The organism is Aquabacterium sp. (genome assembly GCF_016195855.1).
Lineage (GTDB): Bacteria > Pseudomonadota > Gammaproteobacteria > Burkholderiales > Burkholderiaceae_C > Aquabacterium.
In genome coordinates, this window is record NZ_JACPYU010000023.1 from 1 (window position 1) to 115,343 (window position 115,343).

Here is a 115,343-nt window from a genome sequence, read left to right on the forward strand (position 1 = left end):
AGTCGCATGGGCAATCTGGCGCAGTGGAAAAACCTTTGATGCAAGCCAGATGGGCGTACAAAACGCTTGCGTCAAAACATAGAACCTCACTGCGCGGCTGCGCCGCTGCGTTCAAACAAATCGGGCAAGTCAGATGACGAAGCACGCTGCGCGTGCCCACCTCGTCTCTGCGCTTCTCGGCGTCACCAAGGCGCCCAGCCCGATGCCACCTCAGCCCTTGTCCGACCTGCTCTTGGCGTGCGCAGGTTCTTGGCGCAGTGCGGATGGGCACCGAACCTCAACCGCATTCAAGGCCCACCACATGCCATGCGGCGCATCCGTCGCATGCCACCAGCGGGGTGCAAAAAGGACTGAGCCGGCGTTTGGCCGGGCGCCTTGGTGGTGCTGAGGAGCGCAACAAGGAAGTGGGCGCGCGCAGCGCGCTTAGACCATCAAACTCGCTGGCGTTGTTCGAGCGTAAGGGCCATGGGCCCTGAAGTGAGTTCGCCAGCGCCACTGCCTTGTGAGCACCGCAAGGCAGTCCCGCTTGTAAAGCGGGACCACCAACATGAAGCCTGGACAAATGCTGGCTCGGTCCGCACCCCGCGCTGCCCCGACAAAACGCCAGAGCCATGGCAAGAACATCACGCCTAAAAATCACCATGGCAGTTTTTCAAAGCAATTGGGCAAATCTGCCAACAAGCCATCTCAAACAATAAAGACCACAACAGGAGACCCCACCATGACCCACATCGGCTTGCTGCTCTTCCCTCAACTCACCGTGCTGGACCTCATCGGTCCTTACGAAGTCTTCTGCCGCCTGCCCGACACCCGTGTCGACCTGATCTGGCACACCCTGGACACCGTGACCACCGAACACGGCCTGCCCCTGCAACCCACGCAACGCTGCGCCGACATCGATCGCCTCGACGTCCTCTGCATCCCCGGCGGCTTTGGCGTGACACCCTTGCTGAACGACGCCCCCACCATCGACTTCATCCGCCGCGTGGGCGCCAAGTCCCGCTTCGTGACCTCGGTGTGCTCTGGCGCGCTGCTGCTGGGCGCTGCCGGCTTGCTGCAAGGGCGCCGCGCCGCCACCCATTGGGCTTCCATGGACATGCTGGCCGACTTTGGCGCGACCCCGATCGATGAGCGCTTCGTGCACGATGGCCCCGTGGTCACCGGCGGCGGTGTCACCGCGGGCATCGACTTCGCGCTCTACCTGGCCGCCCAATTGCAAAACCAGGACACCGCCGAAGCGATCCAGCTGGGCATCGAATACAACCCCGCACCACCCTTTGATGCCGGGCACCCATCGCACGCCCGCGCGGCGCTCGTGGCGGCGGCACGCGAACGCATGCGCGAGCCACAAGCCAGGCGGCGCACCCTGGTGCAACAAGCCGCACAGGCCATGCGGCCCAACCCCCTAAGCTGACCCCGGCTGTCCCCCCAAGGTTTGGGAAGCGGGCGCAAGACGATGTTCCTACAGTGATCTGGCACGCTCGGCACAAGGGTGTCGGCATTCACTTCAGGAGTTCGTCATGAACACAAAAGACACCGCCTCGCCCGTGGCGATCACCATCCAGGCCCAGTTGCTGGACGCCGCCAAGAGCGAGCAGAAGGTGGAGGCCATGGCCTATGCCTTCAGTTCAGAGGCGGCCTTCCTGGGCAGTGCCCCCCTGAACGACAAGGGCGAGGCCAAGCTTTCCTTGCAGGCCAAAGTCCCTGCCGACACGGTGCGCGTGCTGGTCGGCCCCCGGCTCGATGACAAGGAGCCCGACTTTGCCGAGCTGATGCGCCGCGGCGCGCTGGAGCAGCACCTGGCCTACAACCCGCGCCAGCGCGAGCTCAAGGCCCAGTTCACCGTTTTCTCGCCGATCTGGTTGTGCTGGTTGCGCAGTGCCGTGTTCGTGCAAGGGCAGCTGCTCAAGAAGGTCGTCATCGGGGGCTCGGTGGTGGACTTCCCCGTGTGCAACGCCACGGTCGAGATCTACGAGGTCGACCCGCTCTACATCATCATCCCCAAGCTGCCGCTGCTGGTGATCGACCGCCTGCGCGACATCATCGCCAGCGGTCGCATCAAGGAGCCCGTGCTCACCCTGCCGCCGCATGGGCCGGGCCCGATCCCCGAGCCGGGGCCCGACCCCCTGCCGCTGTCGGCCACGGGGGCACAGTTGCGGCGCCTGAACACCACCACCCTGGCCGCGCAAAGCCACGCCCCCACGGCCGACAGCATGGCCTCGCTCACCGCGCTCAGCGAAGCCACCGAACTGCGCTACCTGGCGCAGACCGGCAGCGCCTTGCAGTTCCAGCAGGCGCTGATCCAGAACCCCGTGTTGATCAGGCCGCTGCTGTGCTGGTTGTACCCGCGCTTCGTGACCATGCAGCGCGTGGGTACGGCCCTGACCGACAGCTGCGGGCACTTCCGCACCGTGTTCTTCCAGGGCTGTCACAACCACGATGTGCCCGATCTGTACTTCAAGGCCACGCAGCCCATCTTCGGGCCGATCAAGGCCACCATCTATGCGCCCACGCCCGTGGCTTGCCACACATGGTGGGATTACGTCTCGGGCACCGAGGTCAAGCTCTACACCACCAGCCCCTTTGCGCACACCTGCGCACCGTGCCCGCCCGTGGTCGGCCCCAATGGCGTGGGGCGTTGGGTGGCCTTCCTCGCTGTGGGTGGCATCCCGCTGAGCCAGATCTACGGCACCAGCAAGGCCTTGAAGGACAGCACGCCACCAGCGGTGCTCGCGGCCCGGCGTGGCTTGACGGCCGATCGTCGCCCATGGGGTGGCCTGCTGCGCCCCCGCCTGCTGTTCGCCAACGAGCTGGAAGCGCTGGGCGTGCGCCATTACCAGATCTCGTGGCGGCGCGGCTTCAGTGGCCTGTTCCAGCCCTTGAAGGACGGCATCCAGCACTACTACCGCCATGACGTGAACACGCCCAGTGGCATCTTCCCGGCGTGGACGCCCTACACCCTGGGCCCCAAGCCCGTGCCCACCGGCGGGGGCACCTCGGTGCCCGACCTCACGCAGATTCCCTATGCCTCCGTGGCCCCCGAAGGCGTGTGGGACACCCCGCCCAGCGCGGGCGAGATCATCGAGCACCTGAGCAGCGCCAAGTTCCCCTCGCACCTGTTTGCACCGGGCCTGAGCTACAACGGCAACGGCACGCCCGTGTCCGGCACCACCGATGACAGCGGCCAGTACCAGCTCAAGGTGGACCTGTTCGATGCGCTAGGCCAACCCATCGACATCCACGCGCTGGGCATCAAGTTCGTGGTGCCCGATGTGCCCGACCTGACCGGCACCATCTACACGACGGACGCCGACCCGCTGGGCCTGGTCGTGGGCAACAGCATGATCATCACGCTGCACGTGGACAACAACCACTGCTTTGCGCAGATCCCCGCACCCTCCATCGGCAGCACCTTTGCCGATGACTGCTGCGGTGTGCTGCAGGCGCAGGACAGTGACGTGGTCAGCCTGCCTTATCAGGCCTGGCACCCGCATGGCTTTGCCAATTACAGCTTCGTGACGGTCAGAGGCGTGCGCACCGTGATCGACCGCTCGCACGACCCGCTCAACCCCAGCCTGCCGCTGCCGGTGGACGACCCGGGCACCCCCCTGGTCAACGAAGACCCCACGGGCGGCTCACCGGCCACCATGACGGTGCACGACCTGATGACCGTCAACCTGCCGGCGACCTGCAACCCCGCAGGCTGCCTGGTGGCTGGCTTCAGCGAGAACCTGTATGTGGACTCCACGGCCACCGATGGCTGGAACTACGAGCTGGGTTATGACGCCAGTGCGGTGCGTGCGTTTGTCTTGTCCAAGGTGGCGCTGCCCACGTCTTGAGCACACCACAGGCCTGCCGAGTTAGGGATGGTCGTGCCCGAGCCACTTGGGCACGATCCCCGGCTGGGAAATCTGGGAGTGGTATTTCCATGGACTTCATCGAACAAATTCTGGGGTGGTCGCCTGACAACGGCGAAGGGTGGTTCGAAGCCCTGCTGTTTGCGATCCCCATCTGCGGCATCTTGATGATCTGGCGCCATCGGCGCGCGCAAGCGCAGTCCAAGCGTCCGCCCCGCTCGCCTGACAAGCATTCCTGAGCGGGAAGGTCTGGATCATGGCTGTTGCGCAAACTCGCCCCTTTCGTCTGTCACCCAATCGACGCTTTGAAATCGCCCCGCGCATGGACGAGCCCGCCATGGCCGCGGCCGTCGCGCGTCGCCTGGCCCCGCCTGCGTCCTTGCCAAGCAAGGGCTTTGGCTTCCCGCCCGCCGTGGTCTGGACGGACGCGGGTGATGACATCTTGTTGCACCTAAGCAGCCTGCGCGTGGTCTTGCGCAGCGGGCTCATCGTGGTGTCCGTCGACCTGGAGTGCGACCAGACCGGTCGCGAGTCCCTGGTCATGCCCTTCTCGGTGGCGGCCAACCGCGACCAGGCTGGGCTGCTGGCCGTGACCGAAGAGCTGCCGCGCGGCAACGGCCTGCTGGTGGGCCGCTGGGGCAAGCTCATCCAGGACGCGGTGTGGTCGGCCTTGCTGGCCATCGTGCAGGACTATGCCGGGCGCCTCAACAAGATCGCCTTCGGCATGGCAGCCGAGCACGGGGTGCTGTCGCTGCATGTGGCCGACCCGGCCGAAGCCTCGTTGCTGCAGCGGTCCGTGCTGCAGGCCCGGGCGCTGCCCACCGATCCGACCTGACGGCTTTTGCCAGACGCCCCGATACGGGGCTTTTTTTCGGGGCGTGTTGCTGGCGCTGCGCCTTCGCCCCATCAAAAAACGATCACCGAGGACCACCTCATGAGCCTCAGCCCCGAGCTGACCGATGCCGCTAAGGCCCTGGGTCTATTCAATGCACAGGGTGACTTTGACAGCACCTGGTTCGAGCACGCTTTCGAGCGCCTGCAACGCATCCTGAGCAACCCCACGCAGCGTGATGCCCTGCTGTCCTTGCTGGACAAGCTGGCGCCGCCCGAAGCCATCACCGGCCTGCCCGCTGGCGAGAAGTGGCACCCCTTGCTGGGCACGCAAGCGCGCGGCAATGCCTATGTCACGGTCAAGCCGGTCAGCGGTGGGGCCGTGCTGGGCGTGGCCGGCCAGGTGCATGGCGAAGCGGTCGGTGGCAAGCCTGGTGCCGCCTTGCGCGTGCATGTGCCCTTGCTCAAGTTTGGTGCGGGTGTGCCCGAGCTGGCCGCAGGCCAGGCCAGTGCGCCCCTGTCGCTCGACCTGCGCGTGGCACTGGGCCTGCATCGCCCCGCTGACCCCATCACGCTGGCGGCCATCCGCGTGTCGCTGCGCTGGTCGCCCGCCGCGGCCGGTGCAGCAGCCAACCCGCATCTGGAACTGGTGCTTGAAGGCCTGGGCCTGGACGACGGCGGCACACGCGACCTGAAGCTGGACCCGGCCACGCTGGGCTCGGACGCGGTGGAGCTGGTGCTGGCCCTGGTGCGCCAGCAGCTCAGCGGCCTGCCCGCCGCGCAGGTGATCATGCATGTGCTCGGTTTGCTGGGCGTGGGCGACAGCAATGTGCCCGCCTTCCCGTTTGCGCAGATCACGCAAGGCCCCGCTGCCTTGCAGAGCTGGTTGGGCAGCGTGCTCGACGGCGGCCACCTCACCGCCTGGATGGGCCACTTCTCGGCCTTGTTCGGGGCCATCCAGGCACCGGATGGCGCCGGCACCCTGGCCGACCCGACCCGCATCCTGCTGGCCTCGCTGGGCAGCATCGGCAAGCTGAACCTCGCCCTGGCCAAGGCCGATGGGCGCCTGCACGTGGCCTTGGGTTTGCGCCTGGTGCCCTCGGGCCCCAATCCGCCGGCGCGGCTCGATACCAGCGTCACCCTGGTGGCGATCCCGCTGTCGGGCACGGGCACCGCTTTGGCCTTGCCTGCGGCCCGCCTGATGGTGAGCTCGCCCGGTGGCAGTGGTGATCTGTTGCCCGCCGCCTCGGCGCTGCCCATCCAGCGCGCCCAGGCCGGTGTCGAGTGGGATGGCGTCACGCACCAGCTCAAGCCGGTGCTGGAGTTGCTCAAGGTCACCTTCAATGGCACCGAGCATGAGCGCATCGACCTCACGCATGCCGATGCGGTGGCCAACGCCGCCAACCTGGCGCTGCAAGCGGCCTTGCAGCAACTGCTGGGGCAGGGGCACTCGCCGTTTGCCACGTCCCTGCTGGCGCTGATCGGCATGGGCACACCCGCTGGCGCACCGTCGTGGCCGCATCAGCTGGATCTGCAGGCCCTGGTGGCCTCGCCCACCCGTGCGCTGGGTGCCTTCCACCGCGCGGTGCTGACCCACCCCACGCGCCATTGGGGTTACCTGCTCAATGAGGTGGCCAAGCTGGCCGGCCTGGCTGGCAGCTTCGCGGGCGATGGCACGCCGGCCTCACCGTGGTTGATCGGCCTGGCCAACGCCGGGCCCTTGACGGTGTCCCTGGCCGCCTGGAACGACACACCGGGCGATGCCACGGCACGCCTGCGCGTGGGCCTGCGCCTGAACGCGGCGGCCTCGGCCTGGTTGCTGAGTTGGCGGGCCGACGTGCTGGGCTTTGACCTGCCCGCCGCGGGTGCCGGCCAGGTGCTGCTGCTGGGTGGGCAGGAGGCCTCGGTGGCCCTGTCGGCCTTGCCCGTCACCAGCATCGACGGCCTCGGCCTGAACGCGTCCAGCCTGCGCTTTGTGGCCGCCTGGCGCCCCGGCACGGGCCTCGTGGCCAACGCCCGCCTGGAAGACCTGGCCCTCACGCTGGGGGCCGACACCCACGCCATCGGCACATTGGTGCTGCCGCCTGCGGTGCCTTACGACCTGTCGGTGCCGGCCACCTTGCCCCTGCCCATGGCGGCCTTGCAGGACAGCCTCAGCGCCTTTGTTTACGCGGGCTTGCGCCAGTGGTCGGGCCCGGCCGGTGAGATCGTGGGGGCCCTGGTGGGCCTGCATCGCCGCCTGCCCGGCCTGCCGGCCAACTGGCCCTTGCTGTTCGACCCCGCCCAGCCCTTGCAGGCTTTCAGCAACCCGGGCGAGGCCTTGCGCAGCTATGTTGATCGCCTCGTGCAAGGCAGCGGCGCCACCGGCCCGCACCTGACGCAACTGGTGCGCTGGTTGAGCGGCCTGATGAACGCCGAGCTGCCCGGCCGCACTGCGGACCTGGCCGATGCCTTGCCCCGCCTCAAAGGCAGCGGCACGCATGAGGACCCCTGGCGCGTGCCGCTGCAAGCAGGCGCGGCCGTGCAACACGCCGACCTGATCTTGTGGATGGACCCCAACGGCGCGCCGGCCAGCTGGGCAGGGGCCTTGGCCTCGGCCATCGCGGGCACGGCCAGTGGCACGACCCTGCTCAAGGCCGCCCAGCCTCTGGCCGCCTTGATTCCCGCGTGGCGCGATGCCCTGGCCGGTGCCGACCTGAACCGCCTGGGCTCCGGCCTGGACGAGCTCGTGCGCTCGCTGCAAGAAGGCGACGGCCTGGTCGGCGTGGGCTCGCAGATGCCGGACCCGGCCACCACGCCGGGCTGGAGCGTGGGCGCCAGCGTGCCCTTTGTGGCCCACCACCTTCAAACCGCCGACCCGACCCTGATCGGCCAGGCGCTCGACCAGATCGCCACCTGGGAGCCCACGGCCGCCAACCGCGTGCTGCTGCTCTTGCACCCCGCCTTTGCGCAGGCCAGCACCTGGACGGCCTTCAAGGCCGAGGCGCAAAGCCGTGACCCGGGTGCGGTCGTGGCCGGCACGCATTTCAACCTGCGCCAGGCCGGTGTGGACCCGTTGACCATCGCGCTCGATGGCGTCACCGCCGTGGGCCGCGTCTACACGGCCGATCTGCAAGACGATGGGGTGGGCAACCACCCGCAACTGGCCGCGCAGATCGAGCGCATCGTGGCCCGCCTGGCGCAACTGCGCCCGGGTGCCAAGCTCTACATCGTGGCGCACTCGACCGCGGGCATCGCGGCGCGCCACTTTGCGGCGGGCGCGCCCACCAAGGTGGCCGGCCTGGTCACCATCGGCACACCGCACCGTGGTGCGGCCCTGTCGGCCCTGCGTGATCCCGATGTGGCGCAGGCCCTGCGCGTGGTCGGCCGCTGGCTGCCTTCGCTGCCCGCCAGCCCCACCCGCGATGCCTTGGGCCAGCTGCTGTCTGCCCTGGAGGGCTGGCAGCCTGGCGCCGCACCGGGTGACCTGCCGCTGCCCGCCGTCTTCCCTGTGGGCAGCTTTGCCCCGACCGACTCCCTGGCCACCGGCGGTGTGCCGGCGCTGGCCTTGGGCAGCCGCCTGGGCGGCGTCACCTTCAACCTCTTGAGGCAAGGTCTGCAGACCCTGGCCGGAGGGGCCGGTGCGGGCGCCACCTTGCCCACGCACCTGGGTGTGGGCCTGCAACTGGCGCTGGGCCAGAGCCTGGACAACCAGGCCCCGGCGCGCCTGCAGGTGCGGGCCGACCTGGCGCGCTTTGCCTTGCGTGCCGGTGTGGCCGAGCCCGCGCGCCCGGCACAGGCCTTGACGGCCACGTTGCTGTTGGAAGACCCCAACGGGGGCTATGTGCTGGGCTCGCCCCAGTCCCACCAGTCCGTGGGCCAGCCCTTGGTGGACGTGCGCCTGCGCCGTGCCGAAGTGGGCCTGCGCGTGGTGCGCGGCATCGATGGCCTGTTGCACCCCAGCGTGCAGATCAAGGCCTTCGACGCGGCCTTCCACACGGCCACCTTGCCCCAGCTGGATGCCAGTCACCCACTGGCCTTGCCGGTGGTGGGCGCGGCCGTGGACGCCTTGTTCAACAACGTGGTCGTGGGCTCGGCGATGGCCGAGCTGAGTGACGCGCTGGAGGCCATCGGCCTGCTGGCCGTCAATGCACAAGGGCGTGTGGGCCTGTCGCTGGACGCCTTTGCCACCTTGCAGACCGACGCCTTGGCCTACCTCCAGCCGCGTCTGCAAACCGCGCTGTCAAGGGCCACAGGCTGGTTGGGCCTGCGCGCTGATCCGGCCCTGGGCTTTGTCTTGCCCCTGGGCCCCTTCAAGGCGCATGCGCGCGACCTGGGCGGCTCGCAAGGCTGGGTGTTCGGCCTGCAAGGTGCGCGGCACTGGAACACGCCGGTCAACCCGAATGGCCCGGATCTGCAACTGGCCTTCGACATCGGCCTGGCGCTCAAGACCATGGCGCCACAAGGCCAGCTCAGTGCCACGCTGGATGCGGTGAGCCTGAATGTCGACGTGGGCACGGCATCGGTGTCGGTGGCCGCAACGCCCTGGCTGGCCAGCCCCTTCACCGTGTGGCCGGCACCCAGCGCCACGGCCGTGCGCGCCCTGTTGTCCGACTTGCTGCCGCGCTTCCTGCTGTCTTCCGGCGTGTCGCTGATGCTGCGTGGCGTGATCGGCGCCGACAAGCGCATCGCGGCGCTCGACACCCTGGTGGCCGACCCGGCTGGCTTCTTCTCGCAGGCCAAGTCTTTCGGTGCTGGCAACGGCAGTGGTGGGCTGGACGGCACACGCCTGGCCACCCTGCTCACGGCCATTGCCAAGGCCCTGGGCCAGGCCGGGCCGAATCTGCAACTGCCCGGTGGCTTGACCTTGAGCGTGACGGGCACCACCCAGCCGCAGTTTTCGCTGGCCACGGGCGCGCCACTGGGTGGTGTGCTGGGCCTCAATGCGCAGCTCACCATCGACGAGCTGCTGCACCCGCATCCCGGTGGCAACCTCAGCCTGAGCATTCCCGCGGTGGGGCCCTTCCCGGGCCTGGCCGTGGCCTTCGGGGTGGACGCCATGGCGCGTGTCACCTTGTCGGTCACGCCCACGGGCGGCAGTGCCATTCAGTTGCTGCCTACCTTCAGTGGCTTTGGCGCCTTGCTCTCGGGCATCGGGCAAAGCCTCTTGCCTGCGGTGCTGGACAAGCTCAACACCGCCATCGGCGCAGGTGGCCCGGTCAAGGCCGCGGCCCTGCAAGTGGCCACGGCGCTCAACCTCTATGACAACGGCACCGGCTTTGCGGGGCATGCGGCCCAATGGGGGCAACTGCTCTCGGGTGGCTCGATCGCCAGCATCACGGGCAGCGTGCGCACGGCCTTCCTGGGTGCCGCACCTGGCCTGCTCAACGCCGTGGTGGGCTCGGCGCAGTTCGCGATCACGCCGGGCAGCAGCCTCATCAGCTGGACACCACCGGCCATCCCCGGCCTCACCGGCAGCCTGCAACTGGCTGTGGGCTGGGATGGCAGTGGCCCCGCTTTCGCGGTGGGGGCCACGTCTTTGAAATTCACCGGGGCCCCGGTGGTGCTGAGCTTCTCCGGCGGTTTCAGCGCGGGCGCACCGGCCATGACGCTGGCAGCGGGCGTGAGCCTGCAGGCGCTGACCGGCATCAACGCCACGCCGGGCTTGCGCGTGTCGTTGGGGGCGTCGGGCCTGGGTGTGCTGCTGCGGCCTTTCGACATCAACAACAACGCGCCGCTGGAAATCGACCTGCTCAAGGCGCCGCACCTCAAGACCACCGACGCCCTGCCGCTGCAGCTGGCCGAGAAGTGGCTGCTGCCCCTGGTCGTGCAGGTGCTGGTGCGCGCCACCAAGCCCCAGCACACCGTCAAGCTGTGGGCCACCGGGCCCACGATCCGCAACCTCCTGTCGGCCGCTGCGCTGGTGGATGGCTCGGGCAACCCGGTCATGGTCCTGCCCAACTTGAGCACGCTGGTCACGGGCTTGCTGCAAGGCCTGGCTGCCGGTGTCGACTTCAAGATCGACGACAAGCTCACCATCGGCTTCTCGCCCTCGGCGGGCAAGCTGGGCGTGCGCCTGCAAGGCCACCTGCCCATCGAGATCGGCGACTACAAACTCACCCTCTACGCGGGTGACCTGCCCGGTGGTGGCACACGTGTCGAGGCCGAGCGCGGCCTGGTGTTCAACCTGTTCCGCATGTCGGACATGGCCTTCCAGCCCGAGATCAAGGTCACCGGCCTGGGCCTGGGTTTTGCCGACAAGAACGACAAGCCCCTGATCGACAGCGTCGTGCGCCTGGGCGAGGTCGCGGCCTTCATGTTCTTCAACGCCAAGCTGTATGGCGGCTTCTCCACCAGCGGCTGGGGCTTCGAGGCCGACATCGCCCGCTTTGGCCTGCCGCTGTCACAAGGCATGTCGGGTGGCGGTGGTGGCGGCAACCCTGTTGCATCGAGCCTGCTCAGCTCCGATGGGGGCAGCGGTGGTGGCGACAGCAAGGCCGTCAGCCCCGAGGCCGATGTGCTGGTGGGCTATCGCGAAGGCAAGGGCTTCTATCTGGAGATCGGTGGCCAGAAGGGCGCCTTGTGGATCACGGTGCAAAAGCAGTTCGGCCCCATCTACATCGAACAGATCGGCGTCAAAACCTTCGAGGGCGACAAGAAGGTCGGCCTGCTGCTCGATGGCGGCGTGAAGGTCAGCAGCCTGGCGGTGCAGGTCGACGACCTGACCTTGCTGATCCCCATCACCAAGCTGGGTGACGCCTCGCAGTGGGGCATTGACCTGGCCGGCCTGGCCGTGGCGCTGGAAGCCGGCCCGGTCAAGCTCTCGGGTGGCCTGCTCAAGAACTCGGGGCCACCCATCTCTTACGACGGCGCCTTGATGGTGGACGTGTGTGGCCGTGGCTTCACCGCCATCGGCTCGTACGCCCGCCCGAGCGACGCGCTGGGCGAGTACGTGTCTTTCTTCGTCTTCGTGTCTCTGCCGATCCCGCTGGGTGGCCCGCCCTATTTCTTCGTGCTGGGCCTGGGTGGTGGCGTGGGCCTCAACCGCGCCCTCATCCCGCCGCAGGATCTCAACCTGCTGCCCAGCTTCCCGCTGGTGGCGGCCATCGACAACAGCGCCTTTGCCAATGACCCGATGTCCGCCTTGCGCGACATGGGCACCAGCATCCCGCCACGCCGGGGCAGCTTCTGGCTGGCCGCCGGCCTGAAGTTCTCCACCTTCGCGGTGGTCAACTCCACCGCCGTGTTGTACGTGGCGCTGGACCGTGGCCTGGAGATCGGCCTGCTGGGCCTGAGCCGCATGGCCCTGCCTTCGGAAGACTTCGCCATCGCGCAGATCGAGCTGGCGCTCAAGGCCCGCTTCTCGACCGAAGAAGGCCTGCTCTCGGTGCAGGCTCAGCTGACAGACCGCTCCTACCTTTTCCACCCCTCCTGTCAGCTCACGGGCGGCTTTGCCTTCTTCCTGTGGTTCCGCACCGGCCGCTTCGTGCTCACGCTGGGCGGCTACCACAAGGCCTTCAACAAGCCGGCGGATTTCCCCGTCGTGCCCCGCCTGGGCTTCAGGTGGGCGGTCAGCGATGCCATCGTCATCAAGGGCGAAAACTACTTCGCCCTGACCACCACCGCCGTGATGGGCGGCGGGCGCCTGGAGGCCAGCTTCCATGGCGGCCCCGTCAAGGCCTGGTTCAAGACCTGGCTGGACGTGCTCGTGGCCTGGGACCCGTTCTATTACATGTTCGACGCGGGCATCGAGATCGGCGCCTCGGTGGACACGGGCATCTTCGGCGAAGTGGGCATCAGCCTGGGCGCCAACATCCACATCGAAGGCCCGCCACTGCAAGGCTATGTGGAAGTCGAGATCCTCATCGTCACGGTGCACATCGACTTCGGCGACCCGGCTCACAAGATCAACTACATCGAAGACTTCAACGTCTTCAAGGGCAAGTACCTCACGGCTGGCGACACGCGCTCTGCGGTCGATGTGCAATTGCGCGCGGGCCTGTTGCCCACCGATCCGCCGGGCGCCGACCCCGCGCCGGGCACGCTGGAGGCACCATGGCGCATCGGCGTGGAGTTCGCCTTCGAGTCCGAGTCCACGCTGGCAGCCAACCGCTACCGCTGGCAGGACGGCATCGTCCAGAGCCCGTCGGGCTTGAGCGGCCCGATTTCGCTGGCCCCGATGAACCCGCAGTCGTATGCGGACATCACCAGCACGCACGAGCTGCGCATCGTCAAGGTCGTCAATGGCAGCATCCAGACGATCACGCTGGACCCAGACCGCTTCATCCTCACGCCGGTGGCCGGTCACTTCCCCGAGTCCACCTGGCATTGGGTGGACCCGCGTCACGTCAAGGCCGCGGCCAACACCATCGATCGCCTGCAGGGCCTCAAGGTCCAGGGTGTGGCCGAGTTCGTGCGCCGCAGTGCCATCATCCAGATCAGCAAGGCGGTGGACGACCTGCCCGACAACTACGCGCTGCCGCTGCCCTTCCGCCACCCCGAGGACTTGATCTTCGTGGCGATGATCCCCATCGGCATTGCCGCCGGCCAGCTGGGCGACCTGACCATCGGCTGGACGCCGGCCCGCCGCGACAAGGCCATGCTGCAACTGCTCAGCCAGCCCGAGCTGGCCCAGGCCCGGCAGGATGTGGGCTTGAGCGGCAAGGGCATCAGCCCCATGGCCCAACGCCAGATGCGCACCCGCTCGGCACCCGCCCGCGTGGTGCCGCTGTCCACCGGCCTGACGCTGGACAAGCCGGCCCAGGCCGCACCGCTGTTGTTTGAAGACAAGCTCTCCACGGCCGAGCACCTGCGCGTGCCGCGCCTGCTCACGGTGATGCGCCGGCGCGTGGCGCCCACCACCGATGCACCCGCCGGGCTGCGCACCACGGTGCTCAAGGTCGAGGCCGCGAAAAAGGCCCCGCGCATGAACGCCCCGCACACCAAGGTCAGCCTCATCGGCGCCCGCCTGCACCGTGCGGCCAACCCCCAGGCTGCGGCGCCCACGCGCATGGCCCAGGGGGCGCGCACCTTGCATCACCCGGCCATCGCTTCGGCCGGGCAGCTCCATGGCGAGGCCTTCGAGCTGGCATCCAAACAGATCATGGGCGATGGGGTCTTGATCCCGTCCGGCACCACCCACCTGTGGGAGCTGCCCGAGACCGAGCGAGGTGCCCATGTGCGTGTCAGCCTGCGCCTGAGCGGCGCGGGGGCCGCCCGCGTGGTCTGGCTGGACCGCCGTGGCCGCGTGCTGGCCGACCAGGAAGTGGCCAGCCTGCGTGAAGCCGCGCTGGCCATGCCCGAAGGCGCCGCCCGCCTGGCCATCACGGCCCTGGGCCGCCCAGGTGGCAGCTTGGGGGGCCAGTTGATGCAGCGCCTGCCCAAGCAGGGTGACGTCAGCCTGATGCTGGCGCCAAGCGGCCGCATCCCCGCCGTGGGTTGGCAGACCGGCATGCAACTGGAGCAAGTCGGGGCGCACACCCTGCTGGCCCGCGGTGCCTCGCTGCACACGGCCCAGGTGGTGACCGCGCCGCTCAAGACCTTGAGCAGCACCGGCCTGATCGCCGCCGAGCGTGCCGTGGCCGATCAGAGCGCCATCACCACACGCCTGCCCTCGGCTGTATCGGTCGTGGCCTTCCTGCTGGAGCAAAACGACGCCAGCGCCGCCTTCGATGGCGACCTGGCCGTCTCCGCAGAAGGCGCCATCATGAGCCTGCCCCCCGTGGCCGTGATCGGTGGCACGCGCCGCACCGTGCTGTACGACGTGCGCGCCACCGAAGAGGCCCAGGCCCAAGGCTGGTTCGACATCAGCGTGGCCAGCGAAAAGGGCTGGCGCCTGGGTGGCGTCATCGGCCTGCAAGGCGCAGCCGACGACTGGGCCGACCGGCTCGATGGCGACGCGCCCCCCACCTTCATTGACGACCGGGCCCTGTCGGCCGATGGCGATGTGCGCGCGCGCTTTGTCATCGCCATCTCGACCGAACCCGGCAACACCGCTCCGCAGACAAGGATCCTGGCATGACCGACATGACGCCGCCCCCGAAGGGCTCGATGGTCCTGTACGACTACGCCCTGCCGCCGCTCAAGCCCGGCAACTACCGCTTCCAGGTCTCTGGCCAGATCGAGGCCGGCTCGCATGAACACGAGGTGGCCAACGAGCGTCACTTCGTGGTTGACGGGCCCCGCTTCATACTCAACCCGGGTGACATCGCCGGCGTGTGCCCGCCCAACAATGCCCAAGGGCCCTTTGGCAGCGTGCTGCCGCAGATCGTGATGCGCCGGCGCACCCTGCCCTGGGAGCGCGACATCGCCGAGACCCTGCCCGCGCCCAGCAACCCCAAGGCTCTGAGCAACCAGCAGCCTGACTACCCCACGCCCTGGTTCGCCTTGCTGCTGCTGCAAGAAGGTGAGGACTACCAGATCAAGCCGGGTGTGCCGCTGGAGCAGGTGCTGCCATCCAAGGTGCTGCAGGCCATCGGTTCGCCCCAGAACATCCTGGTCGATTCGCTGGACATCGACGCCGCCTTGCTGGCCGACATCCTGCCCTCGCGCGAAGAGCTGCAACTGCTGACCCACGTACGCCAGGTGGACCCGAATGACCGCGAGCTGTCGGTCGAAGGCAGCGATGGCTTTTTTGCCGTGCAGGTGTGCAACCGCCTGCCCACGCCGGGCTTGAAGGCGCAGATGGTGCTGGTCTCGCTCGAAGGCCGCACGGACCTGCTCAAGGCCAACCCGCCTGCCGAGATGCGCGCCGGCGTGTACGGCGAGTTCGTGGTGGACGACACCATCTTGCTCAACCCCGTGGTGTTCAGCCCGGTGGTGGCCGGCCCCGTGCCCGTGGCGGGCCTGACGGCCGGTGCGGTGGCGACCACCGCCTTGCAGCCCGCGCCCGAGTTCAAGGGCCTGCGCGACACGCAATCCCGCCTGGATGCCCCGCGCATGTTCCAGAAGGCCGATGTGGCCGAGCGCTCGCCGCACAAGGCCGAAACCGGGCGCCTGAGCTTGCCCATCCTGGCCCGCAAGCGCCTGGTCGTGCTGCACAAGTGGAGCTTCGAGTGCGAAGGCGAGGGCGATTTCCAGGGCCTCATGCAACGCCTGGACGTGGGCCTGATCGGCAAGGTCAAAGGCCCCTTCCCCAAGGTGGCCGACAGCGGCCACATCCCCGTGCCACTGGGCACCCGCGTCGGCACGCAGGAAGAAGCGCTCTACCGTGGCCCGCTGGTGCCCTTCCCCTTGACGCGTGACCCGGCCGGCCCGTATCACAGTGCCGACCAGGCCCGCCGCGTGTCACCCGAGACCGGCGTGGAAGACATCTCCTACGCTGCCGCGTTTGAAGTCGGGCGCCTGCTGGCCGCCGCCGATGGCCGCCTGGCCCAGGAACTGATGCGCTGGCGCCGCACCTCCTACCGGCTGTCGGCCCGCCTGGGCACGCTCAAGGCCATCGAGACCCTGGTGAAGGTGGACCTGGGCGCCAACCTCGCGCAAAAGCTCAGTTGCCCCGTGCTGCCCTTGGCCTCCATCAAGCTGATCGATGGCATCGCCCAGAACGCGCCGCGCATGGGTGATGTGTGGGGGCTGGGGCAACTCAAGCAGGTCATCGGCCTGCAGCCCGAGGCCGTGTCCATGGCCTACAACCTCACCGACATCAGCCAGGCCCGCCAGGTCCTCATGGGCCTGGACACGCCACTGGGCACCAGCGTGGCACCGCAGGCCGTGAACCTGGGCGCGTCCACCACGCTGGAGGCTGTGCTGGCCGACACCGCCGGCCTGAGCCACCTCAACGCCCAGCGCGTGGGCGTGCTCGACAACGTCAAGGTGCGATTGGACTTTGACCTGGCGGTCACCGCCCCGTCCACCAGCCCCACCAACATCAAAGGAGGCCAGTGATGCGCTCCCCCTGGATTGAAGGCAAGGCCACCCTGGCCGAACGCATGCAGGCCCATCAGCAGATCGGTGCCCCCGTGCCCGATGCGCAGATGCCGCCCTATATGGAGAGCTTCCTGTCCCACCTGCGCCTGCTGGTGGGCGTGCCCTTTGATTACCTCGTGCCCGATGCGCGCTTGCTGCCCACCGAGTCCATCCGCTTCTTCTATCTGGACCGATCCTGGACAGACCGGCTGGTGGACGGCGCCATTGCCGTGGGCAAGATCGGCTCGCGCGAGCAGGCCCACCACCAGGCCCAGGCCCCCCAGGTCTCGCGCCAGCTGGACCTGACCGAGCGCCAGGTGCGCGGCCTGCAACGCGGCAAGGTCACCTTCGAGAACGTGCGCGCCTTGCCCATCAACGGCGCGGCCCAGGTCATCACTGGCTTCCTGCTGCGCTCCAAGGCCGTGTCTGGCTGGCCGCACATGGACATCCGCGCCTACGACAAGGTGTTGGCGCGCAACTTCGACCCTGACACGCCCGACTCCAAAAGCCACCAGCTGCGCACCCTGCGCCTGGAGCGCCTGGCCCCGGCCGTGATGCTGGCCTTGTTTGAAGGCATCCCGCGCATGGTCATGTGCGAAGAGCCGCACCATGGCGTGCAGTTCGGCGTCAGCGGCGAGGGCAACAAGCTCACGCTCTTGCGCCGCAACCAATCGGGCGTGGCCTTTGATTTGCCCAAGTCCAAGGAAGTGGTGGTGCCCTTGCGCGCCGGTGGCAAGCGCGTGGTCCACGTGGCGGCCTTGCGCCAGGCCCTGACAGACGCGGCCACGCAACCCATCCCGCCCAATGCCGGCACCGGCACCATGCCGGCGCAAAACGGCGCAGGCGCCTTCGCCATCGAGATGCTGGACCTGCCCTGGCGGCAACGCTTCCAGGGCGATGGCGCCAAGCCCGAGTTCACCGGCAATGGCCTGTATGTGAGCGACTTCAAGGTCGTGGCCAAAGCCCTGGACCCCAAAGTCACCCTGACCGTGAAAGGAGCGGGCCTGTGAGCACGAACTCCCGCATCGCCTTTGGCGTCAACGCCGCGCAGGGCCTGTCCATGCAGGTCGCGCGCACCTGGTCTGAAACCCTGGTGCGCGACCCGCGCCTGCTGGTGCCCGTGCACCTGGACGTGCTCATGGTGCGCAGCGAAGGTGGCACCTGGGCCCGCACCGGCCTGTTCCAGAACGACGCCCAGAAGTGGCAACAGCCCGCCCCCTTTGAAGACCTGAGCCAGCCGCGTGCCAAGGGCGCCTACCTGATGTGGGCCCCGCCCGATGCCCTGGCACGGGGCCGCCAGGCCGATGGCGACACCCAAGGGCCGCTGCGCTTTGCCGGCTTGCCCGACCGCTGGCTGGTGCTGCGCGTGGCCCCATCCAGCCGCGTGGCAGGCCGCCGCACCGTGCGCGGCTGGGTGCTGCGGGGCGACCAGCCCCACCTGCCACCCGTGCCGCTGGACCAGTACAAGGAGGCCGACCTGGCCCCCGATGGCCAGCTCTCGCCACCCGTCACCGTGATGGGCCCCGAGCAGGTCAAGCAGCTCAACTGGGTGGGTTACTTCGACAACGCCGAAGGCGTCATGGCCTTCCATGACCCGCTCAGCGACGTGAAGGAGGGCACCGTGTCCTACCTCGTGTGCGGCTGGTACCACGACCCGGACAACGACCCCCTGGCCGACCCCGATCTGCGCTCGCTCAAGGACTTCAAGCAACGCCTGGCCGACTACCGCTGGAGCCTGCCTGACGCCATGCTCAAAGAGGCGCAAGAGCACGCCACCCGCCACAGCGACACGCTCACCCGCATGGGCCTGAACGTGCGCGCCGACACCAAGGCCACCCGCCGCATGGGTAGCCCGCTGGACGCCGCCACCGGCAAGACCAGCCGCATGGACGCGTCCACGGGCCTGAAGGTCAGCTCGGCAGCCTGGTGGCCCCGCCACTCGATGTACCACGGCGCCGTGGTCGGGCTGGGCTGGCCCACGGCCAAGCTGGGCGGCAGCAAGCGCTCGCTGCTGGACGCACAAGGCGAAGAAGTCGGTGGCCCGCCTGCGGCCAGCACCGTCAAGGTCGGCCTGGGCCAGACCTTGAGCGAGGCCATGGGCGCCATGATCGCGCGCCGCCAGGGCGAGCCCGAGCTGGAGCGCCTGTTCCAGGCCTTTCAGCTGGGTGCCATCAACGAACTCGACGAGCCCGACGGCCGTGCCCGCGTGGACGCGCTGCTGCACGCCACCACCTTTGCCTCCGCCCCTGGCGGCAGTGTGACCGAGCGCGTGTGGCAGCCCCCTTTGGGCGAGCCTGACCCGGCAGGTGTCGTCAAGGAACCTGGCAAGGGTGTGTTCGATCGCTACTATCACAACGACGCCAGCGGCCCCCAGCGGCAGAAGGCCCACATCGGCGCCAAGGCCGGCCAGAGCGGTCGTGCCGTCAGCCAGGCCGGGCGCGAGTACAAGGTCGAGATGGCCGTGCCCAAGGCCAAGTACGAGACCCTGCAGTTCAAGGGCAAGGCCCTGCAAGCCGAAGAGCGCGTCTACCAGGGCGGCATCAGCACCGCCTTGAAGAACCTGGGCCTGGGCAGCGGCAAGACCCCTTACCGCCCTGGCCGCTGGGTGGACCGTGAGCGCCCTCTGCCACGGCTCTACACCCCGCAAGACCCGGTCATCGTCATCGAAGGCATCAAGCGCCCTTACCACCACGGTGGTGACGGTCGCTTCAGCCAGGACGGCTTGCTGGGCTGCCGCCTCACCGGCAGCTGGATCAAGTCCTACCGCAACCCGGTGCTCAACCGCAGCTTCAATGCCGAAGACGTGCTCGACCGTGGTGTGATGAACGGCAGCGTGCCGCCCGAATGCGAGAACCTGCTCAATGAGCTGATCCTGCTGTGCCCGGGCAGCGCGCCATCTTTCCTGAAGTCGGCGAAAGAGACCGCAGGCACGCGCACCCGGGCCATGAGCGCCACCACCCAGAGCAACGAGGTGCAGCGCATCATGGTGCACCAGACCAACTGGTGGGCCGCGCGGGACCCGCGTGTGGACAGCAGCGCCACGATCAGCCTGTCGCCCTACACCGGCACCTTGCCGTCTTCCGTGGCCTTTGCGCCGCCAGCCCAACCCTGGAACCCGCTGCACCTGGACTGGCGCATCGAGTTCACGCCCTCGCCCCAAGGTATCGACGACTGGGATTTCGGCGAATGCGACTTCAATGAAGACGCACCCAAGGTGCCTGCCACCGGCAGCGTCACCCCCATCGTGATCGAAGGCCGCAGCTACCTGGCCGCCGGTGCCGGCAAGGCCATGGCCAGCGCCATCCGCCAGACCTTGTCCGATGCCCTGCGCATCGGCGACAGCGGCACGCTGGACGTCGAGGCCGTGCACGCCTATGCCAGCGGCATCGGGCGCGAGGTCAGCCGCTTCATCTCCGGCATCGTGCCCAAGGCCGGTGACGACGGCCTCAACGCCGAAGAGCGCGCTGCCCTGGGCGACATCGCCAGCGCCCTGGAGCAGATGGACGTGCTCACCGGCGGCCTCGATGGCATCCAGAAGACCATGCGCAGCCCCACCTCCTTGCAGGTGCTGCGCGCTGGCTTCATGCGCATCCTGCGCCTGCGTGTGGTCGATGGTTTCGGCCAGGTGCTGGACCTGGCTGGCTCCAGTGCCAGCAAGCCCGCCGCCCCGGCGCAGATCGGGCGCAGCACCGCGCTGGAGGTCACCGGCCGGCCCGAGCTGCTGGCCCTGCCGCCGCGCTTCACCGCGCCCTCGCGCCTGCTGCTGCGCTTCACCGATGCCAAGGGCGGGCCCGACGAAGCCCGCTCCGCCACCGACAAGGAAGCCGAGGTCAGCCCCATCTGCGGCTACCTCATGCCCAACCACCTTGATGACGCCTTGCTCTTCTTCAACCCCGACGGGCAGGACGTGGGCGTGGTGCGCCGCGATGAAAGCGAGCGCATCGTCTGGGAAGACGCCCCCGGTGCGCCCTCGCATGTGGGCGCCTCGCCTGCACAGGCCATCGCCAACCCTTTCCTGGCCGACATGGCCCAGGGCCTGCTGGACTGGGGCGTGGCCGACGCCGGCCTCAATGCCTTGCCCAATGACACGGCCTTGCGCTCGCTCATGCGCGTGATCGACACCACCCGCTGGTCCACCGACCCCTTTGGCCACCAGGGTGAAGAACACCTGGCCCTGCTGGTCGGCCACCCGGTCGTGGTGGTGCGCGCCGTGCTGCGCCTGGAGGTGCAGGAAGGCACGGACGCGGCCGCCGCCAACGAGCAGGTCATCCCGGTGCGCCTGGGCTCGCTCGCGCAATGGCAGGACGGCCTGCTGGGCTACTTCGTGGAAGACAACTTCCGCAAGCTGCGCTGCTCGGAAGGCGCCGTGGGCGACCTGGCCCGCGCCTTCGGCCAGCAAGAAGGCTTCCTGCAAGCGGTGGAAGACGTGCCCGGTTATGCCGATGACCTCGACAAGCCCGGCGCCCTGCAACCCATCACCCACCACTATGTGGACCGCAGCGGCCTCATCCACGTGCGCCCCAACCAGGACGTCAACCTCATCCTGCTGGTCGAGCCCCACACCCTGGTGCACGCCACCTGCGGCGTCCTGCCCCGCAAGGAGGTCGGCCTCAAGAAGGAGTGGACACAAGACGCGCTGGCCAAGCTCTCGCCCACCTTCCGCTTCGGCCCCGTGCTGATCGACCCCAAGAACGTGCGCATGCCCGTGGCCGCCGAGCTCAACGGCACCTGGAGCTGGGACCACCGCACCGACGTCACCACCTGGGAGAACCTGCCCGTGACCCACGCCACGCAGGACGCGCTCTTCCCGCAGGACCCGCCCGTGGCCAGCGAAGGCTGGTTGCGCCTGCGCCCGCATGAGGACAACGCCCAGGCCGCATCACAAGGAGCCCAGCCATGAGTGGCGCCAACCAATGGACCCCACTGGGGCCGGACTGCATCATCGACGGCCAGATGGACGAAGGCGGCGGGCGCGCGCCCGTGTCAGGCCGCGTCACGGCCATCGTGCTGGATGGGGCGACGCTCTTCGTGGGCACCGCCGGTGGTGGCGTCTGGCGCAGCGACGACGATGGCGTCAACTGGGCCCCGCTGGACGACAAGCAAGCCTGCCTGGCCGTGGGCGCCATGGTGCTGGATGCCGCCACCAAGCGCCTGTACATCGCCACCGGCGAAGGCAACAGCGGCGGGCGCATGCAGTTCGGCCAGGGCCTCTTGATCTACGACACGCAGGCCAAGACCTTCCTGCCGCGCGTCAGCGAGATCCCCGCAGGCACCGGGCCCTTCTTCCGCAAGATCCGAACCAGTGCCATGGTGATCGAGCCCGCTTTTGGCGGCGGCACCAAGACCTTGTGGATGGCCACCAACGCGGGCGTGTTCCGCTCGACCGACAACGGACAGACCTGGACGCAATCCACGCTCTTGACGGCCACCACCCAGGCTGCATCGGCCTTGTGCGTGACGCAGGACGTGGGCGGCCAACGCCTGCTTGTGGGCGGCTGGGCCAGCTACACCACCAGCACCAACGAGAAGAAGGAAGTGATCGTCACCGCCCAGACCAGCGGCGTGTTCGTCAAACGCCCCGACCTGGATTTCGACCTCCTGCCCAAGGACACCCCACCGTCCGACAAGCTGCCCAAGGAAGGCGTGGGCCGCATCGGCCTGGCTGTGGCGCCGGGCAACACGGCGCGGGTCTACTGCGTGATGGCGCTGAACAAAGGCGCGGGCTTCCATGGCCTGTACATGTCTGACACCGCGGGCCAGAACTGGACGCGCCGCACTTTGCCCGAAGACGGCGGCAAGGCACTCAAACAGTCCAGCTACAACCTGGCCATCGCCGTTGACCCCAACGACCCCAACACCCTGATTTTTGGCGAAAAGGCCTTGTGGCGCAGCACCGATGGCGGCATGAGCTGGACCTGCATCTCCGCGCCCAGCGGCGATTCACCCGGCACCCACTCCGACCAGCACGTGGTCGTGTACGACCCCGCCCACCCCAACCGCGTCTGGCTGGGCAACGACGGTGGCGTCTGGTTGTCCAACGATGGTGGCACCACCTGGGCCTCGCGCAACCGCGGCCTCAACACCCTGCAGTACTACGCCCTGGTCCACCATGCCGGCGCCGACACCGTGCTGCTGGCTGGCGCGCAAGACAACGGCACCCAGCGCTTTGCCGGCAACCCCGGCTGGAACCTGGTCGGTTATGGTGACGGCTTCTTCTGCGGCATCGATTCGAGCGACCCGCGTTACTGGTACTCCAGCTACGTCTACCGCAACAGCGCGGGCAACCTCAGCGGCATCCAGCGCTCGTCCGAGGCCGGGGCCATCAGCTCGTGGCGCATCATCACCGATGGCATCGACAGTGCCGAGTACATCGACCAGGCCAACGAGCCCTTCTACGTGCCCTTCGTGCTCGACCCGGTCACCCCCTCGACCTTGTACCTGGGCACCACGCACCTGTGGCGCAGCACCGACCGGGGCGACACCTGGCAGGCCTTGTCGCAAGACGACGGCACCCGCTTCAGCACCTTCACCGAAACCGCCGACGTCAAGAAGCCATCGGCCGATGACGGCATCAGCGCCATCTGCGTCGATCCCAACGACAACAAGGTCATCTACGTGGGCACGCGCCGGGGCGATGTCTTCCAGATCATCATCACCTCCGTGGACGGCCAGGGCACACCGACGTGCATCTGGTCTGTGCGCGGCCAGCCGCCTGCGGTGCCTGCGGGCCTGCCCGTGGTGACCAACGCGCCCGACGTCGTCAACAAGGCCTACTGCGCCGACCTCGCCGTGCCCAAGCTGGCCGCACCGGGCCCCATGGCCAGCCGGCCCGTGTACGTGGCCTACGGCAGCGACTACCTCACGGGCACCTTGCCTCAATCGGTGCACAACGGCCGCGTGTGGAAGGTGGACTTCACCAACCGCATGCTTCCGGCATGGACGGCACTGGGCTCGGCCCAACTCGATGGCGCCACGCCCGAACCACCCAACATCCCCTTTGGCGTGAACTTCGCCAACGCACTGGCCATTGACCCCACCAACGCCCAACACATCTTCGTGGGCTGCCAGAGCGGCGTGTTTGAAAGCACCAATGGTGGCGGCGCCTGGACGGCCTTCTCCACCGGCCTGCCCAACGCCCCCGTGGTGGACCTGCAGTTCCACCCCACGCGCCGCCTGCTGCGTGCTGCCACCATGGGCCGCAGCGTGTGGGAGCGCCCGGTGGACACGATTGCCCCGCCCGACGTCAGCACCGCCGACGTCTTCATCCGCGACAACATCGTCGACCTGGGCCGCTACACCACGCATGCCAGCGACCCGGACCCGCTCAACCCGCCTGGCCAGGTCAGCTGGCTGGACGGCGTGGACATCAAGGTCGATGCCAAGAGCCTGCTGGGCAACTTTGAAAAGCCCATCAGCACGCAGGACTACAGCGGCACCGGCGCCATCGACTACATCAGCTTCCAGCAACTGGAACACGAAGACTTCATCCGTGGCCGGCAGGCCCATGTGTTCGTGCAACTCACCAACCGCGGGCCCCAAAAGGCCACGGGTGTGACCGTGCGCCTGTACTGGGCACGCATGAGCGGCGACACCATCCCCGCGCTGCCCGCGGACTTCTGGGGCAGCTTCCCGGACGGCAACCTGGGCGTGGCGGGTGCATGGCAAGCCATGGGCGCCAAGCAGACCGTGGGCGAGCTGCCTGCGGGCTCACCGCGCATCGCCCAGTTCGATTTCAGCCCACCCGACGAATCCGTTGACCTGGCGGTGATGGCCGTGATGACCAGCGTGGAGGACCCGCTCAACGGCAGCGGCACCGATGTGGCCACCATCGCGCAGAACAACAAGCATGTGGTGGTGCGGCGCGTGCCCGTCAGCGTGAGCACCGCCGAGATCGTGCTGACCATCCTGGCGGTGGTGGGGGTGGTGGCGGGTACGGCGGCCATCGTGGCGGCCACGGCTTGACATGGACACCAACACATCAGGGCAAGGCAAAAGCGCAACCGTTCCAGCCGAGATCGACCGCTGGAACTGGGGCGCCTTCTTGCTCAACTGGATCTGGGGCATCGGCAACAACACCTTCATTGCCTTGCTGATGTTCGTTCCCTTCGCGAACATCATCGTCCTCTTCCTGCTTGGTGCCAAAGGCAGTGCCTGGGCCTGGCGCAACAAGCGCTGGGACAGCGTCGAGCACTTCAAGCGCGTGCAACGCCAATGGGCCAAATGGGGTGTCCTCGTGTTGGTCGGCGGCATCGTGGCGATGGCCGCGCTGATGTTCACGATCGCCTCGGCATTGAAGACGAGTGAGCCCTACAAGCTGGCCACAAGCCGCCTGCAGGGCAACCCGCAGGTGCTGACCATGGTGGGCGCACCCATGGTGACCGGTGCACCCATGGGCAAGATCGAAGTGTCTGGCCCCAGTGGCCATGCCAGCCTCTCGTTCTCGGTGGAAGGCCCTAAAGGCAAAGGCGAAGCCTATGTGGAGGCCGTCAAGGACCTGGGCAAGTGGCAGATCAACCGCATGGCGTTTGAGGATGAGGCCACAGGGCAGCGGGTGGACCTGAGCGCGGAGACCGGCAGGGGGATTTGAGGCGGGCGGAGTGATGTGCCCCGCGCGATGAGCGCTCAGCCCCGGTGGGCCGCTTCAATGGCCGCGATGTCGATCTTGCCCATCGTCATCATGGCCTCAAAGACACGTTTGGCCGCCGCACGGTCGGGGTCGGCCATCGCGGTGGTGAGCGCACGCGGCGTGATCTGCCACGACAGGCCCCACTTGTCCTTGCACCAGCCGCAGTCACTGGCTTGCCCGCCGTTCTGGATGATGGCGTTCCACAAGCGGTCGGTTTCTTCCTGTGTGTCGGTGGCCACCTGGAACGAGAAGGCCTCGCTGTGCTTGAAGGCGGGGCCGCCATTCAAGCCCAGGCAAGGGATGCCCATCACGGTGAACTCGACTGTCAGCACGTCGCCTTGCTTGCCAGACGGGTAGTCGCCCGGTGCGCGGAAGATGGTGCCCACGGTGCTGTCGGGGAAGGTCTGGGCGTAAAAGCGGGCGGCTTCTTCGGCGGTGCCGTTGAACCACAGGCAGATCGTGTTCTTGCTGACCATGTTGCTCTCCATCCATGACGTCGAGCAGTTTATCGATGCTTGCCTTGCCGTGTTGAGGAATGGAAGGTTCTTGTAGGGGCTTGCTCTTTGGAGGGCGCTCTCATGTGCCCTCTCGTCACCAGTCGCCTGCGGGGTGCAATATTTAACTGCTGAGCGTAGACTGACCAAGCAGTGTGTGGGCTGGGTCATTGCTGCTATCGGCAGCGCTTTGTCCCGACCGGCTTGTTTAGGGCTCTGGTCCTGAAGCACGAAGAGAAAGTTCGGGGGTTCTATGAAACAAAGTACGTTTGTGGCGCGCTGGTTTCCCGTTTTCTCCAGCCTCTGTCTGGCTTTACTCATTGGGTGTGGGGGCCGTGGCGGTTCCTCGAACACCAGTTCTGCGACACCTACGCAGTACGTTGGGCCACTAACTGCAACACTTTCTGTTGACAGCACGGATCCCGATGGCGACTCACTTTCCTACGATTGGAAGGTGACAGCAGGGACTCTGTCGGCTACGTCGGGCCGCACCGTGAATTGGACAGTGCCAGAGGGGGGCGGCGTGCAGTTCGCATATCTGACGGTGTCAGATGGGCGTGGAGGGTATGTGGAGAGAACGCTGTCCTTGGAGCTTGGAACGCCAGCGCCCCCACCGGTGATACCCAATCCTAGGACGTCGATGTTCCCCGTGGCGACACGCGATACGTTCGAGGGCGCCACATTACGCGGGACGTTCTCGATTGTTCGAACCTTCGGTACAAGCGCGGTGGGGCGTACCATTTATTTGCCCGGCGAACAATTACGGTTGACGGCGCAATCGCTTCCATACACAAGCGCATACAACGGGCTAAGCATTGGCGACAACTCCAACCTCTACGGCGACGTTCGATTTCCAAAGTTGCCAATTGGTACATGGCGACACGCGCAGGGTGAATGGACGACTGGCAAGGACTCTTTGTGGATCCAGAAGATTGTGCCTTCGGATGAGGAGCTGTTCAGGTTATATGGACACATCAATCTCCAGGGCGGTGCCCTTTGCGGTTTGATCAGCGAATACAAAGGCAAGGCCATCGCGCCAACCGTTATCTACGCTGGCATGACCACCCAGGTAAATGCCTATGGGGACTACGCGCTCCGTATCCCACTTGGAACAACACTGGCGCCGCAAATGACGGTCGTTTGCGAAGGCATCAGAGTGGATGTACCTGTCCCGGTGGATCGCTTGCAAAATCCCACTGAACATGTCGAGGTCTCTGTCACCCTTAGCAACCGTCCGCCCGTCGTTTCTGCAATTTCAGCGACCGCCAACGGGCAAGCTGTCGGATCGGCTGTTGTCGACGACGCCGGGGCGACGTCAAACAATGTGCCTCGGAGTGACCAATTCCTAACCTACAAAGGCATCGACACGGGCGACAGCGCCTGCGCCTACTACCTCGCGATTGGCGCCACCCCGAGTTGTGGTGTGAGGGGTGAGCTGCCGCCGAACGCACTGAAGTTTGACGAATGGAAGCGCATGCGCAAGCTCGCGCCTTACGACGGTACGAGTCCGGAACTGCGGGCTACCTACGTCAACAGAGTAGACCTGAACTTGGTGCGTGACATGCATGCCGTCAAGAACAACAGTCGTGATTTTGCGTTCTATGTATGCAACTACCCGAAGCCTCGGAGCACGTCGGAGAATGATGTGCTGGCTGCGATCGCGGGCGCTCGCGCGGGTAAGAACTTGGTGGCTTGCGTTGCTATGGACTACTCAGCCACCGAAGGGACAAATTTCGACCCAACCATCGGCTCCTATAGATCATTCACCAAGTTCTACGTTTTCGGGCCGGGAGGCAATCTCATCACGTCGGTGAACCTTGATGGGCGAGGGGAGAAGTACGTGCCAGGGTCCTGCGTTGTGTGCCACGGTGGCTCCGGTTACACCGGCAAGTTTCCGCGAACCACCTTTCCCATCACGGCCGACAGTAACGGGCCCTCTGCCAGCATCGAAGCTCGCTTCCTGCCCTTCGATCTGGGGAACTACAACTTCTCACCAACGGCTGGCCTGAGAAAGGCTGATCAGCAGTTAGCACTAAAGCAGATGAATTACCTTGTCCGCGATATTGAAGCCGACTTCTCAGGCTCGAACGTCGCCGGCACTGCGATCATGAGCTTGATAGACGGCTGGTACGCCGACAGTCCAAACCGCTTCGTGAACAGCAACCTCGATGAGAGCTATATACCAAGTGGCTGGAGGCCCACTGGTGCGCTGGCAGCAGCTTCAGCTGATAGCGCCACTGCGCCAAACTTTTATCGTCAGGTGATCGCGAGGTCGTGTCGCACATGTCATGTGGCGTTGCCCAATCGCGATTGGGACACTACTCGACCACCGGTTGGTGGCGCGCATGTTTGCGGAGGCACGGAGGAACTGAGCCTGAATGCGAAAATGGCCAACTCCAAAGTGACCTTCGATCAGTTTTGGTTGACGGCGCAGCAGGTTCCCTCTTTTCGCGCGCTGCTTGGTACGCACTTAGGGTGTGGCCCGGCCGGGATTGGTGTGTTTGCGCCGTTTCAGGATCCGGCCTTCCCTAGCAACTGACAAAGTGCGCAATTCGCATGAAGGAAGTGCCAGCTCCCTGGCTGCAGACCACTCAAGCGTTGTGGGCCGCTGGCGTGAGGAGCATAGGCAACAGCGCCTGAATGCCCAGTGGTGTCAAGTCGAGTGCCCGTCCATCAACCCGTCTGACCCAGGCCTTCTGGATGAAGTGTTGAAGCAACTCATCCGCAAGTTGACCAGCCAGGTGATCCTTCCTCTCTGACCAGTCTAGGCAGGGGTAAGCGAAGCGCCGTCCGGACGAGGGCGCCTTTGGCTGCAGATCCATCTTGCTCAGCCATGCCAGACCTGCAGGTGTGAGTTCATACCCATCCCGGTTTGCCTTCAGCCCCCCTTGCCCATGCAATGCCGTCAACACGCTGACACCCAACTGCCCAGCCAAATGCCCATAACAGCACCGCGCAAACCGCAGGCGCTTGCGTGTTGGGTGCTCCCACATGCGCTCGTGGATAGAGCGCTCTGCCACCACGGCAAGCGCCTCAAGAGCATGCGCCACATCTTGATCAGCCAACTGGTAATAGCGGTGCCGGCCTCTGGCTTGGCATACGAGCAGGCCGGCCTCAAGCAACTTGGACAAATGCCCGCTTGCCGTTGCAGGCGTGACGGATGCGGCCGTCGCCAATTCACCCGCGCTGGCCCATTCACCAGATAGCAGATAGGCCAGCATCAATGACCGGGCCGGGTCAGCGACCATGGCGGCAACCCGGGCGATACGAGGTTCATGTGCTGTACGCGTCATGCCATCAGCGTAAAGCATCCAGCGAGTCAGATGGCGCTTGCCCACGGCTCGACAAGCCATAGTCCCTGATCACGTTGGCCACACGCAATCGGTAATCAGAGAAGATCTGCGACCGCCCTTCGTGTTGGGCCATCCTATGCGCCTGCTGATTGCGCCAGCTCTGCACCGCCTGCTCGTCTTGCCAGAAACTCAAGGACAGGTATCGACCCGGTTGGGTGAGGCTCTCGAAGCGTTCGATGGACATGAAGCCTTCAACGTTCGTGAGTGAGCCTTTCAGCTCATCGGCCAATTCGAAATAGCGCGGTGCCAGATCCGCACGGGGCTCCAGCTCGAAGATGACCGCAATCATGGCACCACCTCGCGAGCTTGATTCAGTGTGGACGCAATGCCCTCCAGCCAGGTTCGCTCTTCGCGAAGAATGAAACGCAAGGATTGCGCCATCTCGAAATTGAGCCGCCCCTCGTCGTCGGCTTTGAGCGCGGCGCGGTAGCGCTCGTACGCTGCCATGCTGTCAAAGCTGATCAAACCCCAGGCCACGTCATTGCTGCCTTCGTGCGGGAGAAAGTAGCCCACCAGATGGCCGCCACAGCGAGGAATGATGCGGCCCCAGGCTTCTGCGTAATGGCGGAAGGCCGCCAGTTGGAATGGATCGATCTGATAGCGGATGAAGCAGGTGATGGTCATGGGCGCAACAAGAGTGAAAGAACACCCTTGACTGTCTTTCAATGGCACTGCTCATTGCTTTGATGCGCACCGAAGCGACTGAACGACCGTTCATGGCTGCATGGGAAATCCCAGAATGGACTTGTATCGAATCCATTGCGGTCGGTTGGTGCGCTATGTCGAATGAGTGCTTGGCGGCGGTTACCGTCAGTTGTAATTTGGGCTTAGCCAATCGTCGGCGATCAGAGCGCCGAGGCTGACGATCCGGTAAGCGACTTTCTCTCCGTTACCATGAGGCCAGTTCGGCATTGGTCATGGATTGATAAACGGAGGCCGCATGGGACAAGGTCAAGCAGCAGAAACAGCGGACGGTGAAAAGCTAGACAAGATCAAACGGCTTGCTGTTGTCGCCATGGTGTCGGATGACGACCTTCTTGATCAGTTGGTGCTGAAAGGCGGCAATGCCATGGATCTAATACACAAGGTCAGTAGTCGCGCCTCGGTGGATCTCGACTTCTCAATGGCTGACGACTTTGAGGGGGATATCGAGACCGTACGAACGACGATTGAAGGTACGCTTCGGACGACGTTTGCAAATGAAGGTTATTTCGCCTTCGATGTGCGAATGACTAAAAAGCCTGGAAATTTGTCTGATGAATTGAAATCCTTCTGGGGGGGGTATTCAATAAATTTCAAACTCATTGCAACGGAGAGAGCTAACAGCTTAAATTTCGACCTTCGCCAAATGCAACGAGAAGCTGTGCAACTAGGCGAGGGCACTAAATTCGAAATAGACGTTAGCCCGCACGAATACACTGAAGACAAGTTGCGAACAAAGCTAGAAGGTTACGCGCTGTATGTTTACACGCCTGAGATGATCGTCTGCGAGAAGCTCAGGGCAATTTGCCAACAAACACCTGATTATGCAAAGATTGTACGATCAATGGTGCGAAATCGGGCTAGAGATTTCGTTGATATAGAAGTGTTGATAAATAATTGTAATGTCGATCTTGGTTCTCCATCTGCTCATAGAATTATTAAGGAAATGTTCAAAATCAAGAAGGTACCGCTCAATTTTCTTATTCGTATAGAGGAAATGCGTCATCTTCACAAAGAGGGCTTTGCCCAGGTTCAAGCTACAGTCAAAGCAGACAAAGAACTTCAGACTTTTGATTACTACTTCGATTTTGTGCAATCGAAAGTGCAACTCTTAGAACCCATCTGGAACGAATAAGTGCCATTTGGCTACCCAAGAGGATTTACCCATGTTGTGGGTAAGATAAAAATTTCTATTCATTGGCATAGCCTCGAAGAGCTCAACAACACTCTTTTTATAGCCAGCTCTTTCTAAGTAATAGCCTATTGCCTGATGATAAGGGTAACCAAACCCCAGATTTTCGTATAAAGCCGCCATTTTATTCACTGAGATACGACCCTTGGCGTTCTCGAATGCCTTTGCAACCTCAAATACTCCCCCTGCGTAGAATGGACGCACCACAATATCAATCAAAGTCCGTTCGATGGTTGTGTATTTAATGTTCAAGTCCTCTTGATCCCCATAATTTACGCGAGACGCCATTATTCCCTGGGCAGCACGATATGCGCCGGCCAGAAGGGTAATGCGATAGTTTTTGTATGAAATTTGGTTTGTGGAGATCCGTGGAGCCTTGCTGAACGCGGAGTCGATGGCCACCTGCTCAAAATCATCATAGTGGGTGGAATAGATATCTGATCCGCTGCGCTTCTCTTGCGTTATATATATAGTTTTAGGCACCTGCTCTGTCAGGCCATGAAGTCTCATTGCCGTGTAATGGCTGTAATAACTTTCATATATCAAGTCATGTAATAACTGCAATAGAGGGACTTCACCCCACACAAATCCTGAAGCTGGGTGAGTAGGGAATGGAAATCTGACTTCCCGGAGCTTAGTTTTTTCAGTCAGAAAACGAATGAAGGCGGTCAATGTAGTGTTCTGTGCCAACCGCCAGAATGCGCGCTTCTCCCTAAGTGCCCTCGCAATATCTGTTCTAGTGAGTACATGAGGAAGCTCGTTCTCAAAGTACCCCACTATGTCCGATTTAGCTATCTGAATTCGTGTAGCCACGGCTTCAATCTTTCTGCCTGTGCTGGCGAGCATATATGCTCGCCAGCATTTCACAAAATGCACTATCTGTCAAGGGCGTATCGATCATCAGTGCCCCTTGACTTCGCCCAAAAAAGCAATTATGCTACTGGTCATATATGACCAGTAGCACAGACGTGCTTGACGTACAGCTTGCCTGGGTGAAAATGATGTATGCTCACGGGCATAAATGCCCGTGAGCACGTGGATGCGGAATGCGGAATGCAGAATTCGACGCTGCTGGCACGACTCTGGCTGCCGAGTCGGGCAGCCTAGATGCTCTGAAGAGCATCCTCAGAGAGCTGGTACGCGCAAACGTGCCGTGGGTCGAGCTCAAGCAACCATCGCTTATTGAGCGCTGCACTACCCGCTGACAGCTTCGACGAAGATCTGGGACGACACGCTGATCGATTTGAACAAGGCCTTCATTGAAGGCCTTGTCAAAGACGAACTGAAGCGAATTGTCATCGCTGGGGGCACGACCATAGGTTCGACCAAGTGACTCCGCGAGGCCTTGATCGCCAAGGGAACTGATATTGCATACGGACGATCTCGTGAGGCGCGCTTGAAGCGCGCCGGTTCCTGCGCGCACGCTTTCCCGCTCACGCTGGAGGCTCAGAAGCGGCAAAAGCGGCTCAAGGAACATGGTGCGCCTCGGCAGTACATCGACTCTCTGGCCAGCAGGCTTGGTGCGGCGCTGACGGATGTGCTTGCAGTTCTCAATGCCTAGGGCTGGCCCGCCGGTCCTCACTGAATGAAGCACTCGCATGTCAGCTATTCGCTTGCACGCGGCGCCAAACTCACGAGCGTGCGCCACAGCCTCGTCCACTCCAACGGATCTGGTCCAGTGCAAGTGGCCACCTTCGACCTAAACGCGAGCCATTCACGAGGCATCGCTGAGCAGGTAGTTGAGGCTGCGTGTGCTACATCCCTAATGCAGGCAGCGGCTCTGTAGCAACGAGCTGTGGACAGTGGCTTCTATTTCCCAGTCGCTTGCATCGAGTCGCTGCAGTAGCGCCAGCGTCGTGCGCCGAAGATCGGCGAGGCGCCGATCGGATAAACGGCCTTCGACGATGGCGTGCACCTGCCATCGCTCTTCAGTGAACTTCACGACCACACCGTCGATGACGACCCGGTAGACGTTGTAATCCGCCCCCTTCTCAGGCGCAGGGCCCCCAGCGTCAAGCCGGTAGAGCGCGGCCAGTGCCTCGAAGTCTGGCTCATCGTCATGGTTCCAATAGCTCTGCTGCCCCTCCCATCCGTGCTCGTGGCGCCAAAGTTCCTGACGGATGTCCCAAAGGCGATTGGGCTTGCGATCGACTCGCATCATTGTCCAACGCTGCCAATCGAGCTGACTGAGCCTTGTCCAATGTCCGTTCGCCACATCCAGAGACCATGCGTCGATGTTCTCCTGCAAGCTGTGGCTCGGCCCAAGCCAGAGTTCGCCGCCACGAACGACGACCGAACACCCGTCAGCGTCAAGCTCCGCTGAGTGTCGGTGGATCCATCCAGGGGCCTCTCCGCTGGTTTCGACGGGGGTGATGATCATCGTTTCGAGGTCGAGGCGAAACACCGGGGTATGTCCCTCGACACGTTGTTCCGGATGCCCCAGACAGCCGACGATGAAAATGGCCTTACCGACAAGCGTTGCGCTGTGAAAATCCGTAGGAGGGAACTCTTCTCGCGCGTAGCCGTATACCGCGATCGATCCATCGGTATCGACCACAACGACGTCGTTGTAGATGAAAAAATCCGGATCGTAGTGGTCTTCGTGCTCTCCACCGATGTATATGACGCGACCATTAGGGAGCATCGTTTTGCTCATACCCATTCGATCGAAGCACCACATCGGGCCTGCATCGAAAGCCGATGGTCCGTCAAATGCATTGTTAGCGCTGTACGCTGAGTGACGCGTTCTCACAAGCCAATGCCAGAGTGGATTGTCGAGACGGGCTGGCCCTTTTTGTACCGTGCGCGGTGAGCGCCAAGTGAGGAATTCGGCGTGATCCAGGACGGGTGGCGGCTCAGCCTTGCGTTGGCGATCGGCTTCTTCTTCTGCCGCCTCAGCGGCATACTCGGCTTCGAAGTTCTCGTCTTCCATGTGTCTGCACCCCTCCCAATACGAATGTACGACGGTTGCACGCGAAGGGGTCTTGAATCGGCCCCTCGAAAGCTGGCTTTCACCTAAGTCCGCTCCTGGCCTGGAGCGTGAGCACGCAGCAGCGCCCGAGAACTGACGTTCGCTGTTTGAACTCTCGCCAACGAAATTCAACAATCGGATCTGTTCACAAACTGGCCTTGCCGGCCAGGAACGGTCTTTGGCGACCATCTGCTCCTGGGCAAGCTAGCATCGGCGAATACATTTATCCAAGGAGGACACCCATGGCCTATTCGATGAACCAAGTTGCGCTGTACCTCAATCTCGCGTGCTCGCGCGTCCAGGCAGACGGCGACATGCGCTATCTCACCAACCGGGCCGGCACTGGCGCGCTGGCCGGCGGCGGCCAGAACCAGGAGACGCAGATCCTGTTCGTGCGCGACGCCTTGTGGATCGCCAACAACGACGACGCCGACTCGCAGCTGCAGAAGAAGATCCTCGATAAGCTGCGCATCGGTACGCCCGAGGCGCTGGTCGAGCACGTCGACGCCTTCCAGTCGCGCGTGTTCAAGCGCCGCCGCAACGGCCGCGACGAAATGTTCGTGCCGCCCGCTTCACCAGCCGAGACGCTGCTGTTCGAGCTGGCGGGCCTGGACGACAAGGGCGACGCGCGTGAGGTTGCGTACCCCGACGCCATGGATCTTCCGACGACGGGCACAGGTGCACCGGCCGGTTACTCGCTCGGCTCAGGCGGCAAGCCGCCGGTTTCTGGCATCGTGTTCGTGACCGGCAGCTATGAAGGCAAGGGTGGCTCCGGCGACAACGAGCACGCGGAGCAGAAGCTGCTGGCCGCGCTGTCCCGGGTGCCGGACAGCGTCCGCGGCACGCTGGCGCTGTACGGGTGCAAGCGGCAGTGCCAGGTCTGCGCCGACGTCTTCGGCGAAGCGCTGCCGCGCCTGCGCGCGAGCTATCGCTACGTCAACTGCCGCGCCCACGACGACCCCAAGGTCCGCAACTACGCGTCGCAGGCGCATCCGTCGGGCATCAAGGCGCTGGACGTCGACCACTACTTCCCGGCGTGAACGGCGTCCGCGACCAGCAGCGCCAGCCGATCGCATGCCGTTGTGGCTGATGGCATCCCCTTCAAGTCTTGCTGACCAAACGCTCAGCCACTTGCGGTGCCAGGCGCAACAACAACGGTAGCCACCGGGCCTTGCCCGGGTACACCTCGCTGCGCCCCGCTTTGGCCCCATTCAACGCCACTGTCACAACGTGCTCCGGCGTCAGCTTGTCTGCCTGGTAGTGGGCGGTGGCGGGTGTGTCCACGGCGGGTGGCGCCACGTCCGTGATGGTGATGCCCTGGCCGACAAGTTGGCGCCGCAGGGCTTTGGTGAAGCTGCGCAGGCCGGCCTTGGAGGCCGAGTACAGCGGGGCGCGCGTGGCCGGTGCCAGGCCGTAGCCCGAGCTCATCATGATGATGTTGGCCGGTGCCGCGGCGCGCAGCGCGGGCAGGAAGCTCGCTGTCATGTGGATGGCGCCCTCCAGGTTGGCGCGCAACTCCTGGGTCAGATCCTGCGAGAGCAGATCGGGCCGATTGAAGTCGATTTCGCGCAGGCCGCCCGCGTTGTTCACCAGCAGCCTGACTTCGGGGTGCGCGGCCAGAACGGCATCGGCAAAAGCCATCACCGAAGCCTTGTCGCTGACATCGCAAACGTGCGTGCGGATGCCGGGGTAAGCCTTTTCAAGGGCCGCCAGTTTGCTGGCGTCACGGCCGCAGGTCACCACCTGCCAGCCTGTTCGATGCAGCTCGGCGACGAACGCGCGGCCGATGCCGGAGGAGCCGCCTGTGACCACGGCGGTCGCGGGTTGGCGTGTTGGTCTTGCCATGGCTGTGCCTTTGATGGTGTTCAGAAAACCCGGGCCTGGCGCATGACCCGCGCCAGCAAGGCGGGCGAGAGCCGCCCCAGGTACACCGCCCACTTCTCGCGTTTGGCGATCACGATGCGCCCCTGCCCGCGGGCCAGTGCGCGCACGGCCTTCGCCGCGAAGGCGGGGGCACTCATCGAGGCGTCGTGCAGGCCGTCCATGCGGTCATGCGTGGTGCCGTCACCGGTCAGTGCCGCACGTGTGACGTTGGTGCGCACAAAGCCCGGGCAGAGCACCGATACCTGCAGGCCTGCCGCGTGCACCTCGGCGCGCAACGCATCGTGGAAGCCCACCATCGCGTGCTTGGCTGCGGCATAGGCCGAGCGGTAAGGCGTGGCCACCAGCCCCGCCACCGACGACACCGCCACGAGCTGCCCCGATTGGCGCGCCAGCATGTGCGGCAGCACGGCCTTGACCAGGGCCACGGGCCCGAAGAAGTCGAGCTCCATGATCTGGCGGTCGACCGCCAGGGCCGTGTCCTTGACCAGCGAGCGCTGGCTGACGCCGGCGTTGTTGATCAGCATGTCGATGTGGCCAAAGCGTGCGAGCACCTCGGCCGTCTTGTCGGCAAAGCACGCGACCTGGGTCATGTCCATCGGCAGCACCAGATGCGCCTGTGGGCGTGCGCAGCGGGCCTTCACGGCTTCCAGCGCATCGGCGCGGCGTGCACTCAAGATCAGCTTGGCGCCGCTTTGGGCCAGCTCGTAGGCCAGGGCTTCGCCGATGCCCGACGAGGCCCCGGTGATCCAGATCACTTTGTCCTGGTAAGTCTTCATTTAAACCACATGCCACTTCGATTGTTGGGGGAGCGCATGGCCCTTGGGGCCGACCGTCTCTGCAGCGCCGAGCAAGGCCAGGCTTTCGCGCACCAGGCGGTTCACGTCGGTGGCGGGGCCGTCGTGCAGGATGGTGCGATCAGGGCGCACCACGGCCAGCCACCCCACCGGCGCCAGGCCCGGTACCAGGGCTTGGGTCAGGTCTTCCCAGACCTCGGTGGCCTGGCCCAGGTTGAGCGCCTGGCCGCGGTGGGTGAACTGGACGCTGCGTCCTCCGGCGTTTGTCCAGCGGCGGCGCAGCTCGGCGTCGAGATGCGTGAGCGGATCGACGCCAAAGCCCAGCAGCGTCAAATGGGGGCCCAGTGCTTCGTCGCTCAGCACGGGGGCTTCCTGGCCACGGCGTACCCATGACTGCGCCATCAGGCCGCCGCGCAACAGCGGCGAGCCGCTGCAACGGGGGGCAAACACGCCCGCCTTGAACGCGGGCTTGGGCTTGATCTGCAGGTCCTCGATCAGGCGCCGTGCAGGCTTGACGTATTGCATCAGGCGCACGAAACCATGGATGGCAACAGCCGCCAGCTTGTTGGTGGGCATCACCAGCCTGCCCATCAGCAAGGCCAGGTCGATCATGGCCTTGGCATGCGGGCGTCGCTCGGCCGTGTAGCTCTCCAGCAAGGCGGGGCTGGCCCGGCCATGGCAGACCCAGGCCAGCTTCCAGCTGAGGTTGGCCACGTCGCGCAAGCCGGCCACCAGGCCCTGGCCGACAAAGGGCGGCGTCAGGTGGGCGGCATCACCAGCCAGGAAGACGCGGCCCTTCTGGAATGCCTTGGCCAGGCGTGCATGGAAGCGGTAGACGGCGATGCGCTCGATCTCGATGTCCTGCAGTTGCGCCCAGGGTGCGAGCAGGCGGCGCACGGCATCGGGCTGCTCCATCTGCTCGCGTGTCTCACCGGGGCGCAGCATGAACTCCCAGCGCTGACGCCCGCCGGGGGCCACCATGTGCGGCGTGGGGCGATGGGGGTCGCAGATGAACTCGACATGGTCGATCTGTTTGGCCACGTTCTTGGCGTCGACGATGAGCCAATCTTGCTGGAAGGTCTTGCCTGTGAATTCCAGGCCCAGCTTGCCGCGCACGAATGAGCTGGCGCCATCGACGCCGACCATGTACCTGGCCTGCACGACCTGCTCGCTGCCATCCGCATGGCGCAGCCGCGCTTGCACACCGGATGCATCCTGCGTGAAGTCCATCAACTCGGTCTGTGTGGCCACCTGCACGTGCCCGCTGCCCGCCAGGCGCGCACGCAGGACGGCTTCCAACTCGGGCTGGTAGAAGGTCACGAGCTTGGGGTGCCCATCCAGCTGCCCGGCGGTATTGGCACGCGAATAGCGGCCAAACACCGGGCAGTGCATTTGCACATGCGGGATGGCGATCGTCTCGAAGTCATGCTCCTGCAAGCCGGCGAGCTGCAAGACACGCAGGGCTTCGTTGTCCAGGGCGATGGCCCGTGGTGCCGTGAAGATGTCTGCCGCACGGTCCACCACCAGCGTGCGCACGCCGTAGCGGCCCAGCAGGTTGGCCATGGTGGCCCCGGCAGGCCCGAAGCCCACCACCAGCACGTCAACCGATGCAGGCAAGGTGCTCATGCTGCCACCACCTTGCTGCATTGCTCGCCCAGGTCGAGCGCACCATCGTCGGTTCGGATCGACAAGGTCATCACGTCATGGGGTTTCAGGAAGGCGGGGTCGCTCCCGCCGCGCTTGACGAAGATCTGCCACTTCTTGCGCTCCGACAGCAACACCTTGGCCGCCAGCATCTGCAAGCGCCCCGGTGCGCGTGCGGCGCAACCCGCCGGCGTGCCTGTGGCGATCAGGTCGCCTGGCATCAGGTCCTGCAGCGCCGAATACTCGGACAAGGTCTGGTGGGGCTTGTAGATCATCTCGTCGCAATAGGCGTCCTGCCGGAGCTGGCCGTTCACCATCAGCCGCATGTGCAGTTGCGGCCAGCGCAGCCACTCCTGCGGCTCCAGCAGCAAGAGGTAGGGGCCGACCGGGCCGAAGCCGCGGTAGCTCTTGCCCTTGTAGAACTGGCCTTGCGGCAGCTGGACGTCACGCGCGGACACGTCGTTGACGATGGTCACGCCGGCCAGCCATTCATGCAGGCGATCAGGCGCCACGCTCACTGCGTTCGTGATCGGGCGGCCGATGACCAGGCCCAGTTCGATCTCATAGTCCAGCAGCTGCACGTGCGCGGGGCGCTTCACGTCGGCGTTGGGGCCGGTGAGGCTCGAAGAGGCCTTGGTGAAGAACATGTTGAACGGGATCTGAGCCGGGTCCAGGCCGGACTCGCGCACATGGCTGGCGTAGTTGACGCCCTGGCAGAGGAACTGCTGGTTGCTGGTGATGGGGGCCAACAAGGTCACCGCATCCAGGGGTGTGGTGGCCTGTTGTGCCGTCATCAGCCGGGCGGCCGCCGCCCCGCCGTTCGAGATGAAGTCGGCGGTGGTCTCGTAGGCTTGCGGCAGCGGCGCGATCGCGCCTGCGAAGACGACACCCCAGCGGATGGCCCCTTGTGGATCGAGATAGCGAACGACAGGCGTGGACATGTACAAAAGCCTTTCTGGGCGGACGACAGACGAAGGAGGAGGGGGCTCGGCGCGGCTTCACAGCCACGGGCGTGGGCGGGTGGCCGTGACGCGGTCCAGGAGCTGCAGGCGGCGCCAGTTCAGCAGGCCGCGCTTGAGCAGCATCAGCGCCTTGATTGCGGTGCCCAGTGACTTCTTGGGGACGAGATCCGGTGGCACGTCCGCCCCCCAGGCCCACAGATAGCCCAGCTCGAAAGGTACATAGTGCGTTTCATGGTCGGCCGTGAAGACGTCGCCGTCCGTGTAGTGCTCGAACTCGAAGCCATCGGGGTCCAGCCAGTAATCGAACAGCTGGCTGCCCAGCACATGGCGGCCGATGCCCCACAGATGCTGGTGGCCGTTGGCGCGCAGCACTTGCTGGCCCTGGCCCAGGGCATCAATGTCCAGCACCTCATAGGCGCTGTGCTCGTATTTGTTCTCCAGGCCGCCCGCGATGACCACGGTGTGGTGGTCGGCCGGTTGCGCCCCCAGGTCCAGACGGAAGAAACACAAGGCGGGCGAGCCATCGGCCAGGTACTGCACATCAGAAGGGATGAGCCCCAGGTAGCGCATGTACCAATTCGCCATCGCATGGAAGTCAACCGTTTGCATGACAACGTGCCCCAGGCGCGCCACGGCCGCCGGTGCGATGGGGGTGCGCACCGTCTGGTTGACGCGGCGTGTCTGCCCTGGCTGGTTGGCGGCCTCGTGGGTGGCCGCCCGCTGCGGCAGGGGTGACTGCGGTGCCCAGTCGGTGATCAGCCACACCTCATTGCCGGCTGGGTCGACCAGCGACACACCGCGCCCGCCGCCGGGAATGGCCGTGGGGGGCAAGGCGACAGCGCCGGCCTCGGCGATCAGGGGAGCGAAGTCGGTGCCTGCCGGCACGACGAAGGCCGCACCGACATAACGCGCCTTGCGCCCCTGCGTGGCCACATAGATGGCCGAGGCCGGCCCGCTGCCGCGCATCACCAGCGATTGCGATGAGCGTGACACCACCTGCATGCCGAAATCGGTGAGAAAGCGCTCGGCCGCATCCAGCCTGGGCCGCTCGAAGCGCAGAAAGGCCAGGGCCTGCGCCTTCAACAAGGGGCGTGGCCGCGCAAGGCGCTGGATCTGCGCCGGCAGATGGCTTTCGGGGTGTTCCTCAGGTGCGCGCAGGACGCGGGGGCGATGGTGCGTTGTCATATTGGACATGATATCCAAAATGACATTGGTGTCAATATGCGAAGATACGTCCATGCGCACACCGCCCGACACACTGCCCGATTCACCCCCAGACCACCGCACCCGCGTCGCCATGGAGCGCCGCCGCAAGATGCGGCAACGTCTGATCGAAAGCGCCTTCGCCGTGCTGGCCAGGAAGGGCGCACACGCCGCCGTGATCGAGGACGTCATCGTCGAGGCCGGCGTGTCGCGCGGGACCTTCTACAACTACTTCCAGAACAACGAGGAGTTGCTGGACGCCGTGACCGCGAAGCTCGGCGACTACCTGATGCAGCTGGTGGACCCGGTGGTTCGCACGCAGGAGGACCCCGCCGCACGGGTGGCTTCAGGCATCCGGTTGTGCCTGCGTGCCGCCCTGGCTTTTCCGCAAATGGCCCAGTTGGTGTCACGCATGGATTGGCAGCAGGCCGCACCGGGCGGCCAGCCGCATGGCTACCTGGCGCGTGATGTCGAAGCCGGGCTCAGGGAAGGGCGTTTCAAGGTGGCCAACGCGCGCTTGGCCACCGACCTGGTCGTGGGCCCGGTGATCAGTGCCTTCCACGCCCTGCTGCATGAGCCGCTCCCGCCGGGGTACCCGGAAGACCTGGCGCAAGGCATCTTGCTGGGCCTGGGCCTGAGCCGCACCGAAGCACGCCAACTGTCGCAGCGCCCGCTGCCTGACCTTTCATTGGTGCCCGTGCCCAAGCCGGCTTGATCAAGGCTTGGCCAGCAGGTCCACCACAAGTTGATAGACCTGGCGCAGTGCCGTGTCGGTGTCGAACGCGACGCCCTGGCGCAGCACCACCAAGTGGCGGCTGGGCACGATGACGATGTGCTGTTCCTGGAAGCCTGCGAAGAAGACCAGGTCAGCGGGCAGCTGCGCACGCAGGTCGGCCGGCAGATGCTCGGTCGGTTGGCGCCACAGCATGCCGCCGTAGCCATTGCTGGCGGGCGAAGGCGCGGTCATGAAGTGCACATAGGACGGGTTGAGGACGGCCTGCCCGTTCCAGCGGCCCTCATTGGCCACCAGCTGGCCAAGGCGCAGCCAATCCACCGGGCGCAGCATGCCCCGTGCCCCGCCCACGGGGGTGCCTGATGCGTCTGGCTCCACATAGCCACCACGGATGCCCAGGGGGGCGAACAAACGCTTCTGGTAGTAGTCGTAGATCTGCTGGTGGCCGCCGCCGGCCAGCTCCTTCAAGCGGCACATGGCGAGGTTGGCAAAGCCGGTGGAGTAGTTGAAGACCGTGCCGGGTTGCGCCACCAAAGGCTTGCTTGCGGGCCAGGCACACTGGTCTTCTTGCGAGAACAGCATCTTCGTGGTGTCGTCTTCGCCAGCGGCATAACCACCTTCGACCCACTCCAGCCCCGGTGCCATGTTCAGCAGGTTGCGCCAGGTGATGGCAGCCTTGTTGGTGCCCTGCCAGGCGGCCAGGCCCACCGGCGCGTCCAGTGCCAGCTTGCCGTCACGTTCCATCACCCCGGCCACCAGCGCGGTCAAGGTCTTGGTCATCGACCAACCCAGTTGAGGGCGGTTGCGGTCGAAGTTGGCGGCGTAGCGCTCGTACACCAGCTTGCCGTCCTGGGCCACCAGTAGCGCGTTCGTGTTGGTTTTCTTGGTGGGGTCCGTGCTGGTCTCGGTCAACATGGTCGCTGCCGCGTTGTCGAGCACAGCCCGGCGGTCGGCACTCAACGCGTCACTTTGCGCTTTGCCCTCCCCGAAAGGCCAGGGCGTCATCGGGTCGGCAACCGGGGGCTTGGCCGCTCTGAAAGGCTGTGCCCGCAGGGCGGCCTCCTTGGCCGACGACGCCGCAATGAGCGTGCAACCCAGGCCGGGTCGGTAGATGGCCCGCCGTGGCGACAGGAACACCGCAGACACTTCCACTTCGTCTGCGCCACGGGTCACGAACCAGAAGCTGGGCAGCGGCTGCACCTTGGGGGCGGTGTACTGGGTTTTCACGCGCGCAAAGTCATCGCCTGTGGCAATGGCACGCGAGCACAGATCCCATGCCGCGTAGCCTGTACCGGCGGGGATGGACTTGATGAGCTCGCTCAGCGAAGGTGTGGTGGTCTGCTGTGCGGAGGCCGGCAAGGCCAGGCAGGCGCCGGCCAGGAGGGTTGCGCATGCTGAAAGCTTCCAGCGACCTTGAGTTTGACGGGGGTACATGGTGATGCCTCTTGAAATCCTGGCGGACGATGACTGGAGCGTAGGTGCAAGCCGCCCAAGGCGCTATCAGAAACGCGCAAAGCTGGCCAGGGGCAAGCCTGAATGGACAAGGCGGGCCCAAGCGTGGAAGCTATGGGCGTGAAAGCACGGAGGTTGCCCCAGCATGACCTGGCCTGTCAGCATCGGCCAAGCAAGTGACATTGCCGACATGGTCACCCTGCAGCCCCAATGGCAGCTGGACTACCAGCAGCTGTCTGCTGGGCGCTTCCAGGGGCGGATCGTGCATGCCACCCTGCCCGGCTTGCACCTGACCCAGGAGACGGCCAACCGCGCGTCTCGCCAGCAAGGGCAGCTGTTCCAGGACGACATCGGGCTGTTGCTGGCGGACTCCCTGAAAGGGCCCTGCCGTTACCACGGCCAGCTTGCCGGGCGCGATGCCGCGATGATGGGGCCGGCAGGCGAGCTGGACCTGCTCACCCCTGACGACTGCCAGTTGCGGGCCATCCTGATGCCGCGTGCCAGCTTTGTGGGGCTGCTATGGCAACTGTACCCGCATGCCGCCGAGCGTATCGGCGACACGCACAGGGCTGTTGAGCTGACGCCTGCCGAGGCCGGCGCGCTGCGCCAGTTGATCGACCAGGCCTTGCGGCATCTGTCAGAAGGCGGGGCCCAAGGACGCAGCGAGGCGGTGGCACGCCAGATGCAAGACGCGATCGTGCTGACCTGGCAGGACGCCATGGCGGCCAGGCTCGCACCTGAGCGCATCGGGGCGGAGCCGCCAGGCAGCCGCCGTGCGCTGGTGGCGCGCAGCTGCCAACACGTGCGTGAGCGCCTGCCTGAACCGACCACCATGCTGGCGCTGTGCCGGGCAGTGGGCGCCAGCCCGCGCAAGCTCGCCTACTGCTTCCAGGACGTGCTGGGCATGTCGCCGGCACGCTACCTGCGCCTGATGCGCCTCAACGGCGCGCACAGCGACCTGGTGCGCAACACAGGCGAGGGCGGTGCGCACACCGTTCAAGACATCGCCTCGCGCTGGGGCTTCTGGCACATGGGGGCCTTTGCCGCTGAATACCGCAGGATGTTTGGGCAAGTGCCTTCACAGACGCTCGGCTTGCGTGGCACCACCGCCTCTGGGCTTTTTCCGAGTGCGCGAAAATAGCGCCCATGACCTCCCTGGCCACGCCCCCTTCAGACGACCCCAAGCCCCAGCCACCCGAGCCGCCCGACATCAACGACTGCTGCGGCAACGGCTGTGACCCCTGCATCTTTGATCGCCACGACATGGCGATGGATGAGTATCGGCAGGCGTTGAGGGCGTGGGAGGCGAGGCAGGGGACCTCAGTAGATCAGAAGGCTTGAGTGGGCGGGTTACGGCTTACTGCCGAGGTTGAGGTGCGTCCTCGTCGGCGGATATCGTGAACTCGTAAAGGGTGCTGTTTTCCGTGGCACCGTTGAGGCGCAAGTACAGGTTGGCCTTGTCGCTGAAGCTACCGTGAGGGTGGCTGCAATCTCGCGAACCGCACCGCAAGTTCCGTTTTGGATCCGCCTTGGCCCGAATCTCCCAGAACTGGGTTTTGGCATCGATGCCATAGCCGTCTAATTCCAAATAGCCTGGGAAGGCCTGCTTGGGTCGATAGCCCGGCGGGGCCTTCATGATGGAGCCATCTGGCAGCTGAGGGTTCCAAGGAGCCAGGGGCTCGATGTTCTGATACACGGTGAAATCAAGCACAACAGCATTCTTGATCGACTGTGTCATGACCTGGATGCCCAACTGATCCCAGACGCATAGCGTCCGCACGGAATTCTCGTGACATACGGGACTTTCAGGCAAAGCGTTTTTCCATGAGGCAATTGGATCGCCAATCGATACCTGCGTGCCATTGATGGAAATTCGAGATCCACGGATCACGATCTCAGGCCTTGCTCCGCGGGCCACAGTCCGTGGATTTCGGTTGGTCTTGGCCGTATCGACCTGCTCTTGAGCCTTGCCCATGAGCTCATTGAGCAGCTCAAGCTTGGTCGGCTCCTTGCCACCATTGCGGCTTCGGGCTCGCTCATAGAGTTCGGAGCGCAGGCTTCCTTCACTTGCCGCCCCTTTTTCCCCTTGTGGCGATGATGCGGGCGAGCTGGTACTGCTGCCCGACTCGTGTGCTTGACAGCCTGAAATCATCGAGCTGATCAGCAGGGCGATCAGGACTAACGATCTCATTTTTTCACCTGATTTTTCTCGCCCGAGGTCCCATTGTCATGAGTCTTGGCGTTACACAAGATGCAACGTTGGCAACTGTCGAGACAAAAAAGACCTGGTGCCTCTCCTCTCTACTGAAGCTCCGCCATTGTTGGCGTGGTTGGGCGCAAGCGGATGCTCTTCAACAATGCATCCAGGCGCGCCTTGCTTTCTTCAAATGATGGTGGGTCGGTTTTCAGGCGCTCAATCTTTGAGCGCTCTGTCTGCGCTTGGGTGAAGCTGCGCATGTCCACCGCGATGAAGGGCAGCACATGCGAGCCCATCCAGCCCATATAGCCGGTGTAGACGCTGTAGTTGTCGAATTGACGTTTGCCCTCAGTCAAGCGAACAGCCGCGCCGCCTTGTTCCGAAGCCAACTCACCGACGTAGGCGCGGTGTGGGCCCACGCGCTTCTTGAGGACCTTGGCGACTTCCTCATTGGCGAAACCTGGCATCAACCCAACCGATGCACGGGAAGTGGCCTCGAGCAGGGTATTGGTGATGGGGCGTTCACCCACAACTTGTGTGGTGATGACGTACAGCACGTTCGGGCGGTCATCAAAGCGAATGCCTGCTGCAGTGTGGAAGGGCACCGTGCCGTCATCGGGGATGAAGCCGTAAGGGAAGCAGACTCCGCGCTCTTGCGGGATCTCGTAGAGCTTGCGTGGCTGAAAGCGTTTCATGAAGTCTGAGAACCAAGCTTCGCGTTGCGCGTTCGTGCGCTGATCATTGGAGTCACTCCCCATCACAAAGTGGTAGTAGACGCCATTGCTCAAGAGGTAGCCTTGCAGATAGCGCCCCTGGGCATATCCTTTTCTGTCGGGTATGCCGAATTCCAGAGCGTGAGAAGCTTTGCCAACGTCAGCGATGGCCTGTTTCTTCTCGAGTAGCTTCTTCTCCCATTCGGCGATCGATTTATCGTGCTCCTCTTGAGTTGTGTTGGGCTCAAGCTCACTTGGAGACATGCTTTTTAGCCGTGTAACCACCCTCTCGGTAATTGCCATATCTTCGGCGAGGTCCCTTTTGATATATTTCTTTTCATCTATCGCGTCCTCGTAGTCCTTATCTAATTGTTCTTGAGTGGCACCGGGGAAGATCAGGGCATAGAGGCCGCCATATGGGCCGTACTCGAGCTTTTCATCACCACTTCGAAGTTCCCGCGACAGAACAGGCTCTTGTCCTTTAAAGTCTCTTCGCGTGGAAGCACTCAACGCCCATTTAAAAGCACTTTCTGCATTGAAGGTCAATCGCCCTAGGCATTCCTGTTGGCTCGATGCATTGGGTTTGTAGCTGGCGTTCAGCGCTTGTTCCAAGTCCTTCTTGCTTGGTTGCGGCATTGGGCGCTCATCATTATTGGCCTTACTAGGTTGGCAAGCAATCAAAGGCAAACTCAATAACAGACCAAACCAGCCTCGTTTCAAGATGGTCATACGGCTTGGCTTTCAGTCTGGGTTGTTGTGTTGGCTGCCACAGAGCTGTCGTGTACGTCGGTTGAACCTACCATCGTAGGCGAAGGTATGGTGTTTTCCATCGCAATCACGGTCAGGTTGAAACCAGACAGGTTGTTTTCCCAGGCCGTCCAATTGACGGGCAAAGCTGTGATGAAGCCCTGAATACCTTTAGGCGGCTCTGTTGCTGGTAAAACGCGTTTGGAGTTTGTTTCTGGCTCATAGGTGTGGCTGACGTCTTGAACCGTTGCCTTTCGCCAGAACAACTCGTCAAAGGGCATGCGATAAGCAAGTCGCCCGCCGCGATCATGTTCGACATAGTTGACATACTTCCAAAGAGGCCAGATTGATCCTGTCGGTGTGCCCTTGTCAGGTTCTGAGGCTTGAACTGTCGGATGCGCAACATTTCTAGGAACGAACCAAAATGCCGCTTCATAAATCTTCGCGTTTTCCTCGGCAGCTTGCTGAATCGCTTGCCACGTGGAGGGCGCTGCCGGACTTTTGAGCAGCGCCTCACTGGCCAACGCGATGGCAGTGCGGTTTGCACTCGTCAAACCAAACAGCTTTTTCCACAAACGGATGCGCAGGTCGTGCACTTTGCTGGCTACTGGATGGTCACTTCTACCATCCAACTTAGCCATGACTGGCATGTCATCCGTGATCACTACGGCCAGTTCCGAATCACGGTTACCCAGCATGCTTCGGTCATTGATGTTGGCACTGCCCAGTACGGCAACACGGTCATCGGCAATCAGCAACTTACTGTGCACATAAATTTGCTCGGTCACCGGCTTTTTGCCGATCACGTCCCAGTTGCGCAGATTCAATAGCGTCAGGTAGGACTTCCATCCATTGCCAGCGGCCTCTTTGAGACTTTCCGAGTCCATGTTTGTGACACGTTGCTCAGCCTCTTCAATCGAGATCTTCTTTTGGTCATGCAGTTGCTTGGCCACTATGGCACGACGGATGCCGTTGACCAGACTGTGCTCGCCAAACACCAGTGATTGCATGGTCAGGTGGGTCTGCGTCATGATATTCACGACATTGAGCAGGCCTTCCGGATGCACCGGTAGCACCATGTACACGTGAAAGGGTACGCCGTCATATACCGCGGTGGTAATGCGGTCCACCAATGCCTGCCCTATGGGGTTGAGCAACCTTTCCTGAGGCTTGCCCATCAAGCGCAAGGCTTCAATGGTTGTGGCGTTGGTCATGGCTTGTTTCAGGTCCGCCATGAAGGCCTTGCCTTGCGCCAGCTTCTTGACCTCGGGGACCTTCTCCCAATGCATCGTGGTGGGGACCTTCGCCATGGGCACACCCCGGATACCCAGCATGTCAATGAAGCGCTGGTAGGTCGGTGATGATTCGATCTTGAGGATGGCTGCCATCGGCCCGGACAGCTTGCCTCGTGGCGCTTGGTCATCACCATAGGCACTCTGGAAAAACTGCCCCTCGATATAGATGAACTTGCTGGCTCCTTGAATGACCTTGACCATGCCTTTGAGGCAATTGTTCTGCTGCATGGCCGGGGCCTTGTCCCCGAGTTCCGCATTCTCTTGGGAGACCAATTGTTTTGGGGCGCTACGCAAGACTTGCACCCAGTTGCTGCCGGTACCCTCCTGGCGCTGCGGTAGGTGCTCCTTTGCGATGCGAGGGGCCTTGGGTGTCTTGATGATTTCCAGACCAATTCTGGCGAGCAGTGGGTCGACGAGTTTGGCGTAGGGGTCTCGGTACCGCGCAAAAGACGTTTCATAGCTTCGTGCCGAGCCATTCCACCGGCGCACGAAGTTCTGGCTCAGATCGAAAACGGCTGAGCCCTTGATGTGGCAATGTACGTCGTGCCAAGGCATGCGTGGTTGGCAATCCACGTCAATGATCTTGCCGCTCTTGGGTACGACCTTGGTGTGCTTGAGGAGCCGGTCATAACGTTCAGGCAGCTTGCCAGATGAGGCATAAAGGGCCGCGAAGACGGCATACGACAGCGCATGCACGACCGAGGAGACCTCTTGCAGCATGGCCGGCGGCAAGCGATTGAGGTCTGCATTGTTCAGCCAGGCGAGCAGCGCGGACATGGCATTGGCTGCATTGGCGGCACCTGTGTCTCGCAGCGCTTGCAGTTTGTCTTGAACGTCTTTTGGCAACTTCGCCCAGGCCCATCGTGAAGCCTCCTGTGCGGCATCTGCCGCAGCAGCTTTGACGGGAGCGGTAAAGCGCCCGATGAGGTCAATGTTTTCCCAGATGTTCGATGCGCGGGCTTGGGTGTCCTTGAGAGACTGTGTGACTTCTGCCTTCAGGTCCCAAGCTGGTGCAAAGAGGTCTGCCGGCGAAGTCAAGAAAGTGGCGACTGTTCCTTTGAGGCCGTCGAGTGTGCACGCGGCGAGCAACTCGGCCCGTGTCAGGCAGTTGGCTTGCTCGACATTGCTCAGATCGTGAACCGGCGGGATGCAGGAGTTGTATAACTCGTTAAGCGTGCGTCCATCGGCTTTCAAACTGAAGTTGCCGTCGTCGCGTCTGCCGTAGGCGAGATCAATGCCGCCAACGAACGCGTGTTCGTTGTCTACCACGACCTGTTTTTGATGATGAGAGAAGAACAAGCCCAATGAACCTTGGTCTCCTTGCTGCATCGCGGGCAGGCAGTAGGCTCTTCCCTTGGGTTTGCCTGCGTTGAGTTGGAACACGGCCAACATGGTTTCGAAGTCGCCTGTGTCCACGCCAGCCTTGGGAGAAAGCCATGGCATCACGTAGACAGATGCGCCGTTGTCCACCGCCGCTTTCAAGCAATCAAAGAGCGTGGCCTTGCCATCCAGTTCGACGTCGTAGTTGACTTGCCAACCCGCGATGAAGACCGACTTCTTCGCATTTCGGATGTAGCTCGCAACCGATTTGAAGTACTCGGCCCCAGTGACATAGAAATCAATGTCGTTGCCACGGTGCGGTGTGCTGAACAATTGCCCCCACGACCACTCAGGTGATGACCCAACGCGCGTCATGCCTTCGATCTGAACGCGCTCTGTGTCTTTGGGGAACCATGCTGGCGCGGATCGCGCTTGTGTCGTTGGTTGACCACCTGCGTCCACTGGCTGGTGGATCTTCTTTCCTGCCATGTCAATGTCCCTTGTGTTTATTGTTTGAGCTTGCTCAGCAGCGACGAGTCATTACCGGCTTCCAGAACACGCTTGGCATGCTTGAGATCTTCTGCGGCATCGTCATTGTTCAAGTGCGCATGGGTGTCATGGCTGAAGTCCGCGGCATTCAAGGCTTCCCGCAGCTTGGCCTCATCGCTCCATGCGGAATCTTGTACCTGGGCACTCAGTTGCACTGCTTGGCCTGGGTACAAGAGCCAGAGACTGTTGGGATGGGCGAGATAGGCCTTACCCAAGGCCTTTTGCTGATCGCCTGACAGATTGACGACACCTTGTGCATCGGTCTCGCCAGCCATCAAAACAGCGTCGCTCGAGACCACCCCCATCCCGCGGGGTGTCGAGACGGATTTGACGATCTTCCACGGCGTGTGTGCGAGGGCGTGTCCCTTGGGGCCCGGAACATCAGTGAGGCACATGTCGAAACTCAATTCGCTTACAGACAGGGATGATCTGGGCATCTGCGGCATCGCCCACGACGCCGTCCCACCCCCCACCATCGACTTCTGCCCAGCCTGCACCGTGATCTTCCCCGGGCACTGCGCAGTAAAGCTCCCGCCCTCGATCGTGATGCTGGCCCCGCCAGACACCGCCAGCGTCACCTTCTTGGCCGCCGCGATGTTGACCACCCCACTCGCCGTCTTCAACTGCAACTCCTGTTTGGCCGCAATCTGCGCCGGCCCGGCTTGAGCCTGCATGTCAATCGGCCCTTGCGCCGCGATCATCGTCAGGCCCTTGCCCGCAGCTTCCGATCCCGGTTGAATGGCGCCTGCCAGCAACCCAATCGCCTGCCCCGTGTGCACGCGGGCTTGCCCACCCACTGCAAAGTGCGTGTCCTGCCCGCTGGCGATCTGCGCGGTGTCTTGCGCGCTCAGGTGCAGGTCCTGCCCTGCGGTCAAACCGATGCCGGCTTTGCCCACCAGGGCAATGTTCGGGTCGGCCATGTGGGGTACCTTGCTCTGGCCGGTACCCGTAGCTTTGTCTGCCGCGTCGGCATGGGCGTTGCCCAGGCTGCTGGTGCTGACCATGCCGCTGAGGCTCTTGGTCAGGGCGGCTGCGGGGGCGGCCTGGTCGTCCAGGTTGCTCTTGCCCGCACCGGCGCTGCCGGCTGCGGTGGCCAGGCCCACGGTCTGGTGGATGCTGGCGGCCTGGTGGAAGGTGCTGGCCAGTTGCTGGGCTTGTTTGGCCAGGGCCATGCCGGGGGCGTTGTCGCCAGCCGGGGTGGCGCTTTGGCCCAGGCCATTACCCAGGCCGAATGTGCTGAGCATCACGCCGCGTGCAGCGCGCAGGCCGCCCCAGGCGTCGGTGCGAAGTTCGAAGCCCAGGCCGCGGAAGCTGCCGCGGTGGTTGTCGGCCTGGTGCAGCAGGTGGCCCATTTGCAGCCAGGTCTGGCCCTGGGTGCTGTGCAGCTGGGTGCGCAGCTGGCCAGGGGTGTCGTCAAACACAAGCTGGTTGTAGCCGCTGCCACCAAATTCCTTGCTCTTGACGCCGCTGAGCGCCGCCGCGTTGGCCTGGCCTGGGCTGCCATCGGTGGCGGCGCCGGGTGCCGCGCCGTGCCAGGCCGGGCTGTTGCCGCCGGAACCTGAGCCCACCAGGTTCATCTGGCTGCTGGGGCTGTGGTCGGTGGACTCGGCCAGGGCGCTGGTGTCGGCTTCTGCCGCTTCGCCACCCGGGGTGCGGGGCACGCCGGATTCGCCCCGGCCGTTGTACAGGCTGGCCATGACGAAGGGGCGGTCGATGTCGTTGTTGAGGAAGCCGACCAGGACCTCCTGCCCGATGCGGGGGATGAACTGGTGGCCCATGCCGGGGCCGGCCAGGCGCTGCATGACGCGCAGCCAGCAGCTGTGATCGCTGTTGGCGCGCTGGGACGCAAAGGCATTGGCCTGCCAGTGGAACTTGACCTTGATGCGGCCAAGCTGGTCGGTATAGAGCTCGTCGGCGCCGCTGGGGCTGATGCTGCCGTTGGGGCCGACCACGATGGCGGTCTGCGGCCCCAAGGCGGTGGGGCGCGGGCGGGGGCGCAGGCCGGTGTCGTCCATCAACACGGCGCGCCAGGGCACGTTGCGGCGCAGGGCCTGGAACTGGCAGGCGTAGCCGCTCTTGGCGGCCTGCTTGTACAGGGCAGCGCTGTCCACGGGGAACTGGTCCGGACTGTCGGAGGCCAGGGCAGGCAGGTCGGCGGCGCCCAGGGTCTTGGCGATCTTCTCGCCCAGCTCCTTGGGCAGGTTGTTGATGCCGATCACGTCGCAACCGGTGACGAAGAACTGCTTGTCTTCATCGGCCAGGCCAAAGGCGGAAAGCGGGTCCAGCGTGGACTGGGTGACGGCGAACCAGGTGCCGGCGCGCAGGCTGCGCACGGTGCCGCGGCCCAGCCAGGTCTTGTAGCGGGCTTCGTGGGCTTCTTGCAGGCGGGTGGCGGCGAACTGGGCTTCGGCCTGGTTGCCAAAGAGGAAGTCGCCCGTGGGGTCGTAGCTGGTGAGCCAGCTTTGCAGGCTGGTGGCTTCGTCGCCGCCCCATTCGTGCGCGGTGGGCACCTCGGCGGTGATGGCGGCATGGGCCTTGTAGTCCCAGCCTTGTACGGCGGTGGCGGTGGGGCCGAGTTTGCGCACGCTGCCCAGGGCCTGGATGCTGTCTTGCACTTCCTGGCTGCTGCTGCCGTGGAAGCGGATGCCGGCTCCCCCTAAGCTGCTGGCGCTGATGGCGTCTTGGGGTTGCTGGGCGCTGCTGACGAAGAAGACCACGGTGTGGCCGCCGGGGGCCGCCTCGTCTTCTTCCACCCGCCAGCAGATGCCTTCTTCGGCCAGCAGGCGTTGCACGAAGGCCAGGTCGGTTTCTCGGTATTGCACGCAGTAGGCGCGGCGGCCCTCGTTGCGGGCAAACAGGCCGGCGGCCACGTAGGCGGTGACGTCGTCGTCCCACGTCCAGGCCGCGATGCTGCTGTGGTCGGCGAACACGTCTTCGACGATCTCGATGACGGATTTGTCCTGCCAGACGCGGCTGTTGAGCGTGTGGCCGAGCAGCGCCATCCAGGGTTGCACGAGCAGGCCTTTGCGGGCGAAGCCGCCGTCGGCCTCCAGCGAGCTGGCTTCCATGACGTAGCCGCTGCGGCGGGCCTTGCCGCCATCGGCCAGGGTGGTTTCCAGGGTGATGGGGCGGGCGTAAAGCTGCTTGAGCTCGACGTGGGCGCGCAGCACCAGGGCGTTGATGTAGAGCGAAAACGGCTCGGACACCGCCTCGTGCAGGGCAAAGCTTTCGACCATCAGGTCGGCCGGCAGGCTGCGCTCGCTGCTGGGGGCGCTCAGGGTATAGAGGCGGGTTTCGCTGCCCCACTGCCCGATGAGGGTCGCGAGGGTCGAGTCCATGAGGTCATGGATGGCCGTGTCGATGGCCGACTTGGTGGCGGAAAGGGCAGCGTCAAGCCCACCCTTCAGAAATGAAGAATCCAGCCCCATGTCGGGCTCCCTGCTGTGGTTTCGTGTTTGATCGGATCGAGGAGGAATTCTCAGGTTGAACACAAGGCCGGCAGCCCACCCCCTTGGGGTGTATGTGCAACCTGCTGTAACCAATCCCGCCAGGCCGGTAACTGTTCGTGAACTGGCGCACGCTCTCCCCATTGTTCGATGCTTCAAAGCGCGACAGGGGGATCAAGCTCTGGGGCAGACGGCCGAAGACGATCTAGCCGCCTCATCCACCGGAGAGTCTGACCATGGGTCAAAAAACCACCGCCCAAGCCCTTCGCGACCAGCTGATGGCCCCCCGCGCCATCGAACGCGTCCACGCCATGCACGCCCTGGAGCTGGAGCTGGAAGAAGCCCGCGCCAACCCGGTGGCCGATGAACTGGAAGCGTTTACCGCCCGCGGCATTCCCTATTACGCCCCGCAAGACCCCGAATACCGCGAGTGGGTGGCCAAGGCCGTGGCCTATTGGGAAAAGCTGCACGCCGAGCCGCATGCCCCGGTGCCGCGCATGAGCGCCGCCAAGGTACGTGGCAGCCGCGCCAAGCACCTGGCCTGAACCTGCCTGAACCTGCGCTTTGCCCTGCTTGTCCCGCTGATCGGCAGGGCTGCCCCGGCTGCCCTATGATCGCCCCGCGCACCGATGTAGCGGGTGCGGGGTGAGCCTGCATGACACTGCCTGACCGGATCCGCGTTCTGGAGCGCGGCTGGCTATCGTCCAACAACATCGTGTTTCTGGACGACGACGCTGGCGCCAGCGTGGTGGACACGGGTTATGTCACCCACATCGACGAGACCATTCGCCTGATTGACGAGGCCCGTGAGGGCCGGCCGCTGCGCCGCATCGTCAACACCCACATCCATTCTGATCATGCCGGGGGCAATGCCCGGCTGAAGGCCTTGCATGGCTGCGAGGTGTGGATCCCGCCGGGCGAGGCCGACTTGGTGGACGCGTGGGACGAAGACGCCTTAAGTTACCGCCGCACGAGCCAGCAGTGCCCGCCCTTCAGCTATGACGCCTTGATCCACCCGCATGACACCTTGCGACTGGGTGGCGAGGACTGGACCGTGCTGCCCGCAGCCGGCCACGACCATGCCATGGTGATGCTGTGGTGCGCGCACCTGGGCATCTTGCTGTCGGCCGATGCGCTGTGGCAAAAGGGCTTTGGCGTGATCTTTCCGGAGCTGGCTGGCATCCCCGGTTTTGCGCAGCAAAAAGCTACGCTGGAGCTGATCGGGCAGTTGAAGCCGCGCCTGGTGATCCCCGGGCATGGCGCGCCGTTCAGCGGGGCGGCGGTGGACGCGGCCCTGATGGCGGCACATTCGCGCATCGACTGGTTGATGGAAGAGCCGCGCCGCAACTCAGACAACGCGCTCAAGGTGCTGCTGGCCTTCAAGCTGCTGGAGGCCCAGCGCCTGACGGTGGGCGAGCTGACCGAGCTGGTGCGCACCAGCCTGCAGGGCAATGTGGCCATGCAGGCGCACTACCCGCATGACCCTGAAGCGATGGCCGGGTTCATGGCCGAGCAACTGGTGCGGGCGGGTGCGGCCACGCGCGACGGTGACGTGCTGATCGCCACACGCTGAGCCGCTCACCATGCCGGTCAGCTAGGTGCATCAATTGGCGCGCACCTGGAACACACTGGAGGTGCCCGTGAACGGCGTGATCGTGCCGATCAGGTTCTTGGCGTCGCCATAGTGCACGATGCGGTAGCTGCCGGCCGGGGTGCCGGCGGGGATCGCCCAGCTGATGTCGGCGGCGGACTCGGCGCCAAAGGTGCGCACCCAGCGGTAGCGCGTGGCCCAGTCGCCATCATCGGCCACGGCTTGCCAGCTGCTGCCCACCAGGCGTTGCACTTCCAGGAAGGTGCCGTTGCGGTGCAGGTTGTTCTTGGGGTGGCCGGTCTGGAAGCGCACGCTCACGGTGTCGCCCGGCGCATAGCTGCTGGCCACGTCCTTGAGCACCTGGCCAAAGCGCTTGCCCAAGGCGGGCAGGTCCATCACCACGCCGGTCTGGAAGTTGAGCTGGTTGTTGCTCAGGTCACGCGGCTGCAAGGTGTTGATGCTGGGCTGGTTGGTGGCCATGTCATAGGCCAGCTTGTTGAGCTCTTGCTGGTAGGCCGGCTGGGTGTAGGGCCCGAACAGGGTGCTGCCGCCTTCATAGTCCTGGATGCTGTATTCCTCGGGCGTGGTGATGTACTCGGTGTAGGCATTGGTGTAGCCCACCACCAGCACCTGCTTGATGTCCACGCCCAGGGTGCGGGCCAGCTGGCGGCGGATGCGGTAGCCCGACATGATGGTGGGCTCACCGGGCAGCGTGGCCAGGTAGAGCGAGCCCAGGCGCACCAGTTGCAGTGGCAGCACCTCGGGGGCCCATGGATAGGGCTTCATGTCGCCCACGGGGATCACGACTTCCTTGACGCCCTGGCATTGCTTGAGGGTTTCAGAAGGCCAGAACACGAGGCCGCCGATGGCCGCGAGGAAGGGGTTGGACTGCCCCTCCTTGGCGATGCCGGGGCCGGGCCCGTCTTCTTCACTGCCGGCGGCAAAGCTGGTGCCCAGGGCGGCCGGGCAGGTGGTGTGCGGCTGGCCATCGGGCGTGTAGGCACCCGACACGGTGACCTGGCTCATGTTCACGTAGCGCATGCGGTAGTCCACCGCGCCTTGCAAGGTGGTGCTCGATTGCGCTGACAGCGACAAGGCCTTGTCCGCCTGCCGCAGGCCGATGAGGCGGGTGTTCTCGAACTCGTCCTCGGTGGGGCCGCTGCCGGGCTTGAGGTTCAGGTTGGGCGACATGTCGCCGGGGTTGGTCTGGCCGAAGGCGGCCACGAAGGGGGCCTTGTCGCTGCGGTAGCGCACGCCGGCCTGGTCGTGTTCCCAGTGGTAGGCCGCGTAACCCTTGTTGTCACCGCTGATGAGCGTGTTGCCGTTGGTCATGCTCGTGCCGTGCGTGGGGAACAGGCTGAGCGCGCCCACGGCCTTGCCGCTTTGGCGGAAGGTCAGCACGCTCATGAGCGGGTCGATCTCCAGCGGGAAGGCGGCGCGGTCGCTGGCGGGGTTGAGGCGGAAGGCCGGCGCTGAGCGGTTGCGGCTGGCGTTGGTGAGCTCGCCCTGGTTGAGCAGGATGTCGCCCGGGGCCTTGCTCAGATGGGCTTTGTCGATGGCCTCGACGATGCCGTCCACGATGGCGTTGAAGGTCTTTTGCTGGAAGCCCAGGATGGTGATGTTGTAGAGCGCATAGTGCGAATAGCCACCAGGCCCGGCGTGGGTGTGCGTGGCGCTGATCAGCACGTTCTGCTCGTTGTAGAGCGCACCGTATTTGGCGGCCAGTCGCTTGAGCACGGCCTGGTGGATGGCCTGCGTGACCAGGCCCGTGTCGGTGATGACGATGACGGCCGACTTCTGCGTGGCCGCGTCTTGCACGATGAAGGCGCGTGCCCGCAGGCGCTGGTGGATGCCCGATGTCTTCTGGGTCAGCTCGGCGTAGCCCATCATGCCGACCTCGGCAGCCTCGCCGGTGATGTCGCTCATGCCCACGCCGACCTGATACGGCGGGGTGGTGGTGGCCATGGCGCCGGTGTGGGTCAGTGTGCCCATGGCCAGGGCCAGAGCGAGCTTGGAGAGGCGGTGCAGAGGACGCATGGTGGGCTCCTGGTGTGTTGAAGCGGTGCGATCAGGTCAGAAGCGCTTGGCGATGCTGGCCATCAGCGCGGGCTCGTCGATGCGCTTGACCGATGTGCCATCGGTGGTCGCGGTCTTGCCGTAGTAGCTGTTGCGCATGGAGCCGCCCACGATGTCGGCCTCGAACTCGAAGCCCCAGCGCGTGTGGCTCACACCCAGCTTGTAGTCCAGCGTGTTGAGGAAGGAGAAGTTGCGCACGGCGGTGTAGCCAATGTGCGTGACAAGTTTGGTGCTGCCATTGAGGGGGATCTTGGCTTCGACTTGCAGCAGTTGCGATCCGCGGCTGTTGTGGTAGCCGCGGTCGTAGCAGCTCATGGCCTGGGACAAGTCGGCCCCGCCGTTTTCAATCATGCCGATCTGCGCGGCCGCACCGCACACCACCGAGGTGTTGTTGCCGCGGAAGTCCTTGCTCAGCACCAGCAGGTAGCGGGCTTCGATGATGCCGTAGCCGAACTCGAACAGGCCGAAGGTGGTGTCGAAGTTGGTCTTGACCAACTCGGCCGGGCCGCCCATGGCGTAGGCAATCTCGTTGTCGTGCAGCTCCACCGACGAGCCAGGGAACATCTCATGCGCGGCACCGGCACCAAAGTGCCAGCCTTCGGGCTTGCCCCAACGGTAGCCCATCGCGGCCAGCGCGGTGGTCTTGTTGCCATCAGGGAAGCTCTCTTTGGCCACGGTGCCCAGTTGCAGATAGCCCAGGAAGCCCGATTCGTGCGCGGCGGTGACGGTGAACTCGGCGCCGGGGCGGCGGTAGGTGTCCGACAGGCCATTGGTGCGGCGGTCGGTCAGCACCTTGGCTTCCATGTCGAGCGAGTAGGTCTGGATCTCGGGCTCGCCGGGGGCGGCGGCGTGGGCCGGGGCGCTGGCGGCCTGCATCAGGGCTGCGATCGTGATGGCAGAGAGGGACAGGGTGAACTTCATGGCGTGTCTCCGGGAAAGGGCTGTTTGTGATGGTTGTGTTGGAATCGGCAGGAGCGCGATCAATGGGTGCGGCGGATAGGTACCGATGGACGTGTGCGATGGACGGCGGTGTCAATGAGCCTTGCAACCTGCAGGCAGCGTGGCCACGCGGCTCATCTCCTCGGTCTCGCCGAGGATCTCGGCGCCGATGTAGGCGCGCAGGGCCAGCGTGTCCTTGTTGACGCGCACGGTGGCCTTGTAGTTCTTCTTGGTGCGTGGGTCGTGCACCCAGCCATCGCGCCAGGCCTCGTCGTCGTACTTCTTGAGCTTGGCGATCATCAGGCCGCAGGTGTCCAGCGGGGTGCCCGCGTCCTTGTCCCACACGATGGTGGCGCACAAGGCACCGGCCGGGTCGGTGCAGTCCTTGAACTCGATCACGGCGCCTTTGTCCGCGCTGAGCCAGAGGCCTTTGGCATCGTTCGGGCTGCTGCCCGTCTGGGCTGCATGGGCAGCGTGGCCGCTCAAGCCACACGACATGAAAACGACGGCCGAGACCAGGCCGACGATGGGCAAACGCTTCATCATCATCTCCACAACAACATGAACCGCAGCCCCTTGCGAGTGCGCGGGGCTGCCTGAAACGCGATCAGGCCTGGGCCGGGAACACGGGCCACATCTCGGTGATGCGGCCTTTCTCGTACACGGCGATGTCGCCAAACTGCTGCAACACGGCCTCGCTTTGCGTGGGCCGCAGGAACACGAAGTCATCGGGGCGCAGGGCCTGTTTGCCCGAGCCCAACAGGATCTGCTGGTTGGACGAGAGGCCGATCAGGCCGCTGGGGCTCAGGCCTGCGGGCGCCTCGGGTCTGGCCAGCCAGTGGCCACCATGAATGAACAGGGACTGGCGCTGGTTGGTATCCCACAAACCAGCGGCGGCGCTCAATGGCTCCACGCCATCGGGGGCGACGAAGCGCCCGGTCTTGAGCACCGGTGTGGCGATGAAGGCGGCGGCCAGCATGTCCGTCAACAAGGGCGTGTCGAAGTCCGTTGGCTTGACCATGGCCGAGCCCACCGAGACCTCATTGGCCGCGCCGTTGCCATCGTGCAGCTTGAAACTGGGCGAGCCGGCGGTGTTGAGCGTGAGCGTGTCGCGCGCGGCTTTGAGCGGGCTGGCCTGCATGAAGGCGGCAAAGCGCTGGTAAGCCTGCTTGGCGTGCGCGCGGGACTGTTCGCGCAGGCCGCCGATCTCGGGGATCTTCTCGGTGTGGGCGTCGTAACCCATCAGGCCGGACCAGCGCAGCAAGGGCTCCTCCGCGATCAGCTGCACCATGGTCTTCATCACGTCCAGATCGGGCACGCCCCCGCGGTGCAGGCCCACGTCGATCTCGATGTTGACCAGCATGGGCTGCTTGTGCGCACGGGCCAGATCGCGGTATTGCTGCAGGCGCTCGGGCGTGTCGATCAGCCACTGCAACTGGCGGCTGGCATCAAAGCCCGATGTGGTTGGCTGTGCATAGAAGCGGGCCGCAGCGGCCACGGGCAGGGGCTTGCCCATCAGCACATCGCTTTGCGGGCGCTGCTCGGTAAGCAGCTGCAGATAGGGCAGGTTGAAGACCATCTGCCGCTGCGTGCCGGTGAGCTTGCTGAGCTCGTCCAGCAGGGGCAGGCAGGCCAGGGACTTGTTGACCAGGCGCAGGTGCAATCTGCTTTGCACATGGGCGTGCACGTGCGCGGCGTTGGCATGCAGGCGTGCGCGGTCGATCACCAAGGCGGGCATGCCGATGCCAGCGGCCTTCAAGGCCTGGTTGAGCGTGGCGAAGTAAGGCTCATAAGGCGCACCATGGTCGGTGGGGCGCAAGGCCACCATGCCCGCTGCGGCGGCCACGCTGGCGGTGCCGATGAACTGGCGTCGGGTCAGGAGCGGCATGCTGTGTCGTCCCTTCTTTAAGCCTGAACAAAGAGCTTGCGCAGGTGCGCGTTGAGCATGCGGCCCTGCGGGTCGAACTGCTGGCGCACACGCTGGAAGTCAGCCCAGTGCGGGTACATGGCAGACAGCTCCTTGAAGCCCATCTCATGCAGCTTGCCCCAGTGCGGGCGGCCCTGGTGGGCGCGGTAGATGGGGGCGCAGTCCTTGATCAGGTACTCATACGGCTCGTCGGCGGCGGCGTGCACGGCAATCGAGCAGCTGTCGCGGCCATGGAAGGGGCTGAGCCAGGCCTCGTCACCCTTGATGAAGCGGAACTCGATGGGGAAGAAGGCTTCGTTGTGCTTTTCGATGGCGGCGATGATCTGGCGCAGGCAGGCGATACCCTGCTCGCGCGGCACATGCCATTCGGACTCGTTGAACTTCATGGGCCGCACGGACGACAGCAGGCGGTAGGCACGGTGGCGCGCCTCGTCGGTCATGTTGGGGTCGATGAACTTCTGCGCGGCCCACTGGCGCAGTTGCGGGAAGCGCCCCAGCCAGTCACGCAGGGTGCGCAAGTCGGCCATGACGGCGTCGTCGCTGGGCTTGGGCAGCATCAGGTCCGTGCCCGTGTAGAGGTCGTGCGAGATGGCGGCGCCATAACCCGTGAAGGGCAGGTAGTACATCTCGAAGCAGCGGTGCTGCTGGGCCAGCTGGGGGGCCTGTTTGAGCAGGTCCTCGATGGGGCGCAGCCAGACCTTGCGGTGCAGGTTGTAGGCGGGCAGCACGCGCATGGTCACCTGCGAGATCACACCGAAGCTGCCCAGCGAGACGCGCGCGGCGGCCATCAGCTCGCGGTCCTTGCTTTCATGCAGCTCGACCACCTTGCCCCCGGGTGTGACGATGCGCATGCCCACGATGTCGGCGTGCAACGCAGGCAGGTCGATGCCGGTGCCATGCGTGCCCGTGGAGATCGCGCCGGCAATGGTCTGCACGTCCACATCCGGCAGGTTGCGCAGGGCCAGGCCTTGTGCATCGAGTGCGCGCGAGAGCACACCCAGGCGGGTGCCGCCGTGGATGGTGGCCGTCATCGCTTGTTTGTCGACGGAGACGATGCCGGAGAGGCGGTCCAGCGAGACGATGCTGCCCGTGGTGGGCACCAGCGCGGTGAAGGAGTGGCCCGAGCCAAAGGCGCGGATCTCGCCCTTGGCCGAGGCCATCAGGGCTTGCAGCTCAGCCTCGTTGGCGGGCGTGGGCAAGGCGGCCGGCGTGGCGCGCTGTACGCCCGACCAGTTGTGCCATTGCAGCCCACCCGAGACAGGTGGCGTGGCGGCTTGGGTTTCGTCAAGCAGGCCGTGGCTCAGCAACAGGCCACCCAGCGTGGCGGCAGCGCCCTGCGCGATGAACTGGCGGCGGGGCAGAAGGGTCTGGAAATCGGGTTGGTTCATTGGGCTGGCCCACTCATGAAAGCAATCAGGCCGCGCAGGTCGTCGTCGGTGCAGTCACTGCACAGGCCTTTGGCGGGCATGCCGTTGAAGCCCTCGCGGGCATGGCTCAGCAGCACATCGGCACCCTGGGCCAGGCGTGGCTTCCAGGCCGGTGCAAAGCCGGTCAGGGGCGCGGCGCTGCGCACGCCGTGGCAGCTCAGGCAGGCGCGTTCGTACTTGGCGGCCAACTGGGCGTCGGCCGGGCGCAGGGATTCGGCGCGGGTGACATCCTGGTCACCGGGGGGCGGTGGCGGCGCGTCCTGGCAGGCGGCCAGCAGGAGCATGGGCAGCCAGCTCAGCGAGAGCAGCGCGTGTTTGATCGGCGTCATAAAAAAGAAACGGCGCAAGAAAAAAATACAGTGTTATCAGAATATGCTGTGCTCAATCAGTCAGTTATCCAGACAAACCCTGTCCACTTCGCTGCGTAAAACGCGAGGTAATAGGGGTGTGAGATCACCCGAGGAGCGCCGCTTCGTGGCCACTACTTCTGCCAGAGAGTCAGCCAAAGGTTCCGCCAAAGATGCAGCCAAGGAAACGCGCAAGCTGCGCGAGGCCGAGCAGCGGCGCAAGGCCATCATCAAGATCGTGCGCAAGCTGATCAAGAAGGGTGGGCTGGCCGATGTGTCGCTGCGCAAGGTGGCCGAGTTGGCCGGCTACTCCACCACCGTGGTGTATTCGCTGTTTGAAGACAAGGCCATGCTGATCACGCAGGCCATGGACGAAGACCTGCTGGAACTCACCCGCGTGATGACGGCCTCGGCCAACGAGCACAAGGCCCCTGCCGACCGCATCCGGGGCATGGCACGCGCCTACATCCAGTTCGGCATCACCCACCCGGCCGAGTACGCCTTCGTGTTCATGCAGCAGCGCCCGCATGCGCCCAATGAGTCGGCGCGTGTGCAGCATGGTGACCCGTCTGAAGACCCGTATGCCTTCGGACGCAGCCTGTGGGCCGATCTGGCCCGCGCCGGCCAGGTCAGCGGCCAGGATGTCGACATCGACCTGATGACCCAGATTTTCTGGGAAGGCATCCATGGCTTGACGGCGCGCCACCTGGTGATGGGCCCGGACGATGTCTGGTTCCCCCAGGTGCCCAGCGATCGCCACATCGAGCTGATGATCGAGGTGCTGCTGGGCGGCATCGTGCAGCAGTTCAAGCCACGCTGAACCAGGCCTGCACGGCCCGGCACCCCCTGATGGGTGAAAGGGTTCGCTGCATGTCGGCTGCCCTGTCGGGGGCGCGTATTCCCAGATGAGCGCAACACATTTATCAAGTTGCCCCATCAACAGGAGTACCACCATGCCCGTCTCTTACACCATGCAAGCGCTGCAATTTGGCAGCAACACCCTCAAGGTTCCCGGCCACACCGTGGACATCATTGCGGAGAACCAGCCCGCCCCCATTCAGTTCAAGCTTGCCGACCCCAACAGCGGCGTGTGGGATCTGGTCTTCAGTTTCGAGGCGGGCAACTTCTTCATGGCCAACGCCACCGTGCCGGGCATCGACAAAGCCACGATCCAGTCCTGGTACACCAAGGAAGGCGGCCCTGGCACCGGCCCGCACGTGCTGAGCGTGACGCCCTTCCTGGTCGACCCCAACGGGCCTGACACGGGTTTCGCCCAGGCCACGCACTTTGTGGATTTTTCGCAGCCCACACCCAACGACAACTGGATCAACACCGACACCCTGGCCACGGCCAATGTGGTGGCCACCGCACACCAGCAACTGCCCGAGTACGCCAAGCTCAGCATCGCCACCCACGCGACCAGCCAGTCCATCATCATCACGACCACCAGCACCCAGGCCGTGTTCGACAAGTTCTTCGTCTACGCCGGTGCCGTCAACCCGATGGGCAACACCCTGACCGTGCCCAAGGGCCAGACCGCGCTGGCCCTGGCCATCTACAAGAAGGTGACGACGAGCTCCAGCAAGGAGATCGGCACCATCCAGTTCCCCAAGATCCCGAAGGTGGAGTGGCCGCAACTGGTGGCCCAGATCGTCAACGAGATCGTGGCCAACCAGCACGGCGAGTTGTACGAGCACCTCAGCCCCCGCATCCTGGCCGGCCTGGACGCGGCCACCCGCAAGGCCGCCGTGGCTGCCGTGACCCAGCACATCGACCAGCTCACCAGGATCAAGACCACCATCGCCACCTTGGGCTGATCCGCGACACTGACCTGTCCGAAGCTCCCTACAATGCCACTGCGCCACCCGGTGCGGTGGCTTGTTGTCTTGGATGGAGTGGGGCTCATGGGCAAGATCGGAGAAGTCACGCTGCTGCTGGCAGCGGCGCAGCAAGGCCAGGCTGATGCGCTCAACCGCCTGTTCGACCTGCTCTACCCCCAGTTGCGCCAGATCGCCTCGGCGCGCATGCGCAAGACCGACGAGCGCGTGATGCTCGACACCACCTCGCTGGTGCACGAGTGCTACCTGCGCCTGCTCAAGCTCGAAGAACTCTCGCTCAACGACCGTGGCCACTTCCTGGCCTATGCAGCCAAGGTGATGCGCTCGGTGGTGGTGGACATCGCCCGCGAGCAACAAGCACAGCGGCGCGGCGGCGACATGGCCTTTGTCACGCTCGACACCGCGGTGGCCAGCGGCCTGCCCAGTGGCGAAGACGAGGTGCTGCATATCCACGAGGCGCTGGAGGCGCTGGGCGCCATCGACCCACGCCTGGTCAAGGTGGTGGAGATGCGCTACTTCATCGGCCTGGACAACAGCGAGATCGCCCAGGTGCTGGACGTGAGCACCCGCACGGTCGAGCGTGACTGGGAGCGCGCCCGCAGCTTCTTGTTTGCCGCGCTCAAGGCCTGAGCGGGCGACCCGGTTTTGCACATCAGCAGGCCCGCGCCATGAAGATCCCCATGGCCCTGTGGCCCCGCCTCATGCCCCTGCTGGACGAGGCCCTGGCGCAGCCGCCTGAACAACGTGAGGCCTGGTTGCGGGCCCAGACGCTGGATGACGAGATGCTGGCCGCGCTCAGGCAATTGCTGGCCGACCGCGAGGAGCTGGATGGCGGCGCCTTCATGGCCGAGCTGCCCAAGCTGGAACCGCTTGCGCCTGCGCCCGGCCAGCCTGAAGCGGGCCTGAACAGCGTCAGCCAGTCCGGCCTGTTTGCGGGTGACATGCTGGGCCCCTACCGCCTGATCAAGCCGCTGGGCCAGGGCGGCATGAGCGTGGTCTGGCTGGCCGAGCGCGACGACGGCCAGATCCGTCGCCAGGTGGCCTTGAAGATGCCCCACGCCGGCCCTGGTCAAGCCCTGCTGGCCGAACGCCTGCGCCGCGAGCGCGACATCCTGGCCAGCCTGGAACACCGCCACATCGCGCGCCTGTACGACGTGGGCACGGCGCCCACCGGCCTGCCCTTCATGGTGCTGGAGTACATCGAAGGCCAGCCCCTGCCCGCGTATTGCGACGAGCACCACCTCACACTGCATGAGCGCCTGCAGCTGTTCCTGCAGGTCCTCAGCGCGGTGCAGTACGCGCACACCAAGCTGGTACTGCACCGTGACCTCAAGCCCAGCAACATCCTGGTCAACGAGCAAGGCGAGGTCAAGCTGCTGGACTTCGGCATTGCCAAGCTGATCCAGGGCAGCGAGACCGGCGCCGTGGCGCCCTCCACCGAGCTGACCCAGCACAACGGCCATGTGCTCACCCCCGACTACGCCGCCCCGGAACAGATCGCCGGTGCGCCGCTGACCACCGCCAGCGACGTCTATGCCCTGGGCGTGATCCTGTTCGAGCTGCTGACCGGCCAGCGTCCTTACCGCCTGCCGCGCGGCACACGGGGTGCGCTGGAAGAAGCCATCCTCGCGACGGACGCACGCCGGCCCAGCCAGGTCTGGCTGGATGGCGAGGTGCAGACCCACCACCCCACGGCGGTCACGGTCAACGACCTGGCCGAACACTTCAAGGCCAGCCCGCGCCGCCTGAGCCAGCAACTGCGCGGCGACCTGGATGTGATCGTGGCCACCGCGCTGCAAAAACAGACCGTGCGCCGCTACGCCACCGCCGAGGCCTTTGCGCAGGACATCCAGCACCACCTGGCCAAAGAGCCCATTGCCGCCCAGCCCGACAGCCGCTGGTACCGCACGCGCAAGTATGTGCAGCGCCATGCCTGGGCCTTGAGCGCCGTGGGCGCTGTGGTGGCCGCACTGAGCGTGGGCCTGGGTGTGGCGCTGTGGCAGGCTGAACAAGCCCGGCAGGAAGCGGCCAAGGCCAATGCCATCAAGGACTTCCTGGTCGGCCTGTTTGAGAACGGCGATGTGGAACAACCCGATGCCTTGCGCAAACGCCAGCAGACGGTCGAGCAGCTGTTGGTCAACAGCGCCCATGCACTGGGCACGCAGTTGAAAGACCAGCCGCGTGTGCGGGTGGAGCTGCAGGGGGTGGTGGGGGGCTTGCTGCATAACCTGGCGATCACGGACGAGGCGATCGCTTTGCGCAAGCAGCGCGTGGCGCAGCTGGAAGCGATGGGGGCGCCGGTGGCGGAGCGGGCACAGGCGCTGAGGGAGCTGGCGGATAGTCAAGATGCGCGGGGCGACACAGCAGGCGCGAAGATCAGCCTGGATACGGGACTGGCCTTGTGCCGCACAGCGCAGATGCAACCTGTGGACGTCTGTTTTGGCTTGCAGGTGGCTCGCGGTCATCTGGGGGTCGTGACCCGAGATATTCCGTTGGCTGAGGACCTCATCGTGCCAGCGCTTCAACAACTGCGTTTGCGCGCAGCCAAGAGCGCCCAACTGGCCGAGGCGCTTGTGGCCATGGGTGATCTGCTGAGCATCAAGAACGACCATCGAAACTCATTCGCCTTGTATGAAGAGTCCATGGCTGCACGCGCCAAGCTGTGGGGAGCCAACTCCGTTCGACTGGCCCAAGAGCGGTACTTGTTGGCGATGAGTCTGGCGCAGGTCGACCGCTTTGACCAGGCACTTCAGGAGTTCGATCAGGCACACAAGACGATGGTGGCTGCTTTGGGCCCGAATCACCTCAATAGCGCAGTGATTGAATTGCAGTTGGGTCGACTGCGCTCATCCATTGGACTTCGTGTCGACGGACGAGATCTGGTCAGACATGCCAGCGAGGTCATCTTCGGGCAACAGGGAACTGTGGATCCGCGCACCCTATTCCAGGCGCATCGTGCTTTGGGTGAGGTGGCGTTGTTTGATGGTCGATTGAAAGAAGCCGGGCCTCATTTGAAGGAGGCACTTCGAATTCAGGATGAGCTCAAGGACGCCTTGCCCATCGATGGTCGTGTTGAGGAGGCTGTTGCCTGGTATTTGGAGGACATAGGGCAGTCAGCAGAAGCCAGGAAAGTACTGATGCAGGCTCGTGCTCGCTTGTTGCCAGAACTCGGAAAAGGCCATCCCTACGTCAGGGCGATCGACGAAGCCATGGGGTCCACCTATCTGGCCGAGCGCAATTGGGTACAAGCCACGAGCTGGCTTCAGCCTCCACTGGCGAGCGATGCATCTTTGCAACCCGATAGCACTTACTCTTCGGGCTGGGCTGCACTATTGATGGAGACACAACGCTTTGAGGAAGCTGCGCCGCTGATCAGCCACCACTACCAACAGACGGTGGTAAAGACCTCCCGTGCGGATCAATTCAGGTTGGTTATCTATGGCTCAAACGAGCAAATGGCTCGCTTGAAAATGGGCCAAGGCAAACCTGCTGAAGCTCGGCCCTATTTTGAGCGCGCCATCGCTGCGCTGGCCAATGGCTATGCGGCCAATCCGTATCTGGCTGCGACCAGGGCGCGTTATGGAGTCTGTCTGTTGTCGTTGGGCGACGTTGCGGGTGCACGCCGCCAAGCCCATCTCGCCGCCAATGCTTTGGCTGATGCCCAGCCAGTTGCGATGTACTTTCGGGCTCCATTGACGGAGCTGAGCGCGAAACTGGGGTTCTGATGTGTGGCCTTCGCTTGTATCTCCGTGTAACCAATGTCGGTGGCGAGCAAATTTTGACGTTTACTACTGCGCACACCTATTTTTGTTCGGCCTATTTCAACCACGGAGCATAGCCATGTCCAACGTGCATTTCTTTTCCCGTTTTCGCGCCCTGATCTGTCTGTCGGGTTTCATTGCCTTGACTGCATGGGGTAACGTGGCGCAGGCTGCTGACACATCGACGGTGGCTTCAACCGCGGCTTCGGCTGCAGTGGTCAAGCAGACGAGCGGGCCTACGCTCAATGGCCAGGTGCCTACTAAGAAGGTCGTGCCTACGGCCACAGGCACCATCGCGGTCAAGGGTGGTGACCGGCAATATCCAGCCGGCACGATCCCCATTCCTCCGAAGCCCAAGAAGGAAGAACTTGAAGCAGCCGGTGCCATCAAGGCCAAGGCAGCTCAGCCCTGATCGGCTGTCCTCGTGGTCAACAAAAGCCGCCCTTCGGGGCGGCTTTGTTTTGTCCACCATCCGCATCACATCTGTCGGCTGGCGGGCTTGAACCTCACTTCTGCGCCACCACCGCCCACTCAATCTCCGCATTGTTCGAGCACTCGGCCGCCCCTGGCTGGACGCTGCAGCGGATGCGCTTCATGATCTTCAAGCCCTGCTTGTCGTAGTAGCCCTTTTCTGCCAGGTCAACGCGAGTGTCGCGCTGGCTGGTCACAAAGGCCACGCCGTCCTGGTTGGAGAAGTCCACGAAGAGGTTCTGGGGGATGTCGGCCTCGGCCTTGCGCACGGTGCTCATGGCCTGGTCGAATTGCTCCGCCCAGAACTGGCGGGACTTCTCGCCAAAGCCCGCTGGGAAGCGGCTGCGGTCAAACACCATCTGCATGGTCGTGAAGGCCAGGGGCATGCGTGACACGCCGCCTTGTGTGCCCACGCCGCGGTAGATCTCCAGCGGTCTGTAGGCCACGGCGGGTGCGAACAGCGCGTCCACGCTGCCGTTGTTGAACTTGGTGACGAAGTTGCTGATGTCCGATGCAATGGCCTGCGCGCCAATGCGCGTGATCAAGTAGGCCTGGACTTTGTCGTCGTCAAAGGCGGGCAGGCGCGCGCCGGTGAAGCCCTTCTTGAACAGGTTGCGGTCACGGACAAAGGTGTAGACGGCGCCGGTTGGCAGGATGCCGCCGAGCTCGAAGCGATCACGCACGGCCAGCTTGGCCGCACCGGCCGATGCAAACAGGTTGATCGCCTTGTGGACGACCTCGTAGCTGGCCTCCATGTCGACCTTGCCGTCGCGCACGATGGTGGCGGCGCCGCCGTAGTCGATGGCCGCAGGCAGCGGATGAAAGTGCTTGGTGCGCAAGGAGGTGGCCATGAGGGCATCGCATTGGCCAACACGGAAGTCTTCGGATGCCACGCGCTCGTCGGTATAGGGCTTGAGGCGGACGTCCACGTTCTGCTTCTGCATGGCCAGCGCGTAGGTCTTGGCTGCGTCATACAGCGGGCCTGATGCACCGATCGGGTCCCACACGCACAGCGAGGGGTTGTCTGGGGCCGCTTTGGCTGGTGTGCTGGCCAGCATGGGGGCGGCCAGGCAGACAGCGGCCAGCTTGCTGGCGTTCTTCACAAAGGGCATGTGGGCTCCTGCTTTGCCATGTATTTGGTAGGTAGAGATGCAGCGCATCAATCTAGATGATGCCTTGCGTGCCCACAAGCCCGTGCGACAAAACGTTTACCCGCGGCGCCAGCGTGCACTGGAGCCGCCCCAGTGGCATCCCCTCACGCTGAGGTCAAGGCCTTACACAGTCTTTCAAAAGCGCGCAAGGCTTCATCGGCATCTGGCGACATCTGAGCGTGCACGATGGCGCCGTCTACCGCCATCGCGAGCGCCCTGGCCGTGGCCTTGCGCTGGCGGGAGGGCGGGAGCAAGCTGGCAATGGCCTGGGTCATGTCGTCCTTGTGGTTGCGCGAGATCGCCCGCACGGCCGGCAACTCCTCGGCCATTTCGTTGACCACATTGATGAAGGCACAACCCCGAAAGCCCTTGTCTTCAAACCAGGCTTTCAAGGTGGGCGCCAGGGCCGCCACGGTGTGGCCGTGGGCGGCCAGTGTGGAGGTGAACCAGCTCATCCAGAGCTCGTGCCGCAAGGCCAGGTAGGCCAGGATCAATTCGTTCTTGCTCGGGAAGTGCCGGTAGAAGGTGACCTTGGTGACCCCGGCCTCGGCGATCACCTTGTCGATGCCGGTGGCGCGGATGCCGTGCGCATAAAAGAGCCGGTGCGCGGTGTGCAGGATGCGGTCGCGGGCATTGGTGGGCGTGGTCTCACCCTGGGTCAGGTTGTTCATGAGCTCATTGTAGACAGACTTGTCTACTTGCGGTAGATTTCACCAAAGTAGACAGATCTGTCTACAAGCTAAGCAAGGAAACCCGAACATGGATGCCCGCCCACCCCTGCCGCCTTTCACACTGGAGACCGCCACCCAGAAGGTGCGCCTGGCTGAAGACGCCTGGAACAGCCGTGACCCGGACCGCGTGGTGATGGTCTACACCGAGGACACGCAATGGCGCAACCGCGCCGAGTTCCCCGTGGGGCGTGAGCAGGTGCGCCAGTTCCTGCAGCGCAAATGGGCGCGCGAGCTGGACTACCGCCTGATCAAGGAGTTGTGGGCGCATTCAGGCGAGCGCATCGCCGTGCGCTTCGCCTACGAGTGGCATGACGATGCGGGCCAGTGGTTCCGCTCTTATGGCAACGAGAACTGGCAGTTCAACGCCCTGGGCCTGATGGTGCGCCGCCATGCCAGCATCAATGACCTGCCGATCTCGGCCGGCGACCGCTTGTTCCTGTGGCCCCTGGGCCGCCGGCCTGATGATCACCCCGGCTTGAGCGATCTGGGCTTGTGAGCCACCCCGTGAACCGCGTCGTGAAACGGCCCTCAGCCCACGTCCACTAAACTGACGGCCGTTTCAGCCATTCAAAGGACCCTCGCCATGGGCGCGCAGTGGAAAGCAAAACACAAGGATCTGGCCGCCAATATCAAGGGCCGGGTGTTCGGCAAGCTGGCCAAGGAAATCATGATCGCGGCGCGCAACGGCGCGGACCCGGCTGCCAACGCGCGCCTGCGCCTGGTGGTCGAGCAGGCCCGCAAGGCGTCCATGCCCAAGGACACACTGGAGCGTGCCATCAAGAAGGGTGCGGGCCTCACGGGCGAGGCCGTGCACTTTGATCACGTGATCTACGAAGGTTTTGCGCCGCACCGCGTGCCGGTGATGGTCGAGTGCCTGACCGACAACGTCAACCGCACGGCCTCGGAGATGCGTGTGTTGTTCCGCAAGGGCCAGCAAGGCACGTCCGGCTCGGTGTCCTGGGACTTCGACCACGTCGGCATGATCGAGGCCGAAGCCACCACCGCCGGTGCCGACCCCGAAATGGCCGCCATCGAAGCCGGTGCGCAAGACCTGGAAGTGGGCGAAGAGGGCGTCACCCTGTTCTGGACCGACCCCACCGATCTGGATGCCGTCAGCCGTGCGCTGCCCGCACAAGGCTTCACGGTGCTGTCGGCCAAGCTGGGGTACAAGCCCAAGAACCCGGTGGACCCGGCCAGCCTGAGCGCCGAGGCCCTTGAGGAGGTCGAGACCTTCCTGGCCGCCATGGATGCCAACGACGACGTGCAGAACGTGTTTGCGGGACTGGCCGGCTGATCGTCCGGTGCCCGTTTCAGTTCAGTCCGGGTCGACAATGGCTGCCCGCAATTCGACAGGCAGGCGCAGGCGCAAGGCCCCGATCTGAGCCTGCCGTTGTGCCAGCGGGATGCTGGTGTCGGCGGCCAGCAGGGCAGCCTCGGCCACGACGAGTGCCTGCTCATTGCGCTGCCCAAACAAGTGCTGGGCTTGCGTTGGCCCGAAGAGGCGCTCTTGTAACGCCACTCGCCGCTGCTGATCAGCCCGCACCTCGTCCATGTGGGCGGGAATGGGCTGTGTCTGCATGTGGGCCTGTTCGGCTTCTTCATAGGCCTGGTAGGCATTGACCAGCCGCATGGCTTCATTGGCCTGCGCGGGAGGCAGGCCCTGCCGGAAGGCTTGCTGCAAGGCCGCCAGCGTGGTGCCGGCCTGCTCGGGGTTGGACAGTCGCACATGCAAGCTGGTGAGCCTGTCCAGCAGGCGTTCATCCAGTACCAGTTGGCCGTGCGCATCCAGCTCGAACAGCTGGGCCGGGTCCCATGGCCGGCTGTCGATGTTGAGGAACGCTTGGGCAGACAGGCGCTCCGCCAGGGTGAGGGCTTCTGCCGCAGTGGGGCTGCTGCCGGTGCGAGCCACGTGAAGCGATGGGGCCGGCGCCACGGGGGCCTGCGGCGCGGGCGCGTCTGCATTGAACCAGTAAATGGCGGCCAGCAGCGCACCGGCCAGGCCCAGGCCAAGCGCCCATGTGGCCGGCCTCAGGCCGGAGCGTGACAGCACCTGCACATGGTTCATCGTGTCCCCCCTCGCGCATCGAACCGACAGCATGCACCGGATTTGCAAGGCGCCATGGCATTGGCCGCATCTTGGCTGAGCCGGGCAATGGATTGGCCGAGCCTGTCAATGACGCTGCCTGACCTGGATTTGACACTGCATGCGCGCACGTTGCGCATTCAACCTGTCCAGGAGAGATGATGCCCTTGCAATTGACAAACCGCTATGGCCTGGCCGCACTGGCCTGCGCCGCTTTGATGACCTTGGGTGGCCACGCGCAGGCGCAGAGCTACCAGAAGGGGCCCGACCCCACCGCCAGCGCCTTGGAGAAGGCTGGGCCCTTCGCCACCCGCACCACCGATGTCTCTCGCTACAGCGTCACCACGTTTGGCGGCGGCACGGTCTACTACCCCACTGCCGCTGGCCAATATGGCGCGATTGCCGTGTCGCCGGGCTACACGGCGAGCAAGTCCACGGTGACCTTCTGGGGCGAGCGCCTGTCCTCGCATGGCTTTGTGGTGATCGTGATCGACACGCTGACCACGCTGGATCAACCCGCCAGCCGGGCCAGGCAGCTCAAGGCGGCGCTGGACAAAGTGGTCAGCCTGAGCAAGACCAGCAGCAGCCCGATCTACAACAAGGTGGACCCGAGCCGTCTGGCTGTGATGGGGCACTCCATGGGCGGGGGCGGCACGCTGCAAGCCGCCAAGGACAACCCGAGCCTGAAAGCCGCCATCCCGATGGCCCCCTGGAACACGGTCACCAACTGGTCTGCCGTGACGGTGCCCACCTTGATCATGGCCTGTCAGGCCGATGCGATTGCGCCGGTGGCCAGCCATGCCGTGCCCTTCTACAACAGCATGAGCGCCAACAAGAAGAGCTACATCGAGATGGCCGGAGACGACCACCTGTGCGTGATGAATGGCGGCGGGCACGATGCCACCCTGGGCAAGATGGGCATCGCCTGGATGAAGCGCTTCGTGGACAACGACACGCGCTACAGCCCCTTCCTGTGCGGCGCGCCGTATCAGGCTACCGTGAACACCAGCGAGGTGTCGGTCAAGCGCAATAACTGTCCGTATTGACACCATAAAAAAGGTCGCCGACCCGATGGGATGCGGCGACCAACAAACTGGCCCGACGTGGAGAAGACGAAGTGCGGGCCTGTTCCTCTGGAAAAGCTTCAGAGCCCGACCAGGCCCGATGCGCGCATCTTTTCAACGGCGTCCGGGAAGGCGCTGTCCATCAGGTTGCTGATGGCCTGGTTGCGTTGCAGGGTCGAGAGGTGGGCAGCCTGCTTCAAGGTGTGCACCTGGCCCCGCACGGCCTCGACGCGACGCATCCATTCGGCTTCGGCGTCATCCAGCTCCTTGAGGCGATCGGCCTTGTCCTTGCCGAAACGCGCCACGCGTTGCTCGTGCAGCGCTTGCGGATCCATACCCTGTGGCGGTGAGAACAGGGCCTGATCGGGGTCGGGCTTGTTCAGCTCGCCACCACTCATGATCCGGTCGATGTCGCCGGCGAGCTGGGCTTCGTCTTCACCATAGAAGGCCTTGGCCCAGGCCGCTCCGAGCAACTGCTGGCGTACCTGCTGGTGTTCCTGCAAGGCCGCTTGCATGCTGCCGATGTCGGCGGGGTTGGCGACACGCACGAAGGTGTAAGCCTGCAGCTGGAGGTAGCGCTCCCAGATGGCGTAGATGCCCGTGGCCAGATCGGGCCCCAAGTCCTGTTCGGCATGGGCGCGCAGCAGCTTGCTCAACTCGGCCAGGCTGGCCTCGCCCATGGCCAGCAGGTAGAAGTCGAAGCGGTCGCGCAGCGTGCGGTTGGGTTTCAAGGGCTGGCCACGCACGCTGCCCCAGGGCGGCAGGTCCACGCCGCGCAAGGAGCCCTTGACCAGCAAGGCCTGCTGGATCTCGGCCACGGTGCGTGTGGGGCCTACATGGGTGCCCTCGCTGGCGGTGCCCCCGCTGCCGGTGGGCGGCAAGGTGTTGAACCAGTTGGCACCTTGGGGCGCCGATTGAAGGGGCGCCACTTCGTGGGCTGTCTGGCCCGACCCGAACAGGGGGCCATACATCGCGCCGGCCGCGGCCAGAGCCACGGGGGCCGCGATCCAGCTCCATCCCCGGCGCCGCATCTTGCTGATGGGGGGCTTGTTCATCTGCATCACAGGCCCTGGTTCTTCAGGCGGTTGACGTGGGTGCGGAAGAAGGCCACCGGGTCTTCAGACAAGATGCCACGCAAGCCATTGGCCTGGTTGACCTGATCCAGGTGGTTCCATTTGTAGTTGTCCTTGAGCACCGTGCCCCAGTGCGTCGAGCAGCGCCCGACCACCCCATCGTTGGCGCCACCTGCGAAGTCGACCGAGGTCAGGGCCAGCAAGGCGTCAGACACGTCCAGTGCATTGGTGTACACCGAGGTGCTGCCCACCGAGTAGAACGGCACGCCGGACACCGTGGCCGCGCCCGAGCCGCAGGTGCTGGTTGGGGCGCCGGCGGGGTGCTTGCTGTTGAAACTGCGGGCACCACCTGTGCTCAGCGAGTTGAGCGCGGCGGTGGCGTTCTGCAGCGAGACATTGCCCGTGATACCGCCCAGCAGCCAGCCGATGGGCGAGGTCCACACGCCACCGCCAGAGGCCAGGCCGATGTCGGCCACCGGGGTGCCCCCATGGGGCGTGCCCACGCTGGAAATGGAGGCCACGAGCGAGCGATCGGCGTCGAAGATGTAGCGCACGGTGGTGCCACCCTGGCTGTGCCCGATCAGGTTGAACTTGCTGTAGCCATAGGTGGCCTTGTACTGGCGCAGCAGCTTGAGCAGTTGTTCGCCGCGCACCTCATTGGAGTTCACGGCCGAGACCTGCGGCACCAGCACCACGGCGCCGTTCCTCTTGAGGTCGCTGACGATGCCGTAGAAGTAGTCGCTGCCCAGCACATTGTCGTAGCCATACAAGCCGTGCATCAGCACCACGGGGTATCTGGTGGCGGTGCTCTGGGCCTGGCTCAGCGTGGGGATGGACAGCAGGGCGGCGCATGCGGCCATCATGGTGGTTTGTTTCATGGTGTGGTCTCCGTTGGGATGGGTTCGTGTTCATGCCGATCAAGGCGAGGGCAGTATGGAAAGGCCTGTGCCTGGTGGCATTGGCAGAACCTGCCGATGTATTGCCGTGTCCAGCCAGATTGCGGGCAAATGCCTGATGCCTGACAGGGTTGGCGCGCCGTGCGCCTGGTGCTGCGCCCATCCCTATGGAATCTACTGATCACGCCGGGGTGCTGCTTGGGCACACTCCGACCATGTCAGACCAAGCCCGCGAGCGGACACTGTCGATGTCATTTGTCGAGGCCCTGTGCCGCGACATGGGCATCCCCAGCCTGGCCATGCTGAAGGCGCTGCAAGCGCTGGATCTGCCTGATGACCGCGATCCCACGTGCTTGAGGGCCTTGAGCACCACGCAGTTCACGCAGCTGTACCGGCACCTGGTCACCTTGAGCAATGACGAGATGCCCGGCCTGTTTCCGCGGCCCTTTCGATCAGGTGCCTTGCGCCTGACCTGCATGACCTTGCTGGAGGGCGACACCTTGTGCAAGGCCATCAGGCGGTGGTCGCACCTGCTGCGCCAATTGCAGGACAGCTTCGTGCTCGATATTCAAACGGCCGATGGCCGCTGCACCTTGTTGCTGCGCCCGACCAGCGATGAGCCCGTGCTCAAGCCCATCGCCACCGACCTGTTCATCAAGCTGGTGCATGGCATGGCCTGCTGGCTCACGGGCAAGACGGTGCCGGTGCGGCGCGTCATGCTCAGAACCAGCCATGCGCACACCTGTGGCGACCTGGCCAGCTGGTTCCCTGGGCCCATTCGTTTTGAGCAGGCGGTCAGCGCGCTTGAGCTGGACGACAGCTGGCTGGCGCAGCCGGTGGTGCGGGGCAAGCAGGATCTGGACGCCTTCCTGGATGCCGCTCCCGGCAACTGGATCGCATGCCAGTTCGATGCGGAGCGCCTGCATGAGCGCCTGCGCCGGCACCTGGCGGACTTGCTGCCCGCCTCCGCCACGGCGGACAGCGCGGCCGCGGCCCTGCATCTGTCGACACGCTCATTGCACCGCAGGCTGCATCAGGAGCAGACCACGTTTCAGCGCGTCAAGGATGAGCTTCGGCGTGATCTGGCGATGGACAAGCTCACACGGGGTGCACAGCCCCTCTCTGCGATTGCCTTCGAGCTGGGCTTTGACAGCATCACCTCGTTTCACCGCGCCTTCAAAGGCTGGACGGGTGAAACGCCGGGTGTGTACCGCCTGCAGCGCCAGCACACGCCGGACCAACAGGCCCCTCATGCCCCTCATGCTCAAGAGGGCTGAACGCTCACCTCAAGCCGCCCTGAATGACAGGACCTTGCCAGGGGCATGTGTGCGGGAGGGGTGGGCATCGAGCATGGTGGGCAGCTCGGCCGTTTCGTTCAGCAGGTCCCAGTCCAGGATGTCGATGTAGCCGTAGTGCCGGCGGATGATGCCGGCAGCCTCCAGGTCTTTGAGGGCCAGGCCCACGGTCTGGCGCGTGACCAGCATCAGCATGGCGATCTGTTCGTGCTGAAAGGGCACGGTGGTGCGGGTGCACTCGGGCAGCACCGACCAGTGCTGCGTGGCCAGCATCACCAGGTAGCGCGCCATGCGGGCATTGCGAGACAGGTGGGCCATGGCGTCCAGCGCCAGCAAGGCCGTGCGCATCTTCTGTGCGAGCAGGGCCCCGAAGTGAACGCCCAGGCTGGGCTGTTCACGCAGCAGCTGGTCGATCTCGGGCCCCGGCAGGTGCAGGACCGTGCAGGCATCTTCGGCTGTGCCATCGACGCTGCGGGGCTGGCGGTCAAACAGGGCGATCTCGCCAAACCACTGCGAGGCCTCGGTCAGGCCCATGATGCTTTCACGGCCATCGGCGTGGACGTTGCCCAGCTTGAGCACGCCCCTGACCACGCAATAGAGGCCATCAAAAGGGTCGCCACGCTCGAACAGCAACTCGCGTGCGCGCAGGTGCCGCACCACCATGCGGCTGAGCAGAAGCTCGGCCGTGGCGCTGGGCAGGCTGGCGAACCAGGCGCCTCGGCGAACCACAGGCATGTAGGACAGCGCGTGAGTCAGGTGCGGGTATGACATGGTGAACAACCCCTTTCGCTTGCAGACCACAAGCGTTCTTCATTTGATTCGGATCTCACTTTTTGCCACGCAGGATGGGGCGCGCCTACTGGGGCTTGCCACGAGCTGGATTGACCGCTTTCAGTCAATTGGCGCGCCGTGCCGTGCTGATGGCCGATGGCCGGGTTCAAGCCGGGCAAGGCCATGGAGGGCGTAAGATGCCGCCGGATGACGACCAGCCTTGACGACACCTCCTCGCCGATCCCTTCACCCATCTACGAACCCCGCCTGTGGCACGACAACGGCTGGACAGCCAAGGTCGTCAAGAACGAAGACGATGACGGCTGGGCGGTGGAGATGATCAGGGATGGCGAGCCCGAGCCCGCCCTGGTCGGCCCTTGGACCATGGGCCGAGACAAGAAGAACCCCAAGCCGCTGGACACGGGGGCGTTCAATACGCTGGTCAAGACGGCTTCGGAGGTGATCCGCCGCCATGAGCAGCAGCTGCATGCGCTGCTGCACAAGAGCGTTGTGGTGAGCGCGGACGCAGGGCGCCTGACGGTCAACCTTGACATCGTGCCCGATGAGGATGACCCGTATGCGGTCTTGTCGGCGCTCGATGAAGGCGGGGATCAGCTCGCCCAGGTGCGGGTGGCGGCCAGCTTCAAGCTGAGCAGTGCCAGCGCCGAAGCCTGGGTGGCGTCTGGCTTTGTCAAACCGGGCAAAGGCTGAACGTCACCTGTGGCGACGCGGGGGCAGAGCCTCAAGCCGCGGCAGCCACCACCACGCACTCGCGGCGCAGCAGCGCCAGTGCATCGTTGTGCGAGGTCACCGCGTCGCTCAGCAGCAGCGGCTGGGCCTCTTGCAGGAACAGGCGCCACAGCTCGGCATAACTATCACGCAAGGCAGCGGGTGCATGGGCGGCAATGAAGTCGCTGGCCAGCTTGGGGTGCAGGCCCGATTTGCGGATCTTGCGGATCAGCGTGGCCGCGCTCTTGTCGCTCATGCTGGTCTTGGGCTTGTTGCCCGCTGCCAGGTGCAGGAACACGGTCAAGAGCGCGTCTTCATCGGTCTGGCCCAATGTGGCCTTGCGCCATTCGCTGGAGGCCGTGCGCTCGTGGTGGTCCACCTCGGCCAGCGCGTCTTCGGTCCAGAAATAGCGGCCCATGAAGGCGGCGGTCTGCGTGAACAGCTTGCGTGGCGACAGGCTGGCATCCAGGATGCGGGACATGTCGGCCAGCACCGAGCGGCGCACGCGCTCGACCGCGCCATGCAGATGCGCGGGCAAGTCGGCGGGCACGGTGAGGCCTTCTTCGCTGGCCAGCATGGGCTGGCGGCGCAGCACGCCGATGGTCTTCTCGAAGCCGATCCAGTCGGGCAGGGCTTCGCGGCCCACGGCCTCGATCAGCAAGGCCGTGCGGATCACGGCTTCGGCATCGGCGCCGTGCTCTTCCAGCTCGTCGGCGTCCACGCCCAGCGACTGGGCCAGCCAGGTGGCGGCCTCGATCAGGTCGGTCGCGTGGCGGCGCGAGGCCAGCTCGGCGCGGTAATCGGCCAGGCTGCGCAGCGTCCACTTGGCCAACTGCGGGATGTGGTCGTTGGTGAAGCCGCGGCGCTCGCTCATGCCGAAGTGGCTGCTTTGCGGCATGGCAATCAGCTTCTTGAGCATGTCCGAGCCGCCCTTGGAGCGCGACAGCAGCGAGTTGTCGCGCAAGGCTTCGGCGGCGCGGCGCAGGTCGCCCTCGCACGCCTCTTCGAGGAACAGGCTGATCAGGTTGACCAGGCGCTCGCGGGCCTTTTCCAGCTCGGGGCGCAGGAACTCGCTGCCGAAGTAACCCGCGATCTGCACCATGCCCTTGGGCGCTTCCACGCACATGGCGTCCAGGCGGTTCTGGTCGATCAGGCCGTGTTGCACACCGTATTGCAGCGCCTTCTCGAAGAAGGGGCGCGCGTCATACAGCGAGACCGCAGAAGACGCGGCCTCTGGCGCAGCGAACGAGCCGGACGACGGATCGGCCGATTCGGCCGGGGGCGGGGTGAAGGTGGCGGACATGGTGTGGGGACCTCGATCCAATAATGCGCCATCAGATGGCCGACTCTTCGTCCGGGTCGATCGCGGCCTGCGTGATGCGGCCACGGTCGGTGTCGCTGGTCTCGACCTTGCCATCGCTCTCTTCTTCCTCTTCCTCCTCGGGCGCTTCTTCACCGCGACGGGCCTTGGCGCGCAGCACCAGCAGCATCTCGCCGAACAAGTCGGGGCATTGGTAGCGCAGCAGCCAGGCCAGCTCCATCCAGTCGCTGTCGGCCACCTCCTCGTGTTGCAGCACGGGGCGCACGTGGGCCGAGGCCAGCAAGGCTTCTTCCGACAGCATCTGGCCGTCGTCTTCCATGGTGTCGAAGGTGCCGGTGCGGGCAAAGCTTTCGACGCGGCTCCACTTGTCGGTGAAGTAGTCGGCCAGGGCCTCGGCGCCGCCGTCCAGCTCACCCAGGGCGCTCAGGAACTCGATGGGGTCGGCGTCTTCGCGGAAGATGATGGAGTTGACCATGCCGCGCAGGTGGGTGCGGGTCAGGTCCTTGTAGCGCTTCTCGATCACGACGGCGCGCGCGAACTGCTCGGGTGTGATCAGCAGGTTGATGACCGAGTCCTTGGACGGGTCGTACTCGCGGATCACGGCCAGGATGTCCTTGGGGGGCAATTGCTCCAGCACGACCATCAGGGCGCCATCGCCTTCGCGGTCGGCCAGGTCGACCAGGATGGCCTCGGCGCCCACGATGTCGCCGGCGGCGATCAGGCTTTGCGTTTGTTGGATGAGGGCGATTTCGTTCATGGTCAGGGTGCTCGATCAGTCTTTGCGGTCAAAGCCTTGTTCGGCCAGCCAGTCGGCGCCGGCTTCGTCGCGGGCGCGGGCGTCTTCATCGTCGTCGCGCTCTTCGGGCGGCAGGTCCTCGTCGTCGTGGTCATCACGGTCGCGGCCCTCTTCATCACCGTCCTCATCCTCGTCAGATGCCTGCTGGGCGCGGCCGTCGGGCTTGTCGTACAGATAGGCCAGGGCGGCGGCCACGGTCATGAAGCGCTGGCCGTCGGCCTGCTGCAGGAAGGTTTCGGCCATGCCCTGGGCCCAGGGCGCGATCTGCACGCTGGCGCTGATCTCGTCCCAGTCGGGGCACTCGTCCAGCTCGCCGCTGACAACCTGGTTCATCACGCCCGGCTCCGTGAAGCGGAAGGCCTGGTGGAAGACCACGGCCACCATCTCGGGCGACAGCTCGGTCATTTGCAGCAGGAAGTCCAGGGACTTGCGCTTGTCGGCCAGGCGCTGGCGCAGCACGTCCCGCCCCTCGGAGTCAAAACTCAGGTCGTCCATCTCGGCCTGGTAGGCGGCGCGCAGATGGTGGAAGGCAGGGGACAAATTCATGAGGATGCAGACAGATAAGGGGGAAAGGTGCGCAAAGACGGCAAGAGTGGCGGCTCAGATCAGGGGGCTGAAGTAGTTCAGCCAGATGTCGCGGGCCGTGTCGATCGGGCTGTCGAGCAGGTTGCGGCGGCGGTTGTCGTCGTAGGCCTGGCGCTTGTCCGGGTCAGACAACACATCGTAGGCCTCCTGCACGGCCCGAAAGCGCGCAGGGGCTTCCGGCGCGCTGTTGCGGTCGGGGTGGTATTGCGAGGCCTTCTGGCGGAAGGCCTTCTTGATGTCGGCCAGGGTGGCGGCGCTGCCCAGGCCGAGGGCGGCGTAGTGGTCGGTCATGAGGGCCTCCGGGGCACAAAAGGCACGGCAAGAAAGCGCGGCCGGGCGTGAACTGTACTGGATGCGCGGCCAGGTGTGTACAGGGCTCGGCCACAATGGCGGCCATGAACGCACCTTCTACCCCGATGCTGGCCTGGCACTACACCCTGGGTGTGCACCTGCTTGGCATCCTGGAAAACGGCTACATCCTGCCGCAAGACACGCCTGACACCCCTGCGGTGGAGTGCCCGGTGGCCTGGTTTTCGCTGAACCAGCAGCATGAGCCTTCCGCGCTCAAGAGCATCCTGGTCAATGGCAAGGCGCAGCCGCCCACGCTGGCGGTGATGCGGCAATTGGGCAATGGGGTGTACCGCTTGGGGCTCAGCCCGCGCGCCTTGTTGGGCGGCGAACCCCTGCGGCGCGAGGCGCGCATCAGCAAGGCGCGTTGGGCCGAGCTGCTCAAACAGGCCAAGGCCCGGGGGGCCAACGCAGCGGAGTGGTTCGGCTCGGTGGACCCGGTGGCCGCGTCCGACTGCGTCATCGAGGTGCTGGGCGACGACCAGCAATGGGTGCGGGTCGCCTCCTGAGCCTTCGTGATCCTCAGGCTTCGTCGGTGTCCGAGGGCAACTCGGGCGCCGGGGCACGACGGGTGTCGTGCTTTTCCAGGGAGGTGGCCACGGCGCGCTTGAGCTTGGCCACGGCGCCCTGAATGGCCTGGTGGGCGGTCGGGGCGTGGTCCTTGACGACCACCGGTTCGAACTTGCTCAGGCGGGCCTCCAGCGTGCACACGATGTCATCCGGGTTGGGTTTGGTGTGGCTGACGGCGTCGCTCACATGGGCTTCCACACGCGTGACATGGTCGCCAAAGCGGTGCATCGCTTCCTTGACGACGGTCTCGAGGTGTTCGGCCATGCCTTTGCGGCCATCAACATGGGTATCGGTGTTCAGCAGGACTTGCATAGCTCTTGTCTTTTTCAAAGTGACAGGGCCAGTGTAGACCTTACGGCGCATCGTCCACCCGAGCGAGGGGCCACAAGGGTTAGCACCCAGTGGGGTGATTTGACCTGGCTCATAAAGTTGGCCAGGCTCCCCGCCCTGACCTCTGAGGGCTGGACAACAATCCGCAGCAGTTGAAGAAGCAGTAGAGGCCCCGTCATGCGCAGCATCCGTTTCTCCCCTCTGGCACAGTGCATCGCCCTGGCGGGCCTGATGTCCCTTGCCCCAGCCCATGTGGCCTGGGCGAGCCCCTCCTTCCAGCCTGCCCTCCAGCCGCACGGGCCGCTCAACACCTTCGCGCCCGAGCAGTTCACCGATCGCCTCATCGTCAAATACCGCGATGCGTCTTCCACGCGGGCGCCCAGCGCAGCCCAGATGGACGGCACCCGCGTGGCCGCGAACCGCCAGGGTGTGCAGCTGCGCCACTTGCGCCGCATGGGCCTGGGGGCGGACGTGATCAAGCTCGATCGGCACTTGCCTCTGGCCCGCGTACGCCAGCTGGCCGATGACTTGAAGGCCGGTGATGCCAGCGTCGAGTACGCTGAGCCGGACCGCATCCTCTACCCGATGATGACGCCCTCGGACACCTATTACGGCTACCAGTGGGACCTGTACGAGGCCAGCGGCGGCATCAATGCACCTGCGGCATGGGACAAGTCCACGGGGGCCGGTGTGGTGGTGGCCGTGGTGGACACGGGGGTGCGTCCGCATGCGGACCTGGCCGCCAACCTGCTGCCCGGTTATGACTTCATCAACGACACCAAGGTCTCCAACGATGGCGATGGGCGTGACGCAGACGCCAGCGACCCGGGCGACGCCACCACCGCCGGCTTTTGCGCCAGCGGTTCGGCCGCGACCAACAGCTCCTGGCATGGCACCCACGTGGCCGGCACCATTGCCGCTGTGACCAACAACGCCGATGGCGTGGCCGGGGTGGCCTTTGGTGCCAAGGTGCTGCCCGTGCGGGCCTTGGGCCGCTGCGGTGGCTACATGTCTGACGTGGCCGATGGCATGTTCTGGGCGGCTGGCGGCACCGTCAGCGGCGTGCCCGCCAACACCACGCCGGCACGGGTCATCAACGTGTCCATGGGGGCAAGCGGCGCTTGCGACAGCACCTTCCAGAGCAGCATCAACGCCGTCCGTTCACGTGGTGCGGTGGTGGTGGCCGCTGCCGGCAACAGCAATGGGGATGCCGGCCAGTTCACGCCCGCCAGTTGCAATGGCGTGATCGCGGTGGCGGCGGTCGGCCGCGATGGGAGCAAGGCCTCGTACTCGAACTACGGCTCGGTGGTGTCGATTGCCGCGCCCGGCGGCGATGGCAGCGATGGCATCACCTCCACCATCAACGCGGGCCTCACCTCGCCGACGACCGACTCGTATGGCACCTACCTGGGCACCTCGATGGCCACGCCGCATGTCAGCGGGGTGGCCGCCCTGATGCTGTCCAAGAACCCGAACCTCACGCCCGATGACGTGCAGACGCGGCTCAAGGCCAGCGCGCGGCCCTTCCCTGCTGCTTGCGCGCAATGCGGCGCGGGCATCGTGGACGCCAGCGCGGCCGTGGACGCGGCTGGCGCATCGTCCAGCCTGGTGACGACCATCGTCGAGGTGGAGCCCAATAACAGCACGGCGGCGCCGCAGGTGTTGCAGGGCGCCCCCCTGGTGGTCAATGGCAGCATCGCGTCGTCGACCGACACGGACTACTACAAGTTCTCGCTACCGGGCGGCAAGCGGCTGACGGTCACGCTGGTCCCTAACGCGTCCTCCAACTACGACCTGTATGTGTACAACCTGTCCGGCCGGCTGTTGGGCTCCAGCCGCAATGGCACAGGTGTGAAAGACACCGTGGTGATCACCAACAGCACGGGGGGCAGCAATACCTTGTCGATTCGCGTGGTGTACGCCAGTGGCACCACCGGCACGAGTGGCACCTACAGCCTGTCGCTCAGCTATTGAATGTTCAGCGTCTGGTCGCGCTTGGCCCGCCTTTGCTCCCACTCCTGCTTGGGCGTGAGGGTGGGCAACTCGGGCGCCTGGCGGTGCTTGTAGCGCCACAAGGCGGTCAGGACACCCGCACCGATCAACAAGGCGGCGCTGAGCACGCTGGGCCCGTTCAGGCCGAAAGCGGGGATCAAGGCAGCGCCAGCTGCCGCGTAGATCGCGGGCAGCTTGCGGTAAATGGCGTCAGGGATCCACATGGCAGTCAAAGGTGATGGGGTGTCCTGGGGTTTATCGTCTCAAACACCGCGGTACTTGAGGGCCGAACATCCCCGTGGTGGGCCAGGGCATGGCCGCACAAAGGCGGGCGGGCCGTGAACTAGTCCCGTTTCACGACGTGGGCCCTTTGCGCGCAAACCCGCGCCCTGGTCGCCTGGTGGGTTGCAGGGTCACTCGATTGGCTTCGTGGGTCACCCCCTTTCGCAGGGGCGTGGGCGTCGAGGTGCCCTTGCAGGCGCTACCTTCCTTGTTTGCGCACCGAAGGAATGCCCATGAACCCGAACCGCAGACGCATCGTGGCCTGGAGCCTGTTGCAGGCCACCCTGGCTGGCACCGGGTGCAGCAGCACGCCCAAAGTCACCCGGCAGACCTATACCGAGAAGGTCTCCACGGTGATGATCACCCAGGACAAGAAGCAGTTCGTCATCCTGGGCGAGCGCTACCACTACATCTTCACGGCGCCCGAGGACCTTGTGGCCTTGCTGGGCTCACCGCTCAAGGCCAAGGCGTCGGCGCGCTTTCAGCCCTTTCTGGTCACGGTCGATGGCGTCACCACGGGCGACTTCCACCTGACCTTGCCCGCCGGTTTGAGCGAGGCAGAAGCCGAGCAGGCCAAGGCCATGGACTTTCAGCGCCAGCCCGATGGCAGCTGGTGGCACGACGGCACGCTGGAAGGCAAGCGCTACATCCAGGGCCACACCTTGCGCACCGGCCGCATCCATGCGAACTTGTCGCACACCTACGAGGTGAGCGTGGAGGCCGAAGAGACCGCAGGCGAAAAAGCCGCGCAAGACCTGGCCTCGCCCATTGCCTCGACGGCCGACGGCATGTTGATGATCTACTTTGCGGTGCTGGTGCCCATCCTGATCCCCTTGATCTTCCTCACGCGCGAGAAAAAGCCGACTGCCGCGGCAGTGGCACCTGCGCCGGCTTCGGCCCCCTGAGGCCTTGTGTGTCAACATGAGGCATGGACCTGAGCAAGCAAGACCTGCAGCACATTGCCTCTGAAACCCTGGCGCATTACGAGGCGCGGGCCGAGCCGTTCTGGCTGGGCACGCGTGACCACGACGTGAGCCAGAACATCGCGGCCCTGTTGCGCTTCATCGAGGGGCCGGCCCCTTTCCAGATCCTGGACTTTGGCTGCGGGCCGGGCCGCGACCTCAAGGCCTTCGCCGACATGGGGCACCACGCCACGGGCCTGGAAGGCGCGCCCCGTTTTGCCGCCATGGCGCGCCAGCACAGTGGCTGCGAGGTGCTGGAACAAAGCTTTCTGGCACTGGACTTGCCAGCATCCCGCTTCGATGGTGTGTTCGCCAATGCGGCCTTGTTCCACGTGCCCAGCCAGGAGTTGCCTCGCGTGCTGCAGGCCTTGTTTGACACGCTCAAGCCCGGTGGCGTGCTGTTCAGCTCCAACCCGCGTGGCCAGGGGCAGGAGGGCTGGCAGGCAGGGCGCTATGGCGTCTACCATGAGCTGGCCGGCTGGCAGGCCTATCTGCAGGCCGCCGGTTTTGTCGAGTTGCTGCACTACTACCGGCCCGAAGGGCTGCCCCGCGAGCAGCAGCCCTGGCTGGCCAGCGTGTGGCGCAAACCCATGGTGTGAGGTGCCCCCATGTCGATCGAGCTGGTTCAACACCTTCAGCGCCAACTTGAGGCGCGCTTGATCGAGACCCATATCTCCTGGGTCCTGCTGGATGGCACCCACGCCTGGAAGATCAAGAAGCCGGTGAAGCTGCCCTTTCTGGACTTCAGCGAGCTGGCCACAAGGCGGCGGCTGTGCGAGCAGGAGTTGGTGCTCAACCGCCGCCTGGCGCCGGATTTGTACCTGGACGTCTGCCCGGTCTTGGGCACCGCCGACGCGCCGCGCCTGGGCTCGCCAGGGGAGGCCGATCCTGCCGACGCTGCCATGGCAGGCGAGCCCATCGAATACGCACTGCGCATGAAGCAGTTTGCGCCCGGCGCCCTGCTCAGTGAACGCCTGGCGGTGGGCCGCCTGGAGGGCACACAGCTGGACCGCCTGGCCCGGCGCCTGGCGGTGTTCCACCAGTCTGCCGACATGGCCGAGCCGGGCAGCGACTGGGGCAGCCCGGCGCAGATCACGCGGCCGGTCGAGGGCTTGCTCGACGGCCTGGTGGCGCACGGCTGCGATGCGGCCTGCGCACGCTTGCGGCCCTGGTTGCAGGCGCAGGCCGCGCACTTGCATGACACCTGGGTGCAGCGCAAGGTGCAGGGCCGCATCGTCGAGGGCCATGGCGACCTTCACCTGGCCAATGCGGTGGTGCTGGGTGACGAGGTGACGGCATTTGACTGCATCGAGTTCGACCCGGCATTGCGCTGGATCGACGGCCTCAATGACATCGCCTTCATGGTGATGGACTTGCTCGCCCATGCGCGTGCCGACCTGGCCTGGCGCTTTCTCAATGCCTACCTGGACGAGCGGGGGGACCATGCCGGCCTGCCCGTGCTGCGCTACTACCTGGTCTACCGCGCCATGGTGCGGGCCCTGGTGGCCCGGCTGCGGGGCGACCAGGGGGGGCAGGATCATGGGGGGCAGGACCATGGTGGGCAGGAGCAAGGCCCCGACTACCTGGCCTTGGCCTTGCAGCTGATCGAGCCCGGCCGGCCGCGTTTGCTGATCACCCACGGCGTATCGGGCTCGGGCAAGAGCTTCGTATCGGGCCAGTTGCTGGCACAGGCGGGCGCCATCCGCCTGCGGGCCGACGTGGTGCGCAAGCGCCTGTTCGGGCTGGGGCCGGGGGCCGCCTCTTCGGCCCAGGTGGCCGGTGGCATCTACGACGCCCAGACCACCGAGGCCACCTACGCGCGCTTGCTCAAACTGGCGCAGGTGGCGCTGGAGGCTGGCTGGCCGGTCATCGTGGATGCGACTTTTCTGCACGAGGCCGATCGCGCGCGCTTTCACGCGCTGGCGCAGCAACTGGCGCTGCCCTTTCACATCCTGCATTGCGAAGCGCCCGAGGCCGTGCTGCGCGAGCGCATCGTGGCCCGACGCGCCCGTGGGCACGATGCCTCCGAGGCGGACCTGGCCGTGCTCACCGCCCAGCTGGCGCAGGCCCTGCCCTTGCTGGACAGCGAGCGTGCCCATACCCTGGTGGTGGACGCAGCTCGGCCGTGCTCAGCCCAGACGCTGGCGGCACAATGGTTGTCCGATGCGCCAGCCTGAGCCGCGGAGAAAGCAAAAGGGGAAATGGCCAAGCCCATGCAACGATTCGATGTCTGCAACGGTGATGCCGATGGCCTGTGCGCGACCGTGCAGTGGCGCTGCCACGAGCCTGCCCCAGCCCGCCTGATCACCGGGCTCAAGCGCGAGATCAGCTTGCTGGCGCAGGTGCAGACCCAGGCGCAGGCCGGCGACGAGGTCAATGTGTTCGACCTGTCCATGCAGCGCAACCAGCCTGCCTTGTTGCGCTTGCTGGATGCCGGTGTGCGTGTGCGTTATGTAGATCACCATGCCACCGGCACCGTGCCCGATCACCCCTTGCTGCAAGCCCATGTGGACCAGGGCAGCGAGGTGTGCACCAGCCTGCTGGTGGATCAGTTGCTGCACGGTGCCTGCCGGCACTGGGCCCTGGTGGGCGCCTATGGCGACAACCTCACGGCGGTGGCCGACCAGATGGCGATCGCTTCGGGTTTGAGCCAGGCGCAGCGCCAGGCCTTGCAGCGCCTGGGCGAGGGCATCAACTACAACGCCTATGGCGAGTCCGAGGCCGATGTGCACCTGCCGCCTGCGCGCTTGTATGCCGTGCTGGCGCGCTACCGCGATCCGCTGGACCTGCTGGCCAAGGAGCCTCTGGCCGACGAGCTGGACGCCTTGCGCCAAGCCGATCTGACGCAGGCGCGCCACCTCACGCCCTTGTGGCAAGGCCTGCAAGGCGCTCAAGGCCGCGTGCTGTGCCTGCCTGACGAGGCCTGGGCCCGCCGCGTGGTTGGCGTGCTGGCCAATGAGCTGGCCAACGAGCGCCCCGATCAGGCCCAGGCCGTGTTGCGCCAGCTGCCCGGTGGGGGCTACAGCGTGAGCGTGCGCGCGCCCTTGCAATGCCCGGGTGGTGCGGCCGCTTTGTGCCAGGCCTTTGGTGGCAACGGCCGGGCACGCGCGGCAGGCATCGACGCCCTGCCCGAGGCCGATCTGCCGCGCTTCATCGACGCCTTTGCCGTCACGGCCTGGGGCGCGCCCGGGTGAGCCGGTGTCGCCCTGCGCCGTTTTCGGGTCCAATACGGGCATGGAACACACCGACCTCATCGACAAGCGGCTGACCGATCTGGAAATCAAGTCCGGCTTCACCGAAGACCTGCTGGACCACCTCAACCAGCTGGTGGTGCGCCAGCAGCAGCAGATCGACTTGCTGATCAACGAGGTCATCCAGTTGCGCCAGCAGGCCTCGGATGCCAGCGCGGGCGGTTTCCGCAGCCTGCGCGACGAGCTGCCGCCGCACTACTGAGCCTCCTTTCCCCGTCCTGGCCGGACAGGGCCACTCAACCGTGTTGAGTCGGGCGTTCGCTCACCCAGCGTGCAATGCGCTCGAGCAGCAAGGTGGGCGTGATGGGCTTGCTGATGTGGTCGTTCATGCCGGCGGCCAGGCACTCCATGCGATCCTCTTCAAAGGCATTGGCCGTCATGGCCACGATGGGCAGGGTGGCGCAACCGGGCAGTTGGCGGATCAGCTGCGTGGCCTCCAGGCCGTTCATCAGCGGCATCTGCACGTCCATCAGGATGAGGTCGTAGTGATGGCGGCTGGCCTTGATCACGGCCTCCTCGCCATTGAGGGCGACGTCAAATTCGATGCCCGAGCCGGCCAGGCCCTCGATGGTGACCAGGCGGTTGACGGCGTTGTCCTCGGCCAGCAGGATGCGCACGCCCTTGAGCTGGTCCAGGCGCAAAGCGGCCTTGCCTTGTGCCTGCGATGCCAGGCTGTGCTCGGCATGCCTCCCCGGCATGAAGGGCAACTCGACCCAGAAGGTGCTGCCCTGACCGGGTGTGCTGAAGGCCCCGATGCGCCCGCCCATCAAGGTCACCAGGCGCTTGCTGATGGCCAGGCCCAGGCCGGTGCCGCCATAGCGGCGCGTGTTGGATCGGTCACCTTGCTCGAAGGCCTTGAACAGGGTGTCGAGCTTGTCTGTGGCGATGCCGATGCCGGTGTCCTGCATGGCCATGTGCAGCCAGATCCGGCCGTTTTGCTCGTACCCAGCCGGCGGCGAGATCAGCCGCACCGACAGCGACACACGGCCGCGCTCCGTGAACTTCACGGCGTTGCTGGCAAAGTTCAGCAGCACCTGCTGCAGGCGCATGTCGTCGCCATGCAGGCATTTGGGCAGGGCGGTGTCCAGGTCTTGAACCAGGTCGACCTTGGCCTGCGAGGCCCGCCCGCGCACCAGGTCGAACACGTGGGCCACCACCTCGCGCAGGTCGAAGTCCCGCTCGGCCAGCGTCAGGCGGCCCGCTTCGATCTTGGAGATGTCCAGGATGTCGTTGATGACCTGCAGCAGGTGGGCCGAGGCGGCGTCGGCCTGATCGAGCTTCTGGATCTGGGCGGCGTCGTGCAGATCCCGGCGCAAGAGGGCCAGCAAACCGATGATGGCGTTCATCGGTGTGCGGATCTCGTGGCTCATATTGGCCAGGAAGGTGCTCTTGGCCTGGTTGGCCAGCACGGCTTCGTTGCGGGCTTGCTCCAGCTCTTGCGTGCGCTGGCTGACCAGTTGCTCCAGGTGTGCGCGGTAGCCTTCCAGCTCACGCTGGGCCTGGTCACGGCTGCGGCGGGCCTTGATCGCGCCCAGGCCGTAGCTCAGGGTCGCGGTCAGCTTGGTGAGCAGCTCGACTTCGTCCTTCTGGAAGGCATCGGGCTCGGGGGCATACAGGGACAGCACGCCCACGGTCTGTTCGTCCAGCCTGAAGGGCAGGCCCGCGGAGGACTGGAAGCCGTGCGCCTTGGCCTTGTCGCGCCAGGGGGCCATGGCCGGGTTGGTGAGGAAGTTCTGGTTGCACACCGGGGCCATGGTGCGCACGGCCACGCCGCAGGGGCCCTGGCCGCTGGCGTCATCGGCCCATGAAAACGCGGTGCCTTCCAGGTAGGCCTCGGCCGTGCCTGCCCACGCGGTGGCGCGTATCGGTTTGCCCGGTGCGTCCTCGGCCACGCCCACCCAGGCCATCAGGTAGCCGGCCTCGTTCACGGCCAGCTCGCACACCCGGTGCAGCAGCGCCTGTTCGTCTTGCGCCTGAATCAGCATGCTGCTGCATTCGCCCAGCAACCGGGCGGCCCGGTTGATCTTGCGCAGCTCCAGCTGGGTCTGGCGCAGGGCGGTGATGTCGCGTGCGATGCCGGCCACGGCGTAGAGCTGGCCGTGCGCGTCGAACAGCGGGGTCTTGAGCGATTGCACCAGCACCTGGCGCCCATCACTGGCATAGGTCAGCTGCGATTCCGAGGTGTGAGAGCGCCCGGCGGCCATGACGGCCTGATCGCTTTTTCGAAAGTGCGCGGCCTGTTCCAGCCCGACGAAATCCTCGTCGCGCTTGCCCACGATGTCGGCCTGCCTGGCACCAAAAAAGCGTTCGAACTCCGGGTTGCAGGCCAGGTAGGCACCATGGATGTCCTTGACCCAGATCAGGTCGGGCATGGCGGCCAGCAACGCGCCCAGATCGACGTGCTCGTGCAACTGCTCGCTCAACGCGTCAGCCCACGTGCCGTGCGATGTCGGATCGTGCTCTGAAAGAGCCATGCTGTCTCCCCGGACGGGTGCTCGTCAACTGCTGGATATGCAGCAGCCAGGTACGCCGGGCATCTGCATCGGAATAGACAGGATATCGAAAGGGCTATTTGGGCGGGGGAATAAATGAGCGCAAGCGCCCACCATGGAGGCAATATGCAACAGCGCGCGCGCCAAAGCAATGGGAAACCGGACAGCGCTCAGCGCGTGATCGAGGGCATCTCGAACACGAATTCGCTGCCCTGGCCGGCCTGGCTGTGCACATGCAGGGTGCTGCCCATCAACTCCAGCAGTTGCTTGCAGATCACCAGGCCGATGCCGGCACCGGGGATGTGGCCGCTGTGCCGGCCCAGGCGGTTGAAGGGCTCGAACAGGTGCTGGAGCTGGTCGGGGGCCATCCCCAGCCCGGTGTCGCTCACGGCAAAGCGCACATGGGCGCCATCACGCCAGGCGCTGAGCGTGATGCTGCCGCCTGGCCGGTTGTATTTGATGGCGTTGCTCAGCAGATTGAGCAGCACCTGTTTGAGGCGCGTGGGGTCGGTCAACACCCGTCCGGTCTCACCTTGCATGGAGACGTTGAAATGCAGGCCGGCGGCCTGAGCCTGCGGCGCCATCATCTCGTGGCAGGACTGGATCAGCGTGGCCACCTCCAGCTCGGTGGCGTGGATGTGCATCTGCCCGGACTCGATGCGCGAGACATCCAGCACGTCGCCAATCATGTCCAGCAAGTGGTGGCCCGCGTGGTCGATGTGCTGGACCATCTCGCGCTGCTGTGGGCTCAGCGGCTCTTGTTGGCTGAGCAGCAGCACCTGCGTGAAACCCAGCACGGCATTGAGGGGCGTGCGCAACTCATGGCTCATGCGCGACAGGAAGCTGGTCTTGGCCAGGTTGGCGGCTTCGGCGGCCAGCTTGGCCTCGCGTTCACGCTCGCGCTCGCGCAGGCGCTCGCCCATGTCGGCGAAGCCTTGCTCCAGCAGGGCGAACTCATGCGGGATGCGCTCGCCGTCTGTCGGGTCGGGGGCTTCACCATGCGCCACAGCCCGCATGCGGTTGAGCAGGCGCTGGGTGGGGTTGATGACGCGGTTCATGGCCAGCCACCAGGCCATCCACAGCGCCAGGGCAAAGGTCAGGGTGCTGATGACCAGCAAGGTGATCAGCGATCGCTTGAGCTCGCCGGTGATCTGCGCCTGGGGGATGCCGACCGCGACGCACCAGTCGGATACACGCGAGCGGCTGAAGGCGGTGATCACGGGGATGCCTTCGAGCGTCACGGTTGCCAGCACGCCATCGCGTATTTGCCGGGACATGCGGATCAGATCGGGCACGGCGGGGCGGCCCACGAATCGGTCCATCTCATGGGTGCGCGCCACGATGTGGCCCTGGCTGTCCAGTACCGAGCTGATCCAGTCCCTGGGCAGGTTCTGCGCGGTGAGCACGCTGGCAAAACGGCTGGGAAAAATGCCGGCGTTGAGGCTGTAGAGCGTTCGTCCGTCGCGTTTGACCGGTACGCCCAGTGCCAGGATGGGCTTGCCCGTCACCGGCCCGACAAACACATCGGTCAGTACCGGTTCACCCGTGTCGAAGATGCGCTTGAGCTGGGGTGGCCCGCCAAGCAGGGGCAAGGGGGCGCCCCAGGGCACGATGGTGTTGACCTGCTGGCGGCCCGCCTCGTCAATCAGCACATAGTTGGAGATGTTCTGGTAAGGCAGCGCGCTTTGTGCCTGAGTGTAGAAGCCGGGCAGGTCGTCGGCCTGCAGGGTGCTGGTGGAGGCCAGCACGCGCAGCCCGGCGGTCACGCTGGCGATGTCCCGGTCCAGGCTGGCTGCGGTGGCGCGCGCGATCGAGATGGCGTGCTCGATGGCCTGCGCCTTGCGCTGATGGTAGTCAGACACGATGAACCAGGCCGACAGCAGGATGCCGGGCAGCAGGCAGGCAAGGATCAGCAAAGCCAGGTTCGTGCGGATTCGCCAGATGGCGCCGGGGGCGACACTGGTCAGAACGGAAGGCCCTGATTTCTTTGCGATGTCACCGTCGCTCAAGGTGAGCAGCTCGGGCATGGCGTGTTGGATGCGTGGGTGTCAGGCACCTGGCCTCGATTGAGGAGGCCAGGTGGGCGGGTACAGCATCAATACGACTTACAGCAAGTCTTAGTAGACCACAAGCCCGTTGCTTGCGACATGCCCCTATGCCCTCTCTGTGCTCAGGGTCAAGTGCCCTGAGAGGCGGCGTGGCCAAAGGCTGCCTGCGCGGCCACGAAGGCGTCAAACGCGGCCAACAGCGGGGCATAGCGCGCGGGTGTGCGCTCCAGTTGGGCCAGGGCCATGCAACTGGCCTCCAGCGTGGACAGCTGATCGGGGCGGTGGGCCTTGCGGATCAGGTAGCGCGAGGGCCCGTCTGGTTGCAGCGCGAGCCGGGGCAGGGCTTGCAACTGTGGGTTGAGGTGCAGCATGCGCAGGCTCTTGCGCCAGGTGCCGTCCAGCACGACCAGGCGGGTTCGCGCGGGCTGCAGATCGTGGGCAGACACGGATGGCGCGGGCAGGTCGGCGTGCGCAGGGTAGAGCAGCACGGTCTGCCGGGCTTCGTCTTGCGGGGGGCTCAACCAGGCTGGCAGGGCCATCGGGTCAAAGGCTTCGCCCACCAGCGTGTGGCTGTGCTGCAGGCTCAATTGCAGCAGGCGTGCGCTGCCTTTGGCCTGGTGCACCTCCAGCGGGTGCTGCAGGATCAGCAGTGGGGTCTCATTGGCCGTGGGGGTGATCCAGGCGCACAGGCACGCCCTGAGCGGCCGCTCGCAGCGTGGGCACAGGGCGCGCTTACTGCCTGAATCGCGGGCTGCGTCGCGGCCGGTGTCACTCATGTACCGATGGCCGACACGATGGCCGTGAACAGTTGCCAGGTGCGCGCCACCGAGGCCGCGTCCACCTGCTCGCCGGGCGCGTGGGCCCCCTTGATGGTGGGCCCGAAGGACACGATGTCCATGCCCGGGTACTTGGCCGCGATGATGCCGCACTCCAGCCCTGCGTGGATCACTTGCACGGCAGACGGTGCCTTGAATTCGCCCAGGTACACCCGCTGGCACAGCGCCAGCAAGGGCGAGTCGGGGTTGGGGGTCCAGCCCGGGTAGGCGCCGCTCTGTTCGGCCTGGGTGCCCGACAGCGCCCACAGGCTCACGATCTCGTCGGCCAGGGCCTGGCTGCCACTGTCGCGCAGCGAGCGCACCATGAAGTTGCAGTGGCCGCCCGTGGGGCCCATGTCCACCATGCCCAGGTTGTTCGAGGTCTCGACCACGCCGGGCACCCGCTGGCTCATGCGGCGCACGCCGTGGGGCGCGGCGTGCAGGCCCTGCAGCCAGATGTCCTGTTCGGCTGCGGCCATCACCTGACTGGCCTGCGCAGCGTCCGCGCGCAGTTCGAGGCGGGGCTCCACCCCTTCGAGCTCCTGCAGCAGCAGCGTTTGCCATGACAGCAGGATCTGCGCAAGGTCGGCCGCCAGGGCCTCGGGGACGGCCACCACCGCAAAGGCCTCGCGCGGCAGGGCGTTGCGCGCCGAGCCGCCCTGCAGGCTGATCAGGCGCACATCGCCCAGCGCTTGCAGGCCTTGCAGCACGCGCACCAGCAGCTTGATGGCGTTGCCGCGCTCTTCATGGATGTTGACGCCAGAGTGGCCGCCGCGCAGCCCGGTCAGGCTGATGCGCCAGGCATCGTGCTCGGGCGGCATCGGCTCGGCAGGGCCCGTGCGCGCCACGTTGACATCCATGCCGCCGGCGCAACCCAGGTAGAACTCGCCCCAGGCTTCGGTGTCCAGGTTCAGCATCAGCCGGCCTTGCAGCAAGCCGGGCTGCAGCCCTTGCGCGCCACCCATGCCGGCTTCTTCGTCCACGGTGAACAGCGCTTCGATGGGGCCGTGTGGCAAGGCCGGGTCGGCCAGCAAGGCCAGGATCATGGCCACGCCCATGCCGTTGTCGGCGCCCAGGGTGGTGCCTTCGGCCATGACCCAGCCGTCTTTCAAGACGGGGCGGATCGGGTCGCGGCTGAAGTCGTGGTTCGAATCGCTGTTCTTCTGGCAGACCATGTCCAGATGGCCCTGCAGCACCAGGCCGGGCACGTGCTCGCGCCCCGGGCTGGCGGGCTTGCGCACGATCAGGTTGCCGGCAGGGTCCACCTGGGTGCCCAGGCCCAGGTTGTCTGCCCATTGACGCAAATGATCACGCAACGCGTCTTCCTGCTTGGACTGGCGCGGGATGCGGCACAGGGTGGCGAAGTGGGCCCACACAGCGGCGGGTTCGAGGTGGCTCAAGGCGTCAGGCATGGCGGAGGTGAGGGTCGACATTTCAGCGGGCGCAAAAACAGATGCAATGGGCACAGCCTGCAAAGGGCCGGCCACCTGGGGATGCTAAGCCCGAAGCGCCCCGGGCGCTCGAAAGCCACCCCAGGCAGCGCAGAACGCGCGAAAATACAAGGCTATGACACGCCCTGCCCCTGAACTGCTTTTGCCCGCCGGCTCGCTCGACAAGATGCGTGCCGCCTATGACTTCGGCGCCGATGCCGTCTACGCCGGCCAGCCGCGCTATTCCCTGCGCGCGCGCAACAACGAGTTCAAGCTGGAGCAGCTGCAGCAAGGCATCACCGAGGCCAAGCAGCGCGGCAAGAAGTTCTACGTCACCAGCAACCTGCTGGCGCACAACGACAAGGTGCGCACCTACCTGCGCGACATCGAGCCGGTGATCGCCATGAAGCCCGACGGCATCATCATGGCCGACCCTGGCCTGATCATGATGGTGCGCGAGAAGTGGCCCGAGGTGGCCGTGCACCTGTCCGTGCAGGCCAACACGACCAACTACGCCACCGTCAAGTTCTGGGAGAAGGTGGGCGTCAAGCGCATCATCCTGTCGCGCGAGCTGAGCCTCGATGAGATCGAGAAGATCCGCCAGGAGTGCCCGGACATGGAGCTGGAAGTCTTTGTGCACGGCGCCCTGTGCATCGCGTATTCGGGCCGTTGCCTGCTGTCGGGCTACTTCAACCGCCGCGACCCCAATCAGGGCACCTGCACCAATGCCTGCCGCTGGGACTACAAGACCCACACCGGCTCCGAGCTGTCGGACACGGGCGAGGTCATCCCCATCAAGCTGGAGGGCGACTTCAATTTCGCGCACGAGCAGACCGAGGCCGAGCAGGCCTTCTCTGCCTGCGGTGACGGCCGGCGCCACCCGGCGGCCGACCAGGTCTACCTGCTGGAAGAGTCCGAGCGCCCGGGCGAGCTGATGCCCATCATGGAAGACGAGCACGGCACCTACATCATGAACTCCAAGGACCTGCGCGCCGTGGAGCACGTGGCGCGCCTGGCCGCCATCGGGGTCGATTCGCTCAAGGTGGAGGGCCGCACCAAGTCCCTGTACTACGTGGCCCGCGTGGCCCAGGTCTACCGCCAGGCCATTGACGATGCCGTGGCCGGCAAGCCTTTCAACCCCGATCTGTTGCTGCAGCTTGAAGGCATGGCCAACCGGGGCTACACCGGCGGTTTCCTGCAACGCCACCCCGCGCAGGACTACCAGAACTACATCACCGGACACTCCGAGTTCCAGCGCAGCAAGTTCGTGGCCGAGGTGCGCGGCATCGAAGACGGCTGGGCCGAGGTCGAGGTCAAGAACAAGTTCGCCGTGGGCGATACCATCGAGGTGATCCACCCCAGCGGCAACCAGATCGTCACGCTGCAGGCCATGCGCAACCTGGAGGGCGAGCCCATCGAGGTCGCGCCCGGCAGCCCGCTGCGTGTGCGCATTCCGCTGGCCGCGCAATACAAGGGCGCCCTGCTCGCCCGTTTGCTGGCGCCGGCCACGGTGGCTTGATCCTCGGCTTGATCCCCCTAAGCTGAAGGGGCGGCGGGCTATCGGCCGGGGCCGGGCTGCGCCTACACTGCGGCGCAGCTTTACCCCTGGAATTGCTCGCCCATGAACCGATCCTGCCCTTTGACGGCGGTGGCTTGGGCCCTTGCCGTGCTGTGCGCCTCGATGGCCACGGGCGCGTCAGCCCAGATTGCCGCCATGCCGGCCCCCCCATCTGCCCCTGCTCTCACCGACCTGTCCGGCGACCGCCTGCCGGCCATCCAGGTCACCGGCAGCGCCTTGCGCGGCTCTGATGCGCAAACCGCTGCAGTGCCCGTGACCGTGCTGGGCCGCGCCGACATCGAGCGCTCTGGCGCACGCACCACCACCGAGCTGTTGCAGCAACTGCCGATGATGCAGGGCATGGTGCAGACCAGCGCCGTGGTGGGCAACGACTCGCGCGGCTATGCCAGCGTGTCCATCCACAACCTGGGCGACGCCTACACCCTGGTGCTGCTCAACGGCCAGCGCGTGGCGCCGTTTGGCGGCCAGCTGAGCAACGGGGCCCTGTCGGGGGTGGACATCAACACCATCCCGCTGGCCATGGTCGAGCGCATCGAGGTGCTGGCCGACGGCGCGTCCGCGCTGTATGGCGCCGATGCACTGGGTGGGGTGGTCAACATCATCACCCGGCGTGACGGCGAAGCCAACGAGGCCACGGCCGGCGTGACCTGGCCGCGCGGTGGGGCGCGTGAGTGGCGGCTGAGCGCCTTCAAGAGCATGGGCAGCGTTGACAGCACCGGGCAGAACCTGAGCCTGGGTGTCTCGGCCATGCGCCGCAGTGCCTTGAGGGCCACGGCAAGGGGCTATGCGCGAGACGCCTTCAAAGTGTTCGATTACCAGGGGCAGCGCTACCGATTCACCGACGTGCAGGACACGACAGCGGCCGCCACCATCTACGACTCGAATTTCTTTGGCAACCCCGTGCAGCAGGCCACCGGGCAATGTCCTCAGGGCAGCTATCTGTACGAGTACCCGGATTTCCCCGGCTTCCCCACTTGCTCTTACAACTACGCGGCTGATCTGGATCTGGTGCCCGAGCAGGCTCAGCACAGCCTGATGGGCAGCTACACCCGGCAGTTTGCCGAGGGCAGCAAGCTGCAGTTGGACCTGCTGCTGTCGCGCAGCGTGGTCACGTCCCATTTAGCGCCAGCTGCCACAACGCTGGCCTTGTCCAGCAGTTCACCGACGTACACCAACTACCTCAGCGGCCTGGGTGTGCAGGACGACCCCACGCTGCTGAGCTACCGATTCGTCGACCTCGGCCGCCGCGGCTTCGAAGACACCTCAGATCTGGCGCACCTGGCGGCGCGGCTGGAAGGCCGCTTGCACGATTGGTCCTGGTCCGCAGGCTTGAGCTACTCGACCAGCTACCAGCGCAGCGACATCGACCATGCCTTGAGCGCCAACGCGGCCCAGCGCTTGTTTGACGATGGTTTCGTCAATCCCGTGGTGGGGCCGGGCCAGCAGAGCGCGACGGAGCTGGCTGCGCAAAGGGCCGCCAGCTACAACGGCCATTGGCTCAGTGGCCGCTCCACGCTGGCCGAGTTGCAATGGCTGGCTTCGCGTGAGCTGATGCCCTTGCCGGGCGGCCCGCTCAAATGGGCCGTGGGCGCCAACCTGCGGCATGAGGGCCTGCGCTTCCAGCCCAGCCTGTTCGCGCAAGGCATGTTGTCTGACCCCGCTGCCGGCACACTGGCGTCATCATTCGATGCGGGCAACCTGCGCCTGGGTGACGCCGTGCCCATGCAGGCCTCCAGCGCGTCGCGCTATGTGTGGGGCTTGTTCAGCGAATGGCAGGCGCCCATCACCAAGGCGCTGGCTTTGAATGCCGCCGTGCGCACCGACCACGATGAATACGCAGGGCAGTCGTGGACGGGCAAGACCAGCGCACGCTGGCAGGCTGCGCCGAACCTCCTGTGGCGGGCCTCGCTGGGCACGGGTTTTCGCACGCCCACGCTCAACCAGCTGCGCTCGCCCGGGCGCTCCGATGGGGTCACCAGCAAGTCCTACGACTGCAACGCCGATCTGCAAGCCGTGGCGCTGTCGCTGGGCGCGGCGCCTTGCAGTGCCGCGGCCATTTACCCCCTGGTGGTCGGCGGCAATGGCGACTTGCAGCCCGAGAAATCGGTGCAGGCTAACCTGGGGCTGAGGCTGGCACCCGCAGCAGGCTATGTGCTGGGCGCCGACTTGTGGGCCGTGCACATCCATGACCGCATCGGGGCGGTGGACGAAGCCGTGGCCTTCGAGAACCCCCTGGCGGTGCCGCAAGCCTGGACCACGGTGGACACCGGCAGCGGCCCACAACTGGCCCTGCAAGGGCGTCCGGCCAACCTGGGCACGCTGATGTCGTCCGGCCTGGACCTGCTGGCCAGCGCCCGGCGCCCCACCGCCATCGGCGTGATCGACAGCCAGCTGCGCGCCACGGTCATGCTGCGTGAAGACAGCCAGCTGTACCCAGGTGGCCCCTGGTTCAGCGCGATCGACGATGGGCGTTATGGCGGTGCCACCTTGAAATGGCGTGCCAACTGGCGCACCAGCCTGGTCCGCTCGGGCTGGACACACACCCTGACAGCGCGTTACCAATCCGGCTACGAGGACGCCCCCGTCACGGCTTATCCTTTGGATGCCAACGGCCAGGTTTCGGGGCCGGCGCAGCAGATCCGCCTCAAAGCTGCAGATCAGGTGCTGTGGGATTGGCAGACCAGCTGGCAGCTCAGCGAGGCCTTGCAAGTGACGGCCGGTGTGATCAACCTCTTCGACACCAAGCCGCCCCTGTCGCTTAACCAGATCGGCGCGGGCAAAGGCCAGATGCTGGGCTATGACGAGCGCTACTTCGATGCCCGCGGCCGCATGCTGACCCTGGAGGCGCGGCTGGCGTTCTGAGGCTTGTGGGCTTGTCCTTGACAGGCGGGCCCATCGCGCGCACCGTAACAAGGGGATGCGGTGCCATATCGGTGCCACGCCCATTGCAACCTGTGAGCACCATGAGCCGTACAGCCCGAAAGCAGCCCGAGTGGACCTTGCGCCGCTCGATTGATGACATGGTGGCCGAGGGGGCCTACCCCTTGGCGAGCGATGACATCGTGGTGCACAGTGTTGAAGAGCGCATCCACATCGACGCGCGCCTGTCTCGGGCGCGAAGCGGCGTGGCGCTGATGCAGGCCGCCTTGCCTCAGGTGGGCCAGCCCCACCTCCTCTGAGGCGTACACACGGGAGGCCCGCCATGCAGCCTTTGACGCGCTTGGAACACGATGCCATGGGCGAGATCGTGGTGCCCGCCTCTGCCTTGTGGGGCGCGCAGACCCAGCGCTCCTTGCAGCATTTCGCCATCTCCACCGAGCGCATGCCCATGGCCTTGATCATGGCGCTGGCGCGCGTCAAGCGGGCGTGCGCCCTGGTCAACGCCGGGCTGGGCCTGCTGGATGCCCACCTGTCGGCCGCCATCGTGCAGGCTGCTGACGAGGTGCTGGCCTGCCAGCATGACGATGCCTTTCCCCTGTCGGTCTGGCAGACCGGCTCGGGCACGCAGACCAATATGAACATGAACGAGGTGCTGGCCAACCGCGCTTCTGAACTGCTGGGCGGCGGCCGCGGATCAGAGCGCCTCGTGCACCCGAACGACCACGTCAACCTGGGCCAGTCGTCCAACGACATCTTCCCCACCGCCATGCACGTGGCTGCGCTGTCGGCGCTGAACCTGGCCCTGTTGCCCGCCTTGAGCGCATTGCGAGACACCCTGGCCGACAAGGCCGATGCCTTTGCCGACATCATCAAGATCGGCCGCACCCATTTGCAGGACGCCACGCCGCTGACCCTGGGCCAGGAGATGTCCGGCTGGGTGGCGCAACTGGCGCACGCGCATGCCGCCATCACCCACAGTCTGGACGCCTTGCACGCCCTGGCAGTGGGCGGCACGGCCGTGGGCACGGGCCTGAACACGCATGCGCAGTTCGGCGAGCGGGTGGCGACCATGCTGGCCGAAGACCTGGGCTGGCCTTTGTACATGGCGCCCAACCGCTTTGCGGCCCTGGCCTCGCACGAGCCCCTGGTGAGCGCGCATGGCGCCCTCAAGACCCTTGCCGTGGCCTTGAACAAGATCGCCAACGATGTGCGCTGGCTGGCCTCCGGGCCGCGCTGCGGCCTGGGCGAGTTGCGCCTGCCTGAAAACGAGCCTGGCAGCTCCATCATGCCTGGCAAGGTCAACCCCACGCAGTGCGAGGCGCTCACCATGGTGTGCTGCCAGGTCATGGGCAATGACGTGGCGCTGAGCATGGGCGCAGCCTCGGGCAACTTCGAGCTCAACGTCTACAAGCCGCTGATCGCGCATGCCTTCCTGCAAAGCGTGCGCCTGCTGGCCGACGGCATGGCCAGCTTCGATGTGCATTGCGCTCGCGGCATCGAGGCCGACCGCGCGCGCATGGCCGAACTGGTGGGGCGCTCGCTGATGCTGGTCACGGCGCTCAGCCCCCACATCGGCTACGAACGCGCCGCCCACATGGCGCAATACGCCCACGCCAAAGGCCTCACCTTGCGTGAGGCCGCGCTGGAGCTGGGCTATGTCACGCCCGAGGAGTTTGACGAGTGGGTGCGCCCGCAGCGCATGGTGTGAAACGTGTCGGCGCGGGCTCAAGCCACGAAGCGCCACACCGTGAAGAAGTGGCTGGCCGTGCCCCCCAGCACGAACAGGTGCCAGATGCCATGGGCATGGCGCAGGCGTTTGTCCAGCACGTAGAACACGATGCCCACCGTGTAGAGCAGGCCGCCAGCCAGCAGCCACATCCAGCCATCGTCACGCAGGCCGTTCATCAGTGGCGTGGCCGCGGCGATCCCGCACCAGCCCATCAGCACATACAGCGGCACGGAGGGCACGGTCTCGCGGCCCCACCACAACTCCTTGCCGATGCCCACCAGCGCCAGCGTCCATTCGAAGGCGAAGATGCTCCAGCCCAGCGGGCCATGCAGCGTCACCAGGGTGAACGGGGTGTAGGTGCCGGCAATCAGCAGGTAGATGGCGCAGTGGTCCACCTTGGCCCACAAGGCCTTGCTGGCGCCGCGGATGCTGTGATAGAGCGAGGAGGCCGCATACAGCACGATCATCGTCAGCCCGAACACGCTGAAGCTCAGGATCTTGAGCAGGTCGCCGCTGTGCACGGCTTGCGCCACGAGCATGGCCGATCCCACCACAGCCAGGGTCAGGCCCAGCAGGTGGGTGACGCTGTTGAGTCGTTCGCCGTGGTACATCGTGTGGGGGCCTGAATTGGGGTGTGGTGCGTTGGCAGATGGGCAGCCATGCTGGCACGGCTGCAATACAACATGATGACGGCAGCAGCCTGACGCAACCCTGTGCCAGATCACAGTTGGGAGCGGTTTTTTGCCAGATGGTTCCGGATCGTTGTCGTAAAGCTGCCGATTTCGATGGGTTTGGCGATGTAGCCATCACAGCCCGCTTCCAGCATGCGCGCTTTGTCGTCTTTCATGGCGTAGGCCGTGAAAGCCACCACCGCCATGTGGCGGGTGCTCGGGTCGGCCTTGATCTGGCGCGTGAGGGTGAGCCCGTCGATGTCGGGTAACTGGATGTCCATCAGGATCAGTTCGGGCTGGAAGGTGCGGATGTCACGCAGGGCCGAATGGGCATCCGGCACGGACACCACCTCGATGCCGTCGGCCTGCAGCAAAAAGCTCACCAGCTCCAGGTTCATGAGGTTGTCGTCTACGATCAGGACACGCGGCATGTTCATGATGCGTCCGTCCTTGCCTTGTCGGTGTGCCGCACGGGGCGCCAGCGTCTGAGGTCGTCAAGCAGCGCTTGCAGCGTGCCCCCACCTTTGTTCAGGATGGCTTGCGCCGATTTCGCCAGCAGGGCGAACTCCTCATCGGACAGGATCATGCTGGTCCAGATGAAGACGGGCGTGTGGCGCCAGCGTGGCATGCGGCGCAGCGCATCCAGCGTGGCGAAGCCATCGAACTCGGGCATCATCAGGTCCAGGATGATGGCGTCTGGCTGGTGCTGGTCCAGTGTTTGCATGGCCTGGCGCGCGTCATCCATGCAGATGGACTCCAGGCCAAGGTGCTGCAAGGTCGCCTGCATCAACGCCAGTGCAGTGGGGTCGTCGTCGATCACCATGACGCGCCCGCCTGCTTGCTGCCCCAGCCCGATCTGCTTCAAGGCCACGCCAACCTGCAGCGTCTCGATGGGCTTGAACAGCACGTCTGCGATCTGAAAGTTCGCTGTACCGTGGGGTGGGCTGGGCATGGTCATGGCCACCACAGGCGTGCTCTGGCTGAGGCCCTGGCGCCGGATCTGCCCCAGTACATTCAGCCCGTCATGGCCGGGCAGGCGAAGGGCCAGGGTGATCGCGTCATACGGGCGTTGCTGCACGCAGGCCAGGGCCTGTTCACCCGTGGTGGCGGCGTCCACCAGAAAACCGGCGTCGCGCAAGGCATTGCGGATGTGCGCCTGCTCCTGGCTTGCATCATGGATGAGCAGCACACTGTGGTTGTCATGCGCATCCTGCCTTGTCACCTGGACGCGGGGCAGGATCAGGTGGAACACGCTGCCCTGCCCGGGCGTGCTGCGCACACCGACATGGCCGCCTTGCGCCGTGACGAGGCGGCGAGTCAGCGCCAGGCCCAGCCCCGTGCCGGCGTGCTTCTTGGTGTAGACGCTTTCCAGCTGCTGGAACTCGGTGAACAGCCTGGGCAGATCCTCGGCTGCGATGCCGATGCCGGTGTCCTCGACTTCAATGCGGACATGATCGGGCCCTTGGGGCAACGCGCGGATCGTGACCAGGCCGCCGCCAGGGGTGAACTTGATCGCATTGGAGAGGTAGTTGTAGAGCACCTGCCTGAGTCGCGCCGGGTCCAATACCAGATTGGCGACCTCGGGGTCGAGTTCCGTGTGGATGCGCACCTGCTGTTTGCTGGCCGATGCCTCCAGGATGTCGCATACCTCCCTGATCAAGGTGGGCAGGTGCAGCGCTTCGGGATGAAACTCGAACTTGCCCGCCTCGACCTTGGACAGGTCCAGCACGTCGTTGATCAACTGCAGCAGGTGTCGCCCGCTGGTGCTGATGTGGCCCAGGAAGGCGGCGTACTTGGGCGAGCCAACCGGCACGGCGCCGGTTTGCAGCAGGTCGGCAAAGCCGATGACGGCGTTGAGCGGCGTGCGCAACTCGTGCGACATGTTGGCCAGGAACTCGCTCTTGAGCCGGCTGGCCTCCTGGATCTGCCGGTTCTCGGCTGCCAGTTGTTCGCCCTGGGCGCGCAAGGCCTCAGCCTGCTTTTGTTCGGTGATGTCGCGGGCGATCTTGGAGGCGCCGATGACATGGCCTTGGGCGTCGCGGATGGGTGAGATGGTCACCGAGACCTCGACCAGGCTGCCGTCCTTGCGTCGGCGCACGGTGTCAAAGGCAGGGATGCCTTGCCCCATCGAGATGCGGAAAAGGATGCGCATTTCCTCCAGTGCCCGGTCAGGTGGCAGCAGCATCTGAATCGGCTGGCCGATGGCTTCGGCCGCCGTGTAGCCGAAGATGGCCTGCGCTGCCTTGTTCCAGCTGGTGATGCGGCCGTCCAAGGTCTTGCTGATGATGGCGTCGTGCGAGGACTCGACGATGGCTGCCAGGCGGTTGCTTTCGGCATGGGCCTCGTACAGTTTTGTCATGTCTCTGAACACCACGGCCATGCCTCGCTCGGTCCCTTGTGGTGAACGGATGAGGGAAGCCTGGCATTCAATCGGTATCTTCTGGCCGGTGCGCGAGATCAGATTGAGGTGGTGAACCTGTTCGATGCTGCCGCCTTGTGAGATCAGAACATCAACGGGGTTGCTGTCCGTGTAACCCGCCGGGCGCTCCTGCGGGACGAACACTTCCCAGTAAGAACGGCCTTGTGCCTCGGTCTGCGTCCAGCCCGTCGCCGCTTCGGCCGTCTTGTTCACGCGGGTGACGCGCCCTTGGCGATCGGTTGCGATGAAGCCCGCATCAATGCTGGCCAATGTGATGAACAGCGCCTCCTGAGTGTCTGCCAGGTTGTTTTCGGCGGCTCGCCGCTGTGCCGCCTCGGCTTCAAGCGAGGCGATGACCGCGGTCAGTTGCGACACCGAGGGAATGGTCAGCGCCTTGGGAATGAGCTTCCACAAGAGGATGGCCGTGCCCACCGAGATCACCGCCGTCACGATCTTGCCGATAGCCTGCAGGCCATAGTCAGGTTGCCAGATGGTCCACACGTCCATCACATGGGTCAAACCGCACGCAAAGATGAATGCACCAAACAAGGTCACCATGCCATGGAGCGAGGTGTCGCGCCGCTTCAGGGCAAAACGCCACAAGGCCAAGGGGATGGAGAAGTAAGCCAACGCGATCAGGGCATCTGACACCACCATCGCCCACAGCAGGCCAGGCTGCCAGGTGAAACAGTAGCCGTGCGGCAGGTAGCCATGTCGGCCCAGCAAAGATGCGATTTCGTCCAAGGGTGGCCCCTCAATGGTGGCGTGATTCACAACCAGGTGCCAGGCCGGTGCGCAGCGGTTGCATGTGGCCTGTCATCTTGCTTGTAATCGATTGGATCGCGAAGCAGAGACATTGGCCTTGAGAGGGTTGAGTTGGGCTTGTCCGGATTTGCCGTTCGGCGGATGTAGTTGACCGCTTGTCCAGGGGTGTTTTCAAGTGTGAAGGATTTGCTTACACGAGGTAACTGGTTGACTTAACCTGCGGCTGCACAGTTGGCAAACCCGCTGAAAAGCGGGGACGCAAAGCCTCCGGTCTTCCTGCATGGACGCATGCAAAAGATAGCGGGGTTGCCTCGGTGGAATGGGCCCGTTCCACAGAGACCGTCCCATTGGTTTGGCGCTTGCAATTCTCTACCAACCCCCGAAGCCCGTCGTGGCTTCAACCTGTTGAAGGATGCAAGATGAAAGCCCAAGCTTTGATGATCTCCGTGATGCTGGCCTCCCCCGTATTTGCCGCCAATTTCGGCAGCACGGAGCCACCCAGGACCACGCCTGCGACCACCACGGTCACCTCGCCCAAGCCCGTCAGCACCCCGATCGCCACCGGGCCCCAGGTCACCGGCTTGTTTCGCATCGTCAAGCCCGACGGCGCCACGGTGATCGCGCAGACACCCATCGGTGTCGGCTCCAGCGTGATCAATGTGATCAACGTGGCCACGGCCGACGCCTTCCTCACCAGTGGCGGCAAGTGTGCCTTCAACGTCAAGTACGACGAGGTGTCTGGTGTGGCCGCAAGCAACACCACCAATCGCCTGTTCAGCAACGACACCCTGATCGCGCAGAACACCAGGATCGACCTGGCCGCCAACCTGCTCAAGACGATCTGGACTCAGCCCTATCTGGTGCCCGGCCAGAACAATGTGAAGATCGTGATCAACGCGGATTCGGCCACCCCCAGTGTGGGCTGGGTGCGGGTGAACGTCAGCGGGACTTGCGGCGCCACACCAAGCGCGCCACCCAAGACAGAACCGCCCAAGACGGAGCCTCCGAAGACCACCCCACCCAAGGCCGAGCCCCCCAAGACCACGCCGCCGGCTCCTGCACCCGTGCCCAGGTTCACCCCAGGCTCTGCCGAGTGGAAAAACCTGACCAACGCCTTTGGCTACAGCAACTACGGCGTGACGCAACTCAAGGGCAAGAACTTCGCGCGTTACAGCGAACTGGTCAAGCTCAATGCGGACGTGACCGTGGTGTTCAACGCCAAGGTGGTCGACCAGCCAACGTACAACGCACTGATGACGCGCTGGAACAGCTTCGTGATGGACCCCGCCTTCCAGGCTGCGATGAAGGCCATCGTGCCGTCGACTGACAGGAAGTAAGTGTCGATCGGGGCTGACCGGCATGATGCCCGATCAGCCCCCGCACGAAGCGCTTGTGCCTTGAACGCCCAGCGGAGGTTTCTCCATGCCCTCATCGCCCTTGACGATGTCTTGCACCGCACGCGGTATCGCGCTGTGGCCTCTCTTGTGGCTCATTGTGAGCGGGCAGGCGGTGCAAGCCGCCAAGTCTGTGCAGCCCCCGCCGGACCTGACTCAGATGCTGCAACCCATGCCGCTGAGCCAGCCTGATGCGCAGTCGCCAGCCAGTGCGGCGCCGCAGCGCACGCCTCGCCCGCTGAGCAACGAATCACTGGAGGCCTACAGCGCACCCGGCGCGCAGGCACTGGGCAGCACGCCGCAGGGCACGCTGGTAAGGGCTTATGCCATCAACCACATGCGTGCCAGCGAGATGCTGGCGCTGCTGTCAGATCCGGCCATGCCCCTGTTGCCGCGTGATCAGGCCGCCGTGGTCGTGGAGCCGCGCAGCAACCTGCTGCTGGTGCGGGCCTCGCAGGTCGAGCACCAGCTCATCGAGAACCTGATCAAGCGTGTGGATGTGCCCTCCAAGCAGGTGCTGATCGAGGTCAAGATCGTCAGTGCCGACGAATACTTCGGCAAGAGCCTGGGCGCGCGGTTTGGGGTGACCAGCTCGCGCATGCTCAACGCCGCCTCACCCAAACAGACGGGCGTGCAACTTGGTGGTACGGTGGGCGACCTCAATCAGATCGCCACCAATGGCGTTTCCGGCTTTCCCAATGCCGTTTCGTTGCCTGCAAGCAACTCTTTGACGCAGGCTGCGGTGAGCAGTTTCGCGCTTGGCTTTTACAAGCTGCCGGCCGGCATCAACATCGGCCTGGAGATCTCGGCACTGGAAGAGGCAGGCCACACCAAGATCCTGTCCAACCCCAAGCTGGTGCTCAGCAACCAGAAGCCCGGCTTGATCTCATCGGGCCAGCGCATTCCCTATTCGCGGCCCTCCATCGTGCAGGGCGTGAACACCACGGAGTTTGTGGACGTGAAGGTCTCCGTTGCCGTGACGGCCCTGGTTGCCCCAGACGGCAGCATCTCCATGGACCTCACGCTGACCGACGACAGCGTGGGCTCGACCTCCACCGTGGGCCCCACGATCAACACCAACCAGGCCACCTCGAACGTGACCTTGCAGAGCGGGGAAACCCTGTTGCTGGGCGGCTTCCAGAGCAGCAGCCAGGTCGAGGAGAAGAACCAGACGCCCCTGTTGGGTGACCTGCCGGTGGTAGGCCACCTGTTCAAAAACAGGAGCCAGAACACCGTCAAACGTGAACTTCTGTTCATCATCACACCCACGATCATTGAGACAGAACACTTCACAAGCCCCATGAATACTGCACAATAGCTTGCCCGACGATTGCGGGTGCAACTCGAACTTCGACCTATGAACAAGACCGATCTGATCCAGCACCTGGCTGACAAGCACACCCTGACCAAGGCTGAAGCCGGCCGCATCCTTGACACCCTGCTCGACGTGGTCGTGGCCAGTGTCAAGAAGGGCGACGCCGTTGTGATTCCTGGTTTCGGTTCTTTCAAGCAACACGCACGCGCTGCCCGTAACGGCGTGAACCCCAGCACCGGCGCCAAGATCAAGATTGCCGCCGCCAAGCTGCCCAAGTTCACGCCTGGTGCGACCTTCAAGGCTGCTGTGGACCCCAAGGCTGCTGCCCGCAAGGCTGCTGCCAAGCCGGCCGCCAAGCCTGCCGCGAAGAAGGCTGCCAAGCCTGCTGCCAAGAAGGCCGCTGCCAAGAAGAAGTAAGCTGGCGCGAGCCAAACCCTGATCGTCTGCATGCACAGGCTCCTTGCGAGCCGTGCTGTGGTGCTCAGTTCAACAGGGCCCTTCAGGGCCCTGTTTCTATTTGGGCTGAACGCCCTGGCTTGGGCGAACCAGCCACAAGGTCAGGCCGCTGATGACCTCGACGACCATCATCACGCGCAGCACGCCGTCGGGCCATCCCCACTGCGCCGCCGACATCACACGGCCCACGGCTTGCGAGAAGATCAGGAGCGCCAGGACATCACCCAGCAAGGGCTGACGATCCGCATGACGCGCGGCCAGCAGGCCCAGCGCCGTGTGCCCCAGCCACAAGCCCGCGTAGATCGCATGCAGCTCGCTGTAGTCGTTGGTGCTGCGCAGGCCATTGCCCACTGCCTGGGCCACCAGGTCCGGCCGTATCAGGGTCTGCACGGCCAGCCCGGCGAAGACCAGGGCGGTTATCGCCAGCATGGCACGCCGCGTGGGCGTGTGGTGGATCAGGCCGGTCATGCAGCTGCGCTGCGACCAGACAAGGTGCGTGCGCCGGGGTATTGCGCTTCCACCCAGTCCGGGTGCTTCCACAAGATGCGCAAGTCCTTGTGGCGCCACACATCGCCCCACATGGCGAACCACTCCTCGAGGTTCAAGCGCAGCGGGTTGAGCGTGGTGGGCTGGCGTATGCTGATGCCATAGACGATCTGGCCTGCATCCCGCTCATCCACAAAGGTGCCGAACAGGCGATCCCAGACGATCAACACGCCGCCGAAGTTGGTGTCGATCTGGGCCGGGTTGCGGCCATGGTGCACGCGGTGGTGCGAGGGCGTGTTGAAGATGGCCTCGTACCAGGCCGGCAGGCGCTTGATCACCTCGGTGTGGATGAAGAACTGGTAGAACAGGTTCAGCTCGATCGCCAGCACCACCGACATCTTGTCAAAGCCGATCAGCGCCAGGGGCAGGCACCACACGAAGACCAGGCCGCTCAGGTCAAACAGGAAGTTCTGCCGCAGCGCGGTCGAGAAGTTGTAGCGCACCGAGCTGTGGTGCGTGACGTGCGAGCACCAGGCATAACGCAGCTTGTGCATGAGCACGTGCGCCACAAAGAACATGAAATCGGTGGCGAGAAACAGCAGGCCGTAGCCCACCCACTTGTTGGCCGGCGTGTACTGCAGGCCCAGCTTGACCACGTCGTCATAGAACCGCGTGATGAACACGGCCACCACCGCCGCGTCCACCATCTTGTACATGAAGCCCGTGCTGATGTTGGCCAGGGACTCGCGCAGGTTGTAGGCGTCTGGCTTGCCCTGGCGCCGCAGGTAGGCGGCCTCGGCCAGGATGACGACCAGGAAGGCCGAGCCAGCGATGAGCACGAAGCCCAATGCGTGAAGGATGTCTTCCATCTGTGCAATCTCCTCGACGTGATGGCATGCAATGTAAAGACGGGGGTGGGTGATCGCATCGACAATCGATGTCGGCTTTTTAACGATCCATGACATATGAGCATGCTGGTGCGCGTCACAGGGGCCTGGACGCAATTGCTGACCGATTGGCTGGATGCGCAGCGCTTGCCCGCCCCCATGATCAGGGCGCGACTGGCCACCTATGCACCTGACGACGTGGTGCCACTTGCCGTGTGGTGCGAGGTGCTGGCGCAGGCCACCGCCCTGCGCCCGGATCTGCCCGCACCTGGCCTGTCAATCGGCGCGGGCGTGTTGCCCCGCCATGTCGGTGTGCTGGGCTACCTTGTGCTGGCCAGCGACAACCTGGCCGAGGCGGTGGCCGCCTACCAGCGCTATGAGCGCCTCTTTTATGGGGTGGACCTGGCCGAGGTGCTGATGCACCGCGATGAGGTCGAGATTCGCTGGCCTTCGGGTGACAGCACCGGCATGCTGGCCGATGAAACCGCCATCGCCGCCCTGGTGACCTTCTTGCGCAAGCAGATCGACAACCCACCGCCGCCATCGCGCGTGGGCTTTGTGCACCAGGTGCCGCGTGAGCGCGCCCAGGCCTGCGAGGCCTTCTTTGGCTGCCCGGTGGACTTTGGCAGCACCCACACACGGGTGCGCTTTCCGCTGTCCTACCTGAGCATCCCGATGCCCCATCGTGAGCCCGGCCTGCGTGCCCTGCTCGATCGCCAGGCCCAGGCCCTGCTGGATGCCCTGCCTGATCCCAATGCCTTCGACAAGGCCGTGCAGCAACTGCTGGTGCGCCTGCTGCCCGATGGCGAGGTGTCGGTCGACAAGGTGGCGCAGGCCATGCACCAGTCCACCCGCACGCTGCAGCGCCGCCTGGCCGACAGCGGCATGACCTGGCAGCAACTGCTGGACCGCACGCGGGAGCAACTGGCCCGCCAGTACCTGGGCGACCGCGCCTTGTCACTGGCTGAAATCGCCCTGCTGCTGGGCTACAGCGAGCAAAGCGCCTTTACACGGTCTTTCAAACGCTGGACGGGGCAAACACCTTTGGGCTTCCGGACACAAACTGTTCATCTTTAAAGGGCCAGTCGGGGTGACAATCGGGGCTTACCGTTTTCACACGCCTGACTCATGTCCTCGACCTCCCCGGCGCCCGCCGAACAAGCCGCTGAACCCGCCACGCCCGAAGTCGTGCCCGCCACCGAGGTGGCCCATGGTGCAACTGATGGTGCGATTGATGGTGCGCCAGAAGGGGCGGCCGCGCCCGCTGAGGCGGCTCAGCAGCCGGGCTCGTCTGGTGCAGCCGGTTCAGCTGACACGCCCGCTGCCACCGCCGCCCGCCTGGCCGAGCTGTTTCCCGCCTTGTTCAAAGGCCAGCCCAAGCCGCTGAAGCTGCGCATCCAGGTGGACATCCAGGAGCGCGCTCCCGGCGTGTTCAGCAAGCAGGCCCTGTCGGCCTTCTTCCGCCGCTACACCGGCGCCACCTCTTACCTGATCGCCGTCTCCAAGGGTGCACAGCGCTTTGACCTGGACGGCCAGCCCGCGGGCGAGCTGACCGAAGAGCACCGCAAGGTTGCGGCCGATGAGCTGGCCCGTCGCCGCACCAATGCCAACGCCAAGCGCGAGCTGGAGCAGGCCGAGCGCCGCAACCGCGCCTCGCTGCTGCGTGACTTCGAGACCACCAAGCTGACCACAGCCAACTTCTGCGCCCTCAAAGGCGTGGCGCCTGACGCGCTGGACGGCCTGCTGGCACAAGCCCGCGCCGAAGCGCTGGAAGATGCCCAGCGGCCGCAGCGCCCGCACCATGGTCATGGTCGGCCGGAACATGGCCGTCGTGAGGGCCAGGGCCGCCCGGGTGGCAACTCAGGCAACCCCGGCAACGGTGGTGGCCCGCGTCGCGAAGGCCAGGGCCCCCGCCGTGAAGGGCAGCCTCGTGAGGGGCAACCCCGCGGGGAAGGGCGCGGCCCCGGCCGCCGTGAAGGTGCTCAAGGTGCGGGCGACGGTGCGCCTCGCCGCGAAGGTGGGCGCCCGCCACGTCGCCCCTGAGGTGAGCCGCGATGGCGCTGACGGCAGAAACCTACCTGTGGGAGCACTGGAAGTTCAACGCTGACCAGCGCCTCAAGGCCTTCAACTTCTTCGTGGTCTTCGCCATCTTTGCCAATGGCATGGTGTTCACCGCCCTGGAGAAACACGCCCACCCGCTGGTACTGATCTTCCTGGGTGGGCTGGCAAGCATCCTGGCGCTGGTGTTCGCGATCGTGGATGGGCGCAGCCGCCAGTTGCTGCACCTGGTCAAGCAGGGGCTCAAGGAGTTTGAAAAAGACTTGCCTCTGGCTTGCCGCCCTTTCCTGCTGGATGACCTCCACACGCGGCGTTGGGTGCGCTACACCGCGGCCTTCAACCTGCTGTTCGGGCTGCAAGTGCTGTTCGGCCTGATGGTGGCCGTATTTGGCGCGACGCTGGCCTGGCGGGGGGCCACCGGCTGGTGATCGGCCTTGTATGGCGGCACAATGCGCCCCATGAATCTGCCCCCTGCTGCCGTGCCCCCCTCTTCCCCAGCTTCCCCCGCCGATACCGATCCCAACGCCGTGCCTCTGGCGCGCTTTCGTGAACGGCTCGTGCAGGCGGTCCACCAGGACCAATGCCAGAAGCTGGTGCTGGTGAACTACCAGGGCGGCGATGCGCAACTCGGGCCAGACCTGCAGCGCATCATGGTGCGCCCGGTGGCACTCAAGGGGCAGCTGCATCTGTCCTTCCTGCTGCGCTACCCCACGAAGGACATCACCAAGAACCTGCCTTTTGAAGCTGGCCTGGACACGCTGATGGCCTGGCTGCAGGGCACGACCTTCCGTAACGCCCATTTGCACACCCCCACCGAAGAGGTGCAACTGGCCTTGAGCAAAAAGGGCAAGGCCAGCTTGCGCGTGGGCAAGCCCTCGAACGCCGAGGCGGCACAGGCGCGTGCCGAGGCCGCAGCGGCCGGGCGCCCAGGCAGTGCCGCCGTGGTGTCGGCCCCGCTTGGCGCGGCCACCTCTGGCCACAACCGCGACAAGCACCGCTTCCTTGAACTCTCACGCCCCTTCCTGCATGAGCTGGGCGTGACCGATGCCAACGGCCAGCTGATCCCGGCCATGTCACGCAAGTGGAAGCAGATCAACAAGTTCGTCGAAGTGTTTGCGGCGGCACTGGCGCGCTCGCCCTTGGCCGAGCAGCAGGAGATCCACGTGGTGGACTTCGGCTCGGGCAAGGGCTACCTGACCTTCGCCATCCACGACTGGCTGCGCCACAGCATGGGCCGTGATGCCCGCGTGACCGGCGTCGAGCTGCGTGACGAGCTGGTCCAGCTCTGCCAGCGCGTGATCAACAAGCTCAAGCTCGACGGCATGGACTACGAGCAAGGCGATGTGCGCCAGTATCACCCCACCGCGCTCAACGTCATGATCGCCCTGCACGCCTGCGACGTGGCCACGGACTACGCCATCCACCTGGGCATCCGTGCCGGTGCCGAGATCATCATGTGCTCGCCATGCTGCCACAAGCAGATCCGCCCGCAGCTTCTCAGCCCGCACCCGCTGCGGCCCATCCTGCAGCACGGCATCCATCTGGGCCAGGAGGCCGAGATGCTGACCGATGGCCTGCGCGCCCTGCTGCTGGATGCGGCCGGTTATGACACCCAGGTCTTCGAGTTCGTCTCGCTGGAGCACACCAACAAGAACAAGATGATCCTGGCCGTCAAGCGCGCCAAGGCCAAGTCACCTGACGAGGTCATCAACCAGATCCGGGACATCAAGGCTTTTTACGGCATCCATGAGCAATGCCTGGAGAGCCTGCTCAAGGCGGATGGCTTGTTGCCGGCCTGAGTGCAGCAGGACTTTCCCCCCTGAATGCTGGCACTGTCCCGGGTGCAGCGCCATGACGGAATCGGTTACGCTGGCGTTTGACCGATAGACAAAAGTGCTCTCAGGGGGAGACATGCAGTACGACGCCAAAGACGCGCCGACCTGTCTGGAACAGGTGCGCCTGCTGTGCGACCGGGGGCAATACCTCGACGCACAAGCTTTGATTCCGGCCTTGTTGCAGGACGACAGTCCGCAAGCCCGGGTGCAACTCAGCCGCCTGTATGGCCACCTTGGCGCCCGACGGCAGGCAGAGGCCGTGGCCATCCGCACTTGGCGACGCCATCGCCAGAGCACGTGCGCGATGACGAACATGATCCGCATGGCAGGCGGGCGGCGTGGTGCCTACAAGAGCTGGACATTGTTCGAGCAGGGCATGCCTGCCGACGGCAACGACGCCGACCGCGCCGAATGGCTGTCTTTGCGGGGCTACAACTGGGCTTTGTTGCGCGATTTCGAGCGCGCCATGGCGGACCACGACGAGGCCATGCGCTTGAACCCGGACGACGCCTGGTTGCATGTCGAGCGCGCCTACAGCCATGAGCTGGCTGACCAGATGGACCAGGCCCTGCACCATGCTCAGCGCGCGGTCGCGTTGCGCCCTGACTATCGCCCAGCCGTGCAGATGCTGGCGCAGCTGCATCTCACGCAAGGGCAGGACGAGGAGGCCATCCGGCTGCTGCGCGAGAGCCTGCAGGGGGCCCAAAGCGCTCACATGGCCCTGGCCCTGCTCGACATCCTCATGGAACGCCGCGAGGTGCAAGACGCGGCCGCATTGCTGGCACAGGCCGAATCTTGCTGGCCTTTGGCCGACAAGGACCTGCGCAACTGGTTCCAGGGCCGCTGGGCCGACGTGCGCTTCTATCTGGGTGAAATCGACCAAAGCATCGCGCACGCACGACGTGCACAGACGCCCTTCTTTGACCGGCTGGCTGCGCGACTTGAACAGCGCAGCGCCGTGCAAAGGCGGGTGGAATTGCCCGTCGGCTTCGTGCGCCAGAACCGCATGACCTGTGCGCCGGCCACGCTGGCGGCCATCTCGCGTTACTGGGGCAAATCGGCCGAGCACCTGGATATCGCCGAAGCCATCTGTTATGACGGCACCCCCGGCTACAGCGAGCGCAACTGGTGTGAAACCCAGGGCATGCTCGCTCGCGAATTCACCGTCGACTGGGATGTGGCGCGTGCCCTGCTGGATGCCGGCGTGCCGTTCACGCTGGGCACCGTGGCGACCAACAGTGCGCACCTGCAGGCGGTCATTGGCTACGACGAATGGCGCGGCACGCTGTTGATCCGGGAGCCCTCCCAGCGCACGTACAACGAGTTTCTGGCCCAGAGCCTGTTCGACAGCCACCGCGCTTCCGGTCCGCGGGGCATGATCCTGATCCCGCCCGAGCAGGCCCATCGCCTCCATGGCATCAACTTGCCGGAGGCCGATCTCTGGGACGCCTACCACCGTGTCATGTGGTCGCTCAGCCGTCATCAACGCGAGCAGGCGGTGTGTGAGGCCGACGCGATGAAAGAGCAGGCGGCCGATCACCGGCTGACGATCCAGGCGCAGCGGGCCATTGCCATGTATGACGGCCATGACGAGGTGGTGCTGGCCCACGTCAACCGCCTGCTGGAGGCCTTCCCGTTCGAGCCCAACCTCGTGCTGCACAAGTCCAGTCTCTTGCGCACGGTGGGCAGTCGCGCCCAAGGCGAGGCCTGGTGGGATGCGGTCATGAACGGCACCGGCTTCGATCCCATCCTTGGCATCCGTTATGTGCAGTTCCTGCAGGAAGACACGCGCGAGAGTGAGCGGGTGGGCCAGATGCTGGCCCGTGTCCTGCAGATGGTGTCCACCGACGGCTCGGCCTGGTATGCGCAGGCCGGCTACCTCTGGGACAGGGGCGAGCGCGAGCGGGCCTTGACTTGCTACCGCATGGCGTCCTGCCTGACCGAATGGCACGAACATTACGCGGACACGTACGCGCGTGCGGCACGGGCGCTGGGGCGTTGGGAGGAGGCGCTGGCCTTCCTGATCCGCCGGGCGCAGTCCACCGTGGACCGCAACGCCTCGCCCACGCTGACCTTGTTCAATCAGCTGGAGCTGGCCGAGCGCACCGCGGAGGGCTTTCAGCATCTGGAAGCGGCCATCGCGAAGCGTCCGCAGGACCCGGACCTGCTGCTGTTTGCAGCAGAGGTCAGCCTGCGTTATGGCCGTCAGGATGAGGCCGGCGCCTACCTGCGGCGTGCGGAGTCCTTTGCCAAGCGTGCCACCTGGTTGCGTCAACAGGCGCAATACCACCGCGAGTACGGTGACAACACGCAGGCGCTGGCGCTGGCGCGTCAGGCTGCCGAGCTGGAACCCTTGAACGTGGCCACGCACCGTACGGTGGCCGCTTTGCTCAGCCAGACGCAAAGCCGTGCCGATGCCCTGCGCTATCTGCAAGGGGTGGCCGCTGCGCACGCGCACCACTTCGAGCTGCAAAGGTTGTTGCTCAACCACCTGGCAGAAGATGAGCTGGACGAGGCTTTGACCCTGCTCACGCACATGCGTGACCTCAGTCCGATCGATGTGTGGACGCACCGCGAACTGGCCTTCCGCTTGGGGCGAGCGCATCGCCTGGATGAGGCGCTGGAG

At 64.9% G+C, this 115,343-nt stretch carries 90 protein-coding genes and 1 riboswitch (1 of these 91 running past the window's edge); of the genes, 47 read left to right on the top strand and 43 right to left on the bottom strand.

Translation table 11 applies throughout. The annotated features are described in order from the left end of the window. Positions 1–721: 721 nt before the first annotated feature. The 10 genes from HY019_RS18740 (at position 722) to HY019_RS18785 (ending at position 25,161) form a co-directional block, all read left to right on the top strand. The gene (locus HY019_RS18740) at positions 722–1,414 is read left to right on the top strand and encodes a DJ-1/PfpI family protein (protein WP_290695083.1); all 693 of its coding nucleotides are present in this window, start codon (positions 722–724) and stop codon (positions 1,412–1,414) included. Between the two features lie 106 nt (positions 1,415–1,520). Beyond that, positions 1,521–3,839: a hypothetical protein gene (locus HY019_RS18745; protein ID WP_290695085.1), complete on the top strand. Its 2,319-nt coding sequence runs from the start codon at positions 1,521–1,523 to the stop codon at positions 3,837–3,839. Between the two features lie 89 nt (positions 3,840–3,928). Further along, complete coding sequence (locus HY019_RS18750) at positions 3,929–4,096, top strand: hypothetical protein (protein WP_290695087.1); 168 nt, start codon at positions 3,929–3,931, stop codon at positions 4,094–4,096. Positions 4,097–4,113: 17 nt separating this feature from the next. Continuing rightward, positions 4,114–4,692 (top strand): hypothetical protein, encoded by a 579-nt coding sequence (locus HY019_RS18755; RefSeq protein WP_290695089.1) that lies wholly within the window; start codon positions 4,114–4,116, stop codon positions 4,690–4,692. A 99-nt stretch (positions 4,693–4,791) separates the two neighbouring features. Continuing rightward, positions 4,792–14,688, top strand: a complete 9,897-nt coding sequence (locus tag HY019_RS18760) for a DUF6603 domain-containing protein (RefSeq protein ID WP_290695091.1) — start codon at positions 4,792–4,794, stop codon at positions 14,686–14,688. Next, positions 14,685–16,553 (top strand): hypothetical protein, encoded by a 1,869-nt coding sequence (locus HY019_RS18765; RefSeq protein ID WP_290695093.1) that lies wholly within the window; start codon positions 14,685–14,687, stop codon positions 16,551–16,553. Before HY019_RS18760 ends, HY019_RS18765 begins: the two co-directional genes overlap by 4 nt. Further along, on the top strand, positions 16,553–17,584 hold the full coding sequence (locus HY019_RS18770; protein WP_290695095.1) for a hypothetical protein: 1,032 nt from the start codon (positions 16,553–16,555) through the stop codon (positions 17,582–17,584). The genes HY019_RS18765 and HY019_RS18770 overlap by 1 nt, the downstream gene beginning before the upstream one ends. Further along, positions 17,581–21,474: a hypothetical protein gene (locus HY019_RS18775; protein WP_290695097.1), complete on the top strand. Its 3,894-nt coding sequence runs from the start codon at positions 17,581–17,583 to the stop codon at positions 21,472–21,474. Before HY019_RS18770 ends, HY019_RS18775 begins: the two co-directional genes overlap by 4 nt. Further along, the gene (locus HY019_RS18780; protein ID WP_290695098.1) at positions 21,471–24,536 is read left to right on the top strand and encodes an exo-alpha-sialidase; all 3,066 of its coding nucleotides are present in this window, start codon (positions 21,471–21,473) and stop codon (positions 24,534–24,536) included. The genes HY019_RS18775 and HY019_RS18780 overlap by 4 nt, the downstream gene beginning before the upstream one ends. 1 nt (position 24,537) lies before the next feature. Continuing rightward, positions 24,538–25,161: a cytochrome c oxidase assembly factor Coa1 family protein gene (locus tag HY019_RS18785; RefSeq protein WP_290695100.1), complete on the top strand. Its 624-nt coding sequence runs from the start codon at positions 24,538–24,540 to the stop codon at positions 25,159–25,161. Positions 25,162–25,196: 35 nt separating this feature from the next. On the opposite strand, the gene HY019_RS18790 is transcribed toward HY019_RS18785, so the two are convergent. Beyond that, positions 25,197–25,676 (bottom strand): VOC family protein, encoded by a 480-nt coding sequence (locus HY019_RS18790; RefSeq protein ID WP_290695102.1) that lies wholly within the window; start codon positions 25,674–25,676, stop codon positions 25,197–25,199. Between the two features lie 667 nt (positions 25,677–26,343). Between HY019_RS18790 and HY019_RS18795 the strand changes: the two genes are divergently transcribed. Next, on the top strand, positions 26,344–28,233 hold the full coding sequence (locus tag HY019_RS18795; RefSeq protein ID WP_290695104.1) for a hypothetical protein: 1,890 nt from the start codon (positions 26,344–26,346) through the stop codon (positions 28,231–28,233). A gap of 52 nt (positions 28,234–28,285) precedes the next feature. Here the strand turns inward: HY019_RS18795 and HY019_RS18800 are convergent, their stop codons facing one another. The 3 genes from HY019_RS18800 to HY019_RS18810 are packed head-to-tail and all read right to left on the bottom strand — an operon-like array spanning position 28,286 to position 29,671. After that, complete coding sequence (locus tag HY019_RS18800) at positions 28,286–29,005, bottom strand: helix-turn-helix transcriptional regulator (RefSeq protein WP_290695106.1); 720 nt, start codon at positions 29,003–29,005, stop codon at positions 28,286–28,288. Continuing rightward, complete coding sequence (locus HY019_RS18805; protein ID WP_290695108.1) at positions 28,992–29,336, bottom strand: antibiotic biosynthesis monooxygenase; 345 nt, start codon at positions 29,334–29,336, stop codon at positions 28,992–28,994. Before HY019_RS18805 ends, HY019_RS18800 begins: the two co-directional genes overlap by 14 nt. After that, positions 29,333–29,671 carry an NIPSNAP family protein gene (locus HY019_RS18810; protein WP_290695110.1) on the bottom strand — a complete coding sequence of 113 codons (339 nt, stop codon included), beginning with the start codon at positions 29,669–29,671 and terminating at the stop codon, positions 29,333–29,335. The genes HY019_RS18805 and HY019_RS18810 overlap by 4 nt, the downstream gene beginning before the upstream one ends. 316 nt (positions 29,672–29,987) lie before the next feature. Between HY019_RS18810 and HY019_RS18815 the strand changes: the two genes are divergently transcribed. Further along, positions 29,988–30,884, top strand: coding sequence for a nucleotidyl transferase AbiEii/AbiGii toxin family protein (locus tag HY019_RS18815; RefSeq protein WP_290695112.1), 897 nt, complete (start codon positions 29,988–29,990; stop codon positions 30,882–30,884). Here the strand turns inward: HY019_RS18815 and HY019_RS18820 are convergent. Then, positions 30,861–31,787 (bottom strand): hypothetical protein, encoded by a 927-nt coding sequence (locus HY019_RS18820; protein ID WP_290695114.1) that lies wholly within the window; start codon positions 31,785–31,787, stop codon positions 30,861–30,863. The two genes, HY019_RS18815 and HY019_RS18820, sit on opposite strands and share 24 nt — an antisense overlap. 916 nt (positions 31,788–32,703) lie before the next feature. Further along, entirely contained in the window at positions 32,704–33,873 is a 1,170-nt protein-coding gene (locus HY019_RS18825) for a kelch repeat-containing protein (protein WP_290695115.1), read from the bottom strand. Between the two features lie 281 nt (positions 33,874–34,154). Here HY019_RS18825 and HY019_RS18830 point away from each other — a divergent pair, with 281 nt between their 5' ends. Further along, entirely contained in the window at positions 34,155–34,952 is a 798-nt protein-coding gene (locus tag HY019_RS18830) for a hypothetical protein (protein WP_290695116.1), read from the top strand. 61 nt (positions 34,953–35,013) lie between these two features. Here HY019_RS18830 and HY019_RS18835 read toward each other — a convergent pair whose 3' ends face one another. Genes HY019_RS18835 through HY019_RS18855 form a run of 5 tightly spaced genes read right to left on the bottom strand, consistent with a single transcriptional unit; the run spans position 35,014 to position 40,390 of the window. Continuing rightward, positions 35,014–35,757, bottom strand: coding sequence for an SDR family NAD(P)-dependent oxidoreductase (locus tag HY019_RS18835; RefSeq protein WP_290695117.1), 744 nt, complete (start codon positions 35,755–35,757; stop codon positions 35,014–35,016). 20 nt (positions 35,758–35,777) lie between these two features. After that, complete coding sequence (locus HY019_RS18840; protein ID WP_290695119.1) at positions 35,778–36,572, bottom strand: SDR family oxidoreductase; 795 nt, start codon at positions 36,570–36,572, stop codon at positions 35,778–35,780. Next, positions 36,573–38,216: a bifunctional 3-(3-hydroxy-phenyl)propionate/3-hydroxycinnamic acid hydroxylase gene (locus HY019_RS18845; protein WP_290695121.1), complete on the bottom strand. Its 1,644-nt coding sequence runs from the start codon at positions 38,214–38,216 to the stop codon at positions 36,573–36,575. Next, positions 38,213–39,175, bottom strand: coding sequence for a fumarylacetoacetate hydrolase family protein (locus HY019_RS18850; RefSeq protein ID WP_290695123.1), 963 nt, complete (start codon positions 39,173–39,175; stop codon positions 38,213–38,215). Before HY019_RS18850 ends, HY019_RS18845 begins: the two co-directional genes overlap by 4 nt. A 57-nt stretch (positions 39,176–39,232) precedes the next feature. Further along, positions 39,233–40,390 carry a VOC family protein gene (locus HY019_RS18855; protein ID WP_290695125.1) on the bottom strand — a complete coding sequence of 386 codons (1,158 nt, stop codon included), beginning with the start codon at positions 40,388–40,390 and terminating at the stop codon, positions 39,233–39,235. A 43-nt stretch (positions 40,391–40,433) separates the two neighbouring features. On the opposite strand from HY019_RS18855, the gene HY019_RS18860 reads away from it, so the two are divergent. Beyond that, complete coding sequence (locus HY019_RS18860) at positions 40,434–41,114, top strand: TetR/AcrR family transcriptional regulator (RefSeq protein ID WP_290695127.1); 681 nt, start codon at positions 40,434–40,436, stop codon at positions 41,112–41,114. Here the strand turns inward: HY019_RS18860 and HY019_RS18865 are convergent, their stop codons facing one another. Further along, a complete protein-coding gene (locus HY019_RS18865; protein WP_290695129.1) occupies positions 41,115–42,566 on the bottom strand; it encodes a serine hydrolase in 1,452 nt (483 codons plus the stop codon). 163 nt (positions 42,567–42,729) lie between these two features. On the opposite strand from HY019_RS18865, the gene HY019_RS18870 reads away from it, so the two are divergent. Then, positions 42,730–43,725, top strand: a complete 996-nt coding sequence (locus HY019_RS18870) for a helix-turn-helix domain-containing protein (RefSeq protein WP_290695131.1) — start codon at positions 42,730–42,732, stop codon at positions 43,723–43,725. Between the two features lie 5 nt (positions 43,726–43,730). Beyond that, positions 43,731–43,925, top strand: coding sequence for an oxidoreductase-like domain-containing protein (locus HY019_RS18875; RefSeq protein ID WP_290695133.1), 195 nt, complete (start codon positions 43,731–43,733; stop codon positions 43,923–43,925). Between the two features lie 16 nt (positions 43,926–43,941). Here HY019_RS18875 and HY019_RS18880 read toward each other — a convergent pair whose 3' ends face one another. The 4 genes from HY019_RS18880 to HY019_RS18895 form a co-directional block, all read right to left on the bottom strand. Beyond that, complete coding sequence (locus HY019_RS18880) at positions 43,942–44,775, bottom strand: hypothetical protein (RefSeq protein WP_290695135.1); 834 nt, start codon at positions 44,773–44,775, stop codon at positions 43,942–43,944. A 110-nt stretch (positions 44,776–44,885) separates the two neighbouring features. Next, a complete protein-coding gene (locus HY019_RS18885; RefSeq protein WP_290695136.1) occupies positions 44,886–46,223 on the bottom strand; it encodes a T6SS immunity protein Tli4 family protein in 1,338 nt (445 codons plus the stop codon). Beyond that, positions 46,220–49,345 (bottom strand): phospholipase D-like domain-containing protein, encoded by a 3,126-nt coding sequence (locus HY019_RS18890; protein WP_290695138.1) that lies wholly within the window; start codon positions 49,343–49,345, stop codon positions 46,220–46,222. The genes HY019_RS18885 and HY019_RS18890 overlap by 4 nt, the downstream gene beginning before the upstream one ends. A 17-nt stretch (positions 49,346–49,362) precedes the next feature. Beyond that, the gene (locus tag HY019_RS18895; RefSeq protein ID WP_290695140.1) at positions 49,363–52,833 is read right to left on the bottom strand and encodes a type VI secretion system Vgr family protein; all 3,471 of its coding nucleotides are present in this window, start codon (positions 52,831–52,833) and stop codon (positions 49,363–49,365) included. A gap of 254 nt (positions 52,834–53,087) precedes the next feature. Here HY019_RS18895 and HY019_RS18900 point away from each other — a divergent pair, with 254 nt between their 5' ends. Together HY019_RS18900 and HY019_RS18905 are read left to right on the top strand one after the other, a co-directional pair. Further along, positions 53,088–53,396, top strand: coding sequence for a hypothetical protein (locus tag HY019_RS18900; protein WP_290695142.1), 309 nt, complete (start codon positions 53,088–53,090; stop codon positions 53,394–53,396). A 110-nt stretch (positions 53,397–53,506) separates the two neighbouring features. Then, complete coding sequence (locus tag HY019_RS18905; protein WP_290695144.1) at positions 53,507–54,424, top strand: MBL fold metallo-hydrolase; 918 nt, start codon at positions 53,507–53,509, stop codon at positions 54,422–54,424. A 30-nt stretch (positions 54,425–54,454) separates the two neighbouring features. Here the strand turns inward: HY019_RS18905 and HY019_RS18910 are convergent, their stop codons facing one another. The 6 genes from HY019_RS18910 to HY019_RS18935 form a co-directional block, all read right to left on the bottom strand. Further along, positions 54,455–56,479 carry a neutral/alkaline ceramidase gene (locus HY019_RS18910; RefSeq protein ID WP_290695146.1) on the bottom strand — a complete coding sequence of 675 codons (2,025 nt, stop codon included), beginning with the start codon at positions 56,477–56,479 and terminating at the stop codon, positions 54,455–54,457. A 36-nt stretch (positions 56,480–56,515) separates the two neighbouring features. After that, positions 56,516–57,439, bottom strand: coding sequence for a TorF family putative porin (locus tag HY019_RS18915; RefSeq protein ID WP_290695148.1), 924 nt, complete (start codon positions 57,437–57,439; stop codon positions 56,516–56,518). 111 nt (positions 57,440–57,550) lie between these two features. After that, the gene (locus HY019_RS18920; protein WP_290695150.1) at positions 57,551–58,000 is read right to left on the bottom strand and encodes a DUF2147 domain-containing protein; all 450 of its coding nucleotides are present in this window, start codon (positions 57,998–58,000) and stop codon (positions 57,551–57,553) included. 64 nt (positions 58,001–58,064) lie between these two features. Further along, on the bottom strand, positions 58,065–59,345 hold the full coding sequence (locus HY019_RS18925) for an alanine racemase (RefSeq protein WP_290695152.1): 1,281 nt from the start codon (positions 59,343–59,345) through the stop codon (positions 58,065–58,067). Between the two features lie 17 nt (positions 59,346–59,362). Beyond that, a complete protein-coding gene (locus tag HY019_RS18930; RefSeq protein WP_290695154.1) occupies positions 59,363–60,772 on the bottom strand; it encodes a D-arabinono-1,4-lactone oxidase in 1,410 nt (469 codons plus the stop codon). Further along, complete coding sequence (locus HY019_RS18935) at positions 60,769–61,140, bottom strand: c-type cytochrome (protein WP_290695156.1); 372 nt, start codon at positions 61,138–61,140, stop codon at positions 60,769–60,771. The genes HY019_RS18930 and HY019_RS18935 overlap by 4 nt, the downstream gene beginning before the upstream one ends. A 145-nt stretch (positions 61,141–61,285) precedes the next feature. On the opposite strand from HY019_RS18935, the gene HY019_RS18940 reads away from it, so the two are divergent. The 5 genes from HY019_RS18940 to HY019_RS18960 all read left to right on the top strand — a co-directional run bounded on the left by HY019_RS18940 (position 61,286) and on the right by HY019_RS18960 (position 67,169). After that, on the top strand, positions 61,286–61,978 hold the full coding sequence (locus HY019_RS18940; RefSeq protein ID WP_290695158.1) for a WHG domain-containing protein: 693 nt from the start codon (positions 61,286–61,288) through the stop codon (positions 61,976–61,978). A 133-nt stretch (positions 61,979–62,111) separates the two neighbouring features. Beyond that, positions 62,112–62,975: a hypothetical protein gene (locus tag HY019_RS18945; protein WP_290695160.1), complete on the top strand. Its 864-nt coding sequence runs from the start codon at positions 62,112–62,114 to the stop codon at positions 62,973–62,975. Positions 62,976–63,062: 87 nt separating this feature from the next. Further along, positions 63,063–63,626 carry an ECF-type sigma factor gene (locus tag HY019_RS18950; protein WP_290695162.1) on the top strand — a complete coding sequence of 188 codons (564 nt, stop codon included), beginning with the start codon at positions 63,063–63,065 and terminating at the stop codon, positions 63,624–63,626. Positions 63,627–63,664: 38 nt separating this feature from the next. Then, positions 63,665–66,721 carry a serine/threonine-protein kinase gene (locus HY019_RS18955; protein ID WP_290695164.1) on the top strand — a complete coding sequence of 1,019 codons (3,057 nt, stop codon included), beginning with the start codon at positions 63,665–63,667 and terminating at the stop codon, positions 66,719–66,721. A 115-nt stretch (positions 66,722–66,836) separates the two neighbouring features. After that, positions 66,837–67,169 carry a hypothetical protein gene (locus HY019_RS18960; protein WP_290695166.1) on the top strand — a complete coding sequence of 111 codons (333 nt, stop codon included), beginning with the start codon at positions 66,837–66,839 and terminating at the stop codon, positions 67,167–67,169. 94 nt (positions 67,170–67,263) lie between these two features. Here the strand turns inward: HY019_RS18960 and HY019_RS18965 are convergent, their stop codons facing one another. After that, entirely contained in the window at positions 67,264–68,340 is a 1,077-nt protein-coding gene (locus HY019_RS18965; protein ID WP_290695168.1) for a putative solute-binding protein, read from the bottom strand. A gap of 143 nt (positions 68,341–68,483) precedes the next feature. Next, positions 68,484–69,050 (bottom strand): TetR/AcrR family transcriptional regulator, encoded by a 567-nt coding sequence (locus HY019_RS18970; protein ID WP_290695170.1) that lies wholly within the window; start codon positions 69,048–69,050, stop codon positions 68,484–68,486. 88 nt (positions 69,051–69,138) lie between these two features. Between HY019_RS18970 and HY019_RS18975 the strand changes: the two genes are divergently transcribed. After that, positions 69,139–69,606 (top strand): nuclear transport factor 2 family protein, encoded by a 468-nt coding sequence (locus HY019_RS18975; RefSeq protein WP_290695172.1) that lies wholly within the window; start codon positions 69,139–69,141, stop codon positions 69,604–69,606. 87 nt (positions 69,607–69,693) lie between these two features. Then, the gene (locus HY019_RS18980; protein ID WP_290695174.1) at positions 69,694–70,404 is read left to right on the top strand and encodes a YebC/PmpR family DNA-binding transcriptional regulator; all 711 of its coding nucleotides are present in this window, start codon (positions 69,694–69,696) and stop codon (positions 70,402–70,404) included. Between the two features lie 21 nt (positions 70,405–70,425). Here the strand turns inward: HY019_RS18980 and HY019_RS18985 are convergent, their stop codons facing one another. Continuing rightward, positions 70,426–71,175 (bottom strand): lipase secretion chaperone, encoded by a 750-nt coding sequence (locus tag HY019_RS18985; RefSeq protein WP_290695175.1) that lies wholly within the window; start codon positions 71,173–71,175, stop codon positions 70,426–70,428. 185 nt (positions 71,176–71,360) lie between these two features. Between HY019_RS18985 and HY019_RS18990 the strand changes: the two genes are divergently transcribed. Then, positions 71,361–72,239 carry a dienelactone hydrolase family protein gene (locus HY019_RS18990; RefSeq protein ID WP_290695176.1) on the top strand — a complete coding sequence of 293 codons (879 nt, stop codon included), beginning with the start codon at positions 71,361–71,363 and terminating at the stop codon, positions 72,237–72,239. Between the two features lie 98 nt (positions 72,240–72,337). Here the strand turns inward: HY019_RS18990 and HY019_RS18995 are convergent, their stop codons facing one another. Together HY019_RS18995 and HY019_RS19000 are read right to left on the bottom strand one after the other, a co-directional pair. Then, a complete protein-coding gene (locus tag HY019_RS18995) occupies positions 72,338–73,312 on the bottom strand; it encodes a lipase secretion chaperone (protein WP_290695177.1) in 975 nt (324 codons plus the stop codon). A 5-nt stretch (positions 73,313–73,317) separates the two neighbouring features. Next, the gene (locus tag HY019_RS19000) at positions 73,318–74,208 is read right to left on the bottom strand and encodes a triacylglycerol lipase (RefSeq protein ID WP_290695179.1); all 891 of its coding nucleotides are present in this window, start codon (positions 74,206–74,208) and stop codon (positions 73,318–73,320) included. Between the two features lie 266 nt (positions 74,209–74,474). Between HY019_RS19000 and HY019_RS19005 the strand changes: the two genes are divergently transcribed. Beyond that, positions 74,475–75,503 (top strand): AraC family transcriptional regulator, encoded by a 1,029-nt coding sequence (locus HY019_RS19005; protein ID WP_290695181.1) that lies wholly within the window; start codon positions 74,475–74,477, stop codon positions 75,501–75,503. 9 nt (positions 75,504–75,512) lie between these two features. Here the strand turns inward: HY019_RS19005 and HY019_RS19010 are convergent, their stop codons facing one another. Further along, positions 75,513–76,292: a Crp/Fnr family transcriptional regulator gene (locus HY019_RS19010; RefSeq protein ID WP_290695183.1), complete on the bottom strand. Its 780-nt coding sequence runs from the start codon at positions 76,290–76,292 to the stop codon at positions 75,513–75,515. A gap of 207 nt (positions 76,293–76,499) precedes the next feature. On the opposite strand from HY019_RS19010, the gene HY019_RS19015 reads away from it, so the two are divergent. After that, the gene (locus HY019_RS19015; protein ID WP_290695185.1) at positions 76,500–77,003 is read left to right on the top strand and encodes a hypothetical protein; all 504 of its coding nucleotides are present in this window, start codon (positions 76,500–76,502) and stop codon (positions 77,001–77,003) included. Between the two features lie 31 nt (positions 77,004–77,034). On the opposite strand, the gene HY019_RS19020 is transcribed toward HY019_RS19015, so the two are convergent. Genes HY019_RS19020 through HY019_RS19035 form a run of 4 tightly spaced genes read right to left on the bottom strand, consistent with a single transcriptional unit; the run spans position 77,035 to position 80,014 of the window. Then, positions 77,035–78,324, bottom strand: a complete 1,290-nt coding sequence (locus tag HY019_RS19020) for a hypothetical protein (RefSeq protein ID WP_290695187.1) — start codon at positions 78,322–78,324, stop codon at positions 77,035–77,037. A 31-nt stretch (positions 78,325–78,355) separates the two neighbouring features. Beyond that, on the bottom strand, positions 78,356–79,099 hold the full coding sequence (locus tag HY019_RS19025) for a hypothetical protein (RefSeq protein ID WP_290695189.1): 744 nt from the start codon (positions 79,097–79,099) through the stop codon (positions 78,356–78,358). 15 nt (positions 79,100–79,114) lie between these two features. Continuing rightward, a complete protein-coding gene (locus HY019_RS19030) occupies positions 79,115–79,684 on the bottom strand; it encodes a hypothetical protein (protein WP_290695191.1) in 570 nt (189 codons plus the stop codon). A gap of 54 nt (positions 79,685–79,738) precedes the next feature. Next, on the bottom strand, positions 79,739–80,014 hold the full coding sequence (locus HY019_RS19035; protein ID WP_290695193.1) for a DnaJ domain-containing protein: 276 nt from the start codon (positions 80,012–80,014) through the stop codon (positions 79,739–79,741). A 104-nt stretch (positions 80,015–80,118) separates the two neighbouring features. Here HY019_RS19035 and HY019_RS19040 point away from each other — a divergent pair, with 104 nt between their 5' ends. Beyond that, entirely contained in the window at positions 80,119–80,580 is a 462-nt protein-coding gene (locus tag HY019_RS19040; RefSeq protein WP_290695195.1) for a hypothetical protein, read from the top strand. A gap of 13 nt (positions 80,581–80,593) precedes the next feature. On the opposite strand, the gene HY019_RS19045 is transcribed toward HY019_RS19040, so the two are convergent. Next, positions 80,594–80,953 (bottom strand): HPF/RaiA family ribosome-associated protein, encoded by a 360-nt coding sequence (locus HY019_RS19045; protein ID WP_290695197.1) that lies wholly within the window; start codon positions 80,951–80,953, stop codon positions 80,594–80,596. A gap of 195 nt (positions 80,954–81,148) precedes the next feature. Here HY019_RS19045 and HY019_RS19050 point away from each other — a divergent pair, with 195 nt between their 5' ends. Then, a complete protein-coding gene (locus HY019_RS19050; RefSeq protein ID WP_290695199.1) occupies positions 81,149–82,945 on the top strand; it encodes a S8 family peptidase in 1,797 nt (598 codons plus the stop codon). On the opposite strand, the gene HY019_RS19055 is transcribed toward HY019_RS19050, so the two are convergent. Further along, the gene (locus HY019_RS19055; protein ID WP_290695200.1) at positions 82,939–83,187 is read right to left on the bottom strand and encodes a hypothetical protein; all 249 of its coding nucleotides are present in this window, start codon (positions 83,185–83,187) and stop codon (positions 82,939–82,941) included. The genes HY019_RS19050 and HY019_RS19055 overlap by 7 nt on opposite strands. A gap of 291 nt (positions 83,188–83,478) precedes the next feature. Between HY019_RS19055 and HY019_RS19060 the strand changes: the two genes are divergently transcribed. Genes HY019_RS19060 through HY019_RS19080 form a run of 5 tightly spaced genes read left to right on the top strand, consistent with a single transcriptional unit; the run spans position 83,479 to position 87,660 of the window. Continuing rightward, positions 83,479–84,150, top strand: a complete 672-nt coding sequence (locus HY019_RS19060) for a hypothetical protein (protein ID WP_290695202.1) — start codon at positions 83,479–83,481, stop codon at positions 84,148–84,150. A gap of 23 nt (positions 84,151–84,173) precedes the next feature. Beyond that, positions 84,174–84,806 (top strand): class I SAM-dependent methyltransferase, encoded by a 633-nt coding sequence (locus tag HY019_RS19065; RefSeq protein WP_290695204.1) that lies wholly within the window; start codon positions 84,174–84,176, stop codon positions 84,804–84,806. A 9-nt stretch (positions 84,807–84,815) separates the two neighbouring features. After that, on the top strand, positions 84,816–86,384 hold the full coding sequence (locus tag HY019_RS19070) for a bifunctional aminoglycoside phosphotransferase/ATP-binding protein (RefSeq protein WP_290695206.1): 1,569 nt from the start codon (positions 84,816–84,818) through the stop codon (positions 86,382–86,384). A gap of 36 nt (positions 86,385–86,420) precedes the next feature. Next, positions 86,421–87,401: a hypothetical protein gene (locus tag HY019_RS19075; RefSeq protein ID WP_290695207.1), complete on the top strand. Its 981-nt coding sequence runs from the start codon at positions 86,421–86,423 to the stop codon at positions 87,399–87,401. 40 nt (positions 87,402–87,441) lie between these two features. Next, positions 87,442–87,660 carry a SlyX family protein gene (locus HY019_RS19080; RefSeq protein ID WP_290695208.1) on the top strand — a complete coding sequence of 73 codons (219 nt, stop codon included), beginning with the start codon at positions 87,442–87,444 and terminating at the stop codon, positions 87,658–87,660. A gap of 34 nt (positions 87,661–87,694) precedes the next feature. Here HY019_RS19080 and HY019_RS19085 read toward each other — a convergent pair whose 3' ends face one another. The 4 genes from HY019_RS19085 to HY019_RS19100 form a co-directional block, all read right to left on the bottom strand. Further along, positions 87,695–89,932 (bottom strand): ATP-binding protein, encoded by a 2,238-nt coding sequence (locus tag HY019_RS19085; RefSeq protein ID WP_290695209.1) that lies wholly within the window; start codon positions 89,930–89,932, stop codon positions 87,695–87,697. A 188-nt stretch (positions 89,933–90,120) separates the two neighbouring features. Continuing rightward, positions 90,121–91,977: a hybrid sensor histidine kinase/response regulator gene (locus HY019_RS19090; protein ID WP_290695211.1), complete on the bottom strand. Its 1,857-nt coding sequence runs from the start codon at positions 91,975–91,977 to the stop codon at positions 90,121–90,123. 149 nt (positions 91,978–92,126) lie between these two features. Beyond that, on the bottom strand, positions 92,127–92,774 hold the full coding sequence (locus HY019_RS19095) for a tRNA-uridine aminocarboxypropyltransferase (RefSeq protein WP_290695213.1): 648 nt from the start codon (positions 92,772–92,774) through the stop codon (positions 92,127–92,129). Then, positions 92,771–94,246 carry an aminoacyl-histidine dipeptidase gene (locus HY019_RS19100; protein WP_290695215.1) on the bottom strand — a complete coding sequence of 492 codons (1,476 nt, stop codon included), beginning with the start codon at positions 94,244–94,246 and terminating at the stop codon, positions 92,771–92,773. Before HY019_RS19100 ends, HY019_RS19095 begins: the two co-directional genes overlap by 4 nt. 133 nt (positions 94,247–94,379) lie before the next feature. Here HY019_RS19100 and yegQ point away from each other — a divergent pair, with 133 nt between their 5' ends. The 4 genes from yegQ to fumC all read left to right on the top strand — a co-directional run bounded on the left by yegQ (position 94,380) and on the right by fumC (position 100,410). Further along, positions 94,380–95,762: a tRNA 5-hydroxyuridine modification protein YegQ gene (yegQ, locus tag HY019_RS19105; RefSeq protein ID WP_290695217.1), complete on the top strand. Its 1,383-nt coding sequence runs from the start codon at positions 94,380–94,382 to the stop codon at positions 95,760–95,762. Positions 95,763–95,864: 102 nt separating this feature from the next. Then, positions 95,865–98,684, top strand: a complete 2,820-nt coding sequence (locus HY019_RS19110; protein WP_290695219.1) for a TonB-dependent receptor — start codon at positions 95,865–95,867, stop codon at positions 98,682–98,684. A 101-nt stretch (positions 98,685–98,785) separates the two neighbouring features. After that, positions 98,786–99,001, top strand: coding sequence for a hypothetical protein (locus tag HY019_RS19115; protein ID WP_290695221.1), 216 nt, complete (start codon positions 98,786–98,788; stop codon positions 98,999–99,001). 23 nt (positions 99,002–99,024) lie between these two features. Continuing rightward, on the top strand, positions 99,025–100,410 hold the full coding sequence (gene fumC / locus HY019_RS19120; protein WP_290695223.1) for a class II fumarate hydratase: 1,386 nt from the start codon (positions 99,025–99,027) through the stop codon (positions 100,408–100,410). A 17-nt stretch (positions 100,411–100,427) separates the two neighbouring features. On the opposite strand, the gene HY019_RS19125 is transcribed toward fumC, so the two are convergent. From HY019_RS19125 to HY019_RS19135, 3 genes are all read right to left on the bottom strand, one after another. Next, positions 100,428–101,042 (bottom strand): hemolysin III family protein, encoded by a 615-nt coding sequence (locus HY019_RS19125; RefSeq protein ID WP_290695224.1) that lies wholly within the window; start codon positions 101,040–101,042, stop codon positions 100,428–100,430. A 110-nt stretch (positions 101,043–101,152) separates the two neighbouring features. After that, positions 101,153–101,539: a response regulator gene (locus HY019_RS19130; RefSeq protein ID WP_290695225.1), complete on the bottom strand. Its 387-nt coding sequence runs from the start codon at positions 101,537–101,539 to the stop codon at positions 101,153–101,155. Next, positions 101,536–104,265, bottom strand: a complete 2,730-nt coding sequence (locus tag HY019_RS19135) for a PAS domain S-box protein (protein WP_290695227.1) — start codon at positions 104,263–104,265, stop codon at positions 101,536–101,538. Before HY019_RS19135 ends, HY019_RS19130 begins: the two co-directional genes overlap by 4 nt. A gap of 244 nt (positions 104,266–104,509) precedes the next feature. Beyond that, positions 104,510–104,600, top strand: a riboswitch (cyclic di-GMP riboswitch). Positions 104,601–104,705: 105 nt separating this feature from the next. Between HY019_RS19135 and HY019_RS19140 the strand changes: the two genes are divergently transcribed. The 3 genes from HY019_RS19140 (at position 104,706) to HY019_RS19150 (ending at position 107,412) form a co-directional block, all read left to right on the top strand. Further along, a complete protein-coding gene (locus HY019_RS19140) occupies positions 104,706–105,623 on the top strand; it encodes a hypothetical protein (RefSeq protein ID WP_290695229.1) in 918 nt (305 codons plus the stop codon). Between the two features lie 85 nt (positions 105,624–105,708). After that, positions 105,709–106,998, top strand: a complete 1,290-nt coding sequence (locus HY019_RS19145; RefSeq protein ID WP_290695231.1) for a secretin N-terminal domain-containing protein — start codon at positions 105,709–105,711, stop codon at positions 106,996–106,998. A 39-nt stretch (positions 106,999–107,037) separates the two neighbouring features. Next, positions 107,038–107,412 (top strand): HU family DNA-binding protein, encoded by a 375-nt coding sequence (locus tag HY019_RS19150; protein ID WP_290643919.1) that lies wholly within the window; start codon positions 107,038–107,040, stop codon positions 107,410–107,412. 96 nt (positions 107,413–107,508) lie between these two features. Here HY019_RS19150 and HY019_RS19155 read toward each other — a convergent pair whose 3' ends face one another. Both HY019_RS19155 and HY019_RS19160 read right to left on the bottom strand, forming a co-directional pair. After that, the gene (locus HY019_RS19155) at positions 107,509–107,919 is read right to left on the bottom strand and encodes a DUF4345 domain-containing protein (RefSeq protein ID WP_290695233.1); all 411 of its coding nucleotides are present in this window, start codon (positions 107,917–107,919) and stop codon (positions 107,509–107,511) included. Then, positions 107,916–108,806 (bottom strand): sterol desaturase family protein, encoded by an 891-nt coding sequence (locus HY019_RS19160; RefSeq protein ID WP_290695235.1) that lies wholly within the window; start codon positions 108,804–108,806, stop codon positions 107,916–107,918. Before HY019_RS19160 ends, HY019_RS19155 begins: the two co-directional genes overlap by 4 nt. 96 nt (positions 108,807–108,902) lie before the next feature. Here HY019_RS19160 and HY019_RS19165 point away from each other — a divergent pair, with 96 nt between their 5' ends. From HY019_RS19165 to HY019_RS19185, 5 genes are all read left to right on the top strand, one after another. After that, on the top strand, positions 108,903–109,901 hold the full coding sequence (locus HY019_RS19165) for an AraC family transcriptional regulator (RefSeq protein ID WP_290695237.1): 999 nt from the start codon (positions 108,903–108,905) through the stop codon (positions 109,899–109,901). Between the two features lie 51 nt (positions 109,902–109,952). Next, entirely contained in the window at positions 109,953–110,867 is a 915-nt protein-coding gene (locus HY019_RS19170; RefSeq protein WP_290695239.1) for a ProQ/FinO family protein, read from the top strand. Positions 110,868–110,878: 11 nt separating this feature from the next. Beyond that, positions 110,879–111,310: a hypothetical protein gene (locus tag HY019_RS19175; RefSeq protein ID WP_290695241.1), complete on the top strand. Its 432-nt coding sequence runs from the start codon at positions 110,879–110,881 to the stop codon at positions 111,308–111,310. A gap of 30 nt (positions 111,311–111,340) precedes the next feature. Then, a complete protein-coding gene (locus HY019_RS19180; RefSeq protein WP_290695243.1) occupies positions 111,341–112,681 on the top strand; it encodes an SAM-dependent methyltransferase in 1,341 nt (446 codons plus the stop codon). 112 nt (positions 112,682–112,793) lie between these two features. Next, positions 112,794–115,343 carry the 5' portion of a tetratricopeptide repeat protein gene (locus HY019_RS19185; RefSeq protein WP_290695245.1) on the top strand. 2,385 nt of this gene lie beyond the right edge of the window, so the window shows 2,550 of its 4,935 coding nt (coding positions 1–2,550); the start codon lies at positions 112,794–112,796; the stop codon falls past the right edge of the window.

Coding starts and splice junctions, on each gene's coding strand:
- HY019_RS18740 (WP_290695083.1), top strand. CDS start 722: ATGACCCACATCGGCTTGCTGCTCTTCCCTCAACTCACCGTGCTGGAC.
- HY019_RS18745 (WP_290695085.1), top strand. CDS start 1,521: ATGAACACAAAAGACACCGCCTCGCCCGTGGCGATCACCATCCAGGCC.
- HY019_RS18750 (WP_290695087.1), top strand. CDS start 3,929: ATGGACTTCATCGAACAAATTCTGGGGTGGTCGCCTGACAACGGCGAA.
- HY019_RS18755 (WP_290695089.1), top strand. CDS start 4,114: ATGGCTGTTGCGCAAACTCGCCCCTTTCGTCTGTCACCCAATCGACGC.
- HY019_RS18760 (WP_290695091.1), top strand. CDS start 4,792: ATGAGCCTCAGCCCCGAGCTGACCGATGCCGCTAAGGCCCTGGGTCTA.
- HY019_RS18765 (WP_290695093.1), top strand. CDS start 14,685: ATGACCGACATGACGCCGCCCCCGAAGGGCTCGATGGTCCTGTACGAC.
- HY019_RS18770 (WP_290695095.1), top strand. CDS start 16,553: ATGCGCTCCCCCTGGATTGAAGGCAAGGCCACCCTGGCCGAACGCATG.
- HY019_RS18780 (WP_290695098.1), top strand. CDS start 21,471: ATGAGTGGCGCCAACCAATGGACCCCACTGGGGCCGGACTGCATCATC.
- HY019_RS18785 (WP_290695100.1), top strand. CDS start 24,538: ATGGACACCAACACATCAGGGCAAGGCAAAAGCGCAACCGTTCCAGCC.
- HY019_RS18790 (WP_290695102.1), bottom strand. CDS start 25,676: ATGGTCAGCAAGAACACGATCTGCCTGTGGTTCAACGGCACCGCCGAA.
- HY019_RS18800 (WP_290695106.1), bottom strand. CDS start 29,005: ATGCTTTACGCTGATGGCATGACGCGTACAGCACATGAACCTCGTATC.
- HY019_RS18805 (WP_290695108.1), bottom strand. CDS start 29,336: ATGATTGCGGTCATCTTCGAGCTGGAGCCCCGTGCGGATCTGGCACCG.
- HY019_RS18810 (WP_290695110.1), bottom strand. CDS start 29,671: ATGACCATCACCTGCTTCATCCGCTATCAGATCGATCCATTCCAACTG.
- HY019_RS18815 (WP_290695112.1), top strand. CDS start 29,988: ATGGGACAAGGTCAAGCAGCAGAAACAGCGGACGGTGAAAAGCTAGAC.
- HY019_RS18820 (WP_290695114.1), bottom strand. CDS start 31,787: ATGCTCGCCAGCACAGGCAGAAAGATTGAAGCCGTGGCTACACGAATT.
- HY019_RS18825 (WP_290695115.1), bottom strand. CDS start 33,873: ATGGAAGACGAGAACTTCGAAGCCGAGTATGCCGCTGAGGCGGCAGAA.
- HY019_RS18830 (WP_290695116.1), top strand. CDS start 34,155: ATGGCCTATTCGATGAACCAAGTTGCGCTGTACCTCAATCTCGCGTGC.
- HY019_RS18835 (WP_290695117.1), bottom strand. CDS start 35,757: ATGGCAAGACCAACACGCCAACCCGCGACCGCCGTGGTCACAGGCGGC.
- HY019_RS18840 (WP_290695119.1), bottom strand. CDS start 36,572: ATGAAGACTTACCAGGACAAAGTGATCTGGATCACCGGGGCCTCGTCG.
- HY019_RS18845 (WP_290695121.1), bottom strand. CDS start 38,216: ATGAGCACCTTGCCTGCATCGGTTGACGTGCTGGTGGTGGGCTTCGGG.
- HY019_RS18850 (WP_290695123.1), bottom strand. CDS start 39,175: ATGTCCACGCCTGTCGTTCGCTATCTCGATCCACAAGGGGCCATCCGC.
- HY019_RS18855 (WP_290695125.1), bottom strand. CDS start 40,390: ATGTCCAATATGACAACGCACCATCGCCCCCGCGTCCTGCGCGCACCT.
- HY019_RS18860 (WP_290695127.1), top strand. CDS start 40,434: ATGCGCACACCGCCCGACACACTGCCCGATTCACCCCCAGACCACCGC.
- HY019_RS18865 (WP_290695129.1), bottom strand. CDS start 42,566: ATGTACCCCCGTCAAACTCAAGGTCGCTGGAAGCTTTCAGCATGCGCA.
- HY019_RS18870 (WP_290695131.1), top strand. CDS start 42,730: ATGACCTGGCCTGTCAGCATCGGCCAAGCAAGTGACATTGCCGACATG.
- HY019_RS18875 (WP_290695133.1), top strand. CDS start 43,731: ATGACCTCCCTGGCCACGCCCCCTTCAGACGACCCCAAGCCCCAGCCA.
- HY019_RS18880 (WP_290695135.1), bottom strand. CDS start 44,775: ATGAGATCGTTAGTCCTGATCGCCCTGCTGATCAGCTCGATGATTTCA.
- HY019_RS18885 (WP_290695136.1), bottom strand. CDS start 46,223: ATGACCATCTTGAAACGAGGCTGGTTTGGTCTGTTATTGAGTTTGCCT.
- HY019_RS18890 (WP_290695138.1), bottom strand. CDS start 49,345: ATGGCAGGAAAGAAGATCCACCAGCCAGTGGACGCAGGTGGTCAACCA.
- HY019_RS18895 (WP_290695140.1), bottom strand. CDS start 52,833: ATGGGGCTGGATTCTTCATTTCTGAAGGGTGGGCTTGACGCTGCCCTT.
- HY019_RS18900 (WP_290695142.1), top strand. CDS start 53,088: ATGGGTCAAAAAACCACCGCCCAAGCCCTTCGCGACCAGCTGATGGCC.
- HY019_RS18905 (WP_290695144.1), top strand. CDS start 53,507: ATGACACTGCCTGACCGGATCCGCGTTCTGGAGCGCGGCTGGCTATCG.
- HY019_RS18910 (WP_290695146.1), bottom strand. CDS start 56,479: ATGCGTCCTCTGCACCGCCTCTCCAAGCTCGCTCTGGCCCTGGCCATG.
- HY019_RS18915 (WP_290695148.1), bottom strand. CDS start 57,439: ATGAAGTTCACCCTGTCCCTCTCTGCCATCACGATCGCAGCCCTGATG.
- HY019_RS18920 (WP_290695150.1), bottom strand. CDS start 58,000: ATGAAGCGTTTGCCCATCGTCGGCCTGGTCTCGGCCGTCGTTTTCATG.
- HY019_RS18925 (WP_290695152.1), bottom strand. CDS start 59,345: ATGCCGCTCCTGACCCGACGCCAGTTCATCGGCACCGCCAGCGTGGCC.
- HY019_RS18930 (WP_290695154.1), bottom strand. CDS start 60,772: ATGAACCAACCCGATTTCCAGACCCTTCTGCCCCGCCGCCAGTTCATC.
- HY019_RS18935 (WP_290695156.1), bottom strand. CDS start 61,140: ATGACGCCGATCAAACACGCGCTGCTCTCGCTGAGCTGGCTGCCCATG.
- HY019_RS18945 (WP_290695160.1), top strand. CDS start 62,112: ATGCCCGTCTCTTACACCATGCAAGCGCTGCAATTTGGCAGCAACACC.
- HY019_RS18950 (WP_290695162.1), top strand. CDS start 63,063: ATGGGCAAGATCGGAGAAGTCACGCTGCTGCTGGCAGCGGCGCAGCAA.
- HY019_RS18955 (WP_290695164.1), top strand. CDS start 63,665: ATGAAGATCCCCATGGCCCTGTGGCCCCGCCTCATGCCCCTGCTGGAC.
- HY019_RS18960 (WP_290695166.1), top strand. CDS start 66,837: ATGTCCAACGTGCATTTCTTTTCCCGTTTTCGCGCCCTGATCTGTCTG.
- HY019_RS18965 (WP_290695168.1), bottom strand. CDS start 68,340: ATGCCCTTTGTGAAGAACGCCAGCAAGCTGGCCGCTGTCTGCCTGGCC.
- HY019_RS18970 (WP_290695170.1), bottom strand. CDS start 69,050: ATGAACAACCTGACCCAGGGTGAGACCACGCCCACCAATGCCCGCGAC.
- HY019_RS18975 (WP_290695172.1), top strand. CDS start 69,139: ATGGATGCCCGCCCACCCCTGCCGCCTTTCACACTGGAGACCGCCACC.
- HY019_RS18980 (WP_290695174.1), top strand. CDS start 69,694: ATGGGCGCGCAGTGGAAAGCAAAACACAAGGATCTGGCCGCCAATATC.
- HY019_RS18985 (WP_290695175.1), bottom strand. CDS start 71,175: ATGAACCATGTGCAGGTGCTGTCACGCTCCGGCCTGAGGCCGGCCACA.
- HY019_RS18995 (WP_290695177.1), bottom strand. CDS start 73,312: ATGAACAAGCCCCCCATCAGCAAGATGCGGCGCCGGGGATGGAGCTGG.
- HY019_RS19000 (WP_290695179.1), bottom strand. CDS start 74,208: ATGAAACAAACCACCATGATGGCCGCATGCGCCGCCCTGCTGTCCATC.
- HY019_RS19005 (WP_290695181.1), top strand. CDS start 74,475: ATGTCATTTGTCGAGGCCCTGTGCCGCGACATGGGCATCCCCAGCCTG.
- HY019_RS19010 (WP_290695183.1), bottom strand. CDS start 76,292: ATGTCATACCCGCACCTGACTCACGCGCTGTCCTACATGCCTGTGGTT.
- HY019_RS19015 (WP_290695185.1), top strand. CDS start 76,500: ATGACGACCAGCCTTGACGACACCTCCTCGCCGATCCCTTCACCCATC.
- HY019_RS19020 (WP_290695187.1), bottom strand. CDS start 78,324: ATGTCCGCCACCTTCACCCCGCCCCCGGCCGAATCGGCCGATCCGTCG.
- HY019_RS19025 (WP_290695189.1), bottom strand. CDS start 79,099: ATGAACGAAATCGCCCTCATCCAACAAACGCAAAGCCTGATCGCCGCC.
- HY019_RS19030 (WP_290695191.1), bottom strand. CDS start 79,684: ATGAATTTGTCCCCTGCCTTCCACCATCTGCGCGCCGCCTACCAGGCC.
- HY019_RS19035 (WP_290695193.1), bottom strand. CDS start 80,014: ATGACCGACCACTACGCCGCCCTCGGCCTGGGCAGCGCCGCCACCCTG.
- HY019_RS19040 (WP_290695195.1), top strand. CDS start 80,119: ATGAACGCACCTTCTACCCCGATGCTGGCCTGGCACTACACCCTGGGT.
- HY019_RS19045 (WP_290695197.1), bottom strand. CDS start 80,953: ATGCAAGTCCTGCTGAACACCGATACCCATGTTGATGGCCGCAAAGGC.
- HY019_RS19050 (WP_290695199.1), top strand. CDS start 81,149: ATGCGCAGCATCCGTTTCTCCCCTCTGGCACAGTGCATCGCCCTGGCG.
- HY019_RS19055 (WP_290695200.1), bottom strand. CDS start 83,187: ATGTGGATCCCTGACGCCATTTACCGCAAGCTGCCCGCGATCTACGCG.
- HY019_RS19060 (WP_290695202.1), top strand. CDS start 83,479: ATGAACCCGAACCGCAGACGCATCGTGGCCTGGAGCCTGTTGCAGGCC.
- HY019_RS19065 (WP_290695204.1), top strand. CDS start 84,174: ATGGACCTGAGCAAGCAAGACCTGCAGCACATTGCCTCTGAAACCCTG.
- HY019_RS19070 (WP_290695206.1), top strand. CDS start 84,816: ATGTCGATCGAGCTGGTTCAACACCTTCAGCGCCAACTTGAGGCGCGC.
- HY019_RS19075 (WP_290695207.1), top strand. CDS start 86,421: ATGCAACGATTCGATGTCTGCAACGGTGATGCCGATGGCCTGTGCGCG.
- HY019_RS19080 (WP_290695208.1), top strand. CDS start 87,442: ATGGAACACACCGACCTCATCGACAAGCGGCTGACCGATCTGGAAATC.
- HY019_RS19085 (WP_290695209.1), bottom strand. CDS start 89,932: ATGGCTCTTTCAGAGCACGATCCGACATCGCACGGCACGTGGGCTGAC.
- HY019_RS19090 (WP_290695211.1), bottom strand. CDS start 91,977: ATGCCCGAGCTGCTCACCTTGAGCGACGGTGACATCGCAAAGAAATCA.
- HY019_RS19095 (WP_290695213.1), bottom strand. CDS start 92,774: ATGAGTGACACCGGCCGCGACGCAGCCCGCGATTCAGGCAGTAAGCGC.
- HY019_RS19100 (WP_290695215.1), bottom strand. CDS start 94,246: ATGTCGACCCTCACCTCCGCCATGCCTGACGCCTTGAGCCACCTCGAA.
- yegQ (WP_290695217.1), top strand. CDS start 94,380: ATGACACGCCCTGCCCCTGAACTGCTTTTGCCCGCCGGCTCGCTCGAC.
- HY019_RS19110 (WP_290695219.1), top strand. CDS start 95,865: ATGAACCGATCCTGCCCTTTGACGGCGGTGGCTTGGGCCCTTGCCGTG.
- HY019_RS19115 (WP_290695221.1), top strand. CDS start 98,786: ATGAGCCGTACAGCCCGAAAGCAGCCCGAGTGGACCTTGCGCCGCTCG.
- fumC (WP_290695223.1), top strand. CDS start 99,025: ATGCAGCCTTTGACGCGCTTGGAACACGATGCCATGGGCGAGATCGTG.
- HY019_RS19125 (WP_290695224.1), bottom strand. CDS start 101,042: ATGTACCACGGCGAACGACTCAACAGCGTCACCCACCTGCTGGGCCTG.
- HY019_RS19130 (WP_290695225.1), bottom strand. CDS start 101,539: ATGAACATGCCGCGTGTCCTGATCGTAGACGACAACCTCATGAACCTG.
- HY019_RS19140 (WP_290695229.1), top strand. CDS start 104,706: ATGAAAGCCCAAGCTTTGATGATCTCCGTGATGCTGGCCTCCCCCGTA.
- HY019_RS19145 (WP_290695231.1), top strand. CDS start 105,709: ATGCCCTCATCGCCCTTGACGATGTCTTGCACCGCACGCGGTATCGCG.
- HY019_RS19150 (WP_290643919.1), top strand. CDS start 107,038: ATGAACAAGACCGATCTGATCCAGCACCTGGCTGACAAGCACACCCTG.
- HY019_RS19155 (WP_290695233.1), bottom strand. CDS start 107,919: ATGACCGGCCTGATCCACCACACGCCCACGCGGCGTGCCATGCTGGCG.
- HY019_RS19160 (WP_290695235.1), bottom strand. CDS start 108,806: ATGGAAGACATCCTTCACGCATTGGGCTTCGTGCTCATCGCTGGCTCG.
- HY019_RS19165 (WP_290695237.1), top strand. CDS start 108,903: ATGAGCATGCTGGTGCGCGTCACAGGGGCCTGGACGCAATTGCTGACC.
- HY019_RS19170 (WP_290695239.1), top strand. CDS start 109,953: ATGTCCTCGACCTCCCCGGCGCCCGCCGAACAAGCCGCTGAACCCGCC.
- HY019_RS19175 (WP_290695241.1), top strand. CDS start 110,879: ATGGCGCTGACGGCAGAAACCTACCTGTGGGAGCACTGGAAGTTCAAC.
- HY019_RS19180 (WP_290695243.1), top strand. CDS start 111,341: ATGAATCTGCCCCCTGCTGCCGTGCCCCCCTCTTCCCCAGCTTCCCCC.